The organism is Brevibacterium sp. JSBI002, assembly GCF_026013965.1.
Lineage (GTDB): Bacteria > Actinomycetota > Actinomycetes > Actinomycetales > Brevibacteriaceae > Brevibacterium.
Map to the genome: position 1 here is coordinate 3226631 of NZ_CP110341.1, position 115343 is coordinate 3341973.

92 protein-coding genes, 2 tRNA genes, 3 pseudogenes and 1 riboswitch (2 of these 98 running past the window's edge) are annotated in these 115343 nt (G+C 65.5%); of the genes and pseudogenes, 39 read left to right on the forward strand and 58 right to left on the reverse strand.

Translation table 11 applies throughout. The annotated features are described in order from the left end of the window. The 3 genes and pseudogenes from LJ362_RS14680 to LJ362_RS14690 all read right to left on the reverse strand — a co-directional run. Nucleotides 1-776: pseudogene (locus LJ362_RS14680) on the reverse strand (inorganic phosphate transporter) (it extends 651 nt beyond the left edge of the window). A gap of 344 nt (nt 777-1120) precedes the next feature. Beyond that, nucleotides 1121-2536, reverse strand: coding sequence for an aspartate aminotransferase family protein (locus tag LJ362_RS14685; RefSeq protein ID WP_264799769.1), 1416 nt, complete (start codon nt 2534-2536; stop codon nt 1121-1123). 55 nt (nt 2537-2591) lie between these two features. Beyond that, on the reverse strand, nt 2592-4076 hold the full coding sequence (locus tag LJ362_RS14690) for a CoA-acylating methylmalonate-semialdehyde dehydrogenase (RefSeq protein WP_264799770.1): 1485 nt from the start codon (nt 4074-4076) through the stop codon (nt 2592-2594). A 113-nt stretch (nt 4077-4189) separates the two neighbouring features. On the opposite strand from LJ362_RS14690, the gene LJ362_RS14695 reads away from it, so the two are divergent. Further along, complete coding sequence (locus LJ362_RS14695; protein WP_264799771.1) at nt 4190-5899, forward strand: PucR family transcriptional regulator; 1710 nt, start codon at nt 4190-4192, stop codon at nt 5897-5899. 87 nt (nt 5900-5986) lie between these two features. On the opposite strand, the gene LJ362_RS14700 is transcribed toward LJ362_RS14695, so the two are convergent. From LJ362_RS14700 to LJ362_RS14730, 8 genes and pseudogenes are all read right to left on the reverse strand, one after another. Next, on the reverse strand, nt 5987-6616 hold the full coding sequence (locus tag LJ362_RS14700; RefSeq protein ID WP_413774212.1) for an Ldh family oxidoreductase: 630 nt from the start codon (nt 6614-6616) through the stop codon (nt 5987-5989). Further along, nucleotides 6589-6810 (reverse strand): annotated as a pseudogene (locus LJ362_RS17130) (Ldh family oxidoreductase); the annotation flags it as partial. The gene LJ362_RS14700 and the pseudogene LJ362_RS17130, both read right to left, overlap by 28 nt. Continuing rightward, on the reverse strand, nt 6807-6989 hold the full coding sequence (locus LJ362_RS14705; RefSeq protein WP_264801888.1) for a hypothetical protein: 183 nt from the start codon (nt 6987-6989) through the stop codon (nt 6807-6809). The gene LJ362_RS14705 and the pseudogene LJ362_RS17130, both read right to left, overlap by 4 nt. Nucleotides 6990-7094: 105 nt before the next feature. Then, nucleotides 7095-8186, reverse strand: coding sequence for a proline racemase family protein (locus LJ362_RS14710; RefSeq protein ID WP_264799773.1), 1092 nt, complete (start codon nt 8184-8186; stop codon nt 7095-7097). Nucleotides 8187-8299: 113 nt separating this feature from the next. Further along, complete coding sequence (locus LJ362_RS14715; protein WP_264799774.1) at nt 8300-9547, reverse strand: FAD-dependent oxidoreductase; 1248 nt, start codon at nt 9545-9547, stop codon at nt 8300-8302. Nucleotides 9548-9713: 166 nt separating this feature from the next. Beyond that, nucleotides 9714-10316: an OmpA family protein gene (locus LJ362_RS14720; RefSeq protein ID WP_264799775.1), complete on the reverse strand. Its 603-nt coding sequence runs from the start codon at nt 10314-10316 to the stop codon at nt 9714-9716. Continuing rightward, nucleotides 10313-10930: a hypothetical protein gene (locus LJ362_RS14725; RefSeq protein ID WP_264799776.1), complete on the reverse strand. Its 618-nt coding sequence runs from the start codon at nt 10928-10930 to the stop codon at nt 10313-10315. The genes LJ362_RS14720 and LJ362_RS14725 overlap by 4 nt, the downstream gene beginning before the upstream one ends. A 228-nt stretch (nt 10931-11158) precedes the next feature. Next, nucleotides 11159-11247 (reverse strand) — tRNA-Ser (locus LJ362_RS14730). 846 nt (nt 11248-12093) lie between these two features. Between LJ362_RS14730 and LJ362_RS14735 the strand changes: the two genes are divergently transcribed. Together LJ362_RS14735 and LJ362_RS14740 are read left to right on the forward strand one after the other, a co-directional pair. Then, a complete protein-coding gene (locus tag LJ362_RS14735) occupies nt 12094-14139 on the forward strand; it encodes an LCP family protein (protein ID WP_264799777.1) in 2046 nt (681 codons plus the stop codon). Next, nucleotides 14136-16448, forward strand: a complete 2313-nt coding sequence (locus LJ362_RS14740) for an FAD/NAD(P)-binding protein (RefSeq protein ID WP_264799778.1) — start codon at nt 14136-14138, stop codon at nt 16446-16448. Before LJ362_RS14735 ends, LJ362_RS14740 begins: the two co-directional genes overlap by 4 nt. Nucleotides 16449-16817: 369 nt before the next feature. On the opposite strand, the gene LJ362_RS14745 is transcribed toward LJ362_RS14740, so the two are convergent. Both LJ362_RS14745 and LJ362_RS14750 read right to left on the reverse strand, forming a co-directional pair. Next, complete coding sequence (locus LJ362_RS14745; protein ID WP_264799779.1) at nt 16818-19208, reverse strand: YhgE/Pip domain-containing protein; 2391 nt, start codon at nt 19206-19208, stop codon at nt 16818-16820. Continuing rightward, complete coding sequence (locus LJ362_RS14750) at nt 19205-22165, reverse strand: MMPL family transporter (protein WP_264799780.1); 2961 nt, start codon at nt 22163-22165, stop codon at nt 19205-19207. The genes LJ362_RS14745 and LJ362_RS14750 overlap by 4 nt, the downstream gene beginning before the upstream one ends. 81 nt (nt 22166-22246) lie before the next feature. Between LJ362_RS14750 and LJ362_RS14755 the strand changes: the two genes are divergently transcribed. From LJ362_RS14755 to LJ362_RS14765, 3 genes are all read left to right on the forward strand, one after another. Further along, complete coding sequence (locus LJ362_RS14755; protein ID WP_264799781.1) at nt 22247-22372, forward strand: hypothetical protein; 126 nt, start codon at nt 22247-22249, stop codon at nt 22370-22372. Then, a complete protein-coding gene (locus LJ362_RS14760) occupies nt 22369-23031 on the forward strand; it encodes a TetR/AcrR family transcriptional regulator (RefSeq protein ID WP_264799782.1) in 663 nt (220 codons plus the stop codon). The genes LJ362_RS14755 and LJ362_RS14760 overlap by 4 nt, the downstream gene beginning before the upstream one ends. A gap of 69 nt (nt 23032-23100) precedes the next feature. Then, on the forward strand, nt 23101-24117 hold the full coding sequence (locus LJ362_RS14765) for a hypothetical protein (RefSeq protein WP_264799783.1): 1017 nt from the start codon (nt 23101-23103) through the stop codon (nt 24115-24117). A gap of 15 nt (nt 24118-24132) precedes the next feature. On the opposite strand, the gene LJ362_RS14770 is transcribed toward LJ362_RS14765, so the two are convergent. Together LJ362_RS14770 and LJ362_RS14775 are read right to left on the reverse strand one after the other, a co-directional pair. Further along, the gene (locus LJ362_RS14770; protein ID WP_264799784.1) at nt 24133-25281 is read right to left on the reverse strand and encodes a C45 family autoproteolytic acyltransferase/hydolase; all 1149 of its coding nucleotides are present in this window, start codon (nt 25279-25281) and stop codon (nt 24133-24135) included. Between the two features lie 44 nt (nt 25282-25325). After that, nucleotides 25326-26408, reverse strand: a complete 1083-nt coding sequence (locus tag LJ362_RS14775) for an MBL fold metallo-hydrolase (RefSeq protein WP_264799785.1) — start codon at nt 26406-26408, stop codon at nt 25326-25328. Between the two features lie 311 nt (nt 26409-26719). Here LJ362_RS14775 and LJ362_RS14780 point away from each other — a divergent pair, with 311 nt between their 5' ends. Continuing rightward, the gene (locus LJ362_RS14780) at nt 26720-28156 is read left to right on the forward strand and encodes an APC family permease (protein WP_264799786.1); all 1437 of its coding nucleotides are present in this window, start codon (nt 26720-26722) and stop codon (nt 28154-28156) included. A 370-nt stretch (nt 28157-28526) separates the two neighbouring features. Here LJ362_RS14780 and LJ362_RS14785 read toward each other — a convergent pair. Both LJ362_RS14785 and LJ362_RS14790 read right to left on the reverse strand, forming a co-directional pair. After that, a tRNA-Ser gene (locus tag LJ362_RS14785) sits at nt 28527-28614 on the reverse strand. Nucleotides 28615-28734: 120 nt separating this feature from the next. Then, on the reverse strand, nt 28735-31257 hold the full coding sequence (locus LJ362_RS14790; protein WP_264799787.1) for a maltokinase N-terminal cap-like domain-containing protein: 2523 nt from the start codon (nt 31255-31257) through the stop codon (nt 28735-28737). A 230-nt stretch (nt 31258-31487) separates the two neighbouring features. Here LJ362_RS14790 and ilvA point away from each other — a divergent pair, with 230 nt between their 5' ends. The 6 genes from ilvA to LJ362_RS14820 all read left to right on the forward strand — a co-directional run bounded on the left by ilvA (nt 31488) and on the right by LJ362_RS14820 (nt 37694). Next, complete coding sequence (ilvA, locus tag LJ362_RS14795; RefSeq protein ID WP_264801862.1) at nt 31488-32759, forward strand: threonine ammonia-lyase IlvA; 1272 nt, start codon at nt 31488-31490, stop codon at nt 32757-32759. A gap of 125 nt (nt 32760-32884) precedes the next feature. Continuing rightward, a complete protein-coding gene (locus LJ362_RS14800) occupies nt 32885-34603 on the forward strand; it encodes a carbon starvation protein A (RefSeq protein WP_264799788.1) in 1719 nt (572 codons plus the stop codon). Between the two features lie 66 nt (nt 34604-34669). Beyond that, nucleotides 34670-35674 carry an NAD(P)H-quinone oxidoreductase gene (locus tag LJ362_RS14805; RefSeq protein WP_264799789.1) on the forward strand — a complete coding sequence of 335 codons (1005 nt, stop codon included), beginning with the start codon at nt 34670-34672 and terminating at the stop codon, nt 35672-35674. Nucleotides 35675-35677: 3 nt separating this feature from the next. Continuing rightward, nucleotides 35678-36283, forward strand: coding sequence for a bacterial proteasome activator family protein (locus LJ362_RS14810; protein WP_264799790.1), 606 nt, complete (start codon nt 35678-35680; stop codon nt 36281-36283). Beyond that, nucleotides 36280-36849: a hypothetical protein gene (locus tag LJ362_RS14815; RefSeq protein ID WP_264799791.1), complete on the forward strand. Its 570-nt coding sequence runs from the start codon at nt 36280-36282 to the stop codon at nt 36847-36849. The genes LJ362_RS14810 and LJ362_RS14815 overlap by 4 nt, the downstream gene beginning before the upstream one ends. Then, nucleotides 36846-37694 carry an HAD family hydrolase gene (locus LJ362_RS14820; protein WP_264799792.1) on the forward strand — a complete coding sequence of 283 codons (849 nt, stop codon included), beginning with the start codon at nt 36846-36848 and terminating at the stop codon, nt 37692-37694. Before LJ362_RS14815 ends, LJ362_RS14820 begins: the two co-directional genes overlap by 4 nt. 62 nt (nt 37695-37756) lie before the next feature. On the opposite strand, the gene LJ362_RS14825 is transcribed toward LJ362_RS14820, so the two are convergent. Together LJ362_RS14825 and serS are read right to left on the reverse strand one after the other, a co-directional pair. Next, nucleotides 37757-38617 (reverse strand): HAD family hydrolase, encoded by an 861-nt coding sequence (locus LJ362_RS14825; protein ID WP_264799793.1) that lies wholly within the window; start codon nt 38615-38617, stop codon nt 37757-37759. A 111-nt stretch (nt 38618-38728) separates the two neighbouring features. Further along, nucleotides 38729-40009, reverse strand: coding sequence for a serine--tRNA ligase (gene serS / locus LJ362_RS14830; protein WP_264799794.1), 1281 nt, complete (start codon nt 40007-40009; stop codon nt 38729-38731). An 81-nt stretch (nt 40010-40090) separates the two neighbouring features. Here serS and LJ362_RS14835 point away from each other — a divergent pair, with 81 nt between their 5' ends. The 3 genes from LJ362_RS14835 to LJ362_RS14845 all read left to right on the forward strand — a co-directional run bounded on the left by LJ362_RS14835 (nt 40091) and on the right by LJ362_RS14845 (nt 44852). Beyond that, complete coding sequence (locus LJ362_RS14835) at nt 40091-41206, forward strand: diacylglycerol/lipid kinase family protein (RefSeq protein ID WP_264799795.1); 1116 nt, start codon at nt 40091-40093, stop codon at nt 41204-41206. A gap of 222 nt (nt 41207-41428) precedes the next feature. Beyond that, nucleotides 41429-43297, forward strand: coding sequence for a hypothetical protein (locus LJ362_RS14840; RefSeq protein ID WP_264799796.1), 1869 nt, complete (start codon nt 41429-41431; stop codon nt 43295-43297). Between the two features lie 241 nt (nt 43298-43538). Next, complete coding sequence (locus LJ362_RS14845) at nt 43539-44852, forward strand: lipoprotein 17-related variable surface protein (RefSeq protein ID WP_264799797.1); 1314 nt, start codon at nt 43539-43541, stop codon at nt 44850-44852. Nucleotides 44853-44977: 125 nt separating this feature from the next. Here the strand turns inward: LJ362_RS14845 and LJ362_RS14850 are convergent, their stop codons facing one another. The 7 genes and pseudogenes from LJ362_RS14850 to LJ362_RS14880 form a co-directional block, all read right to left on the reverse strand. Beyond that, complete coding sequence (locus LJ362_RS14850) at nt 44978-45850, reverse strand: DUF1206 domain-containing protein (RefSeq protein ID WP_264799798.1); 873 nt, start codon at nt 45848-45850, stop codon at nt 44978-44980. Nucleotides 45851-45999: 149 nt separating this feature from the next. Beyond that, nucleotides 46000-46416 carry a heat shock protein transcriptional repressor HspR gene (locus LJ362_RS14855; RefSeq protein WP_280512731.1) on the reverse strand — a complete coding sequence of 139 codons (417 nt, stop codon included), beginning with the start codon at nt 46414-46416 and terminating at the stop codon, nt 46000-46002. Nucleotides 46417-46454: 38 nt separating this feature from the next. Continuing rightward, nucleotides 46455-47470: pseudogene (locus tag LJ362_RS14860) on the reverse strand (DnaJ C-terminal domain-containing protein). Nucleotides 47471-47651: 181 nt separating this feature from the next. Next, nucleotides 47652-48326 carry a nucleotide exchange factor GrpE gene (locus LJ362_RS14865; protein WP_139467937.1) on the reverse strand — a complete coding sequence of 225 codons (675 nt, stop codon included), beginning with the start codon at nt 48324-48326 and terminating at the stop codon, nt 47652-47654. Continuing rightward, nucleotides 48326-50188 (reverse strand): molecular chaperone DnaK, encoded by a 1863-nt coding sequence (dnaK, locus tag LJ362_RS14870; protein WP_062241054.1) that lies wholly within the window; start codon nt 50186-50188, stop codon nt 48326-48328. The genes LJ362_RS14865 and dnaK overlap by 1 nt, the downstream gene beginning before the upstream one ends. A 220-nt stretch (nt 50189-50408) precedes the next feature. Beyond that, entirely contained in the window at nt 50409-51059 is a 651-nt protein-coding gene (locus LJ362_RS17135) for an AAA family ATPase (protein ID WP_413774213.1), read from the reverse strand. A gap of 78 nt (nt 51060-51137) precedes the next feature. Then, nucleotides 51138-52118, reverse strand: a complete 981-nt coding sequence (locus LJ362_RS14880; protein ID WP_413774259.1) for an ABC transporter substrate-binding protein — start codon at nt 52116-52118, stop codon at nt 51138-51140. A gap of 183 nt (nt 52119-52301) precedes the next feature. Here LJ362_RS14880 and fepB point away from each other — a divergent pair, with 183 nt between their 5' ends. Together fepB and LJ362_RS14890 are read left to right on the forward strand one after the other, a co-directional pair. Further along, on the forward strand, nt 52302-52859 hold the full coding sequence (gene fepB / locus LJ362_RS14885; protein ID WP_264799801.1) for a Fe2+-enterobactin ABC transporter substrate-binding protein: 558 nt from the start codon (nt 52302-52304) through the stop codon (nt 52857-52859). A gap of 75 nt (nt 52860-52934) precedes the next feature. Beyond that, nucleotides 52935-53327, forward strand: coding sequence for a hypothetical protein (locus tag LJ362_RS14890; RefSeq protein WP_264799802.1), 393 nt, complete (start codon nt 52935-52937; stop codon nt 53325-53327). A gap of 143 nt (nt 53328-53470) precedes the next feature. Here LJ362_RS14890 and LJ362_RS14895 read toward each other — a convergent pair whose 3' ends face one another. Further along, nucleotides 53471-54739: an alpha-hydroxy acid oxidase gene (locus LJ362_RS14895; RefSeq protein WP_264799803.1), complete on the reverse strand. Its 1269-nt coding sequence runs from the start codon at nt 54737-54739 to the stop codon at nt 53471-53473. A 90-nt stretch (nt 54740-54829) separates the two neighbouring features. Next, nucleotides 54830-56518: an L-lactate permease gene (locus tag LJ362_RS14900; RefSeq protein ID WP_264799804.1), complete on the reverse strand. Its 1689-nt coding sequence runs from the start codon at nt 56516-56518 to the stop codon at nt 54830-54832. Between the two features lie 239 nt (nt 56519-56757). Between LJ362_RS14900 and LJ362_RS14905 the strand changes: the two genes are divergently transcribed. Then, nucleotides 56758-57543, forward strand: coding sequence for a FadR/GntR family transcriptional regulator (locus LJ362_RS14905; RefSeq protein WP_264799805.1), 786 nt, complete (start codon nt 56758-56760; stop codon nt 57541-57543). A gap of 79 nt (nt 57544-57622) precedes the next feature. On the opposite strand, the gene LJ362_RS14910 is transcribed toward LJ362_RS14905, so the two are convergent. Both LJ362_RS14910 and LJ362_RS14915 read right to left on the reverse strand, forming a co-directional pair. Continuing rightward, nucleotides 57623-61282: an efflux RND transporter permease subunit gene (locus tag LJ362_RS14910; RefSeq protein ID WP_264799806.1), complete on the reverse strand. Its 3660-nt coding sequence runs from the start codon at nt 61280-61282 to the stop codon at nt 57623-57625. 337 nt (nt 61283-61619) lie between these two features. Further along, nucleotides 61620-62798 carry a CobW family GTP-binding protein gene (locus LJ362_RS14915; protein ID WP_264799807.1) on the reverse strand — a complete coding sequence of 393 codons (1179 nt, stop codon included), beginning with the start codon at nt 62796-62798 and terminating at the stop codon, nt 61620-61622. Nucleotides 62799-63027: 229 nt separating this feature from the next. Here LJ362_RS14915 and LJ362_RS14920 point away from each other — a divergent pair, with 229 nt between their 5' ends. Beyond that, complete coding sequence (locus LJ362_RS14920) at nt 63028-63429, forward strand: Fur family transcriptional regulator (RefSeq protein WP_264799808.1); 402 nt, start codon at nt 63028-63030, stop codon at nt 63427-63429. A 45-nt stretch (nt 63430-63474) separates the two neighbouring features. Here the strand turns inward: LJ362_RS14920 and LJ362_RS14925 are convergent, their stop codons facing one another. Continuing rightward, the gene (locus tag LJ362_RS14925; protein WP_264799809.1) at nt 63475-64503 is read right to left on the reverse strand and encodes a GTP-binding protein; all 1029 of its coding nucleotides are present in this window, start codon (nt 64501-64503) and stop codon (nt 63475-63477) included. 45 nt (nt 64504-64548) lie between these two features. Between LJ362_RS14925 and ykgO the strand changes: the two genes are divergently transcribed. Continuing rightward, on the forward strand, nt 64549-64671 hold the full coding sequence (gene ykgO / locus LJ362_RS14930) for a type B 50S ribosomal protein L36 (protein WP_139467916.1): 123 nt from the start codon (nt 64549-64551) through the stop codon (nt 64669-64671). Here ykgO and LJ362_RS14935 read toward each other — a convergent pair. After that, nucleotides 64652-65275, reverse strand: coding sequence for a molybdenum cofactor guanylyltransferase (locus LJ362_RS14935; RefSeq protein ID WP_264799810.1), 624 nt, complete (start codon nt 65273-65275; stop codon nt 64652-64654). The two genes, ykgO and LJ362_RS14935, sit on opposite strands and share 20 nt — an antisense overlap. Before the next feature lie 143 nt (nt 65276-65418). Between LJ362_RS14935 and LJ362_RS14940 the strand changes: the two genes are divergently transcribed. Further along, nucleotides 65419-67143 (forward strand): amidase, encoded by a 1725-nt coding sequence (locus tag LJ362_RS14940; RefSeq protein WP_264799811.1) that lies wholly within the window; start codon nt 65419-65421, stop codon nt 67141-67143. A gap of 4 nt (nt 67144-67147) precedes the next feature. On the opposite strand, the gene LJ362_RS14945 is transcribed toward LJ362_RS14940, so the two are convergent. Beyond that, nucleotides 67148-67882 carry a DUF998 domain-containing protein gene (locus LJ362_RS14945; RefSeq protein ID WP_264799812.1) on the reverse strand — a complete coding sequence of 245 codons (735 nt, stop codon included), beginning with the start codon at nt 67880-67882 and terminating at the stop codon, nt 67148-67150. 99 nt (nt 67883-67981) lie between these two features. Between LJ362_RS14945 and LJ362_RS14950 the strand changes: the two genes are divergently transcribed. Next, a complete protein-coding gene (locus LJ362_RS14950; protein WP_264799813.1) occupies nt 67982-68755 on the forward strand; it encodes an isocitrate lyase/PEP mutase family protein in 774 nt (257 codons plus the stop codon). Between the two features lie 66 nt (nt 68756-68821). Further along, nucleotides 68822-69583, forward strand: a complete 762-nt coding sequence (locus LJ362_RS14955; RefSeq protein WP_264799814.1) for a VOC family protein — start codon at nt 68822-68824, stop codon at nt 69581-69583. Between the two features lie 100 nt (nt 69584-69683). Here the strand turns inward: LJ362_RS14955 and LJ362_RS14960 are convergent, their stop codons facing one another. After that, the gene (locus LJ362_RS14960; protein WP_264799815.1) at nt 69684-71822 is read right to left on the reverse strand and encodes a RecQ family ATP-dependent DNA helicase; all 2139 of its coding nucleotides are present in this window, start codon (nt 71820-71822) and stop codon (nt 69684-69686) included. Nucleotides 71823-71873: 51 nt separating this feature from the next. Continuing rightward, nucleotides 71874-72347: a hypothetical protein gene (locus tag LJ362_RS14965; RefSeq protein ID WP_264799816.1), complete on the reverse strand. Its 474-nt coding sequence runs from the start codon at nt 72345-72347 to the stop codon at nt 71874-71876. Nucleotides 72348-72494: 147 nt separating this feature from the next. Here LJ362_RS14965 and LJ362_RS14970 point away from each other — a divergent pair, with 147 nt between their 5' ends. Continuing rightward, a complete protein-coding gene (locus LJ362_RS14970) occupies nt 72495-73079 on the forward strand; it encodes a TetR/AcrR family transcriptional regulator (protein ID WP_264799817.1) in 585 nt (194 codons plus the stop codon). A gap of 146 nt (nt 73080-73225) precedes the next feature. Here LJ362_RS14970 and LJ362_RS14975 read toward each other — a convergent pair whose 3' ends face one another. Further along, the gene (locus LJ362_RS14975) at nt 73226-74125 is read right to left on the reverse strand and encodes an ArgP/LysG family DNA-binding transcriptional regulator (RefSeq protein ID WP_264799818.1); all 900 of its coding nucleotides are present in this window, start codon (nt 74123-74125) and stop codon (nt 73226-73228) included. 70 nt (nt 74126-74195) lie between these two features. Between LJ362_RS14975 and LJ362_RS14980 the strand changes: the two genes are divergently transcribed. Beyond that, nucleotides 74196-74795: a LysE/ArgO family amino acid transporter gene (locus tag LJ362_RS14980; protein WP_264799819.1), complete on the forward strand. Its 600-nt coding sequence runs from the start codon at nt 74196-74198 to the stop codon at nt 74793-74795. Between the two features lie 29 nt (nt 74796-74824). Then, complete coding sequence (locus LJ362_RS14985) at nt 74825-75313, forward strand: hypothetical protein (RefSeq protein ID WP_264799820.1); 489 nt, start codon at nt 74825-74827, stop codon at nt 75311-75313. 286 nt (nt 75314-75599) lie between these two features. Here the strand turns inward: LJ362_RS14985 and LJ362_RS14990 are convergent, their stop codons facing one another. Together LJ362_RS14990 and LJ362_RS14995 are read right to left on the reverse strand one after the other, a co-directional pair. Then, complete coding sequence (locus LJ362_RS14990) at nt 75600-77657, reverse strand: YhgE/Pip domain-containing protein (RefSeq protein WP_264799821.1); 2058 nt, start codon at nt 77655-77657, stop codon at nt 75600-75602. A 158-nt stretch (nt 77658-77815) separates the two neighbouring features. Continuing rightward, on the reverse strand, nt 77816-78673 hold the full coding sequence (locus LJ362_RS14995; protein WP_264799822.1) for an ATP-binding cassette domain-containing protein: 858 nt from the start codon (nt 78671-78673) through the stop codon (nt 77816-77818). 435 nt (nt 78674-79108) lie between these two features. Here LJ362_RS14995 and LJ362_RS15000 point away from each other — a divergent pair, with 435 nt between their 5' ends. Beyond that, nucleotides 79109-79369, forward strand: a complete 261-nt coding sequence (locus tag LJ362_RS15000; RefSeq protein WP_264799823.1) for a hypothetical protein — start codon at nt 79109-79111, stop codon at nt 79367-79369. A gap of 309 nt (nt 79370-79678) precedes the next feature. Here the strand turns inward: LJ362_RS15000 and LJ362_RS15005 are convergent, their stop codons facing one another. The 3 genes from LJ362_RS15005 to LJ362_RS15015 form a co-directional block, all read right to left on the reverse strand. Further along, on the reverse strand, nt 79679-80269 hold the full coding sequence (locus LJ362_RS15005) for a DUF805 domain-containing protein (RefSeq protein WP_264799825.1): 591 nt from the start codon (nt 80267-80269) through the stop codon (nt 79679-79681). 279 nt (nt 80270-80548) lie between these two features. Further along, nucleotides 80549-81862, reverse strand: coding sequence for an MFS transporter (locus LJ362_RS15010; RefSeq protein WP_264799826.1), 1314 nt, complete (start codon nt 81860-81862; stop codon nt 80549-80551). An 89-nt stretch (nt 81863-81951) separates the two neighbouring features. After that, nucleotides 81952-82440, reverse strand: a complete 489-nt coding sequence (locus tag LJ362_RS15015; protein WP_264799827.1) for a MarR family winged helix-turn-helix transcriptional regulator — start codon at nt 82438-82440, stop codon at nt 81952-81954. Between the two features lie 126 nt (nt 82441-82566). After that, a riboswitch (FMN riboswitch) is annotated at nt 82567-82695 on the forward strand. 113 nt (nt 82696-82808) lie between these two features. On the opposite strand from LJ362_RS15015, the gene ribD reads away from it, so the two are divergent. The 4 genes from ribD to ribH all read left to right on the forward strand — a co-directional run bounded on the left by ribD (nt 82809) and on the right by ribH (nt 86664). Further along, nucleotides 82809-83903, forward strand: a complete 1095-nt coding sequence (gene ribD / locus LJ362_RS15020; protein ID WP_264799828.1) for a bifunctional diaminohydroxyphosphoribosylaminopyrimidine deaminase/5-amino-6-(5-phosphoribosylamino)uracil reductase RibD — start codon at nt 82809-82811, stop codon at nt 83901-83903. 52 nt (nt 83904-83955) lie between these two features. After that, a complete protein-coding gene (locus tag LJ362_RS15025; protein WP_264799829.1) occupies nt 83956-84672 on the forward strand; it encodes a riboflavin synthase in 717 nt (238 codons plus the stop codon). Then, entirely contained in the window at nt 84665-86095 is a 1431-nt protein-coding gene (ribA, locus tag LJ362_RS15030; RefSeq protein ID WP_264799830.1) for a GTP cyclohydrolase II, read from the forward strand. The genes LJ362_RS15025 and ribA overlap by 8 nt, the downstream gene beginning before the upstream one ends. A 65-nt stretch (nt 86096-86160) precedes the next feature. Further along, nucleotides 86161-86664: a 6,7-dimethyl-8-ribityllumazine synthase gene (ribH, locus tag LJ362_RS15035; RefSeq protein ID WP_264799831.1), complete on the forward strand. Its 504-nt coding sequence runs from the start codon at nt 86161-86163 to the stop codon at nt 86662-86664. Between the two features lie 171 nt (nt 86665-86835). On the opposite strand, the gene poxB is transcribed toward ribH, so the two are convergent. From poxB to LJ362_RS15070, 7 genes are all read right to left on the reverse strand, one after another. Next, nucleotides 86836-88551 (reverse strand): ubiquinone-dependent pyruvate dehydrogenase, encoded by a 1716-nt coding sequence (gene poxB / locus LJ362_RS15040; RefSeq protein WP_264799832.1) that lies wholly within the window; start codon nt 88549-88551, stop codon nt 86836-86838. 226 nt (nt 88552-88777) lie between these two features. Continuing rightward, nucleotides 88778-89944 carry an MFS transporter gene (locus LJ362_RS15045; RefSeq protein ID WP_264799833.1) on the reverse strand — a complete coding sequence of 389 codons (1167 nt, stop codon included), beginning with the start codon at nt 89942-89944 and terminating at the stop codon, nt 88778-88780. After that, a complete protein-coding gene (locus LJ362_RS15050; protein ID WP_264799834.1) occupies nt 89931-91280 on the reverse strand; it encodes a Wadjet anti-phage system protein JetD domain-containing protein in 1350 nt (449 codons plus the stop codon). Before LJ362_RS15050 ends, LJ362_RS15045 begins: the two co-directional genes overlap by 14 nt. Beyond that, on the reverse strand, nt 91277-94879 hold the full coding sequence (locus LJ362_RS15055; RefSeq protein WP_264799835.1) for an ATP-binding protein: 3603 nt from the start codon (nt 94877-94879) through the stop codon (nt 91277-91279). The genes LJ362_RS15050 and LJ362_RS15055 overlap by 4 nt, the downstream gene beginning before the upstream one ends. Beyond that, on the reverse strand, nt 94876-95592 hold the full coding sequence (locus tag LJ362_RS15060) for a DUF4194 domain-containing protein (protein ID WP_264799836.1): 717 nt from the start codon (nt 95590-95592) through the stop codon (nt 94876-94878). The genes LJ362_RS15055 and LJ362_RS15060 overlap by 4 nt, the downstream gene beginning before the upstream one ends. After that, nucleotides 95589-97052, reverse strand: a complete 1464-nt coding sequence (locus LJ362_RS15065; RefSeq protein WP_264799837.1) for a DUF3375 domain-containing protein — start codon at nt 97050-97052, stop codon at nt 95589-95591. The genes LJ362_RS15060 and LJ362_RS15065 overlap by 4 nt, the downstream gene beginning before the upstream one ends. Before the next feature lie 118 nt (nt 97053-97170). Continuing rightward, nucleotides 97171-97542, reverse strand: a complete 372-nt coding sequence (locus tag LJ362_RS15070) for an MmcQ/YjbR family DNA-binding protein (protein ID WP_264799838.1) — start codon at nt 97540-97542, stop codon at nt 97171-97173. A 53-nt stretch (nt 97543-97595) separates the two neighbouring features. Here LJ362_RS15070 and LJ362_RS15075 point away from each other — a divergent pair, with 53 nt between their 5' ends. Further along, a complete protein-coding gene (locus LJ362_RS15075) occupies nt 97596-98597 on the forward strand; it encodes an asparaginase (protein ID WP_264799839.1) in 1002 nt (333 codons plus the stop codon). 121 nt (nt 98598-98718) lie between these two features. On the opposite strand, the gene LJ362_RS15080 is transcribed toward LJ362_RS15075, so the two are convergent. Both LJ362_RS15080 and LJ362_RS15085 read right to left on the reverse strand, forming a co-directional pair. After that, the gene (locus tag LJ362_RS15080) at nt 98719-99741 is read right to left on the reverse strand and encodes an NADP-dependent oxidoreductase (protein ID WP_264799840.1); all 1023 of its coding nucleotides are present in this window, start codon (nt 99739-99741) and stop codon (nt 98719-98721) included. A 75-nt stretch (nt 99742-99816) separates the two neighbouring features. Then, nucleotides 99817-100659, reverse strand: coding sequence for a DUF402 domain-containing protein (locus tag LJ362_RS15085; protein ID WP_264799841.1), 843 nt, complete (start codon nt 100657-100659; stop codon nt 99817-99819). Nucleotides 100660-100728: 69 nt separating this feature from the next. Between LJ362_RS15085 and LJ362_RS15090 the strand changes: the two genes are divergently transcribed. Next, nucleotides 100729-101721, forward strand: coding sequence for an amidohydrolase family protein (locus LJ362_RS15090; RefSeq protein WP_320109131.1), 993 nt, complete (start codon nt 100729-100731; stop codon nt 101719-101721). Between the two features lie 3 nt (nt 101722-101724). Here LJ362_RS15090 and LJ362_RS15095 read toward each other — a convergent pair whose 3' ends face one another. From LJ362_RS15095 to LJ362_RS15120, 6 genes are all read right to left on the reverse strand, one after another. Next, the gene (locus LJ362_RS15095; protein ID WP_264799843.1) at nt 101725-102264 is read right to left on the reverse strand and encodes a DUF421 domain-containing protein; all 540 of its coding nucleotides are present in this window, start codon (nt 102262-102264) and stop codon (nt 101725-101727) included. A gap of 101 nt (nt 102265-102365) precedes the next feature. Continuing rightward, a complete protein-coding gene (locus tag LJ362_RS15100; RefSeq protein WP_264799844.1) occupies nt 102366-103115 on the reverse strand; it encodes an SDR family oxidoreductase in 750 nt (249 codons plus the stop codon). 68 nt (nt 103116-103183) lie between these two features. Further along, nucleotides 103184-104119 (reverse strand): hypothetical protein, encoded by a 936-nt coding sequence (locus LJ362_RS15105; protein WP_264799845.1) that lies wholly within the window; start codon nt 104117-104119, stop codon nt 103184-103186. 1 nt (nt 104120) lies between these two features. Next, nucleotides 104121-104765, reverse strand: coding sequence for a response regulator transcription factor (locus tag LJ362_RS15110; RefSeq protein ID WP_139909223.1), 645 nt, complete (start codon nt 104763-104765; stop codon nt 104121-104123). Then, nucleotides 104753-106693, reverse strand: a complete 1941-nt coding sequence (locus LJ362_RS15115) for a sensor histidine kinase (protein WP_264799846.1) — start codon at nt 106691-106693, stop codon at nt 104753-104755. Before LJ362_RS15115 ends, LJ362_RS15110 begins: the two co-directional genes overlap by 13 nt. Nucleotides 106694-106969: 276 nt before the next feature. Further along, the gene (locus LJ362_RS15120) at nt 106970-108256 is read right to left on the reverse strand and encodes a trans-sulfuration enzyme family protein (protein ID WP_264799847.1); all 1287 of its coding nucleotides are present in this window, start codon (nt 108254-108256) and stop codon (nt 106970-106972) included. A 451-nt stretch (nt 108257-108707) separates the two neighbouring features. On the opposite strand from LJ362_RS15120, the gene LJ362_RS15125 reads away from it, so the two are divergent. Together LJ362_RS15125 and LJ362_RS15130 are read left to right on the forward strand one after the other, a co-directional pair. Further along, a complete protein-coding gene (locus tag LJ362_RS15125; RefSeq protein ID WP_264799848.1) occupies nt 108708-109073 on the forward strand; it encodes an ArsR/SmtB family transcription factor in 366 nt (121 codons plus the stop codon). Further along, nucleotides 109070-109561, forward strand: a complete 492-nt coding sequence (locus LJ362_RS15130; RefSeq protein ID WP_264799849.1) for an SRPBCC domain-containing protein — start codon at nt 109070-109072, stop codon at nt 109559-109561. The genes LJ362_RS15125 and LJ362_RS15130 overlap by 4 nt, the downstream gene beginning before the upstream one ends. Here LJ362_RS15130 and LJ362_RS15135 read toward each other — a convergent pair. After that, nucleotides 109530-111155, reverse strand: a complete 1626-nt coding sequence (locus LJ362_RS15135) for an acyltransferase family protein (protein ID WP_264799850.1) — start codon at nt 111153-111155, stop codon at nt 109530-109532. The two genes, LJ362_RS15130 and LJ362_RS15135, sit on opposite strands and share 32 nt — an antisense overlap. Nucleotides 111156-111423: 268 nt before the next feature. Between LJ362_RS15135 and LJ362_RS15140 the strand changes: the two genes are divergently transcribed. After that, nucleotides 111424-112455 (forward strand): nitronate monooxygenase, encoded by a 1032-nt coding sequence (locus LJ362_RS15140; RefSeq protein WP_264799851.1) that lies wholly within the window; start codon nt 111424-111426, stop codon nt 112453-112455. A gap of 48 nt (nt 112456-112503) precedes the next feature. Here the strand turns inward: LJ362_RS15140 and LJ362_RS15145 are convergent, their stop codons facing one another. Beyond that, complete coding sequence (locus LJ362_RS15145) at nt 112504-113235, reverse strand: response regulator (RefSeq protein ID WP_259357242.1); 732 nt, start codon at nt 113233-113235, stop codon at nt 112504-112506. Nucleotides 113236-113403: 168 nt separating this feature from the next. Between LJ362_RS15145 and LJ362_RS15150 the strand changes: the two genes are divergently transcribed. Together LJ362_RS15150 and LJ362_RS15155 are read left to right on the forward strand one after the other, a co-directional pair. Then, the gene (locus tag LJ362_RS15150; protein WP_264799852.1) at nt 113404-114303 is read left to right on the forward strand and encodes a hypothetical protein; all 900 of its coding nucleotides are present in this window, start codon (nt 113404-113406) and stop codon (nt 114301-114303) included. Further along, nucleotides 114300-115343, forward strand: the 5' portion of a protein-coding gene (locus tag LJ362_RS15155) for a sensor histidine kinase (RefSeq protein ID WP_264799853.1). Its footprint extends 951 nt past the window's final position; only the first 1044 of its 1995 coding nucleotides appear in the window; the start codon lies at nt 114300-114302; the stop codon falls past the right edge of the window. The genes LJ362_RS15150 and LJ362_RS15155 overlap by 4 nt, the downstream gene beginning before the upstream one ends.

The following is a 115343-nucleotide window of genomic DNA, read 5'->3' on the forward strand; positions in this document are numbered from 1 at the left end:
TGCGCGGCCTTGACCGTCGTCAGCTTCGTGCCGAGAGTGTCGATGATGCGCCAACCGCCGACATAGGTGCCCAACGCGATCGCCAGGGCACACGCCGTGATCACCCAGATGTGCGGACCGGTGCCGTGCTCCTGCAGGTTCGCGGAGACGAGGACGAGGGTGATGACGCCCATCGTCTTCTGCGCGTCGTTCGTACCGTGGGCGAGCGCCACCAGCGAGGACGAGAAGATCTGTCCGTACTTGAACGGCGCACGGCGAGCGGTCTTGCCCTCCTCGTTGCGGCGAGTGATCGCGTAGGCGATCTTCGTGCACAGGTAGGCGCTGAAGCCGGCGATGAGCGGAGCCGCCAGGGCCGGGATGACGACCTTGGACAGGAACACTCCGTAGTCGACGGAGCTGAACCCGGCACCGACGATGGCCGCGCCGATGAGGCCGCCGAAGAGTGCGTGGGACGAGGACGACGGAAGGCCGAAGCGCCACGTCGCCATGTTCCAGATGATGGCGCCGATGAGGCCGGCGAGGATGAACGAGGGGCTGATCTGGACTCCCCCGCCGCCTTCTTTGATGATGCCGCCCGAAATGGTCTTGGCCACCTCGGTGGAGAGGAAGGCACCGACGAGGTTGAGGATCGCGGCAAGCGTGACCGCCGTCTTCGGTTTGATGGCCCCGGTTGCGATCGGTGTGGCCATGGCATTGGCCGTATCGTGAAAGCCATTGGTGAAGTCGAAGAACAGTGCCAGTGCGATGACGAGCACGACGACGAAGATGATTTCCACTAATCGACCTTGGGTGTAGACACTATTCGGACCGTGGATGATGCAGCTGACGGCCAGCCATCACTATCCCGCAGAAGTCTACCCACAGATTCAACCGCTCTTCACCCGCAGTTCGACCCTACTCCACCTCGTTCACCTTTTGTTCACTTTTGACGTGCGCAAACGGGCCCCGCCCGGCTGAGAGTGCAATTGCACTCACATTCCGAACGGGGCCCGAACACAGCAATACTTCGCCGAGGCGGCTCCCCGCCTCACGCAGTCATCCGCGGAAACCGTGGCCGACCCACCCGCGGAAACCGCGGCGGGACATCACCGAGGCGACGCCTCATCCACGCGTGACGAATCTACTCCGTGACGTACCGATCCGCGACGTCGAGTGCCCGATCCAGGGCGGCGAGCCCGAACCTGACGTCCTCATCCGGGGTGTTCAGCGGCGGCACGACGTGAATTCGGTTGAAGTTCGCGAACGGCAGCACACCTTCGGCCTTGAACGCTGCGATGACCTCGTTCATCTCCGGCGAGCTGCCGCCGTAGGCTGCCAGCGGCTCCTTCGTCGTCCGATCCTTCACGAGCTCGACGGCCCAGAAGCAGCCAAGCCCCCGCACGTCCCCGACCGAGGGGTGACGCTCGGCGATCTCCCGCAGGGCCGGACCGATGATGTCCTCGCCGAGGCGGTCGGCATTGGAGATCATCCGCTCGTCCTCCATCGCGGTGATCGTCGCGACCGCTGCTGCGCAGGCGAGCGGATGCCCCGAATAGGTCAGTCCGCCCGGGTAGGCCCGGTCGCGGAAGGTCTCGAAGATCGCATCCGAGATGGCGACCCCGCCGAGCGGGACGTATCCGGAGTTCACGCCCTTGGCGAAGGTGATGAGGTCCGGGGTGACGTCCCAGTGGTCGACGGCGAACCACCGGCCTGTCCGGCCGAATCCGGCCATCACCTCGTCGGCGATGAAGACGATCCCGTACTTCGCCGTCAGCTCGCGCACGCCGGCGAGGTAACCGGCCGGCGGGGCGTAGATCCCCGCGGTGCCCGGCACGGTTTCGAGGATGAGAGCCGCGATGTTGCCGGGCCCCTCGAGGGTGATCATGTCCTCGAGGTGGGCCAGCGCCCGCTGCGTCTCCTCGGCCTCGGAGGTCGAATTGAAGTACGACCGGTAGGGGTAGGCGGGCATGAAGTGGACGATGCCCTCAGCGGAGTAGTCGTTGGCGAACCGGCGGGGGTCACCGGTGACATTGACGGCCAGCTGCGTGCCTCCGTGGTAGCTGCGGTAGGCAGAGAGCACCTTCGTCCGCCCGGTGTGCAGTCGGGCCATCCGGATCGCGTGCTCGTTCGCGTCGGCTCCCCCGTTCGTGAAGAACACGTGGTCGAGGTCGCCCGGGGTGCGCTCGGTGATGAGTCGGGCCGCCTCGGAGCGGGCGTCGTTGACGTGCTGCGGCGCGATGGTGCACAGCCGGCCGGCCTGCTCCTGGATCGCCGCGACGACGGCCGGGTGCTGATGACCGATATTCGTGTTGACCAGCTGCGATGACATGTCGAGCAGCTTTCGGCCCTCGCCGTCCCAGATGTAGGGACCGGCGGCGTCGACGATCGTCATCGGGTCGAACGGCCCCTGTGCCTGCCAGGAGTGGAAGACATGGGCGCGGTCGAGTTCATAGGCACGCCGGCCTGCGTCGATCTGCTGCGAATCGATCCGACCGGTGCCTGTGCGGTCAGCGTCGAGGTGCGATTCGGTGAGCGGGGAATCCGCGGTGGTGGTCATGGCTGCTCCTTCGCCGAGGTGGTTCGTCGTTGTGTGGTCATCGGTGCGACCCGGTTCAGTCGTTGGTCGGGAAGCCGAGGTTGAGTCCGCCGTGGCTGGGGTCGAGCCAGCGTGAGGTCACGACCTTGCCGCGAGTGAAGAAGTGGACTCCTTCGTCGCCGTAGGCATGGGTGTCTCCGAACAGCGAGTTCTTCCACCCGCCGAAGGAGTAGTAGCCCACGGGCACGGGGATCGGGACGTTGATGCCGACCATGCCGACCTCGACTTCGTTCTCGTAGCGGCGAGCCGCTCCCCCGTCGTTGGTGAAGATCGCGGTGCCGTTGCCGTACGGGTTGGCGTTGATGAGGTCGAGGCCCCCGTCGTAGCCGGGGACGCGGACGACGGCGAGGACAGGTCCGAAGATCTCGTCGGTGTAGATCGACATGTCCGGGGTGACATTGTCGAAGGGAGTCGGGGTGAGGAAGAATCCGTCGGCCGGGACGTTCTCCCGACCGTCGAGGACGACCGTCGCGCACGCCTCGGCGCCGGCATCGATGTAGCCAGCGACCTTGTCGCGATGCGCGGCGGTGACGAGCGGTCCCATGTCCGGCTCGGTCGCCCCGTCGCCCACGCGCAGGGTCGTGGTGCGCTCGGCGATCTTCGCCACGAGCTCGTCGGCGATCGAGTCGACGGCGACGACGACGGAGATCGCCATGCAGCGCTCACCTGCGGCGCCGTAGCCGGCGTTGACGGCGGCATCGGCGGCGAGGTCGAGGTCCGCATCGGGCAGCACGAGCATATGGTTCTTCGCCCCGCCGAGCGCCTGGACGCGCTTGCCGGCGGCGGTGCCGTTCTCGTAGACGTACTTTGCGATCGGGGTCGACCCGACGAAGGACACCGAGGCGACCTCGGGGCTCTCCAGGATCGTGTCGACGGCTTCCTTGTCGCCGTGGACGACGTTGAACACACCGTCGGGCAGGCCCGCTTCCTTCCACAGTTCGGCCATCCAGTTCGCGGCGCTCGGGTCCTTCTCGGAGGGCTTGAGCACGACGGTGTTGCCGGCGGCGATGGCGACGGGGAAGAACCACATCGGAACCATGGCCGGGAAATTGAAGGGAGAGATGATCGCTGCGACGCCGAGCGGCTGACGCAGGGAATGGACGTCGAGCTTCGTCGACGCGTTCTCCGTATGACCGCCTCTCAGGTGGCCGGCGATGCCGCACGCGAATTCGACGACCTCCTGCCCGCGGGCGACTTCGCCGAGGGCGTCGGAGAGGACCTTGCCGTGTTCGGCGGTGATGATCTCGGCGAGCTCCTGCTTGCGGGCATTGAGCAGCTCTCGGAAGGAGAAGAGGATGGACGTCCGCCGTGACAGCGAGGTGTCGCGCCAGGCGGGGAATGTGTCGGAGGCCGCGGCGATCGCCGATTCCACGGTGGCCTTCGACCCCAGGGCCACCTGGCCGCTGACGACTCCGGTGGCCGGGTTCGTGATATCGCCGAGGCGGGTGTCGGTGTCCGCGGTGACGGCCTGTCCGTTGATCCAATGGGAGAGCGTTGCCATGAAAGGTCCTTCTGCATCGTCGGTTCGTCGGTTGCATCCATCCTCTGTCGGCTCTGCCGATCTCGGAAGTGTCAGAGTGTCAGAATCTTCGCCCTAGGCTTTACACTGTGTCAATGGACATTGCGCGGGAGTCGAGCGGGGCATCGCTGAGCATCGCCGGTCTGCTCGAGTTCGAGGAGATCAAGGCTGCAGAGCCTGCAGTGCTTGCCGGCGAAGCAGGCCTCGACCGGGCGATCCGCTGGGTCCACATCGCCGATTCCGAGCATGTCGAGCGCTTCCTCGAGGGTGGGGAGCTCGTGTTGACCACCGCCACGGCCTTCCGCCACTCGCCGGAGGCGATGACGGAGTTCCTCGACCAGCTCGAGCGGGCAGGTGCCGCTGGGACGATCATCGAACTCGTCGATGAGAACTCGACCCACGATGAGGAAGCGCGCGAGATCGCGGCCGTGGCCGCCTCGGCGAGGGAACTGCCCGTCATCGTACTGCCGCGACGGGTGAAGTTCGTCAGGATCACCGAGCTCGCGCACCGCAGCCTTCTCGCACAGCAGATCTCACGGCTCGAACATGCCCGGGAGATCCACGAGACGTACACGCAGCTGAGCCTTGACCGGGCCGAGGCGCAGACGATCGTCGATCGCACGGCCGAGCTGTTGGGCACGGCGGTGGTCCTCGAGGATGTGTCACATCGGGTTCTCGCGCATTCCGGCCGGGGCTCGCAGGCTCTCGCACAGAAGTGGGTCGACCTCGTCAGCGGTGCGAGTACGACACCCGGCGGTCACGCGCCGGCGCAGTGGCGGCAGACGCCGGTGGGGCTGCGTTCTCGCCGGTGGGGCCGGCTCGTCGTGCCCGGCGCCGCCGAGTCCGTCGCCGATCTCGAGCAGGTCATCGAACGCGCCGGTGAAGCCCTGACGCTGACTCGAATGGCCGATCGCGATGAGCAGGATCTGCTGCTGCAGGCCCAGAGCGGGCTGATCCGAGAGATCACGGATTCGGAGGGGCTCGACGAACATTCGGCGCTGGAGCGCGCCCGCTCCTTGGGATTCACCCCCACCGAAGGAGCCGAACTCACTCCGGTCGTCGTCCGCATCGACCGGGAGTCCGATACCGATCCGACCCGAATTCAGCTGCAGGAGCGGGGACTGACACAGGAGATCGCCTCTGCGGCCTCGCGACTAAACCTGTGCCTGCTCATGACGAGCCTGCAGTCGGGTGTGTTCGGGTTCGTGCTGGGGCCTGGTCGCGAGAGAAACCGACGGTCACAGCCGAGTCCGCGTGGTACTGCGGAGGCCGACGACCACCTCAACCGCCTTCTCGCCGAACTCGAGGGTCTTGCTGCGAGCTGGGTGGTCGGAGTCGGCCGGAGCAGCCCCTCCCTGCTTCGTGCTGTCGCCGGTCTCGAATCGGCGTCTCATGTCGCCGAGGTCGCGTCGACTCTCGATGTGCGTGAGCGTGCGTTCTACCGCTCCTCGGACGTGCGCATCCGTGGGCTGCTGTCCCTGCTGGCCGAGGACTCGCGGCTGCGTGCTTTCGCCGAGGGAGAGCTGGGGCCGCTGCTCGGCGAATCGACGCGTGATGACCGGCGGGGAGACGGCATTCTGCCGTCGACCACGGACTCCGCAGACGACGGACTGCTCGACTTCCTCGAGCTCTACCTCTCCCATGGCGGCAACAAGTCGGCGATGGCGCGGGCCGGGCACCTGTCCCGGCCCGCGCTCTACGCACGGATCACGCGTCTGCAGGACCGCCTCGGCGTCTCACTCGACGATGCGGAGTCACGCACGGCACTGCACGTGGCGCTGCTGTGCTGGCGGATGTACGGCTGAGGGCCGTACTCGACGGAGTCGGCGACACTCTCCAGCGGGGTCGTGTGCCGTTCGGGACAGAGCAAGCCTCGGTCGGTCGACGGCAATTCAGTCGAACAGGGAGCGAATCGTGTCGGTGACGGGGATTCCGCGTTCGGCTGCCTCGGCGCGATTGGCGTAGCGACGGTCACCGGGCTGACGGTCCATGCCTGCGTCGCGGAGCATGTCGACGAATTCGCGCACCCGAGCGAGGTATCCGTCGTTGCCGCCGCGTTCGGGGTCGATGACGATGAAGAGCTGACCGGTCCGGAAGGTGTGGGCGCCCTCGGGGGCCTCCGCGTCGACCTCATAGGTGAAGGCACCGCCGGTCAGCCCTGCCGCGAGCGTTTCGACCATGAACGACAGCAGCGCACCCTTGTGCCCGCCGATGGGGCGGATGCCTCCGCCGTCGAGGATGGCGTTCGGATCCGTGGTGTCCGCGCCGGTCGAGTCGACCCCGGTCCCGACCGGAACCTCCTGGCCTTCTGCCCGCAGCAGCTGCAGGTCCCCGTGGGACATCGACGAGGTCGAGAAGTCGAAGACGATCGGGTCCGCGCCAGCCACGGGTGTGGCGAAACCGAACGGATTGGTACTGAAGACCGGGCGGGTGGCCCCTCGGGGACAACAGCGAGCTTGCCGCTGGCGATCATCCCCATCGCCGCCCGACCGTCGCGCGCAAATACCTCGAGGTCGGGCCACAGGGCGCTGAAGTGATGGGTGTTGCGCAGGGCGATGACGGCGACACCGGTGTCGTCCAGCATTTGATCGATCGCCGGGTGCGCCTCGGCGAGTGCGGGTTGGGCGAAACCGTTGTGACCGTCGATGCGGATATAGGAGGGGCCGACGACGTCGATGCTCGCTTCTGCTGTCCCATCTGCCCAGCCTCGAGTCAATGAATCGAGGTAGCCGGCGACCCGGAAGACTCCGTGGCTGAGAGTGCGTCGCGCTCGCAGGTGGCACAGTTGGTCGCCACCACTCTCGCAACCGCCGAAGAGGCTCCTGCGGCGGTGAGCTTGGCTTCGATCGCCGAGACAAGATCATCGAAAGAGATGCGGTCGGGTTCGTTCGTCATTGTGCGCTCCTCGTGTGCAGCGAATCGTGTCGGCTTCGACCATTGCCCTTGATCAGCAGACTACCGCTCGAACAGTCATCGATCCCGCCCCGCCATATCCGCGTCTCAGCTGTCGACTCCTGGTTCGGCTGCGCTCGTACCGCCGCTCCAGATGTCTCCGACGGTGAAGCCGACCGGAAACGGATCATCGGCCTCGAGCACGAGCTGCTGGAATCCTGTGATCCACCCGCGCCCGGTGACCGAAATGATGACGGCTGGAATTCCGCCGATCTCGGTCTCTTCCTTCACCACGGCGGTGAAGGTCGTGCCCATCATCGATTCGTGGACGAATCGCTGGCCGACGCGCAGTTCGCCGCGGGCGTGCTTGGCCGCCACTCGACCGCTCGTACCGGTGCCGCACGGTGAGCGGTCGAAAGTCCCGGTCCACGTACTCGGATCGCCGAGGTCGACGATGTCGTTGGGCAGGACGACCGCGTTGCGTCCGTCAGTGCCCGCTGTTCGGGCGGGACCATGGATCAGCGGCAGACCGATCGAATCGATTTCAGGGATGAGAGGATGCCTCACCTCGAAGGCCTCGTTCGCCGCCTGCCGCAACACGCTGGCTGCCCTGATGATCTCCTTGGCATTGCCCGGCTCAAGCTCCACGCCGAGGTTGGCCGCCGCAGTCTGTACGTAGAACTGACCACCGAAGACGATGTCGACGGGGATCGTCCCGTACCCAGGCACCTCGAGAGGCAGGTCGAGTCCGTGGACGAAAGCGGGGACATTATCGAAGGTCACCGCCTTCGCTCGGCCGGCCTCCACCTCGGCGCGGACCGTGACGACACCGGCGGCGGTATCGACGCGCAGCTCGGTGACCGGTTCGCTGATGTCGACGGACCCCGTCTCGATCAGTGCCGTGACGGTGCAGATGAGGTTCGACCCGGACATCGGCTTGAACCCGCCCTGTTCCATGACGATCATTCCGAAATCGCAGCTCGGATCCGTCGCAGGCACGACGAGCGGGGAGCACAGGCCGGGATAGCCGCGGGGTTCGTGGAGGATGAGGTTCCGGAAGTCGTCGAGATGCTCTTCGCAGTAGCGGAGCTTCTCGGCCATCGTCGCACCTTTGACCCGCAGTCCCGAGCCGATGAGCACTCGGCCGGGTTCGCCGGCCGCGTGGACATCGACGGCCTGGATGAGCTGTCTGTTCTTCACGTTCCCTCGTCTCTGCTCGGGCTTCAGCCCACGACTTCGCTGCCGGTGACTTGTTGTGTGGTCATGAGCCCATCCTCGTCCGTTCGGGTCCGTGCGGCGTTGACGTGAATCGTTCAGAACCGATTCGGGGACACACGAGCGAGCAGTTCACCGGGCAGGGTCGAGCTTCCATCAGTCATGAGTCCGGATAGCAGTCGGGCAGATCCCGGTGCCAGTGTCAGACCGAGCATCGAATGTCCAGAGTTGATGTAGGCGTTCTTCACGGAGTCCAGTTGCCCGATGACGGGAAGGCCGTCAGGAGTCATGGGGCGCGACCCAGCCCATGGAGCCAGTTCTCCCTGACCGTCGCCCCACTCACGGAATGCTTCCTGAGCCGCGCGGCGGATTGCACCGACGCGGACCTCGTTGACGTCGTCATCCGTGCTGCCGAACTCCATCGTGCCCGCGAGCCTGAGCATGCCGTTCAGCGGAGTGACGGCGACGCGAGCATCTTCGAGAGTCAGGGATGTGCGCAGCTGGATCGGAGCGGGTGAGTAGTCGATGCTGTAGCCCTTGCCCGAGTAGATGGGGATCTTCTGGCCGAGTTGCCTGGCCAACACGCCGGACGGGACACCGGCGGAGATGACAAAAGCGTCGGCCTTGATGACCTCAGCGTCGGAGGTGACAACTGCGGTCACGGCGTCGCCGGAGCGAACGAAGCGTCCAACGCGAGTAGTTTCTCGCACGACTACGCCGAGATCGGTGAGTTTCGCGAGGAGGCCCGCTGTCAGAGAATCGGGTTCGATCTGTCGGTCAGCGGAGAAAGAGAGACCGTGGCGGATGCGATCGCTGAGAGCCGGTTCGGCCTCGCGGACTTCGTCATCATGCAGTCGCCGCGGCAGGTGGCCAGCGGCCTCGAAAGCGGGCAGGCTCGCACAGTGTTCGTCGAAGCGTTCCCGAGTCTCGAAAGCCAGCAGCACACCGCGGTCGTGCATCTCGAAGTCGATGCCTTGAGCCTGGTACTCATCGAAGAGATCGTTCGCATCCTCGCCGAGGCGCAGGTGGAGGTCGAGTCCGGCTTCGAAGTCATGTGTGTTGCAGTGCCTGGCCATCCGCAACAGGAATCCTAGATAGCGGGGCGCAAGGGACGGCTTGATCGATAGTGGGCTGTCGGGTTTGAGCATCCATCGGATCCCCTGAAGCAGCACGCCTGGGGCAGGCACCGGGGTGCTCTCGGCGATGGCGATCTTTGCGGCATTTCCGTGAGAGGCGCCCGCACCGCAGCGGGCAGCCTCGATGACTGTGACGTCGTGTCCGCTCAGTGCCAGTTCGTAGGCACTGGTCAGCCCGACCACGCCGCCTCCGATGATGACTGTCTTCAATCGGTTGCCCTCCATTGGTCCCCGAATCGGCGGTTTCGCGGTCAGGTCCGGGCCGACGTCACCGAAGTCGCCTCATGTATGACCATCTATTGCAAGAGACGCTATGCAGTGCTGTCAGGTTCGTCAATAGTCTCAGCCGCTCTTCCCGGACAGCCCAAGATCAGGCTCAGCCTTCGTAGCGGATTTCGACGCGACGGTTCTTCGCCCGGCCCTCAGGGTCGTCTTTGCCGTTCTTCTCATTCGACTCGACGGGCTCGGACTCGCCGAATCCCTTTGCTGTCACCTCAAGGTCCGAGTTCTCTGAGGTGAGCACCTCGGCGACGGCCTTCGCGCGGTCTTCGGAGAGCTTCTTGTTGTAGTCGTCTTCGCCCTTGGAGTCCGTATGCCCGCCGACGGTGATCTCGGAGTCGGACGGCAGATCCTCGACAAGGTCCTTGATCTTCTTCTTCGCTGTGTCGCTGAGCTCAGCCGAGTCGAAGTCGAAGAGGATATCCGTGTCGAGCGTGACCACGGTATCGCCGCCACTGGCTTTGGTCGTCTCCACGTCCTCGATGCCTTTGTCCAAGTCATAGATCCCCGGTTCGAGTTCGACGATGCTCTCGTCGATCTGCGACTGGTCGGGATCAGTGAAGTCCTCGGGCGTCGGGGCATCTCGATTGGCGATGTCCTGCGAAGTCACGGAGTCTGCAAACGCGAGTGCGGGTGGACCGGCGACGAGAATGCCGGCAGCAAGAATCACCGCTGCAGGACCGACGGCTGCCGGCTTCACGAGATCTTCACTCCGGTGGCGAGGTTCATGCCGTCGACGACGGAGACCTCGACCTCGTCGACATCTGGCGGCGGGGCCGCGAAGACAGCGAAGGCGTAGTGGGTCTGGCCGGGTTTGAACTTCGTCTGTTGGACATTCGTCTGCGCTCGCTGCGGGAACTTATCCAGCACGTTGTGCTTGCGCAGGTTCTGCGAGTCGACAAGGAACGGCGCCCAGCTCCCGCCCAGATAGCCGTAGAGATCGTCGCCGTCGTCGTCCTCGTCGGTCTTCTCCGAGTTCACTGTGAACGCGAACTGCGCCACGACCGTCTCACCCTGACGCTTTAGAGGGAACAGCTCGACAGTCATCGTCGCTTTGTCATCGCCGTCAACGCCGGCGGGGATCTCCTGGGAGGCGACAGGATCGGGAAGATCCTTCGGATCGAGGCCGGCCGCCTCGGCGGATCCGGATTCACCTTTCGAACCTGCGGCCTCACCGGACTCCTGCGCAGCGCCTTGGGTCTCGGCACCCTCGGCGTTCGGCTCCTCTGTGTCATCTCCGGACGAGCAGGCGGCCAGGGTCAGCGCCAAAGCGGCGGCGGCAGCGGACAGAGCTGTCTTGCGGATCAGGGGCATAGCGATGGGAGTTCTCCTCAGTACTCGCCGGAGCAGCATCTCTGCTGGTGAGCTCCGGTGGTGGGGACGGACGCGGATCACCATACCTGGGACAGGTGAACTTTCACTACATCGAACGTAAGTCGAGACGAACAAAGGCGTCGGTACTCGCGGGCAAACGCGATTCTGTGGGAACGCAAGAACCCCTGCGCCCGAATTCACATCGGATCGCAGGGGTTCTGCCAAACGCGGAGCCGGTGGGATTTGAACCCACGGTCCCCCTATTGGAGGACTTCACCTTAGCAGGGTGACGCTTTCGGCCGCTCAGCCACGACTCCATCCGCAATGCTGCGATCCGCTTCGGCGAAATGCATACCGACAGACCCTCCAGCACTACGGGATACAGCCTAAGGGAAAGGAGCCATCCAGGGCAAAGCGCAACCGCGGAGAGTGGGCTTCGTCATAGTCGAACCGACCCGTGACGGGCGCAAATCCGGGCCGAACGTCCCCTTTGTACCGCTCCCCCACACCGGAATTCCAGCATTCATCAATGTCCAGGCGTAAAATCGGCGTGATGTGCTTTGCGGTCTGGTCTCAGATCCTCGCAGAAACACCGGTCGGAAATCCGATGCCCGCGGTGTGCCCTGCGCCGGAAACGAGAACGGCGAGCGGGCCGTATTGCACGAGCAGACAGTTTTTGAGGAGTAGACAACTTGCCAGAGTTTCCCCCTGACAAGCGCGGACCGCATGGGAGCGACCCCGATTCCCAGACAACAGGTCGTCGGCTCCGTGCCTCCTCTCGCCCCCGGTTCCGCGGCGACACCGCCGCCAGTGAAAGCGACTCGACACCGCAGTCGAACTCGCCGCAACAGAATTCTCGGCAGTTTGAGCCTCGCCGCTCGGACGCCCAGCGCCGTGACTCGCAACAGCTGCCGACCTCGGCGGTGAATCCCCGCCGGTCCCGCACGAACTCGGACCAGAATTCCGGTCAGAATTCGGGCCAGGACTCCACACGGTCCGCCGACGCCCGATCCGACTATTCATTCCGCACAAGCTCCCGCGGATCCGGAGATCAATCGGACAACCGACTCGGCGACAGCACCCGGGACGCAGGAACTTCGTCCCGCTCGCCGCATGCACCGCCTCCGCGTCCGGTCGCCCCGCGCACTCGCCGCGAAGCCCGAATGCTGCGTGCAGCCGCCGCCAGCGGAGCCTCTGCGGCCGGAGTGGCCGCGGCAGCAAGCTCGCACACACAGGACGATCCGGGCGCCGGTTCACGGCGCGATCCTGCCCACGATGCTCCTCGCACCTTCGCACGGGACGAATCGGCCGCCTCGGCGAGAGATTCTCGCGATGACAGCCACGCTGACACCGACACGGACTCCGCCCCGACGACGCGACGTGACGCGCGCGAACGGCACGCGGCCGGATCCCGCGGCCGGGGCCGGAAGAAGCCATCCGCCGCACGAGGCGCCCACAGCGCCGCGGCTGCAGCAGCGGTCGGCACGGGCGGCACGGCAGCCGCAGCCGGCGCATCGTCTGCCGCGAGAGCAGCCGACGACAACGGCTCCGCCCACGACGAGAAGTCCACCGGTCACGAACCGGGACGGGCCCGTCGCCATTCCTCCCGCCTCGGCGAATCGTTCCCCAGCCTCGTCGGCTGGACCTCTCTGAGTACCCTGCTGCCCGGCGTCGGACTGCTGCGCACACGCTTCCGGCCCGCCGGGCTCATAATCCTCGGTCTCTTCGTCATCTCTCTGCTCGTCGGGCTCGTCTATCTGCTGGTCAAGGGACCGGTGCGTGCGGTCGCCACGATCGTCGCCAGTCCCTCGCTGCTGAACTTCCTCGCCATCGCCGCCGTGCTCGTGGCCGTGATCTGGATCCTCGTGATGGTCGTATCCCACCTCGGGCTGCGCCGCGGTCACCGATACCGGCCCTGGCAGAACAAAATGGCCGGCGTCCTCGTCGTCTCCCTCGCCCTCATCATCGGCATCCCGCTGGGCGTCGGCTCGGTCTTCGCCCGCGTGCAGTCCGACACGGTCGCCAGCCTCTTCGGCGACAGCACCGGCAAAGCCCACAGCGCCGAGGACCTTTGGGCGGACAAGCCCTATATCAACGTCTTCCTCATGGGCCGCGACAACGGCGACGACCGTGAAGGCACCCGCCCGGACACGATGCTCGTGGCCTCCATCGACACGAAGACCGGCAATGCCGCGCTCATCTCCGTGCCCCGTAACCTCGCGTTCCCGGTCTTCCCCGAAGGCAGCGAACTCGAAAAGGCCTGGCCAGACGGATTCCGTCCCTCCGGCGACTCCTCTGAGGACCTCATCAACGCCGTGTGGCAGTGGGGCGAACAGAACCCGGATCAGATCGGCAATGCGCACGGTCTCGAACCTGGAATGTGGACGACGATGCAGGCCGTCGAAGGCTCCTTGGGCCTCAAACTCGACTATTGGGCCTCGGTCGACATGGCCGGATTCGAAGACGTCGTCGACGCCATAGGCGGAGTCAAGATCGACGTCGAACGCCCGATCCCGATGGGCGGCGGAAAGTCGATGTCGGGTGTGAAGAACGAGGTCTACGGCTGGGTCGATCCCGGCCCGCAGACCCTCAAGGGCAAGGACGCGCTGTGGTACGTCCGCTCCCGCGAAGGCAGCGACAACTACGACCGCATGTGCCGTCAGCAGCGCATGCTCAAGACGACGCTCGAACAGGTCGATCCGCAGGAGATCGCCACGGCCTACCCGAAGCTCGCGAACTCAGCGACCCGGAACATCGCCACCTCGATCCCGCAGAACGAGATCCCGGCCTTCATCGAGCTCGCTCTGATGATGCAGAAGGGCGACGTCACCACAGTGCAGATCAACAACGACGTCACCCCCACCTATGACCCCGACTACGATGTGCTCCACAAGTGGATCCTCGGCGAGGTCAAGGGCGCATCCGACGGCGAGGAGACCCCGAAGCCGACGAACGACGGCAGCAAGTCCCAGGAATCCGAGGACAGCGCGGATTCGACCGAGGACAGCACCGAAGACACCGCCACCGAGGAACCCGCCGATTCCGCGGATGGATCCACGGATGAGGCCGGCGCCGAGGCGGACGCCACCGAAGCGGCAACGCCGGGTGAGCCCAACGCCGAAGGCAAGTGCTACCCGAAGGGCTTCAAGCCCGGCGACGACTTCCCCGGCTACCCCGGACCCAACGGCGGAACCGGCGAGCAGGGGTGAGTCAGGCTCCACAAACTCCCGCCCCCGCGGTCGCGATCATCGGCGTCGGACCGCGGGGTCTCACCGTTCTGGAGAGACTCGTGGCTCTGGCTGCGAAACGCTTCGCCGGCACCCTCGGCGCGCCCCGCAGCGCGGCTGACGCCACCACCGAGACCGCGCTGACCATCCACCTCATCGACCCGTACCCGCCCGGCGCGGGAATCGTGTGGCGCACCGACCAGCCCGAGTCTCTGCTGATGAACACCACCATCGCCGAGCAGACTGTCTTCCCCGACTCCAGCTGCAGCTTTCTCGGCCCCGAAGAAGCACCGACCGGACCGTCCATGGCCGAGTGGTACCTTGCCAACGGCGGCACCGAACCGCTGCACTCGACCTTCCCCAGCCGCAGTCTCTACGGCCGCTACCTCCGCGACGCCTACCGGCGCATCCGCGAGGGCGCACCGGACTTCATCGAGATCGTCGAACACCCGACGAAGGCCGAATCTGTCATCGACCTACCCGCGATGGACCTCCCGCAGCCGGTTCCTGAGGGATCGCGGGCCACAGTTCCCGAGCAGCTCGTGCGTTGCCAGAACGGCACGACGATCGTCGCCAGCGCAGTCGTCCTCGCCGTCGGCCACATCCCCAGCGCCCAGCCCGAGGAGCGCGCCCGCCTCGCCGCTTTCGCCGAACTGGGCGGCGGGCTCTACCTGCCGCAGGGTCTGCCCGCAGAAACCCCCGTCGCCGAGGTGGCCCCCGGTGAGCGGGTCATCGTCCGTGGAATGGGGCTCAACTACTTCGACCTGCAGACCCTGTTCACTCATGAGCGCGGCGGTCGCTATCAGGCGCAGCCCGGCGGACTGCTGCGGTATGTGCCCAGCGGTGACGAACCGCGGCTGGCACTGGGGTCACGACGCGGAATCCCGTACCGCAGCAAACCGATCTGTCATGAACATCCTCGGCGGGACTGGCCCCTGCGGTATTTCACGAAGGACAATATCGCTCTGCTCGCCGGGATCGAGGACCTCGGCGGAGAACGCAAGGCCGGTGCCCGATTCAATGATCAGCTGTGGCCGCTCATCCTCGCCGACCTGCGTCTGGCGTACTATCACACGCTCTCCCAGGTCCGTCCCGGAGCGTTCGCCGATGACCCGGGCCAGCTGCGCGAGGCCATCGGCGAAGCCGTCTCGCGCCACCTGACCCGACGCACCTGGCAGGAGACCCACCCGCAGTCGGGCGAAGTCGGCTCGTCCGAGGATCGGGCCGCTGCGACCGCTCGCGCTGCGGCAAGCGCCACGGCCGCGACCAGCGCTGCACGAGCAGCCAGCGCCACGACCACCGAGGATGCCGCCCGTCTAGGCCGCGTCACCCGCGAGGCCTTCGCCTGGTCGGAGATCGAAGAGGCACTCGTGCCCGATCCCGCCGACCGCATGTCACTGCACACCCTGCTCAACCCGCTCGAAGGCGAGCTCTTCACCAGCCGTGAGCCGGGCGAGACCGGTTCTCTGCACGAGTGGATGCTCGACTTCCTGCGCACTGACCTGCGCAGCTCTCTGGCAGGTCCGACCGGAAGTCCGGAGAAGGCGCTCTTCACCGTGCTGTGGCAGTCCCGGCTGCTGCTCAAGGAGCTCATCGTCGCAGGCCACATCGATCGCGTTAGCATCGACATGGAGATCCTCGGCTGGTTCGAGGGCTTCGTCTCCGGCATCTGCGACGGCCCTCCACCGCAGCGGATCGCCGAACTCATCGCCCTCGCCGAGGCGGGAATCGTGACCTTCATCGGCCCCGATATGCGCATCGAAGAGAACCCGGACGCACTCCGTGGGGCCTCGGATGCACCCGAAGCCGAAGCAGAGAATGCAAGTTCCGGCATCGCCGCACGCCCGGACGGGTCCGAGAATCCCATTTCCGCGGTGCAGGGGCTCACCGATGAGACGCAGGGGCCGCGGCCGGAGATCTTCACGGTCACCTCGGCGCAGGCCGCCGGAGCGATCACGGGCAGCGTCGTCATCGATGCCGCGTCCCCGACGAACTCCGTCTCACGTGCCGCCGACGTCCTGCTGCACGGGATGCTCGAACGCGGTCAGCTCACCGCGGCCCGTCTGACCTTAGACGACGGTCGGGAGAAGTTCCTCAACGGACTCGCGCTCACGTCTCGGCCGTATCGCACGATCGATGTCGAGGGCAACGTCCACCCGCGCCGGTTCGCTCTGTCGATCCAGCTGTCCTCGAAGCAGTGGGGCCTCGCGATCGCAGCCAATCCGGGCACGAACGCAGCCACGCTCAACGATTCGCACGCCGCTGCCGAGGCGATCCTCGCCCTCCTCTGAGACCCCGCAGGCTCTTGCCCGGCGCCAGTCGCCCAGCACCGAACGCGAACTACCCCGTTTAAGGTGAACAGCCCTGTTTCAAACAAGAGCTATTCACCGCAAACTGTGCTGTTCGCAGACTCGCCCCGCGCCTCGGGGGCGCAATAGGTACACCTTTCTCTGAACTGCTCACCGAGGAAAGTGTCCCGTCCAGAGAAGACGAGACCAAAACAGCCTTCCTCAGCCCACTGACGCCAACAGCACGGTTTAAGGCGATTAGCCCCTGTTCAAACAGATGCTGTTCGCCTTAAACCGTGCTGTTCGCAGACGTGCCACGGTGCGACGCCCCAGGGCCGTCCTAGACGGCGCCCCGGAGCACCGCCCCGACGCTTACGCCATTTCGAGGGCGGCTTCGGGCTTCGTGGTCCGGGCCCGAACGATGGCCAGCAGCGACATCACGATGCCGATGACCGCCCAGGCCAGCAGTCCGCCGTACGCGGCAGCCTGCCCGCTGGTGCCCGCGGCGATCGCAGCGAAGCCGTTCATCGACGGAGTCAGCGGCAGGATCGGCGCCACGAAGTCGAAGAACTGCGGCACGGCTCCGATCGTCCGACCCGCCACGGCCAGCACGACGGCGATGACCGAGAGGAACCTGCCCACTCCCCCGAACCACGCCACGAGGGCGAAGTTCAGGATCATAAACACGATCGCTGAGACGAACGTGAGCACTGCGATGTCGAAGCCCTGGATCGCGTCGATGTCCATCACGGTGACCGCGAGGATTGAGAGCACGAGCGCCTGCAGCACGCCGACGACGAGGCCGGGCAGCAGTCCGCGCGCCCACACGGCGAACGAGGACTTCGTCGAGAGCAGAGCCCACGCCGGGATCGGCTTGAGCACCGTGTAGGTGACCAGTCCGCCGATCCACAGGGCGAGCATGATGAGCAGCGCGATCGTCGATCCCGCCAGCACATCCGTGACGCTGTCCGTGTCCGGCGATTCGATATTCGCCGAGGCGACCTTGGCCAAGCGGTCACGTTCCGGAGCCGTGTAGGACGGCACTTCGTCCGCACCGTCCTTGACGCCGTCGGAGAACTTGCTCACGCCCTTCGCGTACTTGCCCGTGCCCTCATCGAGTTCGTCGAGGCCGGCGGCCAGCTCTGAGGTGCCGGTCGCGGCCTCGGAGACGCCGTCGGTGTACTTGCCGACGCCGGTGCTGTATTCGCTCAGCCCATCGCTGAGCTGACCGGCACCGTCGGAGAGTTCCGAGGAACCGTCTGCGACCTTGCCGATGCCCTTGGACAGCGCCGGCATGCCGTCGGCGAGCTGCTGGTTGCCGTCGGCGACGCCGGCGGCACCGTCACGCAGCCCCTTCGAGGCCTCCAACAGCTTCGGAGCATTCTTCGAGATGTCCTCCATGCCCTTCATCAGATCGCCGAGGCCGTCCTCGAGTCCCTTGACGAACTTGGTCACACCATCGGAGAGTTCCGAAGCACCCGTGGCGAGGTCATCGGACCCGCCGAGGAGGGACGAGCCGTTCTGCTCCTGCTCGAGCCCGTCGACGGCCTGGTTCAGACCACCCGAAGTGCCGCCCAGCAGCCCCTGAGCGTAGGCCTGTTCGATGCCCTGACAGACCTGGTCGGGGGTGCCGGTCGGGCACATCTCGGCCCGTGCCTGCTCCGCCTCGTCCTCTGTCATGATGCCGGCAGCCACGAGCGCGTTGAGATCAGGCTTCGTCCCGGCAAGCTGATCGGCCTTGTCCGCTCCCTCTTTCAGTCCGTCTCGGTACTGGTGCAGTCCGTCGGAGAGGCCTGAGGCGCCCTTGGACACACCGTCGGCGCCCTTCTCGAGTTCCTTCCCGCCCTTGGTGATGTCACCGAGGCCGCCTTCGCCCGAGTCGCCGGATCCGGCGAAGCCCTTGATGATCTCGTCGATGGACTTCGTGTATTCGTCGACTCCGTCGGAAAGCTCACCGGAGCCGTCTGCCAGCTTCTGCGTGCTCTCGGGCAGCTTCGAGGTCTTCTTGTCGAGTTCGTTCAGGCCCCCGGACATCTCCGAGGCACCCTTGGACAGTTCGCCGGCGCCCTTCGACAGCTCTGTGGCTCCGGACTTGAGCTCGCCGCCGTTGTCGCTGAGCTGCTTCATGCCCGTAGACAGCTCGCCGGCGCCTTCGGCCGATTGTCCGGTACCTTCCTTGAGGCCTTCGGCACCCTTGTCGAGTTCCCCGGCGGCGTCGCCGAGGTCCGTCATCTGATCGCCCATCTTGTTGAAGCCGACGTAGATGTTGTCGAGGTAGTTCTCGGTCATCTGCGTGTTGAACGTCGTCCGCGCCACCCCGGCGACGGATCGGGAGATCTGCGTATCGAGCGCGGGAGCGGTCCCGGAGACGTCGACGTCGAGCTGCGTCTGCGTCGCCGACTTCGCATCATCGACCGAGGTCACAGCGCGGGAGAAGCCTTCGGGGATCGTCAGCTTCGCGGCGTAGGTGCCGTCGGACAGCCCGTTCTTCGCATCCTCTTCGTCGGTGATGACCCAGTGGATATTGTTCTCGTCCTCGCCCACCAGGCCGCTGGTCAGCTGACGGCCGATCGGCACGGTCTTGCCGTCGACCTTCGCCCCGTCATCGTTGTTGACGATGGCCGCTTCGATGGTCTCGAGGCGATCGCCGCTCTTCCACGTGGCGAGGATGAATCCGGCCGCCACGATGATCGGGATGAGGACCAGGCCGAGGAGGGAGAGCCAGTTCACCGGCTTCTTCGAGTTCGCACGTTCGAGTCTCACGACTGCACACCTTCCATGTTGGTGCTGTCGACGGCGTGGGTGTGTTCGCCGTCGGATTCGCTGTCGGTTCCGCCTCGCTCATTGGGTCGAGCCTCGTCGAGGTCGAGGTGGAAGTAGTTCGTTTCGGGATCGAAGGTCCCTGCCACGTCCCCGTCGGGCAGGCCGAGGATGACGGTGGTGCCGTCGGCGACGAGCTGCGGCAGCAGATCGCGCAGGTCCCGTGCGGGTCCGGCCGATTCCCGTGCCCCTGCCGCGAGCTTCTCCGCTCCGTCGATGACGAGCAGATCCGGCGCCGAGGCGGCCATCCGAGAGATGTCGCGCGGGCTGATCGTCCGGTCGGCTTCACCCCGGCTGAGGTCGAGGTAGGGAACCTGCCGGCGGACCCGTCCGGCGTGTTCGGGCAGGACGTTCTGGCCGATCTTCATCTCCCCGTCCGTGAGTCCGACGCGGCCGGACACGGCGAGCAGGAGGGCTCGGCGGGAATCGCCGCTGGCGACGAGGATCTGACCAGGCAGCAGGGAGACGTCGACGCGGGCGAAGCCGCGGTCTCCGGAGTACACGCCGATTCCGCGTCCGTAGACTCGATAGACCGAGTTCGGTTCCGGCCAGTCGCGCAGGGCCACCTCGTGGGCGAGGCCCTCTCCTTCGACGTCGAGGCGCGGCAGGATCCGATCGAGCCACTTCGGCAGCCACCAGGCCTTGTCGCCGAGCAGCTGCATGATCGCCGGCACCAGCGACATGCGCACGACGAAGGCGTCGACGAAGATGCCGGCGGCCAAGGCGAGCGCGATCGATTTGATGATCGGTTCGCCGGCGGGCACGAAGGCCGCGAAGACGGAGAACATGATGATCGCTGCGGCCGAGACGACGCGGGCAGACGAGGCGAACCCGGCCCTGATGGCGTCCTTGGCCGAGGAGCCGTGGACATAGGCTTCGCGCATGCCCGAGACGAGGAACACCTCGTAGTCCATCGCGAGGCCGAAGAGGATGCCCATGACGATGATCGGCAGGAAGCTGATAACCGGTCCCGTCCCGTCGATGCCCAAGGGGCCTGCGAAGAGTCCGTCGTGGAATACGAGGACCACCGTGCCGAAGGAGGCGAAGACGGAGAGGAGGAACCCGCCGGTGGCCTTGATCGGCACCGCCACGGAGCGGAAGACCATCATGAGCAGGATGATGGAGAGTCCGACGACGAAGATGCCGAAGGGCACCAGAGCCTTGCCGAGCTGGTCCGAGACGTCGATCTGGATCGCGGTGGCACCGGTGACGGCGGTGTCGAAATCGAAGTCGTCCTCGATCTCCGTGCTCAGGTCCCGCAGCCGATCGACCGTGTCGAGGGTCGCCGGATCGTCGGAGGCGGTGGTCGGAATGATCTGGAAGAGCCCGACGGTCGCGTCCCGGTTCGGGGTGGCCATGATGACCTGCTCGACGCCGTCGACCTTCTCGATGCGCTTCTCGATCTCCTCGACGTCACCGAGCGGATCATCGCTGGTCACGATCTGGCTGGTCATGACCAGGGGTCCGTTGTAGCCGGGCCCGAAGTGCTCGTCGATGAGGTCGTAGGTCGCCCGCGCCGGGGTGCCCTGCTCCTGGTCGCCTGCAGTGGGCAGGGACAGCTGGAGCTGGGTAGCGGGGATCGCGAAGAGCGCGAGGCCGCCGACGATGACGACGATCGTCAGCAGCGGGATCTTCGTGACGACCTTGAGCCACCCGGCGAAGAACTTGTTCATGATCGTCGGCGGGTACGGGTCGCCGCCCTCGGCGCGCGCCTCGTCGGCGATCTTCTCCCGCAGGGCCGGGTCGGTCGCCTCGGCGGGGGTTCCTGTGGAACCGTCGGTCGCCTCGGTGCCGGTCGATGATCCCTGCGCCGAGGCGGTCGTGCCCGTCGTCGCCCGCTGAGCGGCCGCGGCGTAGGCCTTCCGGTAGCGCTTCGTCGGCTTCGGGGTGATCTTGGATTTGGCGAGCCCCAGCAGGGCGGGGACCATCGTCAGGGAGATCATCACGGCCACGGCGACGGAGCCGGAGGCCCCGATGCCCATGATCGTGAGGAAGGGGATGCCGGCCAGGGACAGGCCGAGGAGTGCGATCATCACGGTCATGCCCGCGAAGACGACAGCGGATCCGGCAGTCGCGACGGCGCGACCGGCCGCCTCGATGGGGTCGTGGCCTTCAGCGAGGAGGTCGCGGGCGCGGGAGACGATGAAGAGTGCGTAGTCGATGCCCACAGCCAGGCCGAGCATGAGCGCGAGCATGATCGATGAGGAGTTGATCGTCGCGAATGCGGTGCCGCCGACGATGAGCAGCACGGAGATGCCGACGCCGATGAGCGCGGTGATCAGCGGCATTCCCGCGGCGCGGAAGGACCCGAGGGTGAGCAGGAGGACGATGAAGGCGATGACGACGCCGATGCCTTCGACCCAGGAGATCTCGACACCGGTGATCTGGAAGAGCTCACCGCCGCCTTCGACCTGCGCTCCGGGCAGGGCGTCGCGCAGCGGGTCGAGGGCCTCGATGAGGTTGTCGCCGGCGTCTTCCCCTACGTCCTGCTGAGTGCCGTCGTACTGGACGGAGATCATGGCCGCCGTCTCGTCCTTGCTGATGGCGCCCTCGACGAGATCGGAATACGGGGAGGTCACCGTGTCGACGTGCGGGAGGTCCTCGATGCGGTCGATCTCGTCTTCGATCGCGTCCTTGTACTTCGCGTCCTCCACCGAATCGCCGTCGTCGGCGACGACGATCACCGAGGCGGAGACGCCGGCGGCTTCGGGGAACGTCGACTTCATCGAGTCCAGAGCGGTCTGCGCCTCCGAACCCGGGAGTGTGAAGTCATTGTCGAAGTCCTTGGAGAAGGCGGCGACTCCGGCTCCGACGAGCACGAAGATCAGCAGCCACGCGGCGATGAAGCGCCACGGGGTCCGATACGCACGACGGCCCAGGGCGTAGAGGAAAGTTGACACGAAAACCTCGATACAAAAGTGTATTGGATACAGTGTTGTATTGTTGTGCACTGCCCACATTCCACGCAAATGGATCCCAGGTTGAGCGGGGATTCCCATGAGATGCTCAGGCGCCTCGCTCTCCGCCCCACCGTCGCGGTCGGCTCCGATGTCGGCGCAGACGACTGCACCACCTTGGCCATCGCCGACCCCACCGCAGCGAAATGACGATGAACACAGACGAACTCAGCCCACGCAGACGCCAGACCCGATACACCCTCGTTCAGGCCGGCACCTCGGTGTTCGCCGTGCGCGGCATCGACGGCGCCTCGATCGAGGAGATCTGCGAGGCCGGAGGCCTGACCCGAGGGGCGTTCTATTCGAACTTCTCCAGCCGTGACGATCTGGTGCTCGCGATCATCGAGATGCGCACCTCGGAGAACCTCGATCGCCTCGACGACACGATCCAGCGGTGGTCTGAGCAGCTCATGGCCACTGCCGAGGTGCCTGAGATCAAAGCTCTGATGACGCAGTTCATCGACGATGTCTTCAATGAGAAGAAGCAGACCGTGGCCGAAACGATCACGGAACAGGAGATCGAGCTCTACTGCCTGCGGATCCCGCATCTCCACGCCCGCTATGTCGAACTCAACGCCCCTCAGCTCGACCGGCTGGCCGCACTCGTGACCACGGCCCTCGACGTCGCCGGCGCCATGACGAAGCAGCCGATCGGCGACTTCCTCACGATCATCATCTCCGTGTTCAACCGGATCGCCCTGACTGCGGCGGCCGGGAAGAAGATGGACGAGCACGTCGCCATCGATCCGAGCCTCATCGTCGAGGTCCTCATGCACCTCATCGACTTCTGTCCCGACAGCGATGGCTGAACGAGTCTGCCGCTATCACGAGGCCTGAACGCGCTCGACGAATCGGTTCGAGGCACTAAGGTGGTGCCCGTGAACGAACTCCAGCGCGAATTCTCTGCTTTCATCAACAATATGGACGTCCGCCTCGGCGCGTTCGTCCTCGCCGACCTCCCCGAGACCTTCGAGAAGGAGGACGGGGAGACCGTGAAGTTCCCGAAGGACTTCGGGCCGAAGTCACTGCCGATGCTCGAACTCTTCGTGCTCTCGAAGTTCCCGAACACCGAAGAGATCCTCAAGCCGGAGAATCGCCGCTTCTTCGAAGGACTCATCCGCTACCTCGGCGAGACCTATCTGCGTGCGATCGGCGGGGTCTGGGACCACGACGAGTCGACAGGCAACGGGATGCCGTTCATCCGCCCCGACAATGCCGACGGCCCGGCCGCCGGTGAGCCGATCCCGCTCGTGGGCATCGTGCTGGCCGCCGTCGATCAGCGCAGCGCGGAGGTGTTCACCGCGGTGCTCGAGAAGGCCAGGGAGCTCCTCGGCGGGGATGGGCAGCCCAGGCGCAAGTGCACGGGGCTCTCCATCGGTGTGCTCAATGCCGAGAACTCGAGCGAGGAGGAGGTCGAATTCCTCACCCGCTTCATCGGCACCGTCGAACCGGGCATCGCGGCCTGGACGCAGGAGCAGGCCGATCCGAGTTCGTGGGGCTTCGACCGGGAGAGCCTTGCCCGTCTGGGCAAGCAGGTCGCGGTCCGCTACGACGGCCCCGATGACATGATCGCCGAGGACGAGACCCCCTTCACTGCCGGCGCCATGCGCTTCATCGGTGAGACGGTGCGCCGCATCGCCTTCGGTCAGTGGCGCTACGGCGCCGGGCTCGAATCCGATGATCCGCGCAGCAAGCAGCCGTTCATCCGCTTCGTCATCGGCGATCAGAATCTCGATCTCGTGCCGTGGCGGCTCATCCAGGCCGCACTGGAGAACGACGATGCGATCGCGTCAGCCCTTGACGCAGTCATCGAGATGCGCGAGCAGGAAGCCGCCGAGGCGGACGAGAGCTCCGATGATTCCGCCAGTGCGGCGGACGGAGCAGACGAGGACTGAACGACCGCCGCCGGTTCAGAGTTGGAAGCGGCGGTTTCCGTGCAGACCGTCGGCCGGTGAGCCGGGTGCGAGGTCGATCTGTCTGCGCGCGGGATCGATGCGCACGCTGACCAGGGTCGCCGAACGATCCCCGTAGGCGGCGCCGGGCGCCGGAGTGCAGCACACAGGCGCGTCTCCCGGTCCCGTCGTCAGCAGTTTCGTGAGATCTCCGACCGTGACGGCCCTGCCGCCGCGCGACAGCGCACGTTCGGCTTCGAAGCGCACGACCGCCTCGGCGAGGTGACGGTAACGTTCCTGCGAGGTCGAATCGGGGCGCAGCTCGAGCGCACCGTCGAGCAGATCGGGGTGCAGGAAATGGTTCGTGTGGATGAGGAACCCGGACTCCCCCGTCTCCCCGTCGGCCCCGTGCACCGCGCGGGCCCGGCGCTCGCGCATGTGTGCACCGGCGATCTCGACCTGGACGGCCGCCTCGGCGGTGATGACGGTGATGATCGACGACGATGAGGTCTGGGCGGAGTCGATGATCTCGAGCGCCTCGGCGAGGGTGCCCGCTTCGGCCAGGACCCGGGCGAGGATCATGTGGATGGGCACTCCCCCGGCCGTGTCGCCGGTGTGCTTGAGGATGTTGAGCAGCACGCCGACGCCGGCCTCGTTGAGACCGATCTTGCCGAGCATTCCGAACTCGGCGATACCCACATGCCGGTGCTGACCGGGCACGGCACCGACATCGTTGAAGTGCCACAGAGTGGAGAAGTCCGCCGCCCAATCCCAGTTCTGCGCGGCCACGGAGGCGCCCGGGCTGGTGTGGCTCACGGTCGAGCATTCGGTCGGCGCGGCCTCAGCTTGGGTCATGATCTCGGTACGGGCGATGATCTCCATGAGCTCCGTGACGTCGATGCCCGCTCCGGCGGCGACGGCTTCGACCTCCTCGGCGCCGGTCGGCCACCAAACCTGCAGCTGCCGCCAACTCGATACGGCTGCGGACTCCACGGCCGCCTCGGTGATAGACAGGTGCGAGAAGTAGCGCCGATACGCGTCCAGGGTGGACGCGATTCCCGTGCGCAGCTCCTCACCGCGCCGGCGACCGCGCTCGATGTGGTCGTTCGCGTGGACGGCGAAGGTCACGGGCCGCACCTCGGCGGCGGGGACGAATTCGGTGCTCATGCTGGTTCCTCCTTGCAGTCCCTCTTCTTAGGGCCGGGTCCGGCTCAGTCCTTGCCGACGAGAGAGCCGACGCCGATGTCGATACCGAGATAATGCATGTGCGCGGCGGTTTCGGCAAGGGCGGCGAAGAGGTTGAAGTTGTGCAGGCTCTCGAAGCCGCGGGACCAATGCAGGCCCGCCGCGATCGAGTAGACGCTGTGGTCGTCGGTGGCCTCCATGCGGGCGCGGATCTCGCCGAGGCGCTCGTGGTGGTGTTCGACGAGTTCGACCTTGCGATCACGGAGTCCGGTGAAGCGGAAGCCGTGGGCCGGCAGCACCGCTACGTCCTCGTCGAGCTCGCCGATCTTCTCCAGCGAGCGCAGATAATCGCCGAGGCTGTGCGTGATCGCCCCGGAATCGAGGCCGATGTTCGGGGTGATCGTCGGCAACACGTGGTCACCGGAGAAGAACAGTTTGTCCTCGTCGCGGACGAACGCCGAGTGACCGTAGGTGTGTCCGGGCGTCCACATAGCTGTTACTCGGCCCTCGTCGAGAGGGAGCTCTGTGCCGTCATCGAGGACGTGGATGTTCTCCGGCAGTCGACTCATCGCCTGTCTGTACAGGTCCATCGAGTCGCCCTTCGACCCGCCCTTGCTCGATCCGACTTGGAGGCTTTCGACTTCGGCCCACCGGTTCTCAGGGACTCCGTAGGCGCGGGCGATGTTGAGGTTGGGGTCGATGCCGGTGCCGAGGTCGACAGCGTTGGTGTAGAAGCGTTTGATCGCGCGCAGGTCCTCGCCGTGCATGGCGACCCAGGCGTCGGGGTTCTTCGCGAGCAGTGCGGGTACGAGCCCGATGTGGTCGCGGTGGTAGTGGGTGATGGCGATTCCGTGGATGTCGGCGACCGTGAAGCCGAGGTTGTTAAGCGCCGAGGTGAGCGCCAGGTACTGGTCCCTGCCATCCCAGCCCGGGTCGATGAGGACGACGCCGGAGCCGTCGGCGAGGGCATAGCAGTAGGTGTAGACGAGAGGGTTGTTCGGGATCGGCACCGGGAGGGCCCAGACACCTTCGGCGACCTGTTCGACCGGAGGCAGGACTCGATCCTTCCATGCCGCCGACTGCTGGGAACTGAGCGTTTCGATCGCCATACTGCTCTCACACCTCTCGTGGGGCCACATTGTCCGTTGACTGCAATCTACTCTGTTTCGCGCCAGTGCTGACGGTTCGTTCGATAACTGGGCACGGCAGCCTTTGCCGGGACTACCGATATCGTTGCTGAATTTGACGATTTTCACCGGAAAGGTCACGATTTAACACTGATATCCGTCCCGATCCTCGGCAATGGTTTCGTTTTCAGTACCTTGGGCGTTAAGATCATGACGCACATCACTTCCGGGCCGGTCATCGATGTCCACATCGACGGCCCGGTGGGCGGCAGGACTCATTGGGGAGGATTGATATGGTTGCCTCTGGCTCACTGAAGCGCAACCTCGGGCTGTGGTCCATCGTCGGACTCGGACTCGGGTATATGACGCCGACGGTCGTCTTCGACACCTTCGGAATCGTCTCGGAGCAGACGAATGGAGCTGTTCCAGCGGCGTATCTCGTTGCTCTCATCGTCATGATCTTCACGGCCTTCAGCTACGGCAAGATGGTCAAGGTCTTCCCCACCGCAGGCTCGGCGTACACCTATACACGGGAGACGATGTCGCCGGCGCTCGGCTTCCTCGTCGGGTGGACCTCACTTCTGGACTATCTGCTGCTGCCGATGGTCAACTGCCTCATCATCCGCCTCTATATGGAGTCGATGGTGCCCGACGCCCCGGCCTGGGTGTGGGTCGTCGTCTATACGATCGTCATGACCGGCATCGTCCTGTCCTCGATGCGGGGCACCGCGAACATCAACGGCATCCTCCTCGTCTTCGCGGTCGTGCTCGTCGCCACGTTCTGCGTGCTCGCCGTCATGCAGCTCAACGCCGGCGAAGGGGCCGGAGTCGTCTTCAGTCCGGAGCCGTTCATCCATGAGGGCGTCCACCTCGGCGCGGTTCTCACCGGTGCGACCGTCGTGTGCTTCTCGTTCATCGGCTTCGATGCGGTGACGATGTACACGAACGAGGCGAAGCACGTCAGCCTCATGCCGAAGGCGATCATGCTCACCGTTCTCGCCGGCGGTCTCATCTTCCTCGTCGCCGGCTATTTCGCGCAGCTGCTCTTCCCCGACAATTCGCAGTTCACCATCGTCGACGATCCGCTGCCGGAGATCGGCATGATCACCGGCGGCCACTTGTTCCAGCTGTTCTTCGTGGCCGCGGCATTCGCTGCGACCGCCGCCTCGGGGCTGGCCTCGCATGCATCGGTGTCGCGGATGATGCTCGTAATGGGCCGCAACGGGGTGCTGCCGCGCAGGGCCTTCGGATACATCAACCCGAAGACGCACACTCCGGTATTCAATATCGTGCTCGTCGGTGCGGTGTGCCTCTTCGCGATGTCGTTCAGCCTCGAACTCATCTCGGCGCTCATCAACTTCGGAGCGCTCATCGCCTTCACCTTCGTCAACCTCACGGTCATTGCGCACTACGCCTTCCGGACCAAGCAGGTCAAGGACTTCAGGTCGGCGTTCACCTACGTCGTGATGCCCGCCATCGGCGCGATCCTCACAGGAATCCTGTGGGTGAGCCTGCACGGGACCGCGCTCATCGGCGGCCTCGTGTGGCTGGCGATCGGGATCGTGTACCTGGCCGTGCTGACCCGCGGGTTCAAACGTTCGGTGCGCAGCTTCGACGACCTCGAAGCCGACGCCGAGATGTCCGAACCCGAGGTGCCGGATGCCGGCGAAGGCGCCGGGGCACACGCTGGTTCCAGCGATCCCGAACCGGGAGCGCCGGTCCGCGAGTGAGACGGCAGGCATGCGCACCTGCGCGGGCCCGAGCAGGAAGCACCCGTACGGGATTGAGACTGCGCGACTCGGTCTGCGGCAGCGGCACTGGCGGCGGCAGCGCTCGGACCGTCGTTCAAGCGCTCCAGCGCGGGAATGCCGTCGTTCAAGGCCAAGCGCGGTTACCGGTAGGTCTGCCCAGCGAAAAGCACGCTCAGCCTTGAACGAGCGGAAGCAGAGGCTTTGCCGCGAGTGCTGACCCTTCTTGCTACCTGACGGCGGCCCAGCAACCTCGCGCGAGTTGCTGGGCCGCCGTCAGGTAGCAATTGCGAACGCAGTAGCCCCTGAGCTCTTCGCTGTTGACGAAGAGCTCAGGGGCTTATCCATTGAGCGGAAGCGGTGGGATTCGAACCCACGGTGCGGGGTTGCCGCACAACGGTTTTCAAGACCGTCTCCTTCGGCCGCTCGGACACGCTTCCTTCGGTTCTTCCATGCCTGACAGCGATGGAGCGAACCCGGCCTGCTCGACGCGAGGTCGAGCCACCATAGTTTCTCACAACCGCAACAGCATCTGCCAATTGGCAGTTCAGGAGAGGCGCTCAGTCCTTCTTGCGCTTCTTCATCCGGTTCCGCTTACGCTCGGTGCCCAGGAGGTCGTCGAACACGGACCCGCCGGCAGGCTTCGAATCATCCCGGGACTTGTCCGTTGATTCGTCGAGCCGTGCCGCGGAATCGTCGCGACTCTTGTCCGGCCGCTCGGGTATCTGCTCGCCGAATGTTCCGCGGTCGCCGCCGGAGTCCTGCGAACGCTCGCTCCACGTATGGCCGAGCTTCGGTGCGCCCTTCGGCTTGGTCGGCTGCGATTCGTGTCCGGTGCTGTCGGCGTCCTCCGAGGTGGCGCCGCGCGCAGCGAACGAAGCCGGGACTCTTCGGACCGGAGCTTCCGATTCTTCCTCGTCGACGAATTCTTCGTCTTCAGCAGGAGCTGGAGCGCCTTCGGGCGCATCGATCTGGGGCGGGACCACGGTGGAGTCCTCGACATCGTCGATGTCGGGATCCGCGACCGCGTCAACGGTGTTCTCCGCGGTATCGGCGACTTCGACCTCGTCGACACCGGGGGCGCCGGCTTCGGACTCACTGGTCACGGAACCATCGGCTTCGGGTTCACCAGCTTCGGATTTGTTGGTTGCCAAGTCATCGGCGTGCGAGTCCTCGGCGTCCGAGTTCGCGATCGCGGCCGCGACGGCGCCAGAGGTGCCGCGGGGTGCGGCAGCGACCGATTCCGAATCGGCGGCGGTCGCCTCGTCGGCTGCAGGTGCCACGGCGAACGAGTCACTCGACTCAGACCCCGGGTCTGAGCCCTCGGCGGCCGCATCCGAGCCCTCGGCAACAGCAGCACCGGCTGCGTCGCCGGGTGCAGGTGAGTCCTCGGCCGCATCGGACCCCACTTCAGCGGATTCCGCCCAGCTGGAGCGGGTCTCAGCAGCCTCCTCGGTGCGGGCGGGCTTGCCCTTGAGGACGAGGGTGAGCGTGGCCAACGGCACGGACAGCCAGTTCGGACGGTTGCGCAGCTCGGTGACGACCTCGACGAGAAGCCGGTCGACAAGCGCCGCACGCAGCACGGGATCGCTCAGCCCGATGCTGTCGCCGCGTGCCCGCGAATAGCCGGACAGCAGCGAGTTCTGCACCTGCGAGGCCCAGAGGTATTCGGGCGAATCGAAGATCGCGCGCAGCGCTCCCGGATCATTGCCGAAGCCGCTGACGACCAGCGAGCCGTCCTCGGAGTCGAGCGCATCGGTGCGCTGGAGACGAGCGAATCCGGCGGCGTAGTCGATGCTGCGCAGCAGAGCCACGAGGTCAAAGGCGGCCGGCTTGGGATCCGAATTCGTCGAGTCCGTGAACTTCACGACCGAATAGCCGTCGGTCGACGAGCTGACCACATGATCGAGCGTCAGCTCGCCGTGGATCTTCTGCAGGGTGCCGATGGTCTCGAGTCCCTGCAGCCGGGCACGGTGGCCGCGCAGCTCCGGGACAAGCGAATCCAGGGCCAGAGGAGCCCGACCCAGCGCCCAGTCGATGCGCTCCACCCACTTCTGCACGAGCTGCTTCGTCGGTTCGCCGGCGCCTTCGACGACGCCGAACTCGGCGGCCATGTCGGTGTGGAGTTCGCCGATGCGCCGACCCATCTCCGCGGCGTGGGCGTTGTAGGCCCCGATCGAACCGGAGTCGACGGCGCACACCGTGTTCACGGCCTCCCGCCATGCAGGTTCGGCGTCGACATCGACGTGGGAGAGCAGCGCCATCGGCGCTTCCATCTCCTGGACCTCGAACATGTCGTACCAGCGGCCCGAGCCCCAGCCGATGACCTCGGGCACGCTGCGCGACCCCGCCTCGGTGAGGAGGACGGGGATCGTCAGCGATGACGGCATTCCGTTCTCGAGGACGCGGAAGAACGCGAGCTCCAGCGGCTCGTATTCGTCGTGAATGATGACGGTCGACTTGTGCTGCCCGGAGTCCGAGACCTCGATCGGGCGGATCTCGACGGGCATGACGTCCTCCGCCCCCACCGTGAGGTCACCGATCGATGGCTTCGGTGGGACCGCCTCGGCGGCGGTGTTCGTAGATCCATTCGCCGAGGCGGCCGCCCCGTTCGCGGTCACCGGGAACGGCATCGGCGCGCGGTCCCGGGCCTCGGTCTTCTCCTGGCTGTGGCGCAGGGATTCGGTGGACAGCTGCCCGCCGTCGAAGACCTTGCGCTTCGTGATCGCGTCGGCCATGAGGTTGACGAAGACGGGATCGGCGGCGCCGTCGTAGACGTAGACGGTGCCGAGCGCGAGGTCGTCGACGCGGCCGATGAGAGCGTGGCGCAGGTGCATGTCCTCGGCACCGCGCAGGGTCAGGGGGATGTTGAGGCGGCGCAGGGTGGGGCCGTCGCCGACGGAGATGACGGTCACGAGACCGGCGAAGCCGCCGAGCTCCTCTGCGGTGTAGGTGAAGGCGCGGGCCACCGACATGGGGGTGATGTCGGGGTCGGTCCCGAAATCTGCTGCGTGCTTGGGGAACCACGGCTGTCGGGGTATCCAGCTGGCTAACAGTTGTTCGAGCTCACTGCTGATGGCCATGACGTCTCCTAGAAGGGATTACGGGCATCCTCCATCCAATCATGATATGGGGTATTCGCGGTCCAGGGCGCACCCGAAACCCCGAAGTCGCGAGCCGAATCACGGGGCTCAGGTAGCCGCGAGGCAGGTACGAGGCGGGTTCTCAATGACCAGGCGACGGTCCTCATATCGATACGAATTGCCAAATAGCAAGACAAAGGGCGCACAATAGTCTGGTGGTTGAAACAGACATGACTCCCCAGAAGCTCACACTCGCCGGCGAGGTCGAGGCGGCTGCGCTGCGAATTTCCGATTCCGTCATCCTGTCGCCACTTCAGATCTGCGAGCGGTTGACGACCGCAACCGGTTCCACGGTCTACCTCAAGCGCGAGGACCTGCAGATGGTGCGGTCCTACAAGATCCGCGGCGCCTTCAACTTCATGCTCCAGCTCGATGCCGACGAACGCACACGCGGCGTCGTCTGCGCCTCGGCGGGCAACCATGCCCAAGGCTTCGCCCGCGCCTGCAGGGAACTGGGCATCCAGGGCACCATCTTCGTACCGAAGACGACGCCGAAGCAGAAGATCGAACGCGTCCGTCACTTCGGCGGGGAGCAGGTGACGATCGAGATCGCCGGCTCCACCTACGATGACGCCTCGGCGCTGGCGCACCGGTTCGCCGAACGCAATCAGGCACTCTTGGTCTCGGCCTTCGACGATATGCGCACGATCGCAGGTCAGGGCACCGTGGCAGCCGAGATCCACGCCCAGCTCGAGACCGACCCGGACTACATCATCGTGCCCGTCGGCGGCGGCGGAGTGCTCGCCGGAGTCGCGGCCTATGCGGCCGAACGGATGCCGAACACGAAGGTCATCGGAGCCGAACCCGCCGGAGCCGCCTCGATGATCGCCGCCCTCAAGGCCGGCCACCCCGTGACCTTGGAGAACATCGACCGCTTCGCCGACGGCACCGCCGTGCGCCGGGCCGGCAACATCACCTACGACGTCATCGCCGAACTCGGCCTCGACATCCGTCCCGTCGCCGAGGGCGCAGTGGCCACCGAGATGCTCGACATGTACCAGGTCGACGGAATCATCGCCGAACCCTCCGGGGCCCTGGCCTCGGCCGGGATCGGAGGACCGGAATCGGACAAACCGATCACGATCGAACCCGGATCGACCGTGGTGTGCCTGGTCTCCGGCGGCAACAACGACATCTCCCGCTACCCGGAGATCCTGGAGCGCTCACTCGTCCACGAAGGCCTCAAACACTACTTCATCGTCGACTTCCCGCAGGAGCCCGGAGCCCTGCGCCGATTCCTCAACGAGGTGCTCGGACCCGAGGACGACATCGCGATGTTCGAGTACGTCAAACGCTCCGACCGGGAGACCGGACCGGCGTTCGTCGGCATCCAGCTCGGCTATGCCGAAGACCTGCCGAATCTGCTCGAGCGGATGGAGGCCTCGAACATCGAGGTCGAGCGCGTGCACCAGAACTCGCCGATGTTCCGGCTCTTCGCCTGAGGGACCGGGCGGCGGGCCGACGGCTTGTTAGGATTCTACTAAGAACCGTCCCCTGACCGGGTCACAACTCGCCTGCAGAAGGGCGAGGACGCTGATGTCGCCCAGTCTCCGAAAGGAATTCAACGATGAGTCCCGTTCTGCTTCTCCTGCTGGGAATCGCGATCTTCGCATTCGGATACCTGTTCTACTCGAAGTTCCTGTCGAAACGGATCTACCGGCTCGACAGCCGATTCACAACGCCGGCGCACGAGCTGCGCGACAACGTCGACTACGTCCCCACCAACAGATTCGTCCTCTGGGGCCACCACTTCACCTCCGTGGCAGGAGCCGCTCCCATCGTGGGGCCCGCCATCGCAATGATCTGGGGATGGCTGCCCGCATTCCTCTGGGTCACGATCGGCACGGTCTTCTTCGCGGGAATGCACGACCTCGGCTCCCTATGGGCCTCGACGAGGAACAGGGGACAGACCATTGCGGCGCTGTCGGCTCGCTACATCGGCAGACGCGGAGCTGCGCTCTTCCTCCTGGTCATCTTCATTCTCGGGTTCATGGTCATCGCCGCGTTCTCCGTGGTCATCACCGACCTGCTCGTGGCCCTGCCCTCTGCAGTGATCCCTTCCTGGGGTGCCATCGGCGTGGCGCTGCTTGTCGGTGTTGCGATCTACAGGCTGCGGTGGCCTCTCATCCCCGTCACGATCGTCGGTGTTGCCGCTCTCTATTCGCTCATCCTCCTCGGCGACCGGTTCCCGGTGTCGATGCCGGACTCTTTCCTCGGCCTCGAACCTACGGCCCTGTGGATCATCGTCCTGCTCGTCTACTGCGGAATCGCTTCCGTCCTGCCGGTCTGGGTGCTGCTGCAGCCTCGCGACTACATCAACGGCGTCCAGCTCTTCATCGCCCTCATCCTCCTCTACGGTGCCGTCATCACCTCGGCGCTCTTCGGCACAGGACACGGACTGGTCGCTCCCGCCATCAACACCGATCTGCCCGCGGGCACGCCGAGCATCCTCCCCCTTCTCTTCGTCACGATCGCCTGCGGAGCCATCTCGGGTTTCCATGGGGTCATCGCATCCGGGACCACCGCCAAACAGCTCAACACGGAGACCGATGCACGATTCGTCGGATACTTCGGCGCTGTCGGAGAGGGAATGCTGGCGCTGGGAGCCATTCTCGCGATCGCCGGCGGCTACCGCACAGTCGCCGACTGGGAAGAGATCTACGGCAAGTTCGGCGATGCCGGGGTCCAATCGTTCGTCGAAGGAGGCGGCATGCTGCTCGAGACCGGGATCGGACTGCCCGCAGGGTTGAGCGCCACCGTCCTGGCGACGATGGCGGTGCTGTTCGCCGCGACCACGCTCGATTCGGTGGTCCGACTGATGCGTTACGTCGTCCAAGAGATCGGCGGAAACATGAACATCCGACTGCCGAAGGTCCCCGCCACTGTCGTGGTGCTCGTCCTCGGCGGCGGTCTGACCTTCTCGCAGGGAATGGGCGGAGAGGGCGGCATGCGCATCTGGCCGCTGTTCGGCACCACCAATCAGCTGCTGGCCGCGCTCACGCTGATCATCATCGCCGTCGTCCTCATCCGCAAGCGCCGCAATCCCTGGCCCGCTCTGATCCCGCTGGCGTTCGTCTTCGTCCTCTCGTTCTGGGCGGCGATCGAACAGCTCGTCTCGTTCGCCGACCCGGCCGGCCCGGACTGGCTGCTTCTGGCCATCGACATCGTCATCATCGGCTCGAGCGTCCTCGTCTCGATCGAAGGAATCGCGGCGATGCGTCGCGCGGCGAAGGACCCGCCGGAGTCCGACAGCGCCGACGCAGAACTCGCCGGGCAGCAGCGATGAGCACGAACGGCTCCCGCGCCCCGGCGCCCCCTGCCCTCTCGCGCGCCCAGCTACTAGAGTGGACGCATGCGCGCTATCACGATCTCCTCCCCCGGTGACCCCGAGGTCCTGCAGGTCACCGACGAACCGACTCCCGACATCGCCGCCGATGAGGTCCTCGTCCGCGTCCATGCCGCCGGCGTCAATCGAGCCGACCTGCTGCAGCGACGGGGATTCTACGATCCCCCGCCCGGGGCCACCGAGATTCCCGGACTCGAGGTCTCCGGCACGATCGAGAGGCTCGGCGCCGACGTCACCGGCTGGTCCGTCGGCGACCGGGTGGCGGCTCTGCTCTCAGGCGGCGGATACGCCGAGTACGTTCCCGTTCCCGCAGGTCAGCTGCTTCCCGTTCCCGATGACTTCGACCTCACCGAGGCGGCCGCCCTGCCCGAGGTGCTGTCGACCGTCTGGTCGAACATCGTCGGCCGCGGGCAGGTGCAGGCCGGCGAATGGCTGCTCGTCCACGGCGGCGGGTCCGGCATCGGCACGGCCGCCATCCAGATCGCGCGCCACCTCGGCGTGAAGATCGTCGTGACCGTCGGCTCCGAGAAGAAGGCCGAATTCTGCCGCGAACTCGGTGCCGACGCCGTCATCAACTACCGCGAAGAGGACTTCGTCGACCGCGTCCGCGAGATCTGCACCCACGACGACGGGTCGACCGGCGCCGATGTCATCCTCGACATCATCGGCGCGAAGTACCTCGAGCGCAATATCAAGGCTCTGGGCACCGACGGCCGCCTCGTCATCATCGGCATGCAGGGCGGAACGAAGACCGAGATCAACCTCGGCTGGCTCATGCAGCCGCGCAAGTCAGTCTCCGCCACGACTCTGCGGGCGCGGCCGAAGGACCAGAAGATCGCCATCGTCGCCGAGGTAGCCGAGCAGCTGTGGCCGGCCGTGATCTCAGGAGACATCCGCCCCATCATCCATGAAGCTATGCCGTTGACCGACGTCGTCCGTGCCCATCAGACGCTCGAGGACGGGACGAACATCGGCAAGGTTCTGCTCATCGTCGATGAGGAAGGTGCATGACCAATGACTGAGAATCCCGTGTCCGCGGACGGCGTCCAGAGCGGCTCGGACGCGACGGGCACCGCGGATGCTGCGAACACACACGAGGCGGAGAACGCGAACGGTGTGTCGAACGCCGACGGAGTGCAGGCCGGCCTCGCCAAGCCGCAGCACGATCAGGCGGATGTCTCGTCACCGGCGAAGGTGATGCGCATCGGCACCATGGTCAAGCAGCTGCTCGACGAAGTCCGCGGCACCGAGCTCGATGAGAAGGGACGCGAACGTCTCGCCGAGATCCACCGTCGGTCCATCGACGAACTCGAAGAGGGCCTGTCGAAGGATCTCATCGAGGAGCTCGAACGCCTCGACCTGCCCTTCGACTCGGCCGACGGTCCCCCGACGACCTCGGAGCTGCGGATCGCCCAGGCCCAGCTCGTCGGCTGGCTCGAGGGTCTCTTCCACGGCATCCAGACCGCGATCATGGCCCAGCAGGCTATGGCCCAGCAGATGGCCGGTCGCGGCCAACTGCCTCCGGGAATGGTGCCGCCCGGAATGACGCCGGCTGACGGGCAGCCCGGCGAGAAGACGAAGTCGGACCGCGACGATCGCGGCACCGGCAACTATCTGTGAAGCGCTTCTTCTCCGGTCTGCGCAAGAAGGCGACGACCGCGGTCAAGGACGATGACCGGTTCGGCACCGGTCTGTGGCGCCATAACCGCGACCGCTTCATCCGCGCCGTCGACCGGTACTACACCACCGCGGTGGCCCTCCACGAAGCACGGGACTCCGGTGACAGCACCACCTCGTCAGCCGCCTCGGCGGGATCAACCGACGGCGAGGCCACGGCCGCCTCGGCGAAGGATCCGATCGACGCCATCGTCGACGGCACCCACCGGCTCAACGCACTCGTCGACGTCGTCGACGACCTCACCGCGACCCTGCACACCCGCCATCCCGTCACCGGCCAGGTGGTGCCGGGACCCGTTCGGCAGGCCGTCGGCGACGCACCGGAGCTGCTGACGAAGGCCTCGTCGAAGGTCGGCGAAGCAGTGCTCGCGGCGTCGATGGCACGGTCGGACGGGCCATCGGGACGGTCGATCGATTCGAGTGCGGAGGCCACGGTTCGGTTCATCACGGATGCCGAGGAGCTGCTGGGGCGGGCGCGGGAGATTCTCGCTAGGGTGGAGGCATCATGAGACCTCCCATCAGCCCCGATATCCTGCCGCCGGATGACTTTGACCTCGGCCTCGTCGCCAGCGATATCGACGGCACTCTGCTGCTGAACTGGAAGCCGATATCGACGGCCACGATCGATGCGATCCACCGTTGCCAGGATGCGGGAATCCCCTTCGTCCTCGTCACAGGGCGGCCGATGCGGTGGTTGGCGCCGATCGCCGAGCAGATCCCCGATCTCGGTCGGGTGGTGTGCGTCAACGGTGCGGTCGTCTACGACATCGCCTCCCAGTCCATCGTCGACGCCCACACCATCGACGCACAGACGCTGGCGGAGATCACCGCGGCGGTCCGCGTCGATCATCCCGAGGCTCGGTTCGCCTACGAGACTCTCAACGGCGGTTTCATCGACCGGGAGTTCGTCACCGGCCGACCGCGTGAGGCCCGGATCATCGACGATGTCTCCGAACTCGCCGGAGAGGACGTCGTCAAGGTGCTCGTGCGTCTGGAGACGAACGATTCGCAGGCGATGCACGACCTCATCGATCCGCTCGTCGACGGCACATGTCATGCCTCGTTCTCCGAGCCGGACAACGGGCTCGTCGAACTGGCACCGCATGGAATCACGAAGGCGAAGACTCTGTCGGATCTGTGCGACCTCCTCGGAGTGGCGCGGGCGCAGGTGATGGCGTTCGGAGATATGCCCAATGACATCGAGATGCTGTCGTGGGCCGGGCACGGAGTCGCGATGGGCAATGCACTGGGTTCGGTCAAGGCGATCGCCGCGGCAGTCACCGACGAAGTCGACGACGACGGAGTCGCCCGCTACCTCGACGCCGTCTTAGACTCCCGCCCCAACGACTCCTAATTACTACGTGACGGCGGCCCAGCAACCTCGCGCGAGGTTGCTGGGCCGCCGTCAGGTAGTAATTAGGGGCGGGTGTTCGTGGTGCCCTCTGCTTCGAGGAGTGCGGTGTCCATGCCGAAGTAGTCGACCAGAGCCACGGCGAGGCCGTCGTCGTCGATCGAGTCGGTGACCACGCTCGCGAGCACCTTGAGCTCGTCCTTCGACTGGCCCATGACGATTCCGTGTTCGACCCATTCGATCATCTCGAGGTCGTTGAGTCCGTCTCCGGCTCCCACGGTGTGGGCGTGCTTGACTCCGAGTTCCTCGGCCACGATCTCCAGACCGCTGGCCTTCGAGACCCCGTCCGGGGCGATGTCGAGCCAGTTGCTCCAGCCCACCGAATAGCTGACCTCATGCAGTCCGAGCGAGTCCACGGCGGCAGCGAACTCCTCGGCGGTGCCGTTGACCTCGCGCATGACGATGCGGGTGGCCCGCTTGGTCAGCAGTTCATCGAAGTCGACGATGTCGAGGGTGTCGGACTCGGCGAGTTCGCCGACCGGGAACGCCCCGGACGCCCATCGGTGCAGGTCCGGATCCTCGACGAGGAACAGCGCCGTCGGCAGCGCCGCGTGCATCTGCTCGAGCGCATCTTTCGGGTCGAAGGACACGACATGGTGCAGCTCCCACCCCAACGGCAGCTCCGGGTCGAGGCGGGCGACGACGGATCCGTTCGAGCACACGATGAAGCCGTGCTTGAGGTCGAGCGCATGGACGACCTCAAGCGCGCCCGGCAGGGCACGGCCGGTGGAGATCACAAGGTGGTGCCCCTCCTCGGCGAGCCGATCGAGCACCTGCTTCACCGACTCCGACAGGGTTCCGTCGTAGCCGACGATCGTGCCGTCGACATCGAGTGCGATGAGGTGCGGGGTCAATGTGTCTCCCAACGTATGCGTATATCTTCTTGTCGTCGTTCTTCCCGGCGCCGAGGCGACCGAACCCAACCGAGTCCCGCCGAGTTCCGCAGCACGGTCAGTGCCCCGCGTCCCGGCACAGGCTCAGTAGCGCGGTCCTTCCGGTCCCTGTGCGGTCATCCCGCCGAGGTAGGGCCGCAGTGCTTCGGGCACCGTGACCGAGCCGTCCGCCTGCTGATGGTTCTCGAGGATCGGCACCAGCCAGCGGGTGTTGGCCATGGTTCCGTTGAGGGTGGCGACGGGGCGGGTCGATCCGTCGCGGCGTTCGCGGATCTGCAGGCGACGGGCCTGGAACGTCGTGCAGTTCGACGTCGAGGTCAGCTCGCGGTAGGTGCCCTGAGTCGGCACCCAGGCTTCGCAGTCGAACTTGCGGGCGGCCGAATCACCGAGGTCGCCGGCAGCGGTATCGATGACCCGGTAGGGCAGCTCGCACAGTCCGAGCATCTTCTCCTGCAGGGACAGCATCCGCTCGTGTTCTGCTTCGGCGTCCTCGACCGGGACGTAGGCGAACATCTCGACCTTCTGGAACTGGTGGACGCGGATGATTCCGCGGGTGTCCTTGCCGTAGGAGCCGGCCTCGCGACGGTAGCAGGAGGAGATGCCAGCGTAGCGCAGCGGGCCGTCGGAGAGGTCGATGATCTCGTCCATGTGGTATCCGGCCAGGGGCACCTCGGAGGTGCCGACGAGGAACAGGTCGTCGGCTTCGAGACGGTACACCTCATCGGCGTGCTCACCGAGGAACCCGGTGCCGCGCATGACCTCGGGACGAACGAGGGTCGGGGTGATGGTCGGGCTGAACCCGGCCTCCTCGGCGACGTCGCGGGCGAGGTTGAGCAGAGCCATCTCCAGCTTCGCGCCGAAACCGGTGAGGTAGTGGAAACGCGATCCGGAGACTTTCGTTCCCCGCTGCGTGTCGATGGCCTTCAGCTTCTCGCCGATCTCGAGGTGATCGAGCGGTTCGAAGCCGTCAGGGGTGAAGTCGCGGGGCTCGCCGACGGTCTTGAGCGTCACGAAGTTCTCTTCGCCGCCGGCAGGGATGCCGTCGATGATGAGGTTCGGGACCTTCGACACGAGCTGGTCGAAGGCGAAAGTGGCTTCTTCGGACTCGGCCGACAGTGACTTCACTGCCTCGGACTTCGCCTTGCCCTCGGCGATGAGCGCCGGCTTGTCCTCCTTCGACGCCTTCGCGATCTGGGAGGAGAACGACTTCTGATCCGCACGAGCGTCTTCGAAGGCGGTGATGGCCGCACGACGAGCGGAATCGGCGGCGATGACTTCGTCGATGAGCTCGACGGATGCCCCGCGAGCCTCCTGCGATGCCTTGAACAGGGCCGGGTTGTCTCTGAGAAGCGCTAGATCGATCACCCTCTCAGCTTAACGGGCCGGGCGTGTTTTCGACATTCGGCACTCAGCCTGCGCACTACTTCGACGCGGTAGATTTGGGACATGATCATCGAGTTGGACCCCCTGATGACCTGGGTCATCGTCATCGGTGCCCTCGCCGTGCTCGTGGCCGCGTTCCTCACCGGCCGCCGCTACGGCGTGCGACGCACGCTCAATACGATGAGACGCTACGCCCACCCGCCGAACCTCTCCGACGAGGCGGTCGATGATGCGGCCCGATACCGTGCCGCGCTCATTGTCAACCCCACGAAGACCGATGTGCACAAATTGGCTGCCACCGCCGAGGCGATCTGTCGTTACGAGGGGTGGAACCCTCCCCTCGTGCTCGAGACCACGCCCAACGATTCCGGCGAAGGTGCCACGGCCCGTGCCCTCGACGACGGGGTCGACGTCGTCATCGCCGCTGGTGGGGACGGCACCATCCGCGCGGTCGCCTCGGCGCTGGCAGGAACCTCCACCCCGCTGGGGATCGTGCCGTTGGGAACCGGGAATCTGCTCGCCCGCAATATCGATCTCGTCCTCGACAAGACGGAGTGGGCCCTGCGGATCGCTCTGTGGGGACGCAACCGGGAGATCGACGTGGGGACGGCGAAGATCGCCCCCGACGGCGATACCCATGTCTTCACCGTGATGACCGGACTCGGCTTCGATGCTGCGGTCATGGCCGATACCAACGACGATCTCAAGGCCCGCCTCGGATGGCTCGCCTACGTCGAAGCGGGATCACGGAAGCTCACCGGCAAACCCAGTCATGTCAAGGTCACGTTCGACGACGAATATCGGATCTCGGCCAGGGTGCGTTCGGTGCTCGGCGGCAACTGCGGCCGATTGCAGGGAGGCATCCAGCTGCTGCCGCAGGCGGTCATCGACGACGGCATGCTCGACGTGCTCATCGTCAGCCCGAAGAACCTCGGTCAGTGGCTCGGCGTGCTTGCATCGATCGCCGGCCGTCGGGCCTCGCGCGGGCTGCACACGAACATCCGGAAGTGCCGAAAGGTCGTCATCGAAGCCGGTGACGAGGTCGATATCCAGATCGACGGAGACCCGCTGGGTCAGTCGTCCTATCTCGAGATGGAGGTCGACCCCTCCGCCCTGACCGTCCGCGTGCCCACCGTCGAACAGCGCAAGCAGATCCGCGCCGAGGCGTGGCCGGTCTAGTTCGGAACCGCTGAATTCGAGCGGCCGACGCCTCCTTTCGCCGAGGAGGCACTGACGCTCATGCTTTTACCGCCGAGTAGGTCACGAAACGGTTAAAGGAATTCACCTAAGTGTTACCGCTTTTAAACCTGAACAAAACGTACAGAAATAGTTTGGAAAACCCTTAGAACCTAGGATGAGTGCCGTATCACACCCCTCGCCACAGAGATTGAAGGCACTCCAATGAAGAAGATCATCCTCGCGCCGGCAGTCGCGCTCGCGTTCACCGGTCTTGTCGCAAGCCCGGTCGCTGCCGCGGAATCGACGTCCGCCCAGTCGGCCTCCGCACAGAAGGCCGAGCAGAAGAAGGTTGAAGCCGAAAAGGCCGAAGCCAAGAAGAAGGAAGAGGCCAAGAAGGCCGCGGCTGAGAAGGCTGAAGCCGAGGAGAAGGCAGCCGCAGAGAAGGCGGCAGCCGAGAAGAAGGCCAAGGAAAAGGCCGAGGCTGCCAAGAAGGCCGCTGAGAAGAAGAAGGGCGAGGCAAAGAAGCCTCCGAAGAAGGTCGAGCCGAAGCCCGCTCCTGCCCCCAAGGACGAGGATAAGGACGCCAAGGACGATAAGTCCGAGGACGAGGCCAACCCGATCAACGCCTCGGTGCAGGTGACCTCGGGTGAAGTCACCGCCGCGGAGCTCCACGAGGACGGCGTGACCGTCAAGGTCACCGGCCTGGAGAAGGGCGACAAGGTCGCCGCCAAGTCCGGCCTGACCGGCCCGGCCGTCACCGCTCAGGGTTCGACCGCGACGATGAAGCTGCGTTCCGCCTCTGAGGTCTCGCAGGAGTCGGTTTCCTTCGCAGTCCAGGTAGAGCGGGAAGACGCCGACACCAAGACCCTCACCGGCGCCGCCGAGGTCGATGCTCAGGCAGAGCCCGAACCGACGGTCTCGCTCAACACCACCGAGATCTCGCAGAGCGATTTCGACGAGAACGGCATCGAGGTCACCGGTGAGGGCTTCACCCCGAACAGCAAGGTCACCGTCGTCGGCGGCAACGCAACGTCGCCCTTCGCGACCCAGGAAGTCGAAGCCAACGCCGACGGCGAGATCTCCGCAACCCTGAAGTTCGAGGGCGACGAAGCACTTCCGGCCGGCGATTACTCCGTCTGGGGCGTCGACCAGGAGTCCGAAACCAACTCCCCGGCTCAGGACCTCACCATCACCGAAGACGACGCTGTCGATCCGATCGATGCCTCACTGAAGGTCGAACCCAAGGAGATCACCGCCGAGGATCTCGCCAACAGGGACAAGGGCTTGACGGTCACTGTCTCCGGCGTGAAGAAGGGCGACAAGATCAAGGACTCGCTCACCGGCGAGACTGAGACCGCAGAAGCTGACGGCGACTACGAGCTCCACCTCTGGTACGAGGGCGACCCCGCGAACCTCGAGGTCGGCGAGGTGCCATTCACTGTCACCATCGACCGCGAAGGCACCGAGTCGGAGACCCTCAACGGCACCATCAACGTTGTCGGCGAAGACGACGGGGACGACGGCAACGAAGACGGCAATGACGACGGCAAGGATGACAGCGACGACGGAGACGATGGCGAGACCGAAGCTCCAGCCGAGGCTTCCTTCACGGTTTCGCCGAAGACGATCGAGGCGGCGGACTTCGCCAATGAGAAGAAGGGCGTCACCCTCGCCGTCGAGAACTGCGAGCCCGGCGCCGATGTCCACTTCGAAGTCAACCCGAAGGGCATCAACGTCACGGCCTACGAGAACACCGTCACGGCTGACGACGAAGGCAATGCCTCGGTCAACGTCTTCGGCACCTCATCGGATGTCTCCGCCTATGTCGGTGCTTACACCGCAACCGCGACCTGCGGCGATGACACCATGAAGGACTCCTTCACGGTCACCGAAGGTGCCAACGGCGGCGGCTCCGGAGGCGGCGACAACGGAAATGCCGGCAACGGTGGAGACGACGGCAGCCAGCTGCCTCGCACCGGTGCCGACCTCGGCGGGCTGACGACGGGAGCCCTGCTTCTCCTCGTCGGTGGTGCAGCGATCGCACTGACCGGCCGCAAGAACAAATTCGGACAGACTCCTACGAGCTTCTGATCCGAGCCAGGCGGACAGCCTGGATCGATTCGGAGGGGCGGCTCAGCACACGCTGAGCCGCCCCTTCGTCTGTTCTGCCGTCTGAGACGAATCGGTGCTCCCAGGTGAATGGACAATGAACTCTGCGACGGGGCCGAAGTCAGTGCTGAACAAAACGAACACAACTATGCGTGTGGTGAATGTTGCATTACTGTTACATTCGTAATACTTCACACCCAGCTGTAATTTTCTAAGGAAATACATGAAGAAGCTCGCCCTCGCACCCGCGGTGGCCATCGCCATCACCGGCCTGGCTGCATCCCCAGTCATCGCTGCTCCAAGCTCGGACAGCTACGCGCACACTGTCGTCAAGAACTCCGGCGATGCCCAGGAGAGCACTCCGTCTGAAGCACAGGCTATCGAGGCGAAGGTGACGACCTCCCCCAAGGAAATCACCGCCGAAGATCTCGCCAACAAGGAAGAGGGAATCGTCGTCACGATCACCGGCCTTGAAGCCGGAGACAAGATCTCGGATTCGCTCACCGGCGAAGCTGGAACTGCTGAGGGCGATACCTTCGAATACAACATCTACTCCACTCAGCCCGCCGAGGACATCTCGAACGGTACGGTCGATTTCTCCGTCACGATCACTCGCGATGGCGAGGAGCGCACCTATGACGGGCTGAGCTTCTCCGTCGTCGACGACACAGACGAGCCCGAGGCTCCCGAGGTCGACCCGAAGGTCTCGCTCAACGCCGACAAGTTCACGGAGAGCGAGTTTGCGGAGAACGGTGTCAAGGTCACCGGTGAAGGATTCGCTCCGGATGCCGCAATCAACGTCGTCGGTGGAAACGCACAGTCGCCCTTCGCCACCAAGCAAATCACGACTGACGACGAAGGAAAGTTCTCCACAACACTGAAGTTCGAAGGCGATGGCGACCTCCCCGCCGGCGACTACTCAGTCTGGGCATTCGACCCCGAAGCCGAGACCAGGTCCCCGGCTCAGGACTTCACCATCACCGAAGACGAGACCGAAGAGCCATCCGCTCCGGTCGAAGAAGCCAAGCTGACCGTCTCCCCCGAGTCGATCACGCCTGCTGACTTCGTCCAGGAAGACAAGGGCGTCACCCTCGCCGTCGAGAGCTGCGAACCCGGTGAAGACGTCCGCTTCCTCGTCAACCCCAAGGGCGAGTCGAGCGTCACCGCCTTCGACAAGACCGTCCAGGCTGACGACGAGGGCAAGGCCAACGTCAACGTCTACGGCACCAGCGCTTCCAACGCCTCGGCTTACGTCGGCGATTACGACGTCACCGTCACCTGCGGCGATGACGAACTGACCGGTGACTTCTCGGTCGAGGAAGACCCCAACGCTGGTGGCGGCGACGGCAATGAAGACGGCAACGGCGGAAGCGAAGATGGCGACAACGGAGATGCCGGCAACGGGGGCGACCTGCCCCGCACCGGTACCGAGCTGACCGGCCTCGTCGGCGGCGCCGGCCTCCTCCTCATCGGTGGGGTCGCGGTCGCCATGACCATGCGTCGCAAGAAGGTCGCCCAGGATCCCGCAGAGATCTGAGAGCGACTGACCTGAGAGCGTGCTGGCTCGACTGAGCTGGGCGTGAGTCGAAAAGGGCGCGAACCCAACCGGGTTCGCGCCCTTCTTCTCTGTGCTGCAGCGAAGCAGACGAATCAGAAGACTGCTCAATCCATGCGGTCGTACCTAGAGCGCAGGGCGAGGAAGACTCCGTAGAGGACCAGGCCCAAGCCCACCGCCAACAGCAGGTACGGCCCGAACGGCTGATCGCGCATGCCCTTGAGCGCACCGTCGATACCAGTGAACTCCTCCGGATCACCGGTCGCCGCAGACACCACGATGAGGATGCCCACCGACAGCAGCGTCGCACCTTTGCCCAGATACCCGACAACACCGGTGAACCCGACGAGGAAGCGGGTGAACGCGCTGCGCGGCCGACCAAGTTCATCTTTCCACTTCCGGCGCAGACCATTGATACAGAACACGATGCCGATGAGCGCAATCACGGCGCCGGCAGCCATGAGGATATACAGTCCGCCCGGGGCCTTCGCCACGGTCGTCGAGGCCTGTGAGCTCGCTTTGCCCGAGTCCGATCCTCCGCCGAAGACGAACTGGGAGAAGGTCGCGGCAACCACCACATAGGCAATGGCAGAACCGACCGTCGAGAAGAAGTCGATCCACTGTTTCCTCCCCTGCTTCTCCTCCGGGTCGCGAGTTCCGGCACCGCGCAGCGACGACGCACCGAAGAACGCGTTGACCAAGCACCACAACGCCATCAGCGCACAGCCGAGGAAGCAGATCACGATCAGCACCAGGCCGAAGGGCTGTGAAGCGATCTGTCCGACCGCTCCCGCCTGGTCGGCTTCGCCGCCCTGCCCCAGGCCGATCGTCACGGCCGTCGCACCGAGGATCGCATGGACCAACCCGTTGGCAATGAAGCCCGCGCGGGCCACACGCTCGAACCAGCGGCTGTCCGCGACTTCCTGAGCCGCCGAATCGGCACTGTCGGCGACCTGTCGAACCTTCTCTTTCTCGTTCACAGAGTCAGTGTCGCACAACACGTGTACTTTTCTGCGCCGCAATGAACTGGATTCGTCGAGCAACGCGAAAAGGCGGAGTGCGCACCGAAAGTTCGGTCCGCACTCCGCCTCGACGCTGTTCTCAGCGTCCCAGTCGGGCCTCGTCGGGATCAGCCGCGTCGGTACCGGTTGTACAGCACCAGAGCTCCCGGCTCAGGGCGACCCTGTGGGCGTCGTCCCCTCGAGATCGAGACGACGTCTCCGCCCACGGTTCCGGCCGCGAAGACACGCGCATCGCGTTCCTGCGCCGACCGGCGTGCCCGAACCTCGTCCTCAAGCTCCTCGTTGCGGCTCTTGAGCGCATCGACCTGATTCTGCAGGTCGATGATCTTCTTGATCCCGACGAGGTTGACTCCCTCGTCCTGCGACAGCTGCTGGATCAGTCGCAGCTTGGCGATGTCCTTCCCGGAATAACGCCGGCCCCGGCCCGCAGTGCGTTCCGGAGAGACGAGACCCAGTCGGTCATACTGCCGCAGCGTCTGCGGGTGCATGCCCGCCAGATCCGCGGCCACCGAGATGACATACACCGCCGCACTCGATGAAATGTGCAATGTGATTCACCACCTCAGCTGGCCTTGGCTTTGTCCAGCAAGTCGGCGCGTGGATCCTCACCTTCGGTGGCGGCCTTGAACGACTCGACTGCCTGCTTGGCTTCCTTGGACAGATTCTTCGGCACCACGATCTCGACTGTCGCCAGCAGATCGCCGGAGCCCTTCTTCGTCTTCACACCTTTGCCCCGCACGCGCAGGGTCCGTCCCGAGGGTGTCCCCGGTGCGACCTTGACCTTGACGGGCATTCCGCCCAGGGTCGGCACCTTGACCTCGGCGCCGAGGGCCGCCTCGTCGAAGCTGATCGGCAGTTCCATCCGCAGGTTGTCACCATCGCGGGTGAAGACCGGGTGCGGACTCACGTGCACGGTGAGGATGACATCACCGGGCTCGCCGCCGTTGGGGCTGGTCTTGCCCTTGCCGGCCAGGCGGATCTTCTGCCCGTCCTTGACCCGATCGGGGTGCGCACGGTCAGCGGCTTCCCGCCGGGCATGTTCAGCTTCACCGAGGCGCCGTCGATGGCTTCGGTGAACGACAGCGTCGTGCTCGACTTGATGTCGCCGCCCTTGACCGGAGGCTGGTAGCCGCCGTATCCGCCGCCACCGCCGAAACCTCCACCGAATCCGCCGAGCAGATCCGCCAGGTCCGGGGGAACGTCTCCCCCACCGCCGTAGGTCGTGCGGGTCCGCGTACGTCCGCCGCCTCCGAAGAGGTCGGAGAACACGTCGTCGAATCCGCCGCCGGCAGCCCCGCCGGGTCCACCGGAACCGGCGCTGAACCTGGCGCCGCCGCCCATGGCGCGGACCTGATCGTACTGGGCCCGGGACTCCTTGTCGGAGAGCACCTGGTGGGCCTGGCCGATCTCCTTGAACTTCTCCTCGGCCTTCTCATCACCGGGGTTGGCGTCCGGGTGATACTTGCGCGCGAGCTTGCGATAGGCCTTCTTGATCTCGGCGTCGGAAGCGTCCTTGGAGACGCCGAGGGTTTTGTAGAAGTCCTTGTCGAACCAATCATTCTGAGGTCCGGTATTCACCTGGCACCTCCTTTCCTTCCAATCAATCCTGTCATCAGGGTATTCACTTGTCCTCTCACAATCCGCATCCCCGGGGCGATGCCCCGAAGATCCGGACCGCCGCCGAGGCGGTTCCCCGGCCCCGTACGTCGGTGAACCGGCGTGCGGGGCGGGCGGCCGCCTCGGCGATCGTGGTCGCTGCTCAGTCCTCCGGCTGCTGGACACCGACGCGGGCGGCGCGGATGATGCGCTCCCCGATCCGGTAGCCCGGCTGCATGACCAGGAAGAGCGTCGGATTCTCGACCTCGTCCGAAGGCTGCTGCATGAGCGCCTCGTGGATGTTCGGATCGAACTCGTCGCCGACCTCTCCGTACTGCTCGACGCCGAGCTTGTTCAGCGATTCGACCAGCTTGTTCACGTGGGTCTCGAAAGGCCCGGTGACATCGCCGTTATCGCGAGCGAGCTTGACCTCGTCGAGCACGGGAATCAGGGCCTCGACCACCTTGATCGTGCCGCCGAGTGCCGCACGCTCACGTTCGCGGTCGGCCCGCATCCGGTAGGCCGCATATTCGGCGTTGATGCGCTTGAGGTCGGCCAGGTATCCCGCTGCCTCCGAACCCGGTTCGGGCTCGGCCTCCGGCTCGATGTCCTCGAGACCCGAGGCATCGGACGGGATGTCCACACCGAGGTCGCTGGCATCGGCCGCGGCAGCCTGTTCGGCATTCGGGTCCGCGGTCGGCTCCTCGCCGGCCCCGGCCGAGGCCGACTGGGCGTCGGCCTCGGGACGGACCTCACCGGTGTTCGGATCGACCCGGCGCTTGTCACTGAAGGTGAAGCCTGGCTCCTCGGACGACTTGTCGTTGCCCTCGGCAGTCATTACTTCTTCTCCTCATCCTCTTCGTCGACAACTTCTGCGTCGACGACATCGTCGTCGGCGCTTGCATCGGCTGCGCCCTCACCGGCAGCTTCGGCGCCTTCGGCACCGCCCTGCTGGCTGTAGATGGCTTCGCCGATCTTCTGCTGGTTCTCCACGAGCTTGTCGTAGGCGCTCTTCACGGCGTCGTCGTCTTCACCCTTGAGGGCTTCCTTGACGGCGTCGACGTCGCCCTGCATCTCGGTCTTGAGCTCTTCCGGCAGCTTGTCGGCGTTGTCGGTCAGCAGCTTCTCGGTCTGGTAGGCGAGGTTCTCCGCGTTGTTGCGGACGTCGGCAGCCTCACGGCGCTTCTTGTCCTCTTCAGCGTGCTCCTCGGCCTCGCGGACCATGCGGTCGATGTCTTCCTTCGGCAGTGCGGAACCGCCGGTGATCGTCATCGACTGCTCGGTGCCGGTGCCCTTGTCGGTGGCCGACACGTGGACGATGCCGTTGGCGTCGATGTCGAAGGCGACCTCGATCTGCGGCACACCGCGCGGAGCCGGCGCGATGCCGGTCAGCTCGAAGGTGCCGAGGTTCTTGTTGTCGCGAGTGAACTCACGCTCACCCTGGAATACCTGGATCGACACGGAGGGCTGGTTGTCCTCAGCGGTGGTGAAAGTCTCCGAACGCTTGGTCGGGATCGGAGTGTTGCGCTCGATGAGCTTGGTCATCACGCCGCCCTTGGTCTCGAGTCCGAGCGAGAGCGGGGTGACGTCGATGAGCAGGACGTCCTTGCGCTCACCCACGAGGACACCGGCCTGGACGGCGGCGCCGATGGCGACGACCTCATCGGGGTTGACGCCCTTGTTGGGCTCCTTGCCTCCGGTGAGTTCGGTGACGACGGCGGAGACGCCGGGCATACGGGTCGAACCGCCGACGAGGACGACGTGGTCGATGTCGCTGACGGAGACGCCGGCGTCCTTCATGACTGCGTGGAACGGAGCCTTGGTGCGCTCGAGGAGGTCCTTGGTCAGGTCCTCGAACTTCGCACGGGTGAGGGTCTCATCCAGGTGGATGGGTCCGTTCTCGCTCATCGACAGGTACTGCAGCGAGATGTTCGTGCTGGTGGCCGAGGACAGTTCCTTCTTGGCCTGCTCTGCGGCTTCCTTGAGGCGCTGCAGAGCGGTGGCATCCTTGGTCAGGTCCACGCCGTAGTTGTTCTTGACCTGCTCGACCAGCCAGTCGACGATGCGCTGATCCCAGTCGTCACCGCCGAGGCGGTTGTCACCGGAGGTCGCACGGACCTGAATGGTGGAGAAGTCGTCTTCGTCCTTGCCGACTTCCAGCAGGGAGACGTCGAAGGTACCGCCACCGAGGTCGAAGACGAGGATGAGCTCGTCTTCCTTGCCGCGCTCGAGGCCGTAGGCAAGAGCGGCAGCGGTGGGCTCGTTGATGATGCGCGAGACATTGAGGCCGGCGATCTCACCGGCGTCCTTGGTTGCCTGGCGCTCAGCATCGTTGAAGTATGCGGGAACGGTGATCACCGCGTCGGTGACCTTCTCCTGCAGGTACTCTTCGGCGTCGTGCTTGAGCTTCTGGAGGATGCGTGCCGAAACCTCGGGGGCCGTCATCTTCTTGCCGCCGATCTCGGTGGACCAATCGGTGCCCATGTGGCGCTTGACCGATGCGACTGTGTTCTTGATGTTCGTGACGGCCTGGCGCTTGGCGATCTCACCGACGAGGGAGTCGCCGTTCTTGTTGACTGCGACGACGGACGGGGTTGTGCGACCGCCTTCCGCATTTGCGATGACCTTCGGGTCGCCGCCCTCGAGGACGGTGACGACGGAGTTCGTGGTTCCGAGGTCGATTCCGACTGCACGTGCCATAGTTTTCTCTCCTTACAGATCGTGAGTTCATGCGACTCGAATGTGTGCGATCGGGCGGCTCCGGTTCTTGAGTCAGAACCACTCGACCGCACACATTGAGCCAACCGGACTCAAGTATTCTCTTCGAGGTTCCGACCGTCAAGTCGGCCTCATCAAAGTTGCGTACATCAGACTCAACTTTGCTGAGGATGGTTTTATTCCGGCGGGAGAGGATTTCTTTTCAGACAGCCGCTGTGGCATCGAGCAGGCCGAGAACATCATCGACAACAGCGTCCCGATGCGACAGCACGACACGACCCCAAGGCTCACCGTCACCGAGGCTGTCACCACGAAGGACGCGTTCGCGCAGCTCGACCCAGCGCCTCCAATGACGGTCGAAGGCGCGTCGTCTCACGACCCTCTTCCGCTGCTCCTGACCACGAAGCGCGGACTCTCGATCCGTATCGATGAAGACGATCATCGGTCGATATCCGAGAATCCCTGCAAGGCCCACAATGAGTCGGCGACTCCATCGGCGGGTGCCCGGATCATGGATGACCAGCGGTCTGCCGCACTTGTTGAGCATGAGCGCGAGCACGCAGAGATGGGCAATAGTGTGAAGAATCGGCCGGACAAGCGCGTACGGCAACCACGGCATCCACTGACGCAGCCGACGTCGCAGGTTCTCCGGGTCCGCCGACCGCACCTGAGGTGATCGGCCTCGTAATACTCTGAGCGCCTCCGTCTTGCCCGCCCCGGGAACCCCGGCGATGACAATGAGAGGAGTCGCACCAGCACCGTCCGATGCGCCGCCGCCTTCGCGCTCTCCTGCGTAACGGTCGAGCTGCCCGACGCTCCCGTCGTCGCCTCTCGCCTGGACTGCTGATCCCATGGTGACCTCTCCGAGTCAGATATTGAGAGTCAGCATAGAGGCGATTTCTTCGCCGTCACTGCGAAGTCCCTCGGAGATTCACTCGCCGAGGTGGTCCTCCAGATCGTCGAGGATCTGACCGGCCCCGGTCGGACCGAGGCCGAGGAACCAGACATCGTCATTGACGCGGATGACCTTGCCGTCCTTGACCGCGTCGAGACCCTTCCATTGGCTCGATTCGAGTGCCTTCTTCTCCCCGGTCGCCTCCGGATCGCCGTAGCTGGTGTAGAAGACATAGTCGCCGGCCGCCTGGTCGAGGTTCTCCGGGGAGATCTCGACGGCGAGCTCGTCGACGTCCTGGTTCTTCGGACGCTTGAACCCGGCATCGTGGAGGATGACTCCGATGAGCGACTGATTCGCGTACAGACGGAGGCGGCCAGGCATGAAACGCACGAGCGAGATCGTCGGGTCGCCGTCGACGGAGTCCTTGAGCTCCCCAGCCTCGCGAGCGTATTCCTCAAGCTCATTCGTCGTCTCGTCTTCCATGCCCATCGCCTCACCGACGAGGCGGAAGTTCTCCTTCCACGGGAAGCCGGGACGAATCGAGAACACCGTCGGGGCAATGGAGTCGAGTTCGTCATAGAGTTTGTCGGCGCGCAGTTGGCTGCCGAGGATGAGGTCGGGCTCGAGTGAGGCGATCTTCTCAAGATCAAGCTCCTGAATCGTGCCGACCGTCTCGACTCCCTTGACCTGGTCTTCGAGATAGCTCGGCACCGGGCTGGCACCTTCGGTCGTCACCATGCCGACGGGCTTGATGCCCAGCGATAGGACATCGTCTAGCTCTCCCGTGTCGAGAACGACGACGCGCTCGGGCTTCTTCTCGATCTCCGTGGTGCCATTGGCATGCTTGACCGTCCGCGGGAAGACCCCGTCCTCGGCATCGCTGCCGAGCTTCGCAGTCTCCTCATCAGCCGTGCCGAAGGCCTCGCCTCCTGTCGCGACATCTTTGTTGCCGACGTCGCCATCGGCACCCTTGTCGTCCTCGGCGGCACAGCCGGCAGCGAGCAGGGCAATGGTCATAGCGGAGGCTGCCACGGCGACCGCCCGATTCTTCAGAGTCGATTTCACGAAGATGAGCCTACCCTAAGTGTTCACCCCCGATCGACATGCCGCACCTTCCGCAGAATCTCACCACCGATGCAGTTTCCCGGGCCTACTTAGGTTAGGCTCATCTAAGCAAGCGAACATTCTCGTAAGGCCCCCATGTCCCCCGTCAAGCTCGGCAGCACACGCGTATCTGCCGCAGTCACCCTCATCGCCGCCCTCAGCCTCAGCGCCTGCGGCGGGTCCGGCTCCTCCGAATCCGGCAATGCCGCCGCCGACGGTCAATGGCCCCTGACGATCACGGACGATACCGGCCGCGAAGTGACCATCAACGAGGCACCCGAATCGATCGTCTCCACCTCGGTGACCCTCACCGGCAGCCTCCTCGCCGTTGACGCACCGGTCACTGCCTCCGGCGCCACTATGCCCAACTCTCCCGTCGCCGACGACCAGGGCTTCTTCACACAGTGGAGCGACGTCGCGAAGGAGAAGGACGTCAAGGCCCTCTATCAGGGCGACCCCGATGTCGAGGCCGTGCTCGCCGAGGAACCCGATCTCATCGTGGTCTCGAAGACCGGCCAAGATTCAGCGAACGCCATCTACGACCAGCTCAGCGACATCGCCCCGACCGTCGTCATCGACTACGGCGACAAGGACTGGCAGGAGGTCACCACCAAACTCGGCGAGGTGACCGGCCACGAGGTTGAGGCGAAGTAGGTCAACGACGAATTCGGCTCCCGCGCCGAGGAGGTCAGATCCGCCATTGATGCTCCAGGTCAGCCGGTCACCGGCATGATCTTCAACGAGAAGGCCAAGGGCGGAGGATCCGGGGCGAGCGCGAACATCTGGACACCGGAATCCGCGCAGGGCAAGCTCCTCCAAGAGGTCGGCTTCGAACTCGCCGAGGTCCCCGAAGGCACAGCCGGCCAGGGCGAGATGGGCAAACGCGCCGATATCGTCGAAGTCACAGGTGAGAACCTGTCGAAGGCCGTCACCGGCGAATCCGTGTTCCTGTTCAACGCGAACGAGAAGACCGCCGCGTCGTATGCGAAGAACTCGCTCGTCGAGAGCACACCGGCCCTGAAGAACGATGCCGTCTACGCGATGGGCATCGACTCCTTCCGACTCGACTATTACTCCGCTACGAACGTCCTCGACCGCGTCGAGGACGAATTCGGCAAGTGAACACCTGAACCCGAAACGGACGGCCGGCAACGGGGATACTTCTCGCTGCCGGCCGCCGGACTGGTGCAGGAAGGGCCACGTGGGCTCTCCGGGCGGGGCCGCCTCGGTGATCTGATTGACCCCGGCGGGGCCGCCTCGGCGAATCAGCCCTTGGCCGGGCGGGAACTGATGATCTCCGCGCGCTCGTCGCGGTTGAACTGACGCAGCTGGGTCACGTGTGAGGGGTTGAGCTCGGAGACATCGGCGACCTGGAGCAGGCGCATGGTGCGCTCGACCTGCTCACCGAGGATCTCGATCGTCCGGTCTACGCCTTCCCGACCGCCGGCCATGAGACCGAAGAGGTAGGCGCGGCCGACGAGGGTGAAGTCCGCGCCGAGCGCCAGGGAGGCGACGATGTCGGCGCCGTTGCGGATTCCGGTGTCGATGATGATCTCCACGTCCTTGCCGATCTCACGAGCCACCTCGGGGAGGAGCTCGAAGGGAACGGGTGCCCGGTCGAGCTGACGTCCGCCGTGGTTGGACAGGACGATCGAGTCGACGCCGAGGTCGGCGAGCTTCTTCGCGTCCTCGAGCGTCTGCACGCCCTTGACGGAGAACTTACCGGGCCACATGGCACGGATCTCGGCGAGGTCGTCGAAATCGATCGAGGGATCCATTGCCGAGTCGAGGAGCTCGCCGACCGTTCCGCCGGTCTCCGACAGGGAGGCGAACTCGAGCTTCGGGGTGGTCAGGAAGTCCCACCACCACCAGGGACGCGGGATGGCGTTGAGGATCGTCTGCGGGGTCAGCTGCGGCGGAATGGAGAAGCCGTTGCGGGTATCGCGCAGTCGGGCGCCGGCGACGGGGGCGTCGACGGTGAAGAAGAGAGTGTCGAACCCGGCGTTCTTCGCCCGCTCGACGAGGCCGTAGGAGATGTCGCGCTGCTTCATCACATAGAGCTGGAACCAATTGCGCCCGTGCGGGTTGGTCTTCTTGACGTCCTCGATCGAGGTCGTGCCCAGCGTCGAGAGCGTGAACGGGATGCCCGCAGCCCCCGCGGCTCCGGCGCCGGCGGTCTCACCCTCGGTCTGCATGAGTCGGGTGAAGCCGGTCGGCGCGATGCCGAAGGGCATGGCCGAGCTGCCGCCCATGATCTGGGTCGAGGTGTCGACGTTCGTGACGTCCTTGAGGATCGAGGGGTGGAACTCGATATCGCGGAAGGACTGGACCGAGCGCTCCATCGAGATCTCACCCTCGGCGGCCCCATCCGTGTAGTCGAACGCCGCGGCCGGGGTCCGGCGCTTCGCGATCTTGCGCAGGTCCTCGATTGTCAGCGCATTCTCCAAGCGGCGCTTCTTCGGGTCGAGTTCGAACTTCTTGAACTTCATCAGCTCGAAGATCTCGGCCGGCTGAGGAATCTGCCTCTTGACCATGTAAATCGCTCCTTTGGTTAGGCGGGGTTGATGAGCAATGGGTGGTGGTTGGTGCGGGCGGTGCGGGTGGCGTGACTGCGCGGCGCGGCCTCAGGAGCCGGGGACCATCCAGGACAGCACCGTCGACTGGAGTCCGACGAGCAGACACATGACGACGAGCATGCCCAGGGACCAGCCGATGACGCGGCGGAGGATCGAGGCCTCCCTGCCGAGCAGGCCGACGGCGGTGGCCGCGATGGTGAGGTTCTGCGGGCTGACCATCTTGCCGAGGACGCCGCCGGAGCTGTTGGCACCGACGAGCAGCAGCGGGTTGAGCCCGGCCTCGTGTGCGGCGGTCTGCTGCAGGGTCGCGAACAGTGCGTTCGCCGAGGTGTCCGAACCGGTCACGGCAGTGCCCAGCCAGCCGAGGATCGGTGAGAGGAAGGCGAAGAAGGCTCCGGTGCCGGCGATCCAGGTGCCGATAGTGATCGTCTGGCCCGAGAGGTTCATGACATAGGCCAGCGCGAGAACGGAGCCGACGGTGAGGATCGAGAACTTCATCTTCACGACGTTGACGATGAACACATCGACGGCGTCCTTCGCCGACATCTTGTACACGATCGCCACGATGACGCCGGAGATGAGCAGCAGAGTGCCCGGTGAGGACAGCCATTGGAAGTTGTACACCGTGCTTGTCGAGACTTCGCCGGCGGCGTTGAGGATGGTCCCGTGCAGTCCGGGCCACGGGATCTTCACATCGGTCGATGCCAGCCAGTCGTTCAGCGCCGGCACGAGTTTGGCCACGGAGAAGATGACGATCACGAGCAGGTACGGGAAGAGCGCGAGGAAGACTCGAGACCCGGTCAGCGGCGCGGTCTCCTTCTTCACATCGGTGGCCACGGCGGCGGAGGCACCGCCGGCATCAGGAGCATCGGCACCTTCGTGTTCGCGCTCATCGGCCATGCGGTCGAGTGCGTCCTGGCCGCCCTTCGGCTTCCAGAAGCGCAGCATGATGACAACCGCGGCGAGACCGACGAGGGAGGCGATGATGTCGGTGAGTTCGACGGAGAGGAACGTGGCGGAGACCCACTGGGCGAGGCCGAAGGCGATGCCCACGACGAGGGCCAACGGCCAGATCTGCTTCAGCCCGCGTCGTCCGTCGACGAGCAGAACGAGGAAGAGCGGCACGACCGCAGCGAGGAACGGGGTCTGGTGGCCGACCATGGCGCCGATGTCCTGGTAGTCGATCCCCGTCAGGGCGCCAGCGGTGATGATCGGGATGGCGATGGCGCCGAAGGCCACCGGTGCGGTGTTGGCCACGAGGACGACGACCGCGGCACGCATTGCGGTGAAGCCGACGGCGACGAGCATGACACCGGTGATCGCCACCGGGGCACCGAATCCGGCGAGCGCTTCGAGGAGTCCGCCGAAGCAGAAGGCTACGATGATGGCCTGGATGCGCGGGTCATCGGAGATGACGTTGATGACCAGCCGCAGGTCCTCGAAGTGCCCCGAGCGCACGGTCAGTTCGTAGAGCCAGATCGCTGTGATGACGATCCACATGATCGGGAACAGTCCGAAGGCGAACCCCTGCGTCGCCGAGAGCGCGGCGAGTCCGACTGGCATTCCGTAGGCGGCGATCGCGACGATGAGAGCGACGCCGACGGCGGTCAGTCCGGCCCAGTGGGCCTTCCATTTGAGTGCGCCGAGGGTGACGAAGATCGTAAGCAGCGGCAGGATCGCCAGCAGGGATGACCACAGAAGGCTGTCGGCCACTGGTGCGATTTCAGGTGTGTACATGGTTTCTCCAAATCGGCCGGGCCTGCCCACATCGGGTCCGTTCCCCTGTGAACGTGCTCCGAACTCGAATGTTCGAAATTTTCAGTATGGCCTTTATGAGGTCAGACCATTAATCTGAGCATAGGACGAAGGTGTGATCTGCGTCAACTGTTTTCTTCCGGAGGCGGTTCCGGTCACACCCCCACGAGCAGAACGACGAGCAACGAGAGGCATGACATGATGGCGCGGTGGAGACGACCATGAATGATGATACGAACGAGGTCCGCCCGGAGCAGACGGGCAGCGCCGAGGCGGCCGCGGGCCCCGAATGGAAACCCGTGAGTCGGGCGAGCACCTATGAGCTCGTCATCGATGCCGTCGAAGAGCAGATCATGACCGGCTCGCTGGGCGTCGGAGATCCCCTCCCGGCCGAACGCGACCTGGCGATGAAGCTCGGCGTCAGTCGCGCCAGTGTGCGCGAGGCGCTGCGCGTGCTCGACAGCCTCGGCGTCGTCCGGTCTTCGGGCGGGTCCGGCCGCGGTGCCGGCACGTTCATCGCTGCAATGCCCTCGGCAGCGCTCACACGCTTCCTCCGCCTTCACGTCGCGCTCACGAACTTCAGCATCGATGACGTGACGGAGACGCGCATCCAGCTCGAACGCTCCAGCGCGATCCTCGCGGCGACCCGAGCCGATAAGGACGCACTGGCAGAGGTGAATGCACAGCTGGCGATGATGGACACTCCCGGGATCAGCCTGGAGACCTTCAACGACGCGGACACCGCGTTCCACGTCGCCATCGCTCAGGCGGCTGGAAATCAGCTGTTCTCCGACCTCACCGGGGCCATCCGCACCTCTCTGCGGAAGTCGATCTTCTCCTCGTTCAGCCGCGTCGACGACCAGCAGGCGCTGATGGCGAAGCTGCAGTCCCAACACCACGGGATCATGGACGCCATCACCGCCGGTCGCGCCGAGGAGGCTGCGGCCCTGACCGAAGAGCACATCCGCTTCGCCGCCTCACGCCTACCCGGCCTCTCAGACACCTGACCCTCCCCAATTACTACCTGACGGCGGCCCAGCAACCTGGCGCGAGGTTGCTGGGCCGCCGTCAGGTAGTAAGGGGTGGTCAGTGGCCGTCGGAACGCTGGGCCACCTCGGCGGTTTCCGCTTCGATCCGCGCTTGGTTCTCGGCCCGCTTCTTGGCGCGCTTCTCTTCCTTGTGCTCCGCTCGGACCTCTTTGCGTCGTTCGACGAGGAGGTAGAGGGCGGGAACGAGGATCAATGTGAGCACCGTCGACGAGGTGAGCCCGCCGATGACGACGATCGCCAGGGGCTGCGAGATGAACACTCCCCCACCGGTCAGCCCCAGCGACATCGGCACGAGGGCGAAGATCGTCGCGGCCGCGGTCATGAGGATCGGGCGCAGGCGCAGTCGGGTGCCGTGGACGATCGCGTCCATGAGGTCGAGTCCGTCCTCCCGCAGCTTGTTGATGAGGTCGATGAGCACGATCGCGTTCGTCACGACGATGCCGATGAGCATGAGCAGACCGATGAGTGAGGGAATGCCCAATGGTGTGCCGGTCGCCAGCAGGAGCAACACGGCTCCGGTCGTTGCGAACGGAATCGACACCAGCAGGATGAGCGGCTGGACGAAGCTGCGGAAGGTCGCGATCATCACGAGGAACACGAGCACGATCGCCACGGCCATCGCCATTCCGAGCTGACCGAACGATTCCGCCTGCTCCTGACTGGCACCGCCGACGTCGAAGCTGACTCCGTCGGGCAGATCCATGGTCTCGGTCAGGTCAGTGGCCGCGGCGGTGACCGTTTCGAGCTGGCCGCTGGACGGGGTTGCGAACACGGTGACCTTCCGGTCTCCGTCGGCGCGGTCGATCGTCGCCGGGGTCTCGGTCTTCTTCACCTCCGCGATCTCGTCGACGGTGATCGGCTCACCCTTGATGTCGGGGATGGCGGCCTGCTCATCGGCAAGCGCCTCTTCCTCCTCCTGGCTCCGCTCCTGTTCACGCTGGCCGTCGACGAGGTCGTCGATGGCGTCGTTGGCCTCCTTCAGCCCCTTCTCTGCCTGTTCGACCCCTTCGCGGGCCTGTTCCACCTGGTCGGCAGCCATGTCGCCCGGGCTCGGAGCCGGCGGCGGATTCTCGGCATCGCGCAGGGCCTTGCGGGCCTGTTCGAGCTGGTCGGCGGCGTTGTCACGGGCTTCACGGGCGGACTCAAGCTGCTCGGCCGATTCGTCAGCAGCCTTGCGCTTGGCCTCCTCGGCGCGGGCATCGGTTTTCTCCTCGACCCGGTCGGTCGCATCCTCCTGGGCGTTCTGCGTCTGCACCTCGGTGACGGGCAGTTCGAGAGCACGGATCTCGTCCGGGGTCGCATCCGGATGAGTCGGAGCGAGGGTGATGTCGCGCTCCTGGCCATTGAGGGTGATGGTGCCGGCCTCGACACCGTGGAGTGCGGCGGCGATGGCCTGCCCGACCTCAGCCTGGCTGAATCCGTAGTCGGCGGCTTTCTCCCGATCGACGTCGACCTCGATGACCGGCTGATCGGCCGCGAGGTCGTTGCGGGCGGACTGTACGCCGTCGGTGTCCGCCATCTTCTTCGTCACCTCGTCGGCAGCCTTTCGCAGCGCCCCCAGGTCGGTGCCCGAAAGGGTGACCTCGACGTCCTCGCTGACGGAGCCGCCAGCGTCCTGGACGTCGATCTCGCCCGCGTCCTTCCCGAGGTCGTCGAGTCGGGTGCGGAGGCGGTTCGTCGCGACCTCGGCCTCGGAGTCTTCGGCCAGGGTGACGTTGAACTGGTTCTCCGCTCCGGATTCCGGGCCGTTGACCGTCGTCGAGTAGGTGTCGACGTCCGGATCATCGCCGAGCACGGCTTCCACGCGCTTCGCGGCCGTGTCACCGGCTTCGAGCGAAGCGCCGGCGGGGAGGGTCTGCGTGATGTACACGGAGTTCTGCCCGGCCGATCCGAGCAGGTCCGTCTTGAGGAAGGTCGCGCACATCATCGTGACAACGAAGATGACGACGGAGAAGGCGATGGTCCTCCAGGGGTGGTGCAGGGCCGAGATGATCGCCGGCAGGCTGCGCTGCTGGAGGCGATCAACTCGACCGGAGGCCTCACCGTTTCCGGGTGCGGGAGCGACGACGGGTTCGACGGTCGCGTCCGGCAGCGGGTCCTTGCCCTTGGCCGCGCGTTTGGCGTTTTTCTTCTCGATCGCCTTCTGGCGGCGTTCGGCACGGGCCACCGAGCGGCGGTGCTGCTTGGCCGCCCACAGCTCATAGCTGCGGTCGGTGGCGGCTTGCCGTTTGGGCGAGAGCGGTTTGGGGCTGCGGCGCAGGACCCAGTAGCTGAACACGGGGACGATCGTCAGCGCCACGACGAGGGAGGCCAGCAGTGCCAAGGACACGGTGACGGAGAAGGGCCGGAACAGCTGTCCGGCGATGCCGTCGACGAACGCGATGGGCAGGAACACGGCGACGGTGGTCAGAGTCGAGGCGGTGATGGCACCGGCGACCTGCTTGACGCTGGCGACGATGTCTTCGACCGTCAGGTCGCTCGTGCCCTGGCGTCTCCGGATGTTCTCGATGACGACGATGGAGTCGTCGACGACGCGGCCGACAGCGATCGTCAGGGCGCCCAAAGTGAGGATGTTCAGCGTGTAGTCGCCGACCATGAGGCCGATCATCGCGATGAGCAGCGACATCGGGATCGAGATCGCGGCGACGATGGTCGAACGGAACGAGCCGAGGAAGGCGAGGATGACGAAGATCGCGAAGATCAGGCCGAGTCCGCCTTCGACGGAGAGGTCGTGGATCGACTTCTCGATCTCCGGAGCCTGATCGAAGATCGTCGAGAATTCCGTGTCCTCGCCGAGCTTCGGACCGACCTTGTCGAGGGTGTCGGCGACCTTGTGGGAGACGTCGACGACATTGGCGTCCTGGTCTTTGGTCACCGACACAGTCACGGAATCCCTGCCGTCGGCACGGGACAGGGAGGTCTTCTCGACCGAGTCGAGGTCGACGTCGGCGACCTCACCCAGCAGTACGGTGCCGTCCGCGGTGCGCAGAGGCGTCTTCTCGATCTGTTCGACGGCGCCGACCTCAGCACCGACCTCGACGGCCATCGACGGGTCGCCCTGTGAACTTTGGCCAGCGGGAACGACAGTGCCGGCGGCTTCGAGCTCATCGGGCACGGAGGATTCGACGACGTTCTTCTCCGCCACGTCCTCGGGGCGGAAGGTGATGGAGACTCGCTGCTCGTCCTGGCCGGTGACCTCGACGTTCGAGACTCCGTCGAGAGCGCGGAGTTCGGGGACGAGGTCGGTCTCAAGACGGTCACCGAGGGTGGCGGAGTCTCCACCGGAGACGGCGAACATCGTCACCGGGACCTCATCCATCTGATACGACAGCACCTCGGCTTCCGCATCGGCGGGCAGGTCGGACTTCACTCCGTCGACGGCCGAGCGGACGGCGTCGGTCATCTCTTCGGAGTCCTTGCCGAAGGGCCAAGTCACCTCGGCGGTCATCATCCCCGACGAGGTGGAGGTGGTCACCGATTCGAGCTCTCCGACCCCGTCGAGCGCGGTTTCGAGGGGCTTGGTCACAGTCTCCTCGATGACCTCCGGAGAAGCGCCGGGGACGGTAGCCTGCACCGAAGTGCCGGGCAGGTCGACCGAGGGCATCGTCTCCTGGTTGAGTGAGGTGGTCGCGACGATGCCGAAGACGGCGATCACGAGGGTGAGCAATCCGACGATGAGGCGGTTCTTCAGACTCATCCGGGTGATCAGGTGCACAGGGGTCCTCCGGGTTCGGGGGTGTGAGCAGGGCGCTCCAGTCAGTCTTCCAAGCGGATCGCCTCAGCGGATCGCCCAAAAGTAGGCAACGATGTCCCCCAAAAGGATGAATTCTCACTGCTGTTCCCGGCAGGTCGATCACGGCCGTTCGGTCGGGCACGTTCCGACCCTAGAAGTGGTCACGGGTGCCCGGCACGGGAGTTGTCCCCCAGACCACCCTCAGGAAACACGGAGGAAAACCGGAGGATCCCCTCCCCTTGCTACCTGACGGCGGCCCAGCAACCTGGCGCGAGGTTGCTGGGCCGCCGTCAGGTAGCAATTAGGTGTGGAGGCGGACGTGGTGGAGGAGGCGTTCGGAACGGTCACTGCCTGATGCCGCGACATCCGGGCCTCCGGCGGCGTCGCTGTTGAGGGCGGCGGTCAGAGTGGCTTCGGCCGCCTCGGTGTCGAAGTCCTCACCGATGGCGACGAGGACACTGTCGGCATCCGGCCGATCACCGTTCTCCGCACTCGAGGATGGAGTCTTCGGGACAGGTCGGGCCGCCTCGGCGACGTAGACGTTCGGGCCCACTGCCTGCACATCGAAGCTGCGTCGGCGGGATCCCACAGCCGCGAGCACGCTGCCTTTCACCCGGTAAACCCCGGGCGGGAGGTCTTCGACGAAATCCATCACCGCATCCGGATCGACAGGACCGCTGCCGGTGACGGTCACCGACTGGGCATGTCGATGCGGCAGGCATTCCGCGTCGGCCTCGTCGTCACCGAGCTCGTCGGCCGCCGCCTCGGCGTAGGCCTGACGCAGCAGTTCCCGGATCGGCAGCTCAGGTTGAATCGGGTCGTCACCGTCGTCGGAGCCGCTTCGGCGAGGATCCTGCTCTCCTTCGCCCGGGTCGAAGATGAGAGTGGGGTCGAGGCGGGCGTGGTGGGTGCCGATGACGATGACGCGCGGATTGCGTTCGTGGACGCGGGCGCGCACGGCCTCGACCGTGGTCCCACGGTCGGCCACCGGCACCTGGTCGAGCTTGTTGACCAGCACCAATGTCGTCGCGGCGAAGCGCAGGGGCGGCAGGCTCGAGGTATCGATGGTGTCGAAGTACATGGTGGCGTCGACGACGTCGATGACCCCACCGAGGTGGAATCGGTGGTGGCCCATGCGCGTGATCATGCGGGCCAGGGTCAGGGGCTCGGCGAATCCGCTGGCCTCGACGATGATTGCGTCGAGGCGCAGCTTGGGGTTCGTCATCGCCACGAGCGCGTCTTCGAGCTCGGAGTCATCGGTCAGGCAGCACACGCATCCACCCGAGATCGACAGCGGTTCGTCGACCTGGCCGACGACGAGTCCGGCGTCGATGTTGAGGTCGCCGAAGTCGTTGACGATGACGCCGATGCGGGCGTCAGGGTGGCGCAGCAGGTGGTTGAGCAGGCTCGTCTTTCCGGCACCGAGGTAGCCGGTGAGCAGGATGACCGGGATCGCCGGTCTGCGGGTGGGGCCGCTCATTGCGCCTCCTCGGTGGTCGTGCTCGCTTTTCGTGCTCGGTGGTTCGACCGCACGGGTTCCGCTGTGCCTGCGGGCCCCGTTCTCGGTACGGGGTCAATCGTAGAGGTGTGGGCGAATCGCCCGTTAATGGTAACGTGTTTCATTATTTCTCTCGCATATGCACGCTCATGCATATGCCCCTGTGGCGTCGACGATGAGTTCGACAGAGACGATAAGGGAGGACTTCCCCATGGCAGCTCCGCAGAAGAAGACGCGCAGCACCGCACAGAAGGTGCTCATCCGCTCCGCTTTGGAGACGGAGACCCGCTTCGTCTCCGCCAAACAGCTCCACCGCCGCCTCGAAGACGAAGGAGCCAGCGTCGGCCTCGCCACCGTCTACCGGCAGCTCAATGCGCTCGCACGCGGCGGCGATGCCGATACCATCACCATCGCCGAGACCCAGCTCTTCCGCGCCTGCGCACAGACCGAGCACCATCACCACCTCGTCTGCGAGCACTGCGGCACCGCCGTCGAGATCGACCCGCCGAGCGAGGACTGGATGCGTCAGATTGCGGCGTCGAACGGCTTCGAGATCACCCACCACGTCTTCGAGATCTTCGGCCTGTGCGGCGAATGCCGGGCGGCCGGCTGAGCGCATCCGGAACACCGCCTCGGCGTCAGCCTCAGAGCGTTGGCGTCATCCGCGGTGGACGGAGTCCCACACGGGGAACTCGTCGTGATACTCCAACCAGGACATCGGACCCGCCAGAAACTCGGCATCGGTGAGGACGGCGCGGTCGAGCGCTTCGCACAGCCCCGCCTCGTCGAGGTCGAAGCCGATGAAGGCGAGATCCTGACCGAGCGCCAACAGCTCTGCACCGGGCAACGGATCAGCGGTCAGCGGTGAGAACGTCAGCAGCGTGCCTGCCTGATCCCAATGCGCGGTCACATAGGGTCGGGAGGCAAGCTTCGCGAAGCCGGCTGAACGGACGATGCGCCCCCAGCACCCTTCGCCGAGAGCCGCACTCAGCACTGCCCGCAGTCGCCGCGGGTGGAAGGGTCGCGCTTGTTCGAAACGGCAGGCGCGGACACCTCCCGACCGAGCCGGGGGCCGAAACTCCGAGTTGAGTATCGCCGTCCATCCCGCGGCGGGAGGGCGGTGCCCGAATTGCCAGCACACCGGCTCATGCACCGCGCCGTCGCGCAGGAGAAAGCGCTCGGCCTCCGGTGCCAGGTGCGCGATCAGCCCGATGGCCGCCTCGGCCCCGACCGAGTCGGCAGCATCGGGCGACAGCAGAGCAAGTGTCGAGGCGAATTCGATCTGCGCAACCAGGGTTCCTGCGCGCACGTCCGAATCGAGATCGCTGTGCAGGCAGGCAAGATCGAGCACGCAGACGAGGTCGGTGAGCACGGCTCGCGTGTCGGGGGCGCTCAGGGCCCCGATGATCTCCGCACAGTCCGTATCTTCCCCATATTCGAGGACGAACCCGTGCACCCCGGAGGTCATGCCGACCAGTTCGACGAGGCGGTCGATCGCCTCGATGCCCTGCTCCGTCTGCTCCGCCGGCACGAAGACATGGCCGCGTTCCCTGGCCAGACCCATCGCATAGCGCCTGCGTTCGGCGGCGCAGAGTCCGACGACGGCGATCGCTTCGATTCCGTCGACGATGGGACTCCGGCCGCGCTCGTCTGATCCCTGCATTCGCTTCCCTTCGTTCGAAAACATAGTATTGACTCTAATGATACTCATTCTCATTAAGGAGTCGCACTCATGAAGGTTCGTCGTTCGCTGCGTTCGCTGAAGTCGTTGCCCGGTTCGCAGGTGGTCCGCCGGCGCGGTCGCGTCTACGTCATCAACAAGAAGAATCCTCGGTTCAAGGCCCGTCAGGGCTGAGCCGGGCTCGAATCGCTTCGAGCTCGGCTGCAGTGTCGAAATCACTCACCACGTCCGGGTCCACGGCGACCACCGTCGGATCGAGACCGCTGAACAGCAGTTTCACCGCTCCATCTGTGGGGTCGCCGATCTCAGTCAGACGGGCACGCAGCAGCCGAGTCGGCCAGGCCGCGCAGAGGAACTGCGTCTTCCCGCGATCGTCGGTGCCCGTGGCCGGACATCCGGTGGCCCGGCACGTGGAGATGAGCTCACCGAGGTGGCCCGCCGTGATCAGCGGCATGTCCCCCGCCAGGACAAGGGTGACATCGGCCGTCTCGGCCGGGAGGGCCGCCTCCGTCGGCATCGCCGCGACTGCGGCCGCGATCCCAGCCAACGGTCCCGAGAACTCGGGTTCCTCCCTCACGATGCGGACGCTTTTCTGCTCCGTTTCCGAGAGTCCGTCTGCGGGTCCGGCCACCCACACCTCGGCGTCGGCTGCCGCACCGCGGATGCTCTGCAGGATCCGAGAGATCGTCGAACGTCCCTCGACCTCGACGCCGGGTTTGTGAACGCCGTCGAAGCGTCGCGAACGGCCGCCGGTGAGAATGATCGCGTTGACCGTCATGCCCCGATCGTACAGTCCGCGAATACCGCACTCAGCACCCCGCAGACAACGAAATCCGCAGCCCATCCTCGGCGAATCGGCGCTACTCTGGGCAGGAACACACCCACATCGCGCACGCACCGTCGAGTGCCCGGAGGAAGATCATGTCGAAGTTCGATGTCGTCGAAGCGTCCATCGCCGATCTGCGAGCCGCCCTCGAGGACGGCCGCACCACCTCGGTGGAGCTCGTCGAGGCCTATCAGGACCGGGTCGCCGCGTTCGACGGTCCCGACACCGACACGAAACTCAATTCCGTGATCGTGAAGAACCCGCAGGCACTCGCCGAGGCGGCCGCCTCCGACGAACGGCGCGCAGCCGGTGAGACGCTCGGCCCCCTCGACGGGATTCCGTACACCGCGAAAGACAGTTATATGGTCGCGGGCCTCACCGTGGCCTCCGGATCACCGGCCTTCGCCGACCTCATCGCGCAGAAGGATGCGTTCACGATCGAACGTCTGCGCGCCGGCGGCGCCATCTGCTTGGGACTGACGAACATGCCGCCGATGGCCAACGGCGGCATGCAGCGCGGACTCTACGGTCGCGCCGAAAGCCCCTACAACGCCGACTGGCTGACCAGCGCCTTCGCCTCCGGTTCCTCGAACGGTTCGGGCACGGCCACGACGGCGAGCTTCGCAGCCTTCGGCCTCGGCGAGGAGACCTGGTCCTCGGGTCGTGCACCGGCGTCGCACAATGCGCTCATCGCCTACACACCCTCGCGCGGGGTCATCAGCGTGCGCGGAAACTGGCCGCTCGTGCCGACGATGGACGTCGTCGTCCCCCACACGCGCACGATGGCCGACCTCGCGGAGGTTCTCGACGTCATCGTCGCCGATGACGAACAGACTCGCGGGGACTTCTGGCGGGTCCAACCCTGGGTGGACATCCCGAAGGCGAGCGCGGTTCGCCCTGACTCCTATGCCGCACTGCTTCCGGAATCGGTCGCGGCGGCTGGGTCGGTGTTGGCCGGCAAGCGTCTTGGGGTCCCGCGGATGTACATCAACGCCGATGACGAAGCCGGGACGAACCCGGACGGCGGTATCGGAGGGCCCACCGGACAACGCGTAGAGACCCGCGCCTCGGTGATGCGGGCCTGGCAGTCGGCGCGAGCCGATCTCGAATCCGCAGGCGCCGAGGTCGTCGAGACCGACTTCCCGGTCGTGAGCAACTACGAGAGCGACCGTCCCGGTGCGCCGACGATCGCAACGCGGGGGTTCGTCACCGCCTCCTACCTCGATCGGGAGATCAATGACCTCTCGTCGTGGGGATGGGATGATTTCCTCGCCGCGAACGGCGACCCCAATCTCAACACCCTCGCCGAGGTGGACGGAGCCTTGATCTTCCCCCACCCGCCCGGTGCGCTGCCGGATCGCTACGTCGGGTTCGACGATGACATCGCGACCTACCCTGAGCAGGTGCGCACGCATCGCTACGCCTCGGTCACGGAGATCCCGGAGCTCGAATCCGGTGTGCGTGGGCTCGAGGAGACCCGCCGGGTAGACCTCGAGGAATGGATGGATGAGCAGGGCCTCGATGCGGTGGTCTTCCCGGCGATGGCCGATGTGGGGCCGGCCGATATGGACGTCAACGAAGCGTCTGCCGATCTCGGTTGGCGCAACGGCACATGGGTGGCCAACGGCAACCTCGTGCCCAGGCATCTGGGCATCCCCTCGGTGACGGTGCCGATGGGCACCATGTCCGATACCGGGATTCCCGTGGGCCTGACGATCGCCGGACGCGGCTGGGACGATTCCGCGCTGATCGAGATCGCCGCGGCGTTCGAAGCAACCGGTTCCCGCCGGCAGGTGCCGCCGCGGACTCCGAGGCTGTAGAGCTTCAACGCCCGGAGGCGAGTTCGCGTTTTCGCCTGGAGGCGTCGCGCAGCTGCATCCATCCGGCGAGGATGAACCAGATGAGGAACGGGTAGGACGCGGCTCTCTCGACGATCCCGACCGGCAGGTTCCAGGTATCGGGAGCGGCCAGGAACAGTGCTCCGGCGAGACCGAACGCGCCCAGTCCGAGCGTGAGTCCACCGAATGCGACGGGACCGATCCAACGTTTCTCGGGCCAACGGATCAAGGCGATGCCCGCCGCGAGCAGACCGAGATTCTGGATTGCGGATCCGCCGAAACCGAAGACAGCATGCAGAGTCGGATCGATATCGGCGGGGACCATCCCGGTTCCGGCCAACAGCATTCCGCCGGCGGCGAGCAGGAAGGACCCGCACCTGCCCCAGCGACTCGGGGCGATCCAGTCGTGCCAGATGAAGGCGATGATCGCGAGCATCGATCCGGCGATGATGGAAACACCGTTGACGAAGGGATGAGCCGGTGAGCAGACCTCGATCGGGGTACCGACGTCTCCCCAGTCCCCGCATCCGGTCATCCCCAGATGGCTGATGGGCTGCTGAGTGAACGAATAGCCGCCTTCGGACATCAGCGCCGCGGGAATCTCGATGAGGATCGTGGCAATGCCGGCAAGCACGGCGAGGAGTGCCCATACCCGCTCGGGTTTGGGCGAAACGCGGATGGTGCCCGAACCGGCCACCTCTGCTCCTCCGTACGGCGACATCGGATGTTGTTCACGCTATCACTGCGCCTGCCTGAAACCTTCTGGTGAACCAGTCCGACCCCTGGCGTGTCGAGGCACAACAGTGGAAAAGTATTGACCATGGTCGATTACACGGTTCTCGCCGAACGCGCTTTCACCCTTCTGCAGGGACATCACCAGGACGAACCTCTCGTGCTGCCGACCGTCTGGGACGCCTGGTCGGCTCGTGCGATGGTCGATGTCGGTTTCAACGCTTTGAGCATCGGATCGCACCCGCTCGCCGATTCGCTCGGTCACGGCGACGGTGAGCAGATGACGCTCGAGCAAGCGCTCGAGGGGATCTCACGGATCACCTCGGCGGTGAATGTTCCCGTCACCGCGGATCTCGAATCCGGATACGACACCCCCGCTCCCGAACTCATCGCCGGTCTCCTCGACGCCGGAGCGGTCGGTGTGAATATCGAGGACACGGTCCACAGTCGGGGCAGTATGCGCAGCCCAGAGGAGCACGCCGAATACATCTGGAGCCTGCGCCAAGCAGCCGAGGCTCAACGGGTCCACGTCGTCATCAACGCCCGCACCGACGTGTTCAAATATCCCGGCGACTTCGAAGACCCCACCGCCGAGGCGGTCCGACGTCTGCGTCTGTGCACCGACGCCGGCGCGGACTCCGTCTACCCCGTCCGTCTGCCCGATGTGGGCACACTCAAGTCGATCCTCGCGCAGATCACTCTGCCGCTCAATGTCACCGCGCACCCGATCAAGGGCGCGGTGCCCGAAGAACTCGACCTCTCACAGCTCGCTGAGCTCGGGGTCGGGCGCGTGACCTTCGGTCCGCTTCTGCAGGCGGCGCTGACCGACTGCTTCGCGGATTTCACGTGCGCTTGGCAGTAGGGTCATCCCGCTGCCGTCGGCACCATTCACTGCAACTCACCTCCACCCATCACAAGAGGAGACGCAATGCCTGCCAACCCCCGCGAAGGCCAGCCGATCTGGATCGACTATGTCTGCCAGGACTTCGAGGCCGCCCAGAACTTCTACAATCAGCTCTTCGGCTGGGAATTCACCGACATGGGTGAGGACTTCGGCCACTACAACATGATCACGAAGGACGGCGGCAACGTCGGCGGCGCCATGCGCGCCATGAACATGGACGGCACTCCGAGTCCGGAGATGCCCACGGCTTGGTCGACCTACCTGCACACTGGGGACATCGCCGGAGTCCACCAGGCAGCGTTGGGTGCCGGTGGTGCGGACGTCGTCGGCCCGATGCCCGTCGGCCCGCTCGGCCAGATGGCCGTCGTCGTCGATCCGACTGGTTCGCCCATCGGCATGTGGCAGCCCGGTGAGTTCTCCGGCTTCGATACTCCGCTCTCACCGGGAACTCCCGTGTGGTTCGAGCTCATGACGACGAACTACCAGGCAGCGAATGATTTCTACGCCAAGGTCTTCTCATTCGACATCACTCCGATGGAGGGCTTCCCGTACTCGACGCACGGCGACGGTGACGCGGCTGTGGCCGGGATCTGTGACGCCAGCGAGTGGGCACAGAATTCCTATTGGCGCACCTACTTCAACGTCGAAGGCGCCGATGCCTCGGCAGCGAAGGTGACCGAGCTCGGCGGCAAGGTGCTCGCCGGTCCGGAAGACTCCCCGTACGGACGCATCGTCACGGTCACCGATCCGGAAGGCGCGACGTTCCAGCTGCAGCAGAATCTGTGACCGTCACCAATCGATGTGATCCGCTGCGGCGGCGATCTCCTCAAGCCGCAGGCTGAGGAGATCGCCGCCGCAGCGGTCTTCCCTGTCGTGCTCCGCGACCTCAGGCCCGCAGAGCGAGCGCGAACGGCAGCACCGAGGTAGCTCCTGCCTGCCGGAGCAACCGTGCGCACACCGTCATCGTCCACCGCGAGACGACCTCGTCGTCGACGAGCAGCACTGACTTCCCGGCCACTGCCTCCTCGACCTCCGGAGGAACAACGAAGGCTTCGTAGAGGTCCTTGACGCGGAAGGCACTGTTGACATCAGGTGTGCCGTGGTCGCCGACCTGCAGCAGCTCACCACCGTCCACGAGCCGACCGGCCACGGCGAGATTCGCGCCCAGAGACCGCACCGTCACGGGACGGCGATTGCTCGGGATCGACACGACCACCTCGGGCCGTGTTCTCCATTCCCACTGCGCCAGTACTTCAAGACACCACTTGCCGATCTGACCGGGCACCTCGGCGTCGGGAGCGTCAGGCGCGAGGAACGACCGCAGGGTCTGCCCCTGCCCGAGGTCGGACAGGCGGGCGATGGCACGTCCCTCCTCGGCGAGCTCTTCAGCAGGGATTCGACCTTTGAGCGGGACCCCGATGTTGGCCAGGCCGCTGGGCCAGGTGCTGCGCGGCTCGATCGGTAGACCGATCTTGTGCAGGTTACCGGCCGCCGCTTGGCGCTGTTCGTCGGAGATCTCGGCAGAGAACCACACTCCCGCACAGTTGTCGCAACGACCGCAGGGTTTCGGGTCGGGATCGTCGAGCTGACGGATGAGGAACTCCATCCGGCACTGCTCTGTCGCCTCATAATCGAGCATGGCCTGGGCCTCTTCGGCGCGGACGGCCGCGACCTTTTCGTACCGTTCCCGGTCGTAGGTCCACCCCAGCCCGGTTGAGACGTACCCGCCCTTGACCTTCGACACCGCGTCTTCGACTTCGAGGGTCTTGAGCAGCAAGTTGAGTCGGGAGCGTTTGGTTCCGACCAAGGTCTCCAAGCGGGCCACGGAGAGGGGGCCGTCCGCCTCGGCGAGGGCGGCGAGCACGGCGTTCGCATCGTCCTGGTTCGGCATCGATGCGGTCGCGAAGTACTCCCAGATCTGTTCGTCTTCTGCGCCGGGCAACAGGAGGACATCGGCGGAGTCCGTGGCGCGGCCGGCGCGACCGACCTGCTGGTAGTAGGCCACGGCCGACGACGGCGCGCCGATATGGATGACGAAACCGAGGTCGGGTTTGTCGAATCCCATGCCGAGCGCCGAGGTGGCCACCAGCGCCTTGATCCGATTGTCCTTGAGCTGCTGCTCGAGCTCCGCGCGTTCTTCTGCATCGGTCCGGCCCGTATAGGCGCGAACTTCGTGGCCCTGTTCGCGCAGCATTCGGGTGATGTCCTCGGCGGCGGAGACGGTGAGCGTGTAGACGATCCCGGACCCGGTGAAGTCGCCCAGATGGGAGGCCAGCCAGGCGATGCGGGCACTCGCGTCGAGCCCGGGGAGGACACCGAGGCGCAGGGAATCGCGAGCGAGTTCGCCGCGGACGACGGTGGTGTCGTCGCCGAGCTGTTCGGCGACGTCGGTGACGACGCGGGAGTTCGCGGTCGCTGTCGTCGCGAGCACCGGAGTATCGCGAGGCAGTTCGGACAGGATCCGGCCGATGCGACGGTAGTCGGGGCGGAAATCGTGGCCCCAGTCGGAGATGCAGTGGGCTTCGTCGACGACGATGAGGCCGAGGAAGGCCAGCAGCTGCGGCAGCACTTCGTCGCGGAACTGCGGATTGTTCAGCCTCTCCGGGGAGACGAGGAGAACGTCGAGGCTGCCGGCCTTGAGGTCCTCGAGCACGGAATCCCATTCGGTGACGTTCGAGGAATTGAGGCTGGCGGCACGGACTCCGGCACGTTCGGCCGCGGCGATCTGGTCGCGCATGAGCGCCAGCAGCGGGGAGATGATGAGGCTCGGCCCGGTGCCTGAGGCTCGGAGCATCCGAGTGGCGACGAAGTACACGGCGGACTTGCCCCAGCCGGTGCGCTGGACGACGAGGACGCGCTTCTTCGCCTGCACGAGGTCGCGGATCGACTCGAGCTGGCCGTCGCGGAACTGCGCGTTCGGGTTTGCGGTGAGTTCGGCGAGGATGCGCTGCGCCTCGATCGCGAAATCGTCAGGGGCGCCGGGCGAGCCTGCAAGAGGCGGGGATGTCGGGGTGGATTCCGTCATGGGGCCAGTCTAAGTGGAGGGTGTGACACGACCTGACCGAACGGCCGTTCCTCAGCGCAGGGCGAGCTCGATGCCCAGGGTGGTGAGCACGCCGAAAAGGATGCCCCAGAGGATGATCGAGATGACCTGCCAGAAGGCTACGGCGTTGCGGTTCGCGCCGAAGCCGACCATCGCGGACGATGTGATCTGCGAGGGCAGGAGCGTCTGGCCGAGCAGCGAGACTCCCGGCACGCCGAATTTGTCGAACATGCGCTTGAGCCGCTGTCTCTTCGGCTTCTCCTCGACCTCTTTGTTCTTCGTCGCCTTGTCGCGGATTGCACCTGCCCCGTAGACGAAGGCGAGCATCGAAATGACATTGCCGACGATGGCCATGAGGATGGCGACCACGGGGTGGAGTCCGATCGCGACACCGATGACTGCGCCGAAATACGACTCGACGAAGGGGATGGCCGAGACGAGCAGTACGCCCGCCCACTGCAGCCAGTCGGGGATGTTTCCGGCGAATTCCTGCAGACTGTCGATCATGAGGGCTCTCTCTTCTTCCGTTCGGGTCCTCTGGTCGGGTCAGCACACTGTTCCTGCCGCGCCGTTTCGACGCCTTGGCACACCGTACTAGTACAACGTACTATACACTGAGCGAAAGCATCGTTGTCAATGAAGCGAGGAGCCCGGTTGTCAAAGCGAGACGACATCGTCGCCGCAGCCATCCGCCTGGCCGAGGGGTCGCAGCCAGGACAGGCGAACCTCAGCGTGCGCGCCGTGGCCAAGGAAGCAGGGGTCGGACCATCGACGCTGCGCCATTACTTCCCCACCCAGGCAGACCTCCACGAAGCAGTCGCGAGGCGCTCGATCGACACCGTCGTCAAGGACTTCTCCATCGCTGATGTGAACCGCGCCCCGACCGACCGGCTCTATGAGTGCTGCGCCCAGTTCCTGCCGACCCATGAGCATCGAGATGTGCAGCTCGAAACCTGGTTCTCCATGCACCTGCATGCCCTCGGGGCGGAGAAGCGGGCAGTGTCCCGGCGCCTCCTCGAACACGGTCACCGCGTCACTTACGACAGCCTGCATCGCTGGCTGAATCTGCTCTCCGAGGAGGGATACCTCGACCCCACCGAGGTGGCATCGACCGCCACAGCGCTCTTCACGACCGTCGACGGCATCGCCCTGCACTCGATCATCTCGCCCGAGGCCATGACAGTCGACGCCGCACATGAGCAGGTCAAGTGGACGATCAGCAAGCTCCTCAGCTCCTGATCGGCCGCCACTCCGCCACTTCGTGCCCGCGCACCGCGACTTCTCAGAGGCTGCAGAACTTCTTGGATGGTCGTTTTGGTCACGCTTCGCGCAGAATCCCGTGACCATTTCGCCCACCCAGCGTAAGGGGAAGCGGCCTCACCCGCTCACCGCATGTCGGCGGCCGCGCGGCGCAGCGCGTCGGTCAGGCGAGAGAGCTTGTCCGAAGCCAGCGTCCAGTGGTGCCAGTACAGCGGGACGTCGATATGCGGCTTCGTGCCGATCTCGACGAGGTCGGCTTCGAGACCGTCGAGCTGCATGACCGGAACCATCCCCCAACCGAGGCCCGCCTCCACCGCGGCTGCGAACTCCGCTGACCCCGGCACGACCGACATCGGCGGTCGACCGTCGACACCGCAGCGGCGGAGGAATTCGAACTGCAGGTCGTCGTCCTGTCCGAAATTCACCATCGGCAACTCGGCCAGATCCGCCTCGGTGCCGGTGGAGTGCCGATCGAAGAGGGAACGTTCGGCCACGGCGGTGTAGCGCATCGTCCCGAGCTCGGCGACCGTGGTCCCGTACCCGCCAGTCGCCGTCGAGGTGATCGTGCCGAGCACCTCCCCCGATACCAAGAGCGGCAGCGCTTTGTCCTGGTCGACCATCTCGATGCGAAGGACGACATCGTCCCAGCCGGCCGCCTCGGCGAAGATCGGGCGAAACCACGTCGCCATCGAATCGGCATTCACCCCCACCCGGAGCACGGTAGGCTCACGACCCCGGTCACCGGATCCGCCCGGCCCGAGGGAGTCGGCGTCAATGCCGTGCAGCCGGTCGAGCGCCTCGGACTCGAGCAGCTCGACCTGCCTGGCATAACGGAGGATCGCCTGCCCCGCCTCGGTGACGGTGATCGGATTCGTTCGTCGGATGAGCACCTGCCCGAGGCGGGACTCGAGCGTGCGGATGCGCTGGCTCGCCGCCGAGGCGGTGATGCCGAGAACGAAGGCCGCCCCTTCGACGGTGCCTTCGTCGACAGCGGCGGCGAGGGCCTTGACGTGCTCGATGTTCATGAAGCAATTGTGCATCAGATGTGTATTCTGTTGTTTTTCTTCTGATCAGTCGGTCTCTACTGTTGAGTCCGTGCTCACTCATTTCTTCACCGGACTCCTCACCGGCTGGTCCCTCATCATCGCCGTCGGCCCGCAGAACGCACTCCTGCTGCGGCAGGGGATCCGGCGCGAGCACCTCGGCGTCGTCGTCACCATCTGCATCGTCGCCGACGTGCTGCTCATCGCGGCGGGCACGGTGGGGATCGGGGCGATCGTGCTGCTGGCGCCGTGGGCGCTCGAGGTCCTGCGCTGGCTGGGTGTGGCCTACCTGCTGTGGTTCGCGTGGACGAGCCTGAAATCGGCGCGCGAAGCAACTGGGCTGGAGGCGGACACACACCAGCGGACCCTCAAGTCCATCATCGTCACCACTCTGGCGTTGACGTTCCTCAACCCCGGTGTCTACATCGACACCGTCGTTATGCTCGGAAACCTCGCGAATCAGCAGGGCCCGGAGGGGGTATGGCCGTTCACATTCGGGGCGATGCTCGGCTCGATCAGCTGGTTCCTCGTCATCGGCTACGGTGCCCGCGGGCTCTCCCGCTACCTGGGACGGCCGCGGGTCTGGCAGGTCCTCGACGTCATCATCGCCGTCGTGCTCGTGCTGCTGGCCGCGCGGCTGGCGCTGGGGTAGCTGGGAAGTCTCCGAGGTGGGAGCTGGAGGTGCGCGATCACGTCGAGGCTCCTCCCGAGCTGAGCGAGCACTTGCAGATCGTCCGTGCAGCGATAACGAACCGCAGCGGATTCTTCCTCCGCGCCGAAACGATGCACGAGAACATGGCCTATCTCATGAGCGTAGGTTCGATGCGCGGCCATCACTATGCCCAGCGATCGCACGGCGAAATGTTCGTCGACATGCTCACGGGCCGTTTCATGGACCTGGGACTGTGGATCCTCGACGAGCCGGAGAGCGCCCTGTCGTTCACGGCCTCGCTGACTCTTCTTCAGCTCATCCGCGAACGCCAGCGGAAGGGCCTGCAGACAGTCATGGCCACCCACTCGCCCATCCTCGCCCGAGCCACAGAAGCGAAGATCGTCGAGGTCGGCGACTGGGGCTTGCGCGAATCCCGATGGGAGGACCTCGACATGGTCGATCACTGGCGCCGCTTCCTCCACGACCCTCAGCGGTATCTGCGCTACCTCGGCGGCTGAACTGCGGCCTACGCCCGCGATGCGGGCGACGACCCCACTCCTTGCGCTGCTGACACCCGCAGCTTGCACCAGGGAGGGTCCCAACACCTCGGCGGCGCCTGCTCGAGCACCTCCCCACCGGGCATCGCTGGATTGTTGGGTCGATCCGCGGCGTTTCACCTCGCGAAAACACCGTCGATCGACCCAACAATGCGCAAATAGCGTCTGGCGCCAGCCGCTGGCAGCGCCCTGGCACCCCAGTGACCGCTGGGGCGGGGCCCCTGGGAGGCCTCGCAATAAGCCCGGCCTACAGCTGCAGGCTCGGGTGGAGCTGAGTGAGAGTGACCATACGCTTGCGACTGCAGACCACGGTTGTGGCGACCAGGCAGATTGCAGTCATCAGCAGCAGGACCACTGCCGCCTGCGCGGCGATGAACATGTCGCCGCCGGCGACCAGGGTCCGCAGGCCCTTGACCGCGTGCGTCATCGGCAGGAACGGCGAGATGATCTGGAAGATCTTCGGTGCCGTCTCCACCGGATAGGTTCCGCCTGCCGAAGCGATCTGCAGCATCAGCAGGACCAGGGCGATCAGTCTGCCGACACCGCCCAAGGCCGCGACACACAACTGGTGCACGGAGTGGAAACACGCCGCCGCGAGCATCGAGAACAGCAGCGTCCACAGCCACGCTCCGGCCGAGAAGTCCAAGGTGAATGCGAGGATCGCATAGAGAACTGCGACTTGAGCGATACCGAAGAGCAGCCCGGGAACGTAGCCGGCCCAGGCGATGCGCGACGAAGTCGCCGATGAGAACAGCGCCCGATATGGAATGGCGTTGATGACCATATAGGTGATCATTCCGCCGATCCACAGGGCCAAGGAGACGAAGAACGCGGACAGTCCCTCGCCGTAGGCGTCGACCGCGTTGTCCTTGACCTTGTCTGCATCGACGGGAACAGCCACGACATCCGAACGGTTCTCCCGGTCCTTCTTGTCATAGGTCGGGATCTGCTCGAGTCCCTTCTGCAGACCATCGGCGAGTTCGCCGGAGCCGTCATCGAGTTTGCCCGCGCCCTTGTCGAGTTCGGTCGACCCGTCAACGAGCTGTTCCGAACCGTCCTTGAGATCACCGGCTCCGTCCTTGGCCTTCGCCGTGCCGTCCTTGAGCTGGACGGCACCGTCATGGAGGTCACCCGCTCCCTTGGCGAGCTTTCCCGCGCCTGCGTCGAGCTTGATCAGCCCGGAGTGGAGGTCGTCGGCACCGGTCGCGACCTTCTGCGCTCCGTCGTCGAGCTGACCGATCTTCTTATCCGCCGTGCGGATCTTGTCCATCACCCCGTCGACCGCGTCGGTCAGCTTGTCCTCGAGGCTCTTGGCTTCATCCTTGGCATCGGAGGCGCGCTTGTGCGCGGAATCGAGGTCCTCGCCGAGGCCGTTGGCATCCTCGGCGAGTTTCTTGACGTTCGGGTCGTCCGGATAGTCCTCCTGCAGCTGCTTGATCCGGTCGTCCATGTCCCCGCGCACGGTGGTGCGGGCGTCGTCGAAGTCCCCTTCGGCGCGCTCGAGCTTCGGTCGCGCTCCGTCGACGACGTCGTCGGCCTTGCGTTTGACGTCCTCGGCTTTCTTCGTCGCCTCATCGGCGGTGTCGCGCAGCTCGGAGGTGCCGTCGGCGACCTGCCCGGCACCGTCGGCGAGTTTCTTCGAGCCGTTCTTCGCCTCGGTGGTGGATTTCGCCAGGGTATCGGCTCCGTCGGAGAGGTCGCCGCTGCCTTTCTTCAGCTCTCCCGCACCGTCGTCGAGGTCGATGAGTCCTGTCTGCAGCGTTCCGATTCCTTTGTCGAGCTTCGTCGTCCCGTCCACGAGCTCTCCGGTGCCGTCGTGGAGCTGGCCTGCTCCGTCGTGCAGTTCGGCCGCACCCTCCGCGGCCTTCTCCGTCTCGGAGTGGATATCGTTGAATCCGAGATACACCTGGTTGACGTACTCGGCGGTCGTCGTCTTACTCAGTCCGTCCTTGATCTCGGAGAGGATGGTCCCGGCCATCTGCCCGACGATGAAGTTGTGGGCGTCGTCGGTGCGCAGCCGCAGCCCTGCCTGCTCCGGATCGTCACCGCCGGTCGACACGAGCATCTCGGAGAAGTCCGAGGGGATCTCGAGGACCGCGAAGTACTTCCCTTCAGCCAGCCCCTCGTCGGCTTCTTTCTGGCTGGTCTCCTGCCAGTCGAATCCGCCTTCGCCCTTCGGCGTGATCTCGTCAACGAGTTCCTGACCGGCGTCGAGCTTCTCTCCGTCCGAGTCGGGCTTCTCGGCGCCGGTATCCTCGTTGACGATCGCTGCCTGCAGCTTGTCGAGGTGCCCGGCCGGTCCCAATTCGAGGCCAGGTAGAGCCCACCGTAGATCGACGGAATGACGATGATGACGATCATCGCCAAGCGCGTGATCGTGTGGCGTTTGAATCGTGAGAGTTCTAACCAGGGCAGGGAGAACATTCAGGAATCTCCTCGGATTCGTATACGTGGGCAGGAAGTTCAGTGTTCGGACCCGCGATGAGCGGGAGGGTGGGGCGGCAGTTCGAGGTCGACAATCGACGGCTCCGCGCGGGAGCCGAGCGACCTGGTGGCGATGTCGAGTTCACTCGAGTCCTCGCAGGAGACGATGACCGTGAGCAGGTCCTGGGGATCCCGTGATCTGCGCAGCTGCTGGTAGATGAGGATCCCGGCCCAAGCACGGGCTCGGTCGGCGGATTCGCGCAGGTAGTCGATGTTGTCGATGACGACGACAGGTGGGCGGCTGAGGCTTGCCAGCCCGAATTCGAGGAAGAATTTCTGCAGCTCGCTCAGCTCGGAGACGAATACCTCTCCGTCATCGTCGATGAGGAAGTCCGCGCACTGGGCGTCCTGCTTCGAGAACGTCCCCGGCGGGAGTTCGTCGATCATCTCACCGGCCGTGGTGAAAGTGTCCCGGATGAGGCCGATGACCTCGCGCAATGTCGATTTCGACGCCCACGGCTTATACCAGGGCTGCAGCATGATCTGTCGTTCGGCGACGTGCTGAGCGACCGTGAAATCGTCCTCAAGATCCGTCAGCCCGCCGATATGTCCGACCGCAACCCGCCCGCGCACGGTGCGGGCCTGCTTGCGGATATCGATAGCGCCGAGGCGGCCCTCCCCCGCGGAGACCCGCATCCTTCCAGCCAAGGACAGGAGGAGAGAGGTCTTGCCGCTGCCGGCGGGCCCGCGGACGACGGCGATGGCGCCGGTCGGCACCTCGAGGTCGATATCGGTGAACACATCGCCCTGTTTTCCGGACAGGGACCAGCCGCGCAGCGAGACCGCCGGCGCGTCGATGTCGGCGTCCTCGGCGAGAGTGTCCGTCGTGCTCTCCATAGCCATCGCTCCCAATCGTCTGTGCCTTCGTCGCTCCGGTCAGTGCCGAAGAATTCTGCACCGCGCAGGTGACTGCAGAATACGCCACTACCGGCACGTGGGGGGTGCCCAACGGGCGACTTCATGCGAAATTACCCATTGGTAACTCCAATGAATTCTCTCATGGAAATAGTGGGAGAGTGACCCGAGAAGACCCAGTTGTCACGAATTGCACATCGGTTTCCTGCACAGAGTCCGTGCGGTCTTTCGATGGGACCGCGGCGCCCTCTAGACGGCCGGGACTGCAAGGCGATTTCAGGGGTGGGGTCGCACTAGCGAAGACGTCGATGTCCGTTGTCATACGGCGACGAGAATGAGGAGAGAATGAGCACGGCCGATCGCAATCCCACCGGAATGCACAGACGGTGGGACTGAGCCCTTCAACGCTGGGCCTCGGTGAGGGCGACCGGGATCGTCGCCGGGGGAATCTGGCGACATGCCGTCCATACGCTGCCGATGACCTATTCGGCCGGACTGTGGAGCATGAGCTTCCTGCTGGGCATGCGAACGGCGGCGAGCATGCATCTGGGCCGCCCGGGTCGTGTGCCGGCGATCGAACTGGTCGGCCAGCACTGGTTCTGGCTCGGACTAGCGGTCTGGGCGATGGTCTTCGTCACCATGGTCACCTCATTCGTCAGAGCCCTCCGCAGTCGCTGATCCGTCGGACCTCCTCGGCGGGGCGTGTCAGAAAATCAGCAATCGGCGCCGACGTCGGGTCGGCTCGGCGAGGGGATTGCAGTCGCGCATCGGGCACCACCGAGTTCCATTCCCACCACACGTCGCACCTCACCCCGGTCCTCGCAATGCGCCCTCCCGGCAGCACAACGCCCCGCCGGCGGCATCTTGCACCGATGCAAAGGTGCGAGATGACACTGACGGGGCATGATGGCTGCGCAGCTGTGTTGCGTATCAGCAACTAGACGTGATGCTCCGTCCGAGCACAGGCGCCGCAGTCAGACCTCGAAATCAGGCGTCGAAACGCTGCCCCTCGGGCTTAGGCGGCATGATCTCCATGACGAGCACAACGATTCCGCCGATAGAGGTGAGGGTGAGCAGGTAGAAGAGGCCGGAGAAGCCTGCATCATGGAGGCGGCGCCAGGAGACAGCGATCGACGGCACGATCGTGGCCAGGAAAAACACGCCGAGAAGGACTCCGCCGATGCCCATCAGTGCAACGCCGCCGCCTGAGGGCGCCCCGCCGCCGTAGGGATCGGCGGAAGCAGACGTCGCCATCATCACGGCTCCGATGACGACGAGAATGTAGGGCACCAGCGCAACGAGAACGCAGAACAGCGTCGCCCACCAGAACTCACTGCGCGAGGCCCGCCCGCTGAACTTCGCGTAGTTCTTGAAGAAGCGCTTGACGGCTTGGCCGAAGGATGCGCCGTAGAGCGGCAGTGAGAGGTCATCGGGGCTGGCCGCACCACGGGGTGCGCCACCGTAGGCCTGACCTCCGAAGCCCTGCCCTCCGTAGCCCTGGCCGGCCGGCACTCCGGCTCCTGGCGCCCCTTGACCCGGTGCGTCGGAGTTGTATGCTGCATTCGCGTCGTAGGACATGATGACCTTCATCTGTAGGTGACGTTTCTGGTCGCATTCCGTCGTCGATAAGCAGAGTTCTCTCAGTCGATCTTCAGATTGCGCGAAATCTATTCTGCCCTAGGCTCTCCGTCGATCATTTGTCGAACCGGTTTCAGATCTGCAACACAGCTCTTGATTCACTCACTAGTCATGCTCCGGACACGGAAACGGCGCCCGCACAGATCAACTGTCTGCGCGGGCGCCGCACTCGACATCGGGTTCAGTCCCGGGTGCCCAGCCTCGAAACGGACGTGAGACTCAGGCATCGCCTCCGGTGAGGGCATAAGCCTCGTCGACCGGTGACTCATCGATATGCCCGTCGACTCGACGCAGCTTCTTCCAACCGAGTGAGATGACGACGACCGACAGCAGCACAGCCCCCGCACCGAAGAGGTACGGAGATCCCGCACTGATGGATTCCGATACCGCACCGGCGACGATCGGCGCCACGGCACCGCCGATGAAACGCACACCCGAATAGGTCCCCGAGGCGACCGGACGAGGCAGGTCGCTGACCTCCATCGCTGATTCGGTGAACACCGTGTTGAGCACGCCCAGAAGCATGCCGGCCACGATGATGCAGACGATGATTCCGGCCAGCGACTCGACGAGGAAGGACATCACGCCAAGCAGCACGGCCAGTGCGACCAGGGTGACGATGAGGCTGCGACGACGCCCGATCCGCTTGGTCAGCACGGGAGCGCCGAACACCGAGGTGATCGCCACGCAGATGCCCCAGCCGAAGAAGACGTAGCCGAGACCCATGGCCCCGAAGTCCTCCATGCCCATCTTCGCGGCGGCAGCCTCGACGGGGAACGGGCTGTAAGCCAGCAGAATGAAGAAGCCGAAGTTGTAGAGCAGAGCGGAGACACCGAGGATGGCCACACCCGGGCGAGCCAGCGCACGGAAGGTGGCGCTGAGCCTGATCGGCTCCGCCGAAGCTCCGTTCGAGCTCGTGCCGCTGGGCAGCAGAACGATGATGGCGATAAAGCCGATCGCCATGAGCACGGCGGTGCCGAAGAACGGCCCCCGCCACGAAATGCCGCCGAGGAGTCCGCCGAGCAGGGGCCCGGTGGCGATGCCCACGCCCAGAGCCGCCTCGTAGAGGATGATCGCCTTCTCAGCACCACCGGACGCAGCACCGACGATCGTCGACAGAGCGGTGGAGATGAACAGCGCGTTGCCCAGACCCCAACCGGCACGGAAGCCGATGATCTGGTCGACGGAACCGGAGAATCCGGCCAGAGCCGCGAACGCGACGATGAGTACGAGACCGATGAGCAGTGTGGTCTTCGCACCGATGCGGGAGGACAGGAAGCTCGTGAAGAACATCATTCCGCCGGTGATGAACAGGTAGCTGGTGAACAGCAGCATCGATTGGGCGGGGCTGGCGTCGAGCTCGGCCGAGATAGCCGGCAGGATCGGATCGACCAGGCCGATGCCCATGAAGGCGATGACCGCGGCGAACGCGACCGCCCAGACGGCACGCGGCTGGCGAAGGATCGACGCTCCCGCCCCGGAATCGCCGGGTGTTTCGTCCCCTGGTGTTTCGTTGTCTGCTGGCGCTCTCATCTGCTGGTCGCGTCTCCTTTCCTATGGTGCGTTCCGCTTGCGAAGTCCGCTTCGGAAGCGAGGTTGAAAAACTGAGGTGTGCGCTGCGGCTAGCCCGCGGCCGAGTCGGAGTCCGATTCGTCGTCGGGTTCGTCGACGCCGTCGACCGGGTGACGGTCCTTGAGGAAGTCCGAGACCAGTCCGAGCGCACGATCGACGCTCTGCCGCTCCTCGACGCTCAGCGACTCGAAGTAGGGCTGCATCTGCTCGATCATGATCGACCGGTTCTCCGCCAGCCTCGCCCGTCCGGCTTCGGTGAGAGAGAACTGCGACGCCCGGCCGTCCGTGGGACTGGGTTCGCGCACGACGAGTCCGGCTTCTTCGAGTCTGGCGAGGAGTTTCGTCGCCGCGGGCTGAGAGCTCAGATATCCTTGCGCGAAATGGCCCACCCGTACGGGCTGATACTGCTCGACGACTGCGAGCGCACGCAGCGCCGCCAGCGAGTTCTCATTGCCGATCACTCGTCGAAACGCTCTGGTCAGGCGCGACGAGACGACAACGAGCCGCGACACGAGTTCAGCCGAATCCACATCATCCATAACTTATTTATATACCCGGGTTATGCATTTCGGCAAATCATGGTCACCGCGAGCGCAGCCCCACCCAGATGTCACCATGTGACGGACCTCACGGCCGCCTCGGTGATGGTCATGCTACTCTGGCCTCACATGTTCCGGGGACGGTGAAATTCCGTACCGGCGGTCATAGTCCGCGAGCCGCTCGCATTCGTGCAGGCGGTTGATTCGGTGAAATTCCGAAACCGACAGTCAGAGTCTGGATGGGAGGAGCATGGTGGCCTCGGCCGCTGTGTCTGGTGCAATCGACCGCACCGTCGCACGCGACTGAGACGCCCTGATGGTTGCACCCGCAATATCCTCCCTCCCGGCGAAGGCTCGGGAGGTTTTTCATGGGCGCGCAGCCAGGCGACGCAGCGGAATTCACGGACCTCGAATCCGCGGCGATGACCGCTGCCCTCAATGCGGCCCGCGAAGGTGTTCGCGGAGCGAATCCGCTGGTGGGCGCGGCAATCCTGACAGCCGACGGGCAGATCGTCACCGGTCACCACGGAGGTGCGGGCACGCCCCACGCCGAGGTGGACGCGATCACCACCGCCCACGACCTCGACATCGATCTGACCACCTCGACGCTGTTCGTCACGCTCGAGCCCTGCGCCCATCATGGCCGGACCGGCCCCTGCACCGAGGCGATCATCAACGCTGCGATCCCCTCCGTCGTCTTCGCCGCCCCCGATCCGAACCCATTGGCCGCGGGCGGCGGACAGACCCTCGCCGAGGCGGGGCTGACGGTCCGTTCGGGACTGCACGAAGAGGACTCCCGCGCTCTCAATTCCCGCTGGGTCCGGTCGACGGCCGAGACCCGCCCGTTCGTCTCGGCGAAGATCGCACAGAGCCTCGACGGGGCCGTCGCCGCCGCCGATGGAACCAGTCAGTGGATCACCTCCGCGGAGTCTCGCGCACACGCTCACGAGGTCCGCTCACGCGTCGATGCCGTCCTCGTCGGCACCGGCACCGCCGTGGCCGACGATCCGCGTCTCAATGCCCGCGGCCCGGACGGAATCGCGCTCGACGACCAGCCGCGGCCCGTCGTGCTCGGTACCTCGGAACTGCCTGTCACATCGTTTCTCGCCCTCAACCCGAACACTCTGCAGCTGCGCTCCCCCGATGTCCGTTCGGCCTTGGACGAACTGTACGCCGCAGGAGTGCGCCACCTCCTCGTCGAAGGCGGGCCGACGGTGCTGGGCGCGTTCTTCTCCGCAGGGATCGTCGACGAGGTCTTCTGCTATCAGGCTCCGCTGCTCATCGGCCCCGGCCGCAGCAGCGTCGACGGCTTGGACATCGGCACCCTGTCCGAGGCGCTGCAGCTGATCCCCGACGACACGGAGACACAGGCGGTGTCACGGCTCGGCCCGGACTTCCTGCTGCACTTCACAACTGCGGATCCGGAACCTGTCGAAACCGGCTCCCCCGAACCAGGTACGTAGCCGCCGCACTCCCCCAACCACCACCGACCACCGCCTCAGAATCTGGAGTCACATGTTCACCGGAATCATCGAAGAACTCGGCACCGTCGAGTCCATCGAGCACACGAACGATTCGGCCGCGATCACCATCGACGCCGGCCCCCTCGTCGCCGACCTCGACCTCGGCGGCTCGCTGTCCGTCAACGGAGTCTGCCTGACCTCGACGAGGTGGCCCACCGAGCAGCGTCCCGGCCTATTCACCGCCGAGGTCATGGGCGAGACCCTGCGCCTGACCGGACTCGGCACCTTGACCACGGGCGACCGCGTCAACCTGGAACGCTGCACGCCCGCCTCGGGGCGCTTCGACGGGCATGTCGTCCAAGGACACGTCGACGGACGCGGCAAACTCCTTAACCGCATCGACCGACCCGACTGGTCGACCCTGCGCATCGGGATCCCGAACGACCTCGCACCGCTGACCGCGATCAAGGGGTCGATCGCGCTCAATGGTGTGTCGCTGACGCTCACGGCCGTGTCCGAACCGAGCGCACCCTCGGCGTGGGTGGAGGTCGGCCTCATTCCAGCCACCCTGGCACACACGACGTTCGGCGAGCTGCCGGTAGGCGCGGCCGTGAACGTCGAGGTCGACGTGCTCGCGAAGTACACCGCACGCCTCCTGTCCTTCCGCACCGATGGCGGCGCCGCCGACGCAGTCCCCACTCACTCGAGCCCCTCCTCGGCGGACTCATCGCTTTCGAACAACACCCAGCAAGGAGTCGATCATGACTGATCCCATCGCCCACGCCAGCCGCCTCGATCCCATCGATGCGGCCATCGCAGCCGTCGCCGCCGGCCGACCCATCCTCGTCGTCGATGATGAGGATCGGGAGAACGAGGGTGACCTCATCATGGCCGCCGAGTTCGCCGATCCCACGACGATGGGCTTCTTCGTCCGGCACACCTCGGGCGTCATCTGCGCACCCATGACCGCCGACCGAGCCGCGTCCCTGCGTCTGCCGCCGATGGTCACCGACAACGAGGATCCGAAGGGCACCGCCTACACCGTCAGCTGCGATGCGGTCGGGGTGACCACGGGCATCAGCGCCGCCGAACGCGCCGAGACCGGTCGAGTCCTCGCCGCCGCAGATCCTGATCCGGCAGCCATCTCGCGGCCCGGCCACATCTTCCCCCTCATCGCGAAAGACGGCGGGGTCCGCGAACGTCCAGGTCACACCGAGGCCGGAGTCGAGTTCGCGCGCCTGGCCGGTGCGCAGCCGGTGGCGATGATCGCCGAGGTGGTCCACGACGACGGTTCGATGATGCGCTTCGACGCGGTGCGCGACTTCGCCGACGCCCACCACCTCGTCATGGTCTCGATCGAACAGCTCATCGCCTACCTCGAGCTGCGTGATGCGGATGCGTCGGGCGACTCCGCGGCGGCCCTGTCGTCGTCCGCAGCTCTGTCACCAGCCGCAGCCGCGGCGTCGACTGCGGATGATTCCCGCACCGAGGCGGCCGCCTCGTCGACGGTTTCCGGTGCCCCTGGCGGGAACGGATCGGCAGAAGCGACCGCGGAGGTGGCTCTGCCGTCGGAGCACGGCAGCCTGCGGGCCCGCGCGTTCACGATCAACGGGCATGACCACCTCGGCGTGTTTGCGGGGTCCCCGGATTCCGACGCAGCGGGTCCGGCGCCTCTCGTGCGGCTGCATTCGGAGTGCCTGACCGGGGATGTCTTCGGTTCGCATCGCTGTGACTGCGGTGAGCAGCTCGACCTGGCGCTCGGCCTCATTGCCGAACACGGTGGGGCGGTGCTCTATCTGACCGGTCACGAGGGTCGCGGAATCGGGCTGAGCAACAAGCTGCGCGCTTACGCTCTGCAGGATCAGGGGCGGGACACCGTCGATGCGAACCGGGACCTCGGATTCACCGACGACGCCCGCGACTACCGTGCCGCGGCGACCATCCTGCGCTCACTCGGGCTGACTCGCATCCGCCTGCTCACGAACAACCCGGCGAAGACCTCGGCTCTCGAAGAGCTGGGCATCACGGTGGAAGCCGTGGTTCCGCTCGAGGTCGCGGCGCGGCCGGAGAACACTCACTACCTGGCCACGAAGCGCGAACGCATGCACCACGTGCTCTCGCTCCCGGAGGTCACGGGCACATCCGGCACCGTCGGGGCAAGCCCGAGCAGCGCCGGGGCCGTCGCCAGCTGAAAACCCGCGCACCCACACAACACCCGAACCAGGCTCTGCGGAGCCTTCGAACAAAGGACACGATCATGGCTCATTCCGGAGCACCAGAACTCACCGTCGACGCCGCTGACCTGCGCGTCGCCATCGTCGCCGCCTCCTGGCACACCCAGATCATGGACGGACTCGTCGACGGGGCTCAGCGCGCCGCCGCCGAGGCCGGAGCCGAAGCCACGCTCATTCGTGTGCCCGGCAGCTTCGAACTGCCCGTCGCCGCCGCCCGACTGGCACCGCACGTCGACGCGGTCGTCGCCCTCGGTGTGGTCATCCGCGGCGGCACTCCGCACTTCGACTACGTCTGCCAAGCCGCCACCGACGGCCTCAACCGGGTCGCCATCGACTCCGGCAAACCCGTCGGCTTCGGCGTACTGACCTGCGACACCGAACAGCAGGGACTCGACCGCGCCGGGCTCGAGGGATCGGTCGAGGACAAGGGACATGAGGCGATGACCGCAGCCCTCGTCACCGCTCAGGCCCTGGCGCCGTACCCTCAGATCTGCGCAGGGCTGAGTGGCGGGGGCCGCCTCGGGTGAGTGGGTCGGCCGACCCCGGCTTCCTCAGACCGATCGGACCGCAGAACCTGCTTCCCAACAGATAAGTGTGCGCAGATTGCCCGTTTGGATGTCCCAAGTGGCAATCTGCGCACACTTATCGTGCTGTGCGGCAGGTTGCGCCGGCGGCGCAGGCCCGCGACCTTGCTCAGCTCAGAACAGCTGGCGGAGGTTCGTTCGCGCCAGGTCGATGAGTTCGTCGCCCTTGCCCGAGAGCACCGTGCGGATGGCGTAGAGCGCGAAGCCCTTCGCCTGCTCGACGGTGATCGACGGCGGCATCGACAGCTCCTGGCGTTCGGTGACGACGTCGAGGACCGCGGGCCCGTCGTAGGCCAGGAACTCCTTGACGACCTTCGGCAGGTCCTTGGACTTCTCGACGCGGAAGCCCTTGATTCCGACCGCCTCGGCGATGGTGGAGAAGTTCGGATTCTCGAGCTCCGTGCCGAAGGTGACGAAGCCGGCGGCCTTCATCTCGAGCTCGACGAAGTTGAGCGAGGAGTTGTTGTACACGACCGTCTTCACCGGCAGCTTGTTCTGGGTGAGCGTGATGAGCTCGCCCAGCAGCATGGTCAGTCCGCCGTCGCCGGCGAGCGCGATGGTCTGCCGGTCCTCGTACGCCGCCTGCACGCCGACGCTCTGGGACAGGGCATTGGCCATGGACCCGTGGCTGAAGGAGCCGATGAGACGGCGCTTGCCGTTCATCGTCAGGTAGCGGGCTGCCCACACCACCGGTGAGCCGACGTCCGGGATGAACACCGCATCGTCATCGGCCATCTCGTCGATGAGCCGGGTGAGGTACTGCGGATGGATCGTCCGCTTCGACGGTGTGGCCAGCTCGTCGAGATCCTTGCGGGTCTTCTGATAGTGCTTGGTCAGCGCCTTGAGATGCGTGCTGCTGCGGTTGGGTTTGATCTGCGGCAGCAGCGCTTCGATGGTGTCGGCGACCGTTCCGACCAGCGGAATGTCGACCTTCGTGCGCCGCCCGATCTGAGAGCCGCGCACATCGACCTGGATGACAGTCGCGTCCTCTGGGTAGAACTGCTGGTAGGGCAGGTCGGTGCCGAGCATGAGCAGGGAATCGCAGTCCTTCAGCGCGGCGTAGCCGGAGGAGAACCCGAGCAGACCGGTCATGCCCACGTCATAGGGGTTGTCGTATTCGACGAACTCCTTGCCGCGCAGCGAATGGACGATCGGAGCCTGGAGCTTCTCGGCGATGGCGAGCAGCTCGTCGTGCGCACCTTCGGTGCCGGCACCGGCGAGGATCGTCGTCTTCTTGCCCTTGTTGAGGGCCTTGGCCGCGGCTTCGATCTGGGACGCAGCGGGGACCACGTGCGACGGGTAGGACCTGACCTCCTCGGCGGCGGCATCGATGTCGGCCAGGCCGACGTCGCCGGGAATGACGAGGACGGCCACGCCGCGCTTCTCGATGGCTTCGCGCATGGCGATGCGCAGCAGGCGGGGCATCTGTTCGGCCGAGGAGACGTTCTCAACGTAGACGCTGCAGTCGCGGAACAGCTCGGTCGGATGGGTCTCCTGGAAGTAGTTCGAGCCGATCTCGTCGCTGGGGATCTGTGCGGCGATGGCCAGCACGGGGACCCGCGAGCGCTGGGCGTCGAAGAGCCCGTTGATGAGGTGGAGGTTGCCGGGTCCGCAGCTGCCCGCGCAGACCGCGAGTTCACCGGTCAGGGCGGCCTCGCCGCTGGCGGCGAAGGAGGCGGCTTCCTCGTGGCGGACGTGAACCCATTCGAGTTGCGGGTTGACGCGCAGCGCATCGGTGAATCCGTTGAGCGAGTCACCCGGGATTCCGTAGACGCGCTTGACTCCGCTGGCTACGAGGGTATCGACGATGTTTCTGGCGACGGTGGGCATTGACTTCCTTCCGTTGAAACATGGCGCCGGGGCGCTGTCGCCAACCCCGGCAGGGCTGCCCCACAGGTGGGGCATTGACCGCGCTTTCAGTCTAGCCCCGGTCTCTCCCGGTGCCGCTGTCCGATTCCTCACCCTCTGTGACAGAGATTTCCTCGCCGAGGCGGCTCTGAGGGAATGCGCGAATGTGCAGACTCCCACGTCGAGGCGGCCCTGATACCTGCACCCCTCACGTCCGCGCGGACAGCACGGTCGCCAGGCTGAGCAGCCCGGCCATGGCCACTGCCATCATCGGATACCCGCCGAGCACCCCGGCCAAGGCGGGCCCGGCGACCGGTGCCAGTGCCGTGCCGGCGGTGACCGGGGCGACGAAGACCCCGTTGATCGCACCGAAGTTCTTCGTCCCCCACCGGTCGGAGACCGCTGTGGCCTGGAACAATGTCATGCAGCCGCGGACGCCGCCGGTGATCATGGCTATGCCGATGAGCAGCCAGAGCGGGCCCGGCACGAAGGCGAGCAGCCACAGACCGACCGCTCCTGATGCGAAGAGGATGACGGTGCGCGCCCGAGCCGTGGTGTGCCGTTCCAACCACGGATAGCCGAACCGTCCGGCCACCTGACCGAAGCCGACGAGTCCGAGCGCGACCGCAGCCAGACTGTAGGCGGCACCGCGTTCGATGATGAGCGGGATGATGTTGATCGTCACCGCGAAGAGAGTGAATGTGGCGATCGCAACCGCGATCTGCAGGGTGATGAACCGCGGGTGGCGGGTGACCTCGCACAGCTCGGCCCGGCTCGGTTTCACCGTGGACGCGGCCGCCTCGTCGGTCCATGTCCGGTTGAGGAAGAACAGGTGCATCGGCAGCGCCAAGACTGCGAGCAGGCCGGCGAGCACACCGTAGGTTCCCCGCCAGCCGAGTTCGTCGATGAGCCAGGCGATGATCGGCGCGAACACCGTCGAGGCGAGTCCGCCGACGAGGGTGATCGTCGTCAGCGGCTTCGTCCGATCGGCCCCGTACCAGCGGGTGACGACGGCGAACGCCGGCGGGTAGAGGGTCGCGGCCTGAGCGAATCCGGCGAGGATCCATGCACCGAAGAACACCCACAGGTTCGGGGCGACCGCGACCAGCCCAAGAGCGACCACCCCGATGGCTGTGCCCGCGCCCATGATCAGCTTCGGTCCGCGGACGTCGAGCATCCGCCCGACGCTCGGCCCCATGAGCGCGGAGACGATAAGCCCGACCGTCAGCGCCGCCGTCACCGCCGTATGGCTCCACCCCATGTCCGCCGAGATCGGGGTGACAGCCACCGGCAGCGAGTAGTAGAGCAATCCCCAGCAGACGAGTTCGGCGACGCACAGTGCGACCAATCCCCCGCGCGGCTTATCGGTCGTCATCATCGCCCTCACCGAGGCGGCTCTGTCCTTCCGTGGAACGTGCGGTTCCTGCAACGGTTCCTTCGCCGAAGTGATCCTCCGGCACCTCACCGACCGCGGTGCGCAGCCGGTTCAGTGCCGCATCCCAGGGGATGCGCTCCTGTTCGAGACGGACGTTTCCTTCAGCGCGGATCCGGTCGAGGACGCGCCTTTCAGTGCCCGCGAGGTGTGCGAAGGCACCGGTGCTCGGTTTCGGTTCGTCGACCCAGAGGTCGCGGTGCTCGAGCAGCGTCGTTTCGTCCATGAGCACGGATTCGACTTCCGGCAGGTGACTGCGCAGTCGGTTGAGGATCGCGAAACCATGCGAGTCGAGGTCGCCCCAATAGATCACGCGGGCATCCCGAACCCACTGCAGGCGTGCCACTCCGTCGACGGCGTATCCGGATCCGTGCACGGCGACAGCTCCGGTCCAAGAAGGCATGGCGAGAACGGATTCGAGGTTTTCGAAGACGAAGACGATCCTCGGCGCCAGGGGCAGGCCGCTGAGCTGAGAGATCGGTGCGGTGATGTCGTCGAGGGCGGGAACGCCGTTTAAAGCAGGAGCCCCAGCTGTTCCGGAATTCGCCGTGGAGATCAGTGCCGGCTCGAGGATGCGCAGGCGCAGGCGTGGTTCCGCGTCGAGCACACTCACGGCATCGGCGTGCCCGATTCCGCCGAGCAGAGCGGTGACGAGACTGCGGTGGGTTTCGAACCATTTCGAGTCGACTCCGCGAATCGGCAGCTGCCTGGGGCGCAGCGAACCGACCGGGTGCGTGCGCAGCCAGTCGACGACGTCGATGACGATAACGAAAGCATCGTCTGTCAGGGAGAGGACCCGCTTCGCCTGGGATCGCACTGCCGCAGCAAGAGAGTCGCCGTCGGAACCGTTCGCATCGACGTCGCCGGTCGATGCCGATTCGCTCGCCACGGGCCCGAGCCGATCGCGGATCTGGCGGGCCCGATCGCGCAGCTTCCGCCAGTCACGTGCGGTGTCCCCGCCGACGAAGGCGGCCACCTCATCGGAGGTGGTCAGGCGCAGTCGGATGGGCACCCGCTGGCGACCGACCCGAGCCCAGCTGCGATCTTCCCAGTCGATCTCCAGCCCCGAGGCGGCTCCTGCCCTGTCCTCGACGGCCCGCCAGTCACCGGCCCAGTCGACGGCGGCAGACTGATCCGTGAGCACCTGCTTCTCCGTCGGCGCGTGGAGTGCGATCTCGACACGCACCTCGTCAACGGACTCCGCCGCCCACACGGCCATGGACGAGGTGAGACGCTTGCGCGCCTTCACTCGGGCCTCGGCGACGGAGAGCATGGTCATCGGCCGTCGGACTCCCCAGCCTGCTCCGCCGCTCCACGATCTGCCTGTCCTCGGTCCGCCTCGGCGCTCGGCTCATCCCCGAATTCGAGCTCGACCTCCCCGGCGACCCATGTCGGCCGATCCGATTCGACTACGTCAGCCTCACGCTCGGCTCCGGCCACACCTGACTCCATGTCGTCGGACCCGGCAGCGTCACCAGCACCGTCACCATCAACCGCACCGCTCCCGTCACCGGCACCGTCGGTCTCGTCCCACACCATCGTCGAGGTCAGGGTCTTCTGCCGGCTCGGATTCTCGATCGAGGTCGCCGCACCCACATAGGGTTCGATCGTCTGCAGCAGCTTCTGCGGTGTCGCCAGCACCATGTGGAACCCGAACTCGATGAAGATGTCCAGAGCCATTCGGGTATAGCGGGTGTCGGCCTTGTCGAAGGCTTCATCGAGGATGATCGTGCCGTACTTCGAGATCGCCTCGTCCGGATCTGCGAGCTGATAGCGCAGCGCTGCCGTCAGGCAGAAGATCACAAGCTTCTGCTGCTGACCACCGGACATCGCCGCACCCGAATCGTAGGTGGCATGTGCGCGACCGTGATCGTCGATCTCCTCGGCGAGGAAGCTCACGTGCAGTCGTGTGTCCAGACATTGGGTCTTCCAGACCTTGTCGACGTGCTCACTGGAGGCGAATCGGCGCATCACCTCGGCGAGAGTGTCGTACTTCTTCTCCGCAGTCTCCATATCGTCCTCACCCCAGCTGCCGCTCGCCACCAGGCGGAGATCGGCGATGAAGGCGTTGACGGTCTCGGACCGGCGGGTCTTGACCTTCAGCCGCAGGTACCGGTCTTCGTCGAACTGCGAGCGCAGCAACGAGGAATTGATGGGCGCGACTCGATCCTCGATCTCACGCGGAGCGGCATGGATCTCGTTGAGGAGTTCGCCGATGAGGTCTCGGGACCGTTGCTGCAGCAGCTCCCGGAACCGGTTCTCATGATCGGGCAGTCCGTGCGCGAGGATCTCATCGAGCATCGACAAGTAGGCGCGACGATCATCGACTTCTGCTGTGAGCTGGGACGAAACCGACGGCCATGCGGCCTTGAACTCAGCGGCCAAGCGTGTCACGGACTGACCGGCACGGCTGGCATCCGCCTGCGCCCGGTCCTTCTCCTCCTGCAGGACCTGCGAGACCTGCTGGCCCACCTCGGCGAGGTTCTCCCGCTTGATGCTGCGTTGGATCTTCCGGAACCGATCATCCAACTCCTCGACGAGGTGGTCCTCCACCTCCGCGATGCGACCGGCGTTGACGTCGTCCTCGATCCGGGTGATGTTCGAGCGCAACCCCGTCGATTCTTCGTTCGCACGGCGTAGAGCGTAGTCGGCGTCGTTCCTCGCCTTCTCGGCTTCGTCCTTGACCGCCTTGGCTTCGCGTTCGGCTCCGATCGCCTGCTGCAGGTCCCCGTCGGCGTCTTCGAGTTCGGCCAGCTGCCGCTCGAGAGTCGCGACCTTTTCGGCCGCGCCGTCTCGGTCGACGTCGCGCCAGGACTGTTCACGGATGCCGGCGAGGATGCCGCGGCGCCGGTGTGCGGCAGCGGTTTCGGCATCGGCAGCCGCGACCACCTGTTCTGCCGCTGCAAGTTCCGACTGAGCCTCTTTGAGGGATTCGATGAGGGCTTCGAGTTTCGCTTCGCGGTCGCCGAGGACCCATTGGCTGCGATCGTCGATGGCCCGCCGGTCGTCCTTCTCGTACCGGGTGCGTGAGGTTTTGACCTGACCTTTGACGGTGACGGCGCGGTGGTGGTCGTCGAGTTCGTCCGGGTGGTCGACGCAGGCGAAGTCGAAGCGTTCGGACAGGGTGGTCCGGACCCAGTCGCCGAAGCCGGTGTCGCTGACATTCACCTTGTTGACCAGCGACTTCTCACTGCCCACGGGGCGGGGGCTCGGCACTGAGTGCGGGATCTCCTCGAAGACGAGCCGGCCGCGGATGCGGTGGGCATCGACCCAGGTGCGCACGGCCGAGAGGTTCTCGGAGCGGACGAGGACCGTCAGCGCCAGCGGTCGCAGCACGCGTTCGATCGCGCCCGTCCATCGGGCTTCGGACGGGTCGACTTCGATGAGTTCGGCCGCGAACGGCAGCGCTTTCTCGCTCAGTCCGGTGCCGGCGGCGAGCTCGGACCGGATCGCCATGAGGTTGTTCGGCACTGTTGAGCCGGACCGCCGCAGGGATTCGATCTCCCCTTCGAGTTCGCGGACATTCGCCCGTGCCTGGGAGAAGCGGTCGTGGTCGGCGTGGCTGGGTCCGGCCACCTGGGACTCGTCGTCGAGGCTGGACGCGATCTGAGCCTGCAGTTCGGCGAATTCGGCGGCCGTGGTCGGGGCGTGCTCGATGCCGGCCTGCTCGAGTTGTCGAGCCAGCCCTGCCCAACGTTCGGCGATGGCACGGCGTTCGGTCTCGGCGGTATCGATACGCTGCTGAAAGTGTTCGGCCTCGGAACCGCCGAGCTCCAAAGTGGCCCGTCTGGCCAAGTCGTATTCGTCGACAGCGGCGTCGAAGTCACGTTTGGCGCGGTCAGCGGTGACCTCGAGTTCGACGATCTGCCTGGTCAGCGCCGAGAGATCGGCGCGGAGGATATCGAGCTCGCGCCGCTTCTGGTACGGCAGCAGAGATTCGCTGAGCGCGATCGACTTCGCGGCGATGTCGTTGGCGGTCTCGAAACGGGAGGCGGCTTCACGCAGCTGCAGCAGATGATCGCGCTGTTTGCGCAGTTCGACGACATGGTCATGAGCGTCTTTGAGGTCACCGAACTGGGCGACGGCGGTCTCGGCGAGGTCGAAGGTCACCGGGCTTTCGAGCATATGGTCTCGGAAGAGCCGGTCGAGGCTGTCCAGGCTCTTCGCCGACTGTGTCTTGTGCAGCAGCTGGAGCGCGGACTCGTCGGCCATGCCGAAGGTCTTGCGCATCCGTGCATAGAACTTCCCGTGGTGGCCGTTCGAGGTGACCACGGCTTCGGGATGGTCGGCCTTGAGTTTGCGGGTCTCGAGTCCGGACCGGGCGTAGTGCTGCAGGTCGGAGAGGTCGAGGTCCGCCCGCTCGAGGACGCAGGCGTCGGAAAGGTCCGTCGCCTTCGTGCCCGAACCCTTGATGAAGAAGAGTCGCGCCAGCGACAGGGGCTTGTCGCTGCCGTTGTCGTAGCGGAGGATGATTCCGCTCCAAGTGGCGCGTGGACGCAGATATTTGCTGACCACCCGATCTTCTTCGGTGTCCGCGGTGCGCGTCCAGGCTCCGCGGACGTAGCTGACGAGGCTGCGCTGGTCAAGGCGCGCGCCCGCGGTCTGAGCGGCGACGTTGAAGCGCAGCCACTTGTCCGGGGTGAGCACTGCGGCGATTCCGTCGAGGAGGGAGGACTTGCCCGACCCCGAGGGCCCGGTGATGAGGTGACCCTTGTGGGAGACGGGGATGCGATGGATGTCGGCGTCGAAGGTGCCCCAGTTCGCGATCTGGATCTCGCTCAGCCGCCACTGGCTGCCGACGTCGGGTCGGTTCGCTCCGCGAGCACGCGCCTGGTCGGCGACGAACGCCGCGTCGAGCGGGAAGAGTGCCTCGGTCACGCTTCGTCCTCCTCGGTGTCGGCGTTGATTTCACCGGCATCGGTCTCACCGGCGGCGATGCGTTCGTAGACGGCGATGAGCTCGCGCACACGGTCCTCGTCGACGAGGAACTTCACCATCGGGGAGATCTCGAAGCGATCTTCACCGGCTTTGTGGAGCACGCGCAGCCGGTTGCTCATCCGCGACCACGCACCGTTGAGGTTGCGCTGGAACGTCGATTCGTCCCCGGTGCGGTAGATCGCGAGGCGTTCATAGACCTCTTCGCGATCGACGATGACGCGCTTCTCCCCCGGCGCCGCCAGAAGCAGCTGTCGAAGCACCAGCAGCATGGCCGTGTCGAGGAACGTGAGCCGTTCGCTGCGCACCGCAGCTGGGGCGTCTATCTCGTCGGTGACGATCTTGCGGGTGAACGCGAATTCGTCGACCCGGTCGATGACGAGGTCGAGGAACAGATCGTGCAGGCGCGAGCGGACGAGGCCTTCATCCGCAACGAGAGCTGCCCACAGCTGCGGGGCCTGCGTCCCGGACACATACGGCCCTTTGAGCAGTTCGAGCAGCACTCGGCGGGTGCGCTCTCCCAATGTTCCGGTGTCACCGGACCACAGACCGCTGGGGTTGTGGCTGAGGTCATCCGCGGAATCGGTGGATTCCCTCGCCGAGGCGGCTCCCACCTCGGCGAGGGCTGTGTCGTTGTCGTGGTGGGTGGGGCTCATAGGGTGATGCCTTCGGTGAAGTAGTGGCGGCGGATCGCGGCGGTGCGGACGATGCCGTCGACGCCGGCCCAGGTGAGGATTTCGCGGTTGCCGACATCGACGTGGCCATAGGTGCTGGCCAGGGACAACAGGCCGACTACGCTGGCGAGTCCCTGTGTGGCGGGGAAGGTCTCGAGCACGTCGGCGACGGAGGCCTCGTGGGTGGAGGTGACGACGGAGTTGATGTTCTCGGTGAGCTCGGCGAAGTCGATTTCGGATTCGCGGGCGACTGCGATGAGTTCGGCGAAGTCGATCTCGGAGTCCGTGGCTTCGCCGAGTTCCGCTCCGGCGTTGAACTCCTCGGGGTCGTGGAGGATGACCTCGCCGACGCTGCCGAGTGAGACGCTGGAGAGTTCGAGATCGATGCCGATCTCGTCGTAGGGTTTGAGCTCCTGCGACACGGGTGCAGCCGCGGCGAGGCCCTCTTGGAGGAGGGTGCGCATGACGCGGTCGCGTTGGAATTCGTGGGAGTGGACGTAGCGGCGCAGGCCACGGGCGAACTCGGTGAGGATGTCAGAGACCTCGTGGGAGCCGTCCTTCATCTGGCGCATCAGGGTGCGCAGGGAACGGCGGGTGGCCAGGGAGAGGGTGGCGGAGAAGTCCCGGTCGAGGATGGCGGCGATGCCGTCGTCGAAGGCCGCGGACTGTTCGGGGTCGCGGACGAGGGCGGAGAACGCAGAGAACGTGCGGCCTTCGTCGGAGGACTCGATGAGATCGACGCCGCGGAACACTTCGTCGAGGACTTGGGACTGGGAGTCCTCGGCGGCGAGGATCGAGATCCGCAAGTCCTGGTTGAGCTCTTCGAAGCGGGCACGCACGCGGGCGAAGTCGGCGGGCAGTCCCTGCGCCTGCTGGAGGATGTCGGAGACGCGTTCGTTGGCTCGGCGTCTGTCGAGGACGACGGAGCGCGGATCGCCGCGGCGCACACGGGCGATCTCGGCGTCGATGCGGTCACGTTCGGCGCGCAAGGAGGCGAGGCGGCGAGAGCTGTCCGGGTCGGTGTCGATGGCCAGCTGTCGCACGGATTGGGCGAGTCTGACCAGCCGGGATTCGGTGGCGGTCTGTGGTGGGGTGCGCAGCTGCTCGAGCATGAGGATGGCATCGAAGCCGGCGGCGGAGAGTTCGTAGGTTTCGCCTCTGGCTGCGGTGGCGGGACGGCGGACGAGGATTTCGGCGCGACGCCAGTCATCGCAGTAGGCCTTCGCTGTCCGCAGCGAGAGGTCGAAGTGGTCGCGGAGCTCCTCGAGGTCGGCGTCGATGCTTTCGTGCAGATCCTCGGTGTTCATCCTGGTGCCGGGCTTGCCGAGATGAGCGTCGAGGGTTCCGGCCATGACCGCGAGGTTGTCGGCCCGGAGCATGCGCAGGGTGGCATTCGATTCGAGCAGTCGCCGGTAGGCGAGCGCGGATGACAGGGCGGACATAGGAACTATTCTCTGCGCCTAGGCGAGTGCGCGCCAATTCGCGAGTCGAGTGAGGTCAACGGCTGTCGCTCCTCCCTCCGAAGGTGTCAGGGTCAACAGGTCGGTCCTTCTTGGACATCTAGGCCACGACAAGACAGTAAGACTCGAGTACGAGGTCGTGGAGAAGATCGGGATCGAGACGATCGCCGGCAGTTGCGGCGCCGGGTTCGCCGCCGTCATCGCCTCCTTCCCCGGCCACTGTGATCCAGTGCTTCTTATTCATGTGATATCCGGGTGAGATCTCCGCATAGGCATCTCTCAGCACCTCACCGTCGAGGGGATCGATCTTGAGGTTGAGGCTCGGAACTCCCCGCAGTTCGTATGCCATCATGAACATCTTTCCGCGCACTTTGTACACGGCATTGTCCGGTCCGAATGGGTGGTCGAGCTCGACCGAGGGGTACTGCATGGCTTGGTCGTTGGCCAAGCGGAGCACGGTGGCGGGGTCCATGCGTGGAGGCTAGCAAAGGCCACTGACGTAGGAACTGACGTTAGACTCCAATCATGCCTGAGACCTCACTCCACACCGCCCCTCACCTGCTCTTGGCCGCTCTCGGCGGGACCATCGCGTCGACCGCCAATGCCGCGGGCGGGGTTGCTCCAGCGCTCAGCGGCGCGGAGATCGCTGCGGCCGCGGGTCTCGATCAGGTCTGGCCGGATCTGCGGGCTGATTTCACTCAGGTTGCTCAGGTTTCGAGCGCGAATGTCACCCTGGAGATGCTCTGCGACGTCGTCGACCTCGCCCGTACGTCCGGGGCCGATGGAATCGTCCTCACCCAAGGCACCGACACTCTTGAAGAGTCCGCGTTCGGGCTCTGGCTGCTCAATGACTCGAGCACTCATATCGCTGTCACCGGGGCCATGCGGAATCCGACCCTGCCCGGAGCCGACGGGCCGGCGAATGTCCGGGCCGCCGCCCTCACTGCCCTGTCCGACAAGGTCAGTGATCTGCCGTCATCATTGGTCTTCAACGACGAAGTCCACGATCCGAGGTTCGTTTCGAAGTCGCACACCACCTCGACGGCCGCGTTCTCCTCCGGGCCCATCCTCGGCGCGATCGGATGGCTGGGCGAAGACGATCTCCATCTCCCGCACGCGCCCCAGCCTCCGAAATCACCGTTCGCCGGACTTCCCCGTCCGTCTCAGCTGAGCAAGGTCGCTCTCGCCGAGGTGGGGATGGGCGAACCGGTAGAGACCCTTGATCTCATCGCCGGTTCCGGCCTCGCCGGCGCCGTGGTCTCCGGGGTCGGCGGGGGCCACGTCCCCGAGGAGTTGCTGCCCGCTGTCGCTCGACTGGCGGAGAGGATGCCCGTGGTGCTGGCCTCACGCACCGGTTCGGGTGCGAGCCTGCACCGCACCTACGGCTATGCGGGAGGAGAGATCGGCCTACTCGAAGCGGGACTCGTGCCCGCTGGCATCCTCGATGCCCGCAAGGCCCGCATCGTGCTCAACCTGGCGCTGAGCTTCGGCCTTGACCCCGCCGAGGTGTTCGCTCACTTCGCGTGAGTTCGCCGAGGCACATGCCCGTCTGAACAGCAATACCGACTTCACCAACAAAAAAGGCGGCATCGGCCAGAACTGGCCGACGCCGCCTCCTCGTTTCCGATTCAGGGATGAACCGACAGCCTCAGCTCTCGGCGCCCACGGCGACGACCATCTTGCCGAAGTTTCCGCCGGTGAGCAGATCGTTGAAGTATTCGGGAGCCTTCTCGAGTCCGGGGCGGATGTCCTCGCGGAAGCGAACCTTGCCATCCTTGAGCCAGCCGCTCATGTCCGTAAGGAACTGCGGGGTCAGACGCTCGGCGAACTCGGTCTGGATGAATCCGCGCACGAGCAGCGACTTCGACAGGATGTTGCCCATGAGCGCTCCCGAACGGTCCGGCCCCTCGGGCAGCGAGGTGAGGTTGTAGTTGGCGACGAGACCGCACACGGGCACGCGAGCGAACGTATTGAGCCGCGGCAGCACAGCATCGAAGACCTCCCCGCCGACGTTCTCAAAGTAGACGTCGATGCCCTGCGGCACCGCCTCCTTCAGCTCCTGCCGCAGGTTCCCCGTGCGGTGGTCAAGTGCCACGTCGAAGCCGAGCTCACGCAGGTGAGCGACCTTGGCCGGTCCGCCGGCAATGCCGACGGCAGTCGCTCCCTTGATCTTCGCGATCTGCCCGACGACGGATCCGACGGGGCCGGTCGCAGCGGCCACGGCCACGGTCTCACCCTCCTTGGGCTGACCGATCTCGAGCAGACCCGCGTACGCAGTGAACCCGGGCATTCCGAGCACACCGAGGTGGGTGGAGATCGGCGCGAGCTCCGGGTCGATCTTGCGCAGGTGTCCGGTCGACTCGACCGAATACTCCTGCCAACCGCCGTAGCCGAGCACGATCTCACCGGCGGCGAAGCCCTCGGCATTGGATTCGACGACCTCGGACACGGTGGCGCCGACCATGACATCGCCGACCTCGACGGGCTTGGCGTAGGACTTCGCGTCCGACATCCGCCCGCGCATGTACGGATCGAGCGAGAGATAGAGGGTGCGCAGCAGCACCTGCCCCTCGCCCGGGCTGGGCACAGGTACCTCGTCGAGCAGGTAGTTCTCTGCAGTGGGAGCGCCCACAGGGCGCGAGTTCAGGCGAATCCGATGGTTGGTCGTCATGGAGACGGTTCCTTTCAGCAGCAGATCATTCTTCACTTGTGTGCTTCAGTGGGGCGACAGGTGCATCCGCGACGATCACCGATGCTGTCGGTCGTAACAACCATTCGGGATCGCCCGATGTTCCTGATCGAACGATTTTTCTGACACCGAGGCGGCACCCAGTCGGGCCTTCCCCACCAGATCGCGGGCCACCGTCTCCCATTCGGGTTCGAAGGCCCAACCGAAATCGCCGAGGTGGTCGAGAAGGTGGCTGCCATTGTCCCGGATGATCTCCGACCACTCCCTCGGCCACGCCCCGAAGTTCGCCGCCGCGGCGAGCTCGTCGACGTCCTTGAACACTGCGCCTGTCGGATCGAGCCGACCGCCCTCGGCATGCAGAGGCATAGACGCGATCGGGAAGGTGATATCGAGGATGTGATCGCTGGTGAACAGCGCATCATCGGTGCGTTGGTGCGTGGACTCAAGATTGATGTACCACTCGACCCGCACGCCGCCGGACTCTGGACGATCGACATCATCCCCAGCATCTTTGAGCAGCACCCATACGGAGAACGGAACCTCGGGAGGGACGATCTTGAGCACCCCGCGACCCCGCCACGTGCCCTCGACATTGATCCGCGTCGGCGCCTCAGCGATGGGACGAAACCGTGCCTTCAACGGCACATCGTGGGCGTTCGTGTCTTCCCACCCGACGATGCGGGTCTCCTGCGTCGGGGTACCCCCGGCCAACCACAGAACAGAACCGGACGGCCCATCAGCGATGACACGCATCGGGCGGGCCACCTCGGCGAGGTCGCGGTCGAAGTCGAATCGACGGAACGTCCAGGTCACGGTCTGCCCCCTAGTCCAGTACGGCGCCTTCCCCACGGGTCTGACCTGAGACGGAGTGGGGATCGTGAACGGATCGCGCAGGCTCATCCTGGCAGTCTATGCGTCGGGCATGGGCGAGTGCTGAAGACCTGGGCGGCGAGGTCATAGAGTGGGGCCATGAACGACTCCGATGACGCAGCGACTCAGACCGCACCCACTCTCCCAACCGCGAACCCTGCCCAGGGAACGACGATCGGTCGCACCTTCGAGGTCCCCGACACGATGACCGCTCCCCCGCGCACCGACGCCGAGGTTCCCGACTATGCCCGTGCCCTCGGCCTGCCGGGGCTCGCCGACATCCACGTCCATTTCCTTCCGCAGAACGTGCTCGACAAGGTGTGGGAGTACTTCGACAATGCCGCGGACAACTACGGCCGCGACTGGCCGATCAACTACCGGTACGACACGGACACCCGCCTGAATATCGTCCGCGAGCTCGGCCTGCGCGCGATCCCGGCCCTGACTTACCCGCACAAACCCGGAATGGCCGCGTGGCTCAACGAATGGAACGCCGAGTTCGCCGCCGCCCACGACGACGTCATCCACTGCGGCACCCTCTATGCCGAGCCCGAATCCGCCGACTACGTCCCGGCCGCGCTTGCCGCCGGTGCGAAGCTGTTCAAGGTCCACGTCCAGGTCGGTGTGTTCTCTCCCGATGACGAGGTCCTCGACCCTGCGTGGAGGGCACTCGAAGAGGCGCGAGTGCCGATCGTCATCCACGCCGGTTCTGCTCCCCTGCCGGGCACGTACACCGGGCCGCAGGCGGTGGCGGACGTTCTGGCCAAGTTCCCGCAGCTGAAGTTCGTCATCGCCCACATGGGCATGCCCGAGTACGACGAGTTCGCCGATCTCGCAGAGAGATTCGACAACGTCTATCTCGACACGACGATGTTCGCCTCCGGGTATTTCTCCACCCCCGCCGAGGTGACCCCCGCCTACCGCGAACGCCTGGCCGGACTTGAGGACAAGGTCATCCTCGGCTCTGATTTCCCGAACATTCCCTACCCCTACGTCGACCAGATCGCAGGCCTGGCCGCCCTGGGCCTCGGCGATGATTGGATGCGATCGGTGCTGTGGACCAACGGCGCGAAGGTGCTCGGGCTCGACTGAGTCTCAGCCGTCGCGGCGCACTCGGTCGGCGCCGACGACCCCGGTGAGCATCTCCTCGGCGATGGGTGCGCCGCGCCGGATGACGCTGATCTGACCGGTCGATTCGAGGATCACGCACGCCACCTCATCACGGTTGCGGATGCCAGCGGATCGCAGTTTGGCGATGAGTTCGTCGTGATCGACGTGGCTCTTCGACAGATTGTCCGTGAGGATCTCAGGGCCGGCCATGAGCACCACCGCCGGGGAGTTGACGACGCTGCGCACGAATCCGAAGCGTCGGCCGAATCCGCTGAGAGCCTGCAGGATCAGCAGGGTCGCCAGACCCAGAACGCCCGCGGCCAGGGTCGGGGTATCGCCGAGGATGGACCGCCCGATGATCGCGCCCATCGCGATGATCGCGGCGACGTCGAAGCTCGACAGGCTCGCCAGAGTGCGCTGTCCGAAGATGCGCAAGAGCAGAATGATCCCGAAGTAGAAGGCCACGCATGAGAGGACGATCCTCACTGCGTCGACCCAGTTGAGCCCGTATTCCATCCAATCCATGACAACCTCCGGAACGGATGATACGCCGTTCCCCGAGATCGGGGCGCTGGGCTGCGGTCGGGGTCAGCGATTCGCACCGGGATCAGCGCCTCATCTGGGATTCAGACCGAGCGCAGCCATTCGTCGACGGTCTTATCGGACATCCTCGGTGACGGTGGGATGAGTCCGTCTCGGGCCATCGGCCCGGGCAGAGGAATGCCCACGATCTTCGAACGCCTAGCCCCGGCTGTCCGGGCACGTGCCGCGGCAAGTCTGCGGGCGATCTCAGCGAAGTCGCTGATCTCAGGACCGGCGACCTCGATGGTGCCGAGTTCGCGTGCGTCGATGGCTTCGGCCATCATGCGTGCCGCCTCGGCGACGGTCAGTGCCTGCACACGCATCTTCGGCACGAAGCGCAGCGGCCCTGCCTTGACCGTCATCGTGTCGACGAGTTCGAACCACTGAGCGGACCGGAACATCAGCAACTGCTCGTCCGGGACGAGCCGGCGATATATACGCTCCTGCATGGCTTTGCCCTGGTAGTAGCCCGTCATCCGTGATTCGGCTGCCTCGGGGCGGAACGCGATCGAGAGGACGGCCACGGAGGTGCCGGGCTGCTCTGCAGCGGCCTCGGCGATCGAACGGGAGCTGCGGGAGAAGAAGTCGATGGCTTTGTGGGCGTTCATCGTCAGTTGGTTGACGCAGTCCACGAGGACGTCGCTGCCCTCGGCCGCCTCGGCGACTCCCTGCCCGGTCACCGTGTCGACCCCGCTCCCGCGATGAGCTGCGAAGACGGTGTGTCCGCGTTCGCGCAGCTGGGGCACCAACTGTGCGCCGAAGGTTCCCGTTGCTCCATAGACGGTGATCTGCATGATCGTCGACCCCTCAGACGCCGCACGGGCGAGCCCGCAGTCGAGCCCGCCCGTGCGCCGGTCGTTTCTCAGTTCTGGTTGACTGTGACGGTACCAGTATCCGCTGTGGCCGAGACCGGAACGAGGGTCTTGCCCTTGGCTTCCTTCGGGTCGTCCGCCACATCGTATTTCTTCAGATCGGAGGCGAGGTCGACGCTGCCGTCATTGGACTTCGCGTTGATCCGGTAGAAGAAGTCCTCATCCAGCTCTTCTGAGGTGAGCTTGAGATTCGGCACCCGCACGTCGATCGAGCCTTCTTCGGTCTTGGCGATGATTCCGCCGGCGGGCATCGCCTGATTGGTGAAGTCGAGGTCGACGGTTCCCGTCGAACTGACCACGTCGATGCGGTCGCTGACGATGAGGTTCTCACCTTCGATGGCACCGACCCCGGTCTTGGCCGACACGGAACCGAACTCACCGTCCAGATAGGTGGCGCCCCAATCGCTCGTGGTCCGCACCTTCTCAGCCGAACCGGTCACGTTCGCAGTTCCACCACCGGTGTCGGCGTTGATCTCGGCGAAGTCACCGGTGACATCGAACCGGCCGTAGTTGCCGTCGAAGCCCAGGGCAAGGTCTTTCGCCTCACTGGTCGGGATGGTGAAGGTCAACCGGGTGTTCTCCAGTTTCTCATCGTTTTTCACGGCCACCTCGGCGGTATCGGCTCGACTGTCGACCTCAAGGTCCGCGGAGCTGTCGCGGGGACCTGTGCCGGTGAGCTTCACGGTCGCTTCGGCGACGTCGGCGGTCTTGATGTCGACGGCGCCACCGGAGTCGAGACCGATCTTGAGTTCCTTCATCGCCTTCGGCAGCGGTTCGGATGATTCGATCCGCCCGTAGTCGAGGCGGGAAGCACCCTGGGCGGTGCTGACGATGACGGGGACGAGGAGGACGACGGCGGCGAGGATGATCAGGACCGCGCGCAGACCGACGCGGGCGGATTCGCTGATGCGCACTGTGGCAGGCATTCTATGCTCCGAGGAATGTGAGGACGGCGAGGACTCGACGGTTCTCCGAGGTGTCGGCGGTGAGGCCGAACTTCGTGAACACCGAGGAGATGTGCTTCTCTACGGCACCGGCACTGAGATACAGGGTGCCGGCGATCGCGGCGTTGGACTTGCCCTCTGCCATGAGCTGGAGGACTTCGATCTCGCGAGGGCTCAGCGTCGAGAGTCCGTCCTTCTTGCGCGTGCGCACGAGGATCTGGGACACGACCTCCGGATCGAGGACGGTGCCGCCTCCTGCGACCTCGTCGACAGCGGTGAGGAAGTCTTCGACATCGGCGACTCGGTCCTTGAGCAGGTAGCCGAAGCCGCCGGTGTTCTCGGCGATGAGTTCGGACGCGTACTGCTCCTCCACGTACTGGCTGAACACGAGGACCTTGACGTCCGGGTTCTGCTTGCGGATGAGGACGGCGGCGCGGATGCCTTCGTCGGTGAACGTCGGGGGCATGCGCACGTCGATGACGGCGAGGTCCGGTGGATCGTTGTGGACGACGGCGAGGAGTTCGTTGGCGTCGGGCACGGCGGCGATGACTTCGTGTCCGGCGTCGGCGAGCAGCCTTTCGAGTCCGGCCCGCAGGACGGCGGAGTCTTCAGCGATTACGATGCGCATGGCACCTCCACAACTACAGTCGTTGGCCCACCTGCGGGGCTGGTCAGGTTCAGTGTGCCACGAGCGGCTTCGACCCGGTCGATGAGACCGGCGATCCCGGTGTGACGCCCGCTGCGGTCGACGCGTGCGCCGCCGTGGCCGTTGTCGGTGACGACGATCTGCACACCTGTCTCGGTCGGGGCGATGAACACGCTGGCGCGGGTGGCGCCGGAGTGCTTGGAGATGTTCGTCAGGCATTCGGCGACGACGAAGTACGACACGGCTTCGGCCTCGCGCCCGATCCTTCCCTCGAGGCGGACATCGACGTCGACGGGGATCGTCGATCGTCCGGCCAGCGCGGAGACGGCGGCGTCGAGTCCGCGGTCGGTGAGAACGGCGGGGTGGATTCCGCGGGCCAGTTGGCGGAGTTCGTTGACGATGCCCTTGGCTTCGGTATGGGCTTCGGCCACGAGTTCCTTCGCCTTCTCCGGATCGGAGTCGATCTTGGACTTCGCCATGCCCAGGGTCATGGTCAGGGCGACGAGGCGGGGCTGGGCTCCGTCGTGTAGGTCGCGTTCGATGCGCAGACGTTCCGCGGCTGCCGCCTCGAGGCCGGCCATGCGGGCCCGATCGAGTTCGGTGACCTCGGCCTGCAGCGCCACGGTGCGGGCCGGGGCGAGCAGCGCCCGGTCGAGGGCGCGGTCGAGCAGCGGGGCGAACCACAGGATGGCCAGGGAGCTGGCGAGGACGATGACGGCGCCGATGGCCACACCGATGCGGGCCGGTCCGTCGATGGATTCGCCGATGAAGAAGGTGTTGACTCCGTGCGGGTTGATGGCCGCGAAGATGCCGAAGATGGATCCGCAGATTGCGGCGATGGTGCCGGCGACGACGATCAGACCGAGGAGCATCTTGATGTAATGGTGGGCAGTCGAGCGCCAGAAGGCACCGGATTTCACCTGCAGCCAGCGGTTGTGGAGGAAGCGGCTGATGCCGGGTTCGCGGTTGCTGCTTTCGATCTTCGGGACGGGGATCTTGTCGGAGTAGATGAGTTCGGCCCGGTAGCGTTCGGCGTTGTTCGCACCCTGCTGGACGAGGACCCAGACGAGGAGGGCGAGGACGCCGAGGCCGAGTGCGAAGATGCCGCCGATTCCGGTGAACAGCAGTCCCAGCGGGATCCACGCCCAGATCAGGGCGAGGACGGCGGAGAGCACGAGGTTCGCGACGCCGATGATTCCGGTCGGACGCTTGGGCCAGGTGATGGGTCCGTCGGCGGGGATCTCGGTGACCTCGTCCCGGCTCAGCGGCAGTGAGCCGGTGACCGGTGCGTAGGCGACGGGTTCGCGTGGCGGCTTCATTCGCCGAGGCGGCCGCGGGCGTGGCATCGGCTGTGCCGTCGGCATGGGCTGTGGGTGCGGCGCGTGCTGTGCGTTCGGCGAGGGCCGACCGAACTGCGGGCCGGGTTGTGGTGCTGGGCGCGGTCCGGGTTGAGGGGCAGGCCGCGGGTCGCGACCGGGAGGGGTGGGGTAGTTCGGGTTGTTCGAGGGTGCATACCCGACCGGAGGGGCTCCGGCCGAGGGACGGGTGCGAGGTCCCGCCTGCGCAGGAGCCGTCGGGTGAGTGTAGGTGACCGGCCTCGTGGGGTTCATCGGCGGGTAGTCAGGGCGCTGGGCTTGAGCGCCGGCTCCCATGACTCGGGTCGAGCCAGTCGCGAACGGCACGTCGAGGTCGACGGGTTTCGCCCGGAACTCTCCGGCTTCGCGAGCGGTCGGTTCATCTACCGCTGCTGCGTCGACCTCGGTGGTCGCCGGTGCATTGACGATGTCTGCGGCGCTGATGGACTCTTCGCGTTCGTTCGCAGCGGGGTCCGCTTCGCGGGTCTGAGTCTCCTCCGGACCGGGGCCGAGCGGCTCCTGATCCTGCGGGTTCTCGGGGGTCTTCTCACTCATAGCAAATACGCTACGGGAGCCGCGGGCTCGCGAACAGCACGAAGACCTCCGACCCCACGTCGGGTTTTCCCGACACCCTGTGACCGGCCCCACTGGATTTCCAAGTGGACGCTGGAGCCCCGGACCGCATCAGCCGCCCCTTTGCTCGCGACGTGTCTGAGCATCCCTCACCCTTCGCGACGAATCACCTCGCTGCAACGAGGTGGTCTGCCACTTGGGGTGAGGGATGCCGAAGCACCGGGAGGAAGTGTCGCTCCCGGTACGTGATGCCGTCGGCTATACGGGGACCGCAGCCGCTGGAGACGAGACGAGGTGCTGCCCCGCAGGAGCGGTGCGTGCTGCACTGTCGGCAGGACTCGTGCCCGCATCATCGGACGTGGCGTCGAGGGCCTGCGCGAGGTCGGCGAGGATGTCCTCGATGTCCTCGATGCCGACGGACAGGCGGATGAACTTGCCGGAGACGCTGACCTCGCTGCCGGCCACGGACAGGTGCGTCATCGTCGCCGGGTGGTCGATGAGGGACTCGACTCCTCCGAGCGATTCGGCCAGAGTGATGAGCTTCGTGTTCGCCACCAGGGACAGTGCCCGCTCCTCGGTGTCGGTGCGCAGGGACACCACTCCCCCGAATCCGCTCATCTGCCGCTTCGCCACCTCGTGCCCCGGGTGCGAGGGCAGGCCCGGGTAGATCACCTCGGCCACCTCGTCGCGGGTCTCGAGCCATTCGGCCACCGCCTGCGCATTGGCACAGTGAGCCTTCATCCGCACCGGCAGGGTCTTGATCCCGCGCCTGGTCAGCCACGCGTCGAACGGGGAGATGCCCAGCCCGACGGAAGCGAGGTGGCTCTCAATACGGTCGACCACCTCGGCGGCGCGGGGACAGCTCGTCCCGTCACCGGTGAGGACCGCCCCGCCGATGACATCGGAGTGGCCGTTGATGAACTTCGTCGTCGAGTGGACGACGATGTCGGCCCCGAGCTCGAGCGGACGCTGGAGCACCGGGGTCGCGAAGGTCGAGTCCACGGCCAGGAGCGCGTTCGCTCGGTGGGCGATGCGGGCCGCCTCGGCGATATCGATGACGTCGAGCCCGGGATTGCTCGGGGTCTCGACCCAGATGATCGCGGTGTTCTCATTGATGGCGGCGGCGAGCGCCGCGGTGTCGGTGAGGTCGACGGTGCGGATGACCACGCCCCAGCGCACGTACTCGTTCTGCAGGAGTCGGAAGGTTCCGCCGTAGACGTCGCGGGGCAGGATGACCTCGTCACCGGGACGCAGCAGCGCGGAGAACACTGCCACCTCGGCCGAGGTTCCCGAGTTGACGGCCGCGGCGAACGACGCGCCCTCCAATTCGCACAGGGCCTGTTCGAGGTCGCTGCGGTTCGGCGTACCGGTGCGCGCGTAGTCGAAACCGGCGCGGGTCTCTCCCGGGGTGTCCATCATGAAGGTCGAAGTCTGGAAGATCGGGGCCACAACCGAACCTGTGTGCGCCTCGGGCATGGCTCCCGAGTGCACCGATCGGGTCGAGATTCCGGCGGTGGTGGTGGGCTCGAAACGGGGTGAACTCACGGCGGATCCTTCCTTCACTGATGGGCACCGCTACATCTGCGGTGAGCTTCAGTGTGAGTGGCCGAATCCTGTTCGTGCGTGCCCGGTGACGCGCGCTGTCACTGCATGTCATATGTCGCCGATGATTGTCATTTTTCGACGCAGAGAGTCGTCATTCCTCGCCGAGGCGGCCCGCCGTCTCGTCCGGACGCGACGTGATCGTCGATCGTTGCCGCCGGCCCCACTGCGGTTTCGACGGCGCTCATCGGAATACGCAGACGCCGCCCCGGCATCGCGCGACATCATCGCCCGACTGCTCGAACAGGCTACCTAACGGCCCACCCGGCGACCGGAGTTCCACTGATCTCGCGGCAGACCTCTCGCACTTGTCTGCCCTCGATCCATCACCACGCGGCGATTTTTCTCGTCCTCCTCTTCCCATACGCCGCCCCAGGGTGTAATACTTAGCCTCATGGTTAAGTATTCGGATGAGCTCGATGCCATATTCTCGGCATTGGCCGACCCCACTCGCCGCAGCGTGATCGCGCGTCTCGGACGGGGACCGGCCAGCGTCGGAGAGCTTGCCGAGCCGTTGTCGATCTCGCTGCCGTCGTTCATGAAACATGTGCGCAGCCTCGAATCGTGCGGCCTCATCCGGACCGAGAAGTCCGGGCGCGTGCGCACCTGTGTGCTCAACCAGGATCGGTTCCATCTGCTCTCGGATTGGCTCGAAGAACAGCGGCACATCTGGGAACGCGCCACCGACCGGCTCGAACAGTTCGTCACCACGGGTTCCGTCGACTCAGACGGGCCCACCCCCACCAAGGAGGAATCGTGACCACCCATCTCTCTCGCACCCGAAATCAGAATCCAGACCTCGACCTCAGCATCCAGCGAATCATCCGCGCCCCGAAGCAAGCCATCTGGGACGCCTGGACCACGCCGGATCAGTTGGCCCAATGGTGGATTCCGGCACCCCTGAGCCTGCGCGTGGATTCGCTCGAGCTCGCTCCGGGCGGCGCCTTCGTCACCCGGATGAGCGAAGACGGCACCGAATGGCATCCACATGTCGATGCGGTGTTCCTAGTCATCGAGGAAGGCAGCCGACTCGTGTTCACGAACGCCGTCAGCAGCTCCTGGCACCCGTCGCTGCCGGACCCGGTGGCGATGACCACCGAGATCACCCTCGGCGACCAGCCCGACGGCACCGACTACCGCGCCATCGTGCGGCACGGCAGCCCGGAGCAGCGCGCCCGGCACGAGGAGCTCGGGTTCTTCGACGGCTGGGGCACTGTCACCGACCAGCTGGCGGCCGCAGTGGAGTGAGCCCGGCATCCGGGGCGGGCCCGTGGTCCGCCTCGCTCCCGCGATTCGAACCGAGCCCTGCCGACAGGATGAGCGAACCCATCAGCAGGCCAGCCGCCAAGACCGTCCAGATCATCGGCGCGATCCCGACGAGGAGGGCGATCGCAATGCCCATCGTGGCCGCTCCGACCGCGATGATGGCGCGCGCCCGCGAGCTGAATGACTGCACCGGGAAACCCTGAGGGAGGACAGCACGGACGAGCGCTGAGAGGCTGCGACCGACTGCGGCAAGTCGCCGTTCGGAGGGGAACGGGATCCGCTCCGCCGCCATGGCGACCAGCGCGGAGAGTCCCATGACCACAAGCAGCCACGGCAGACGCGTCGCCCACCACCATCCCGACTCGATCTCGGGAAGGATGAACTCGGCGACGGCGCCGGTCGGCAGATCGAGCAGAATTCCCGTCGAGAAGCCGACGGCTGTCTGCGCCAGCCATCCGAGAGCTCCGATGAGGACGATGACGACGCTCATATGCCACAGGTAGACCTGCATTCCGTATGTATTGCCCCAGTCGATGACCCGCTTCCAGAACTGGGCGGTGAGGATTCGGAAGGTGGGGGCCGCCTCGGTGATGGTGCCTCCTGTGGTCATCGTCGACCCTGCGGACAGCCGATCGACGTTGAGCGCCCGATTCAGCCGGGCGTGGAACAGTTGCAGCACGCACAGCTGTGCGACGCCGAGCAGAACGAGGGCACCAGTCGGCGGATTGAGGTTGACGAGCATGTTCGGGCTGTACACCCCGGCCCCAACAAGTCCGCCGAGGAGACCCAGCGCGGCCACCAGCGCCGTCCACACCACGGGACGGCTGATCGGGCGGTCAGCGGCATCGGCGAAGAAGAACCCGAGCTGTTGCACCAGCGGCCAGACGAATAGGAAATTGAGATAGCCGAGGCCGGTGACCCCGGTCATCCGCGTGAGAACGTCGACGGCGATGACGGCACCGGCGAGGACTGCCAGGGACCGCCTCGGCGCTCTTTCATGGAAATGCACCGCAACGGGCACCAGTGAGGACAGGCCGAGATAGACGGCGAGGAACCACAGCGGTTGGCCGATGCGGCGGCTCGCCTCGACGATGAGCTCGGAGGAAACGCCCATGTCAGCGGCCGCGGACAGTCCGATTCCGGCGATGACGACGAGGACCGCTGTGGGTACGGCGAGGCGGCGCAGTCGGGCACGCAGATAGTCGGTCCCGGTTCCGCCTCGGGCACGGGTGCGCCGCCATCCGGTGATGCCCGCGTATCCGCCGATGATGAAGAACAGGGGCATGATCTGGAAGAACCAGGACGTTGCGGCGAATCCGGCGGTCGTCGACAGCGCTACTGTCGGCGCCACTGTGCCGTCGGATCCGAGCACTGCCGCGCTCATCATCGAGTGGAGGATGACCACGACGACGAGACAGCCGAATCGAATGAGGTCGATGGCCTGGTCACGGTGGGGTGCGGCGGCGGTTTGGGGTTCGTGAGTCCGAGGTTCGGCGGGAGGGGCGACCGCGCTCCCGGGGGTTCGACCGACCTCGGTGTCGGCGGGCGAGGCCGGGTCGTTGAGCATGAGTGTCATGGCAGATCCTTGTCAGAGTCGTTCAGTGCCGATCACAGGGAATCGGTGCGATGACACCGAAGTTAGGAACCGCAACTGCCACGGCACATCACGCCGGAGAGCCCACCTCTCCCCCGCCGACCGATACTTCCGAGGGATACTGTCGACCGATCACCTCATACTTGCCACGCCCGGCCATGTGAAAATGGCGATGAGCACGCCCGACCACACGGCCGCCTAGCTCGGCCACAGATACCGAGCCCGGGCCCGCCGATCAAAGGAGAGAACCGTGACGATCGCCTTCGCGAAGACCTCGCTGCCCATCATCGGTGCGCCCATGGCCGGTGGGACGACGACGCCCGAACTCACCGAGGCTGTCGCCCGGGCCGGCGGATTCCCTTTCGTCGCGGGCGGCTATCTCACCGCCGATGCCCTCGCTCCTCTGATCACACGGATGCGTGAGTCGACTTCGAACTTCGGCGTCAACCTCTTCGCTCCGAATCCCATCCCCGTCGATCGCGAGGCCTTCGACGACTTCGTCGGTGCGCTCGAACCGGCCGCAGCCGCCCGCGGGATCACGCTCGATCCCGAACCCGTCGAGGATGACGACCACTTCGACGACAAGCTCGACTGGCTCACCGAGCACCCCGTTCCTCTGGTCTCGCTGACCTTCAATCTGCCCACCGCCGAGGCGGTCGACCGCCTCCACGCCGTCGGCACTCAGGTCGTCGCCACGGTGACCTCGGTTGCTGAGGCCCGTGCGGCCGCCGAAGTCGGGGTCGACGGGCTCATCGTCCAAGGTCCGCACGCCGGCGGACATTCGGGTACGGCCGATCCGACACGGACCATCGAGGACCGCGCGACCGTCGATCTCGTCCGTGACATCCTCGCCGAGGTGGACCTGCCCGTGGCAGCCGGCGGCGGAGTCGACGGTGAGGCCATGGTGGGAGAGCTCCTCGGTGCGGGGGCGAGCTCAGTCGTCGTCGGCACCCTGCTGCTGCGCTCCGACGAGGCAGGAACGGCACCCACTCATCGAGCTGCACTGGCCGACGACGAGTTCACGGACACCCAGCTGACCAGAGCGTTCACCGGGCGCCCCGCACGTGCGCTGGTCAATGACTTCGTGCGGACGTTCGACCCGATCGCCGTCGACGCCTATCCGGCCGTGCACCATCTGACGAAGCAGTTCCGGGCCGCGGCGAAGAAGGCCGATGACCCGCACGGCCTGCACCTGTGGGCCGGAACCGGCTACCGCAGCGCCCAGGACGGATCCGCAGAGACCATAGTCAAGGACCTCGGAGCCGGCTTCGCCCGCGAATAGTCAGCGAGCCGGCGTCCCCCGCAGACGCCCCTCTCCGAACCGCGCCGCTCAGTTCCCGGCGACGACCAACCCGGACTCATAGGCGGCGACGACGATCTGGGTGCGGTCGCGCAGTCCCAGCTTCGACAGGATCCTCGAGACGTGGGTCTTCACGGTCTGTTCGGCGAGGTACAGCTGTTCGGCCACCTCGGCGTTGGCGTGCCCCTTAGCCACCAGGGTCATCACGTCGATCTCCCGGTCGGTGAGCTGACCGAGCACCGCGGTGTCCTTGGCCACGGTGGGCCCGGCGACGTATTCGGCGATGAGGCGGCGGGTCACCGACGGCGCGAGCAGCGATTCCCCACCGGCAACGACCCGGACAGCGGTGATCATGTCTTCGGCGGTGGCGTCCTTGAGGAGGAATCCGCTGGCACCGGCGCGGAGCGCGGAGAACACGTATTCGTCGGCGTCGAACGTGGTGAGCATGATGACTCGCGGGTGGTCCCCGGGCATGTTGAAGATCGCTCTGGTGGCGTCGAGCCCGTTGAGCGTCGGCATCCGAATGTCCATGAGGATGACATCGGGGCTCGTGCGGCGGACGAGGTCGACGACGGCGGACCCGTCATCGGCGCTGCCGACGACCTGCATGTCCGACTGCGCGTCGAGCAGCGCCCCGAACCCCTGCCGCACCATCGCCTGATCGTCGACGATGGCGACCCTGATCGTCGTCTCCGACGGAGGCGGCACACTCGCCGAGGCGGCTCCTCCGTCCCCGTTCCCCGCGTCCTCAATTCCCGGCATGGTCCAAACCTACCGGAAGGCGGGGTCGCGGGACCCGCTCAATCCCCGAGAATCCGCCGCATGGACCCGGTTTCGCGCAGATCTCATCCTCACGGGTGATACGTGCGGCGCTCATTTCACTCCTGCGTATGATGTGCCGGCGCATACCGGCTCCCTAACGTTCGAGTCATGATCATCACCGCCGTCATCCTCGCCACCGCAGCAGCGTTCTGCCTGGCCTTGGGCACCCACTTCCAGCAGCATGCCGTGGCCACCATGGCCCCGGGCCTGCGCCGTCGCGCCACCTGGGCCACCGGGCTCGGACTCATGGGGCTGGTCACGGTGCTCAACGTCATCGCGCTCGGACTCGGCCCGGTTGCCATCGTCCAACCCATCGGCGCGGTCTCTCTCGTCTTCGCCGTCCTCATCGGTCGGCGGTATTTCGGGCTCCGCCTCGGTGCTCCGCTGCTCATCAGCATCGCGGTCACGCTCTTCGGGATCTTCTCCTTCGTGGCCACCTCGGCGAGGTTCGCCCACGACATCTCCGTGAACGCACAGTCGGTGACCTGGCTGCTCGCCGTGCTCGCAGCCCTCACCGTCTTCGCGGGGCTGTTCTCGTTCAGCTCCGCCGGCCACATCCCCCGGGTCGTCATGACCGGGATCGTCTTCGGCACGGTCGCCGCGGCCACGCACGTCCTCGCCCGATCCGTCGTCATGTCGGGACTGCCTGGACTCGATACGTTCGGTCTGCGCTGGTGGGCGCTGTTGGGCGCGGTCGGCCTGGCCTCGGCGGCGGGATTCTGGCTCGTCCAGACCGCGTACGCCTGCGGCCCCGCCGAGACCGTGCTGGCCGGCCTCACCGTCATCGACCCGATCGTCGCCGTCATCATCGGTGCCGCATTCTTCGGCGAGTACACCGGCCTGACTCCGCCGGCCACCCTCGGTCTGCTCGTCTCCGCAGCCATCGGCATCGGCGGAGTGTGGCTGCTCTCGCGCTTCCACCCGAAGGTCCTCGAATCTCGCGGCACTGCCCCCGCCGCCCCTGCGACGGCCGCCTCGCAGACAGCTCAGGAAGGAATCGCGCTGTGAACCACTCCCCCGATCTCACCTCCCCCACACCCACCGACACGTACGCTGTAGAGGTGCCCCGCCCAGCAGAGCCTCCGCAGAACGGTCCGAATGCCCAGGCGGCCGATTCTCAGGCCGCGACCGCGCCGCGTTCGTGGTGGGCCAGGCTGTGGCGCAATCTCGGCCGCGATTCCGTTCTCGTCGCCCCGAGCCTGCTCATCTCGCTCATCGCGTTTCCGGTGCTCATCACCCTGTTCTCCGTCTCGATCGCCACGGTCATCGTCTGGGTCGGCGTGCTCCTCCTGCCGCTGACGCTGACCGTCGCCCGCGCGTTCGGCAACTTCTCCCGGGCCCGTGCCCGCGCATGGGGCGTCCCCATCGCCGAGGCGGCTCCCCGTCCCCGTGGACGCGGACTCCGCTGGTGGTTGGCTCCGTTGTCCGATGCGCGTGCGTGGTTGGATCTGCTCTTCGAAGCCGTGTTCGCACTGCCGATCCGGCTCTTCACGTTCTCCGTCTCGCTGGCTTGGGTCGCCGGCGGTCTGGGCGGGATCACGCACTTCTTCTGGGGCGCGTTCGTCCCCGACGGAGGCGGAAACACCGTCGACTGGGTCGTCGCGTGGGTGACGAACTCCCCGGTCACCGACCTCGGGTTCGCCGCCGAGGCGACCTTCCAGTTCATCGTCGGGATCATCCTGCTGCTGACTTTCCCCTTCATCCTCCACGCCATGGCGCTGCTCGAGATCGTTTCGATCCGCGCTGCCCTGTCGACTGATGGGGCAGCTGTCTCCGCGCAGGCGACTCGCTCAGAGCGGTCGGCTCATCCGGCGCAGTCGTCTGCACTGTCGGCCATCGCCGGGAGTCAGGGGTGGTTCTGGCTCATCGCAGCGTTCGTCGGGGTCGTGCTCGTCGCGGTCGCCTGGCCGGTGACCACCGTGCTCTACGGTGTCCCGACAGTCTTCGCGATGGTTCTTGCGTGCAGTCTCAGCGCCGCGCTCCTGCTGGCAGTGCGCTGGCCGATACCGGCGATCGGCCTTGGCCTCGTCGCTCAGTTGGCGAGCATT

What these genes read in the sequence shown, in the direction of transcription:
- LJ362_RS14685 (WP_264799769.1), bottom strand. Translation starts at nt 2,536, where the DNA reads ATGACCACCACCGCGGATTCCCCGCTCACCGAATCGCACCTCGACGCT.
- LJ362_RS14690 (WP_264799770.1), bottom strand. Translation starts at nt 4,076, where the DNA reads ATGGCAACGCTCTCCCATTGGATCAACGGACAGGCCGTCACCGCGGAC.
- LJ362_RS14695 (WP_264799771.1), top strand. Translation starts at nt 4,190, where the DNA reads ATGGACATTGCGCGGGAGTCGAGCGGGGCATCGCTGAGCATCGCCGGT.
- LJ362_RS14705 (WP_264801888.1), bottom strand. Translation starts at nt 6,989, where the DNA reads ATGACGAACGAACCCGACCGCATCTCTTTCGATGATCTTGTCTCGGCG.
- LJ362_RS14725 (WP_264799776.1), bottom strand. Translation starts at nt 10,930, where the DNA reads ATGCCCCTGATCCGCAAGACAGCTCTGTCCGCTGCCGCCGCCGCTTTG.
- LJ362_RS14735 (WP_264799777.1), top strand. Translation starts at nt 12,094, where the DNA reads ATGCTGCGTGCAGCCGCCGCCAGCGGAGCCTCTGCGGCCGGAGTGGCC.
- LJ362_RS14760 (WP_264799782.1), top strand. Translation starts at nt 22,369, where the DNA reads ATGACGATGAACACAGACGAACTCAGCCCACGCAGACGCCAGACCCGA.
- LJ362_RS14770 (WP_264799784.1), bottom strand. Translation starts at nt 25,281, where the DNA reads ATGAGCACCGAATTCGTCCCCGCCGCCGAGGTGCGGCCCGTGACCTTC.
- LJ362_RS14775 (WP_264799785.1), bottom strand. Translation starts at nt 26,408, where the DNA reads ATGGCGATCGAAACGCTCAGTTCCCAGCAGTCGGCGGCATGGAAGGAT.
- LJ362_RS14780 (WP_264799786.1), top strand. Translation starts at nt 26,720, where the DNA reads ATGGTTGCCTCTGGCTCACTGAAGCGCAACCTCGGGCTGTGGTCCATC.
- LJ362_RS14790 (WP_264799787.1), bottom strand. Translation starts at nt 31,257, where the DNA reads ATGGCCATCAGCAGTGAGCTCGAACAACTGTTAGCCAGCTGGATACCC.
- ilvA (WP_264801862.1), top strand. Translation starts at nt 31,488, where the DNA reads ATGACTCCCCAGAAGCTCACACTCGCCGGCGAGGTCGAGGCGGCTGCG.
- LJ362_RS14800 (WP_264799788.1), top strand. Translation starts at nt 32,885, where the DNA reads ATGAGTCCCGTTCTGCTTCTCCTGCTGGGAATCGCGATCTTCGCATTC.
- LJ362_RS14805 (WP_264799789.1), top strand. Translation starts at nt 34,670, where the DNA reads ATGCGCGCTATCACGATCTCCTCCCCCGGTGACCCCGAGGTCCTGCAG.
- LJ362_RS14810 (WP_264799790.1), top strand. Translation starts at nt 35,678, where the DNA reads ATGACTGAGAATCCCGTGTCCGCGGACGGCGTCCAGAGCGGCTCGGAC.
- LJ362_RS14820 (WP_264799792.1), top strand. Translation starts at nt 36,846, where the DNA reads ATGAGACCTCCCATCAGCCCCGATATCCTGCCGCCGGATGACTTTGAC.
- LJ362_RS14835 (WP_264799795.1), top strand. Translation starts at nt 40,091, where the DNA reads ATGATCATCGAGTTGGACCCCCTGATGACCTGGGTCATCGTCATCGGT.
- LJ362_RS14840 (WP_264799796.1), top strand. Translation starts at nt 41,429, where the DNA reads ATGAAGAAGATCATCCTCGCGCCGGCAGTCGCGCTCGCGTTCACCGGT.
- LJ362_RS14845 (WP_264799797.1), top strand. Translation starts at nt 43,539, where the DNA reads ATGAAGAAGCTCGCCCTCGCACCCGCGGTGGCCATCGCCATCACCGGC.
- LJ362_RS14865 (WP_139467937.1), bottom strand. Translation starts at nt 48,326, where the DNA reads ATGACTGCCGAGGGCAACGACAAGTCGTCCGAGGAGCCAGGCTTCACC.
- dnaK (WP_062241054.1), bottom strand. Translation starts at nt 50,188, where the DNA reads ATGGCACGTGCAGTCGGAATCGACCTCGGAACCACGAACTCCGTCGTC.
- LJ362_RS17135 (WP_413774213.1), bottom strand. Translation starts at nt 51,059, where the DNA reads ATGGGATCAGCAGTCCAGGCGAGAGGCGACGACGGGAGCGTCGGGCAG.
- LJ362_RS14880 (WP_413774259.1), bottom strand. Translation starts at nt 52,118, where the DNA reads ATGACCATTGCCCTGCTCGCTGCCGGCTGTGCCGCCGAGGACGACAAG.
- fepB (WP_264799801.1), top strand. Translation starts at nt 52,302, where the DNA reads ATGTCCCCCGTCAAGCTCGGCAGCACACGCGTATCTGCCGCAGTCACC.
- LJ362_RS14890 (WP_264799802.1), top strand. Translation starts at nt 52,935, where the DNA reads ATGATCTTCAACGAGAAGGCCAAGGGCGGAGGATCCGGGGCGAGCGCG.
- LJ362_RS14895 (WP_264799803.1), bottom strand. Translation starts at nt 54,739, where the DNA reads ATGGTCAAGAGGCAGATTCCTCAGCCGGCCGAGATCTTCGAGCTGATG.
- LJ362_RS14900 (WP_264799804.1), bottom strand. Translation starts at nt 56,518, where the DNA reads ATGTACACACCTGAAATCGCACCAGTGGCCGACAGCCTTCTGTGGTCA.
- LJ362_RS14905 (WP_264799805.1), top strand. Translation starts at nt 56,758, where the DNA reads ATGAATGATGATACGAACGAGGTCCGCCCGGAGCAGACGGGCAGCGCC.
- LJ362_RS14910 (WP_264799806.1), bottom strand. Translation starts at nt 61,282, where the DNA reads ATGAGTCTGAAGAACCGCCTCATCGTCGGATTGCTCACCCTCGTGATC.
- LJ362_RS14915 (WP_264799807.1), bottom strand. Translation starts at nt 62,798, where the DNA reads ATGAGCGGCCCCACCCGCAGACCGGCGATCCCGGTCATCCTGCTCACC.
- LJ362_RS14920 (WP_264799808.1), top strand. Translation starts at nt 63,028, where the DNA reads ATGGCAGCTCCGCAGAAGAAGACGCGCAGCACCGCACAGAAGGTGCTC.
- LJ362_RS14925 (WP_264799809.1), bottom strand. Translation starts at nt 64,503, where the DNA reads ATGTTTTCGAACGAAGGGAAGCGAATGCAGGGATCAGACGAGCGCGGC.
- ykgO (WP_139467916.1), top strand. Translation starts at nt 64,549, where the DNA reads ATGAAGGTTCGTCGTTCGCTGCGTTCGCTGAAGTCGTTGCCCGGTTCG.
- LJ362_RS14935 (WP_264799810.1), bottom strand. Translation starts at nt 65,275, where the DNA reads ATGACGGTCAACGCGATCATTCTCACCGGCGGCCGTTCGCGACGCTTC.
- LJ362_RS14940 (WP_264799811.1), top strand. Translation starts at nt 65,419, where the DNA reads ATGTCGAAGTTCGATGTCGTCGAAGCGTCCATCGCCGATCTGCGAGCC.
- LJ362_RS14945 (WP_264799812.1), bottom strand. Translation starts at nt 67,882, where the DNA reads ATGTCGCCGTACGGAGGAGCAGAGGTGGCCGGTTCGGGCACCATCCGC.
- LJ362_RS14950 (WP_264799813.1), top strand. Translation starts at nt 67,982, where the DNA reads ATGGTCGATTACACGGTTCTCGCCGAACGCGCTTTCACCCTTCTGCAG.
- LJ362_RS14955 (WP_264799814.1), top strand. Translation starts at nt 68,822, where the DNA reads ATGCCTGCCAACCCCCGCGAAGGCCAGCCGATCTGGATCGACTATGTC.
- LJ362_RS14960 (WP_264799815.1), bottom strand. Translation starts at nt 71,822, where the DNA reads ATGACGGAATCCACCCCGACATCCCCGCCTCTTGCAGGCTCGCCCGGC.
- LJ362_RS14965 (WP_264799816.1), bottom strand. Translation starts at nt 72,347, where the DNA reads ATGATCGACAGTCTGCAGGAATTCGCCGGAAACATCCCCGACTGGCTG.
- LJ362_RS14975 (WP_264799818.1), bottom strand. Translation starts at nt 74,125, where the DNA reads ATGAACATCGAGCACGTCAAGGCCCTCGCCGCCGCTGTCGACGAAGGC.
- LJ362_RS14995 (WP_264799822.1), bottom strand. Translation starts at nt 78,673, where the DNA reads ATGGAGAGCACGACGGACACTCTCGCCGAGGACGCCGACATCGACGCG.
- LJ362_RS15005 (WP_264799825.1), bottom strand. Translation starts at nt 80,269, where the DNA reads ATGTCCTACGACGCGAATGCAGCATACAACTCCGACGCACCGGGTCAA.
- LJ362_RS15010 (WP_264799826.1), bottom strand. Translation starts at nt 81,862, where the DNA reads ATGAGAGCGCCAGCAGACAACGAAACACCAGGGGACGAAACACCCGGC.
- LJ362_RS15015 (WP_264799827.1), bottom strand. Translation starts at nt 82,440, where the DNA reads ATGGATGATGTGGATTCGGCTGAACTCGTGTCGCGGCTCGTTGTCGTC.
- ribD (WP_264799828.1), top strand. Translation starts at nt 82,809, where the DNA reads ATGGGCGCGCAGCCAGGCGACGCAGCGGAATTCACGGACCTCGAATCC.
- LJ362_RS15025 (WP_264799829.1), top strand. Translation starts at nt 83,956, where the DNA reads ATGTTCACCGGAATCATCGAAGAACTCGGCACCGTCGAGTCCATCGAG.
- ribA (WP_264799830.1), top strand. Translation starts at nt 84,665, where the DNA reads ATGACTGATCCCATCGCCCACGCCAGCCGCCTCGATCCCATCGATGCG.
- ribH (WP_264799831.1), top strand. Translation starts at nt 86,161, where the DNA reads ATGGCTCATTCCGGAGCACCAGAACTCACCGTCGACGCCGCTGACCTG.
- poxB (WP_264799832.1), bottom strand. Translation starts at nt 88,551, where the DNA reads ATGCCCACCGTCGCCAGAAACATCGTCGATACCCTCGTAGCCAGCGGA.
- LJ362_RS15045 (WP_264799833.1), bottom strand. Translation starts at nt 89,944, where the DNA reads ATGACGACCGATAAGCCGCGCGGGGGATTGGTCGCACTGTGCGTCGCC.
- LJ362_RS15050 (WP_264799834.1), bottom strand. Translation starts at nt 91,280, where the DNA reads ATGACCATGCTCTCCGTCGCCGAGGCCCGAGTGAAGGCGCGCAAGCGT.
- LJ362_RS15060 (WP_264799836.1), bottom strand. Translation starts at nt 95,592, where the DNA reads ATGAGCCCCACCCACCACGACAACGACACAGCCCTCGCCGAGGTGGGA.
- LJ362_RS15065 (WP_264799837.1), bottom strand. Translation starts at nt 97,052, where the DNA reads ATGTCCGCCCTGTCATCCGCGCTCGCCTACCGGCGACTGCTCGAATCG.
- LJ362_RS15070 (WP_264799838.1), bottom strand. Translation starts at nt 97,542, where the DNA reads ATGGACCCCGCCACCGTGCTCCGCTTGGCCAACGACCAAGCCATGCAG.
- LJ362_RS15075 (WP_264799839.1), top strand. Translation starts at nt 97,596, where the DNA reads ATGCCTGAGACCTCACTCCACACCGCCCCTCACCTGCTCTTGGCCGCT.
- LJ362_RS15080 (WP_264799840.1), bottom strand. Translation starts at nt 99,741, where the DNA reads ATGACGACCAACCATCGGATTCGCCTGAACTCGCGCCCTGTGGGCGCT.
- LJ362_RS15085 (WP_264799841.1), bottom strand. Translation starts at nt 100,659, where the DNA reads ATGAGCCTGCGCGATCCGTTCACGATCCCCACTCCGTCTCAGGTCAGA.
- LJ362_RS15090 (WP_320109131.1), top strand. Translation starts at nt 100,729, where the DNA reads ATGAACGACTCCGATGACGCAGCGACTCAGACCGCACCCACTCTCCCA.
- LJ362_RS15095 (WP_264799843.1), bottom strand. Translation starts at nt 102,264, where the DNA reads ATGGATTGGATGGAATACGGGCTCAACTGGGTCGACGCAGTGAGGATC.
- LJ362_RS15100 (WP_264799844.1), bottom strand. Translation starts at nt 103,115, where the DNA reads ATGCAGATCACCGTCTATGGAGCAACGGGAACCTTCGGCGCACAGTTG.
- LJ362_RS15105 (WP_264799845.1), bottom strand. Translation starts at nt 104,119, where the DNA reads ATGCCTGCCACAGTGCGCATCAGCGAATCCGCCCGCGTCGGTCTGCGC.
- LJ362_RS15110 (WP_139909223.1), bottom strand. Translation starts at nt 104,765, where the DNA reads ATGCGCATCGTAATCGCTGAAGACTCCGCCGTCCTGCGGGCCGGACTC.
- LJ362_RS15115 (WP_264799846.1), bottom strand. Translation starts at nt 106,693, where the DNA reads ATGAGTGAGAAGACCCCCGAGAACCCGCAGGATCAGGAGCCGCTCGGC.
- LJ362_RS15125 (WP_264799848.1), top strand. Translation starts at nt 108,708, where the DNA reads ATGGTTAAGTATTCGGATGAGCTCGATGCCATATTCTCGGCATTGGCC.
- LJ362_RS15135 (WP_264799850.1), bottom strand. Translation starts at nt 111,155, where the DNA reads ATGACACTCATGCTCAACGACCCGGCCTCGCCCGCCGACACCGAGGTC.
- LJ362_RS15145 (WP_259357242.1), bottom strand. Translation starts at nt 113,235, where the DNA reads ATGCCGGGAATTGAGGACGCGGGGAACGGGGACGGAGGAGCCGCCTCG.
- LJ362_RS15150 (WP_264799852.1), top strand. Translation starts at nt 113,404, where the DNA reads ATGATCATCACCGCCGTCATCCTCGCCACCGCAGCAGCGTTCTGCCTG.